Source organism: Pseudomonas sp. LP_7_YM, assembly GCF_004364435.1.
Classification (GTDB): domain Bacteria; phylum Pseudomonadota; class Gammaproteobacteria; order Pseudomonadales; family Pseudomonadaceae; genus Aquipseudomonas.
In genome coordinates this window covers 1-115,343 of sequence record NZ_SOCT01000007.1, presented here as the reverse complement: position 1 = coordinate 115,343, position 115,343 = coordinate 1, and the positions used below count along the sequence as shown (strand labels likewise).

Annotated in this window: 100 protein-coding genes and 2 pseudogenes (1 of these 102 running past the window's edge); 42 read left to right on the top strand and 60 right to left on the bottom strand. The window is 59.7% G+C overall.

The features are described from left to right. The 16 genes from dnaE to rpsB all read right to left on the bottom strand — a co-directional run. On the bottom strand, positions 1-1,095 hold the 5' portion of the coding sequence (gene dnaE, locus EC915_RS17310) for a DNA polymerase III subunit alpha (RefSeq protein WP_133751748.1). 2,427 nt of this gene lie to the left of the window's left edge; the window shows 1,095 of its 3,522 coding nt (coding positions 1-1,095); it begins with the start codon at positions 1,093-1,095; its stop codon lies beyond the left edge, outside the window. Between the two features lie 71 nt (positions 1,096-1,166). After that, positions 1,167-1,808: a ribonuclease HII gene (gene rnhB, locus EC915_RS17305; protein WP_133751862.1), complete on the bottom strand. Its 642-nt coding sequence runs from the start codon at positions 1,806-1,808 to the stop codon at positions 1,167-1,169. 17 nt (positions 1,809-1,825) lie between these two features. Continuing rightward, complete coding sequence (gene lpxB, locus EC915_RS17300) at positions 1,826-2,956, bottom strand: lipid-A-disaccharide synthase (RefSeq protein WP_372237912.1); 1,131 nt, start codon at positions 2,954-2,956, stop codon at positions 1,826-1,828. 2 nt (positions 2,957-2,958) lie between these two features. After that, complete coding sequence (gene lpxA, locus EC915_RS17295) at positions 2,959-3,735, bottom strand: acyl-ACP--UDP-N-acetylglucosamine O-acyltransferase (RefSeq protein ID WP_133751746.1); 777 nt, start codon at positions 3,733-3,735, stop codon at positions 2,959-2,961. After that, positions 3,732-4,172, bottom strand: coding sequence for a 3-hydroxyacyl-ACP dehydratase FabZ (fabZ, locus tag EC915_RS17290; RefSeq protein ID WP_074752726.1), 441 nt, complete (start codon positions 4,170-4,172; stop codon positions 3,732-3,734). Before fabZ ends, lpxA begins: the two co-directional genes overlap by 4 nt. A 112-nt stretch (positions 4,173-4,284) precedes the next feature. Continuing rightward, on the bottom strand, positions 4,285-5,340 hold the full coding sequence (lpxD, locus tag EC915_RS17285; protein ID WP_133751745.1) for a UDP-3-O-(3-hydroxymyristoyl)glucosamine N-acyltransferase: 1,056 nt from the start codon (positions 5,338-5,340) through the stop codon (positions 4,285-4,287). A 4-nt stretch (positions 5,341-5,344) separates the two neighbouring features. After that, positions 5,345-5,848, bottom strand: a complete 504-nt coding sequence (locus tag EC915_RS17280; protein WP_133751744.1) for an OmpH family outer membrane protein — start codon at positions 5,846-5,848, stop codon at positions 5,345-5,347. A 46-nt stretch (positions 5,849-5,894) separates the two neighbouring features. Next, positions 5,895-8,282: an outer membrane protein assembly factor BamA gene (bamA, locus tag EC915_RS17275; RefSeq protein ID WP_133751743.1), complete on the bottom strand. Its 2,388-nt coding sequence runs from the start codon at positions 8,280-8,282 to the stop codon at positions 5,895-5,897. Between the two features lie 74 nt (positions 8,283-8,356). Then, positions 8,357-9,709 carry a sigma E protease regulator RseP gene (gene rseP, locus EC915_RS17270; protein WP_133751742.1) on the bottom strand — a complete coding sequence of 451 codons (1,353 nt, stop codon included), beginning with the start codon at positions 9,707-9,709 and terminating at the stop codon, positions 8,357-8,359. A 93-nt stretch (positions 9,710-9,802) separates the two neighbouring features. Continuing rightward, positions 9,803-10,993: a 1-deoxy-D-xylulose-5-phosphate reductoisomerase gene (ispC, locus tag EC915_RS17265; RefSeq protein ID WP_133751741.1), complete on the bottom strand. Its 1,191-nt coding sequence runs from the start codon at positions 10,991-10,993 to the stop codon at positions 9,803-9,805. Then, a complete protein-coding gene (locus EC915_RS17260; RefSeq protein ID WP_133751740.1) occupies positions 10,990-11,808 on the bottom strand; it encodes a phosphatidate cytidylyltransferase in 819 nt (272 codons plus the stop codon). Before EC915_RS17260 ends, ispC begins: the two co-directional genes overlap by 4 nt. Next, positions 11,808-12,563, bottom strand: coding sequence for a polyprenyl diphosphate synthase (gene uppS, locus EC915_RS17255; protein ID WP_133751739.1), 756 nt, complete (start codon positions 12,561-12,563; stop codon positions 11,808-11,810). Before uppS ends, EC915_RS17260 begins: the two co-directional genes overlap by 1 nt. Positions 12,564-12,579: 16 nt before the next feature. Further along, positions 12,580-13,137 carry a ribosome recycling factor gene (frr, locus tag EC915_RS17250; RefSeq protein ID WP_133751738.1) on the bottom strand — a complete coding sequence of 186 codons (558 nt, stop codon included), beginning with the start codon at positions 13,135-13,137 and terminating at the stop codon, positions 12,580-12,582. Continuing rightward, entirely contained in the window at positions 13,134-13,877 is a 744-nt protein-coding gene (gene pyrH, locus EC915_RS17245) for a UMP kinase (RefSeq protein WP_133751737.1), read from the bottom strand. Before pyrH ends, frr begins: the two co-directional genes overlap by 4 nt. 192 nt (positions 13,878-14,069) lie before the next feature. Next, on the bottom strand, positions 14,070-14,933 hold the full coding sequence (gene tsf / locus EC915_RS17240; protein WP_133751736.1) for a translation elongation factor Ts: 864 nt from the start codon (positions 14,931-14,933) through the stop codon (positions 14,070-14,072). Positions 14,934-15,122: 189 nt separating this feature from the next. Next, entirely contained in the window at positions 15,123-15,863 is a 741-nt protein-coding gene (gene rpsB / locus EC915_RS17235; RefSeq protein ID WP_133751735.1) for a 30S ribosomal protein S2, read from the bottom strand. Positions 15,864-16,201: 338 nt separating this feature from the next. On the opposite strand from rpsB, the gene map reads away from it, so the two are divergent. The 11 genes from map to EC915_RS17180 all read left to right on the top strand — a co-directional run bounded on the left by map (position 16,202) and on the right by EC915_RS17180 (position 29,753). Then, positions 16,202-16,984 carry a type I methionyl aminopeptidase gene (map, locus tag EC915_RS17230; protein ID WP_133751734.1) on the top strand — a complete coding sequence of 261 codons (783 nt, stop codon included), beginning with the start codon at positions 16,202-16,204 and terminating at the stop codon, positions 16,982-16,984. Positions 16,985-17,034: 50 nt separating this feature from the next. Further along, positions 17,035-19,734 (top strand): [protein-PII] uridylyltransferase, encoded by a 2,700-nt coding sequence (locus EC915_RS17225; RefSeq protein ID WP_133751733.1) that lies wholly within the window; start codon positions 17,035-17,037, stop codon positions 19,732-19,734. A 79-nt stretch (positions 19,735-19,813) separates the two neighbouring features. After that, complete coding sequence (dapC, locus tag EC915_RS17220) at positions 19,814-21,010, top strand: succinyldiaminopimelate transaminase (protein ID WP_133751732.1); 1,197 nt, start codon at positions 19,814-19,816, stop codon at positions 21,008-21,010. Between the two features lie 671 nt (positions 21,011-21,681). Beyond that, positions 21,682-22,863 carry a methyl-accepting chemotaxis protein gene (locus tag EC915_RS17215; RefSeq protein WP_133751731.1) on the top strand — a complete coding sequence of 394 codons (1,182 nt, stop codon included), beginning with the start codon at positions 21,682-21,684 and terminating at the stop codon, positions 22,861-22,863. A gap of 10 nt (positions 22,864-22,873) precedes the next feature. Further along, positions 22,874-23,242, top strand: a complete 369-nt coding sequence (locus EC915_RS17210; protein WP_133751730.1) for a response regulator — start codon at positions 22,874-22,876, stop codon at positions 23,240-23,242. Then, complete coding sequence (locus tag EC915_RS17205; protein WP_305955400.1) at positions 23,176-23,538, top strand: STAS domain-containing protein; 363 nt, start codon at positions 23,176-23,178, stop codon at positions 23,536-23,538. Before EC915_RS17210 ends, EC915_RS17205 begins: the two co-directional genes overlap by 67 nt. A 43-nt stretch (positions 23,539-23,581) precedes the next feature. Further along, on the top strand, positions 23,582-25,681 hold the full coding sequence (locus tag EC915_RS17200) for a chemotaxis protein CheA (protein WP_133751728.1): 2,100 nt from the start codon (positions 23,582-23,584) through the stop codon (positions 25,679-25,681). Between the two features lie 26 nt (positions 25,682-25,707). Continuing rightward, complete coding sequence (locus EC915_RS17195) at positions 25,708-27,345, top strand: methyl-accepting chemotaxis protein (RefSeq protein ID WP_133751727.1); 1,638 nt, start codon at positions 25,708-25,710, stop codon at positions 27,343-27,345. Positions 27,346-27,355: 10 nt separating this feature from the next. Continuing rightward, positions 27,356-27,871: a chemotaxis protein CheW gene (locus EC915_RS17190; RefSeq protein WP_133751726.1), complete on the top strand. Its 516-nt coding sequence runs from the start codon at positions 27,356-27,358 to the stop codon at positions 27,869-27,871. Continuing rightward, positions 27,868-28,674 (top strand): protein-glutamate O-methyltransferase CheR, encoded by an 807-nt coding sequence (locus tag EC915_RS17185; protein WP_133751725.1) that lies wholly within the window; start codon positions 27,868-27,870, stop codon positions 28,672-28,674. The genes EC915_RS17190 and EC915_RS17185 overlap by 4 nt, the downstream gene beginning before the upstream one ends. Then, positions 28,671-29,753, top strand: coding sequence for a chemotaxis response regulator protein-glutamate methylesterase (locus EC915_RS17180; protein ID WP_133751724.1), 1,083 nt, complete (start codon positions 28,671-28,673; stop codon positions 29,751-29,753). Before EC915_RS17185 ends, EC915_RS17180 begins: the two co-directional genes overlap by 4 nt. A 67-nt stretch (positions 29,754-29,820) precedes the next feature. On the opposite strand, the gene EC915_RS17175 is transcribed toward EC915_RS17180, so the two are convergent. Next, positions 29,821-31,467 (bottom strand): Na+/H+ antiporter, encoded by a 1,647-nt coding sequence (locus EC915_RS17175; RefSeq protein WP_133751723.1) that lies wholly within the window; start codon positions 31,465-31,467, stop codon positions 29,821-29,823. A 230-nt stretch (positions 31,468-31,697) separates the two neighbouring features. Between EC915_RS17175 and EC915_RS17170 the strand changes: the two genes are divergently transcribed. From EC915_RS17170 to EC915_RS17155, 4 genes are all read left to right on the top strand, one after another. Continuing rightward, positions 31,698-32,057, top strand: coding sequence for an ArsC family reductase (locus EC915_RS17170; RefSeq protein ID WP_133751722.1), 360 nt, complete (start codon positions 31,698-31,700; stop codon positions 32,055-32,057). 171 nt (positions 32,058-32,228) lie between these two features. Next, positions 32,229-33,263, top strand: coding sequence for a 2,3,4,5-tetrahydropyridine-2,6-dicarboxylate N-succinyltransferase (gene dapD, locus EC915_RS17165; protein ID WP_133751721.1), 1,035 nt, complete (start codon positions 32,229-32,231; stop codon positions 33,261-33,263). Between the two features lie 61 nt (positions 33,264-33,324). Beyond that, positions 33,325-34,530, top strand: coding sequence for an aminotransferase class V-fold PLP-dependent enzyme (locus tag EC915_RS17160; protein ID WP_133751720.1), 1,206 nt, complete (start codon positions 33,325-33,327; stop codon positions 34,528-34,530). Continuing rightward, a complete protein-coding gene (locus EC915_RS17155; protein ID WP_133751719.1) occupies positions 34,527-34,931 on the top strand; it encodes a SufE family protein in 405 nt (134 codons plus the stop codon). The genes EC915_RS17160 and EC915_RS17155 overlap by 4 nt, the downstream gene beginning before the upstream one ends. Before the next feature lie 41 nt (positions 34,932-34,972). On the opposite strand, the gene tcdA is transcribed toward EC915_RS17155, so the two are convergent. After that, positions 34,973-35,797 carry a tRNA cyclic N6-threonylcarbamoyladenosine(37) synthase TcdA gene (gene tcdA / locus EC915_RS17150; RefSeq protein ID WP_166651014.1) on the bottom strand — a complete coding sequence of 275 codons (825 nt, stop codon included), beginning with the start codon at positions 35,795-35,797 and terminating at the stop codon, positions 34,973-34,975. A gap of 285 nt (positions 35,798-36,082) precedes the next feature. Between tcdA and EC915_RS17145 the strand changes: the two genes are divergently transcribed. The 7 genes from EC915_RS17145 (at position 36,083) to EC915_RS17115 (ending at position 45,096) form a co-directional block, all read left to right on the top strand. After that, positions 36,083-38,671 carry a glycosyltransferase family 2 protein gene (locus EC915_RS17145; RefSeq protein ID WP_133751717.1) on the top strand — a complete coding sequence of 863 codons (2,589 nt, stop codon included), beginning with the start codon at positions 36,083-36,085 and terminating at the stop codon, positions 38,669-38,671. 99 nt (positions 38,672-38,770) lie between these two features. Next, entirely contained in the window at positions 38,771-39,922 is a 1,152-nt protein-coding gene (gene dapE, locus EC915_RS17140; protein WP_133751716.1) for a succinyl-diaminopimelate desuccinylase, read from the top strand. Next, positions 39,922-40,731, top strand: a complete 810-nt coding sequence (locus EC915_RS17135) for a putative RNA methyltransferase (RefSeq protein ID WP_133751715.1) — start codon at positions 39,922-39,924, stop codon at positions 40,729-40,731. Before dapE ends, EC915_RS17135 begins: the two co-directional genes overlap by 1 nt. Positions 40,732-40,795: 64 nt before the next feature. After that, a complete protein-coding gene (locus tag EC915_RS17130) occupies positions 40,796-41,173 on the top strand; it encodes a hypothetical protein (protein ID WP_133751714.1) in 378 nt (125 codons plus the stop codon). Positions 41,174-41,432: 259 nt separating this feature from the next. Continuing rightward, on the top strand, positions 41,433-43,925 hold the full coding sequence (gene plsB, locus EC915_RS17125) for a glycerol-3-phosphate 1-O-acyltransferase PlsB (protein ID WP_133751713.1): 2,493 nt from the start codon (positions 41,433-41,435) through the stop codon (positions 43,923-43,925). A 35-nt stretch (positions 43,926-43,960) separates the two neighbouring features. After that, on the top strand, positions 43,961-44,359 hold the full coding sequence (locus EC915_RS17120; protein WP_133751861.1) for a YbaY family lipoprotein: 399 nt from the start codon (positions 43,961-43,963) through the stop codon (positions 44,357-44,359). 47 nt (positions 44,360-44,406) lie between these two features. Continuing rightward, complete coding sequence (locus tag EC915_RS17115) at positions 44,407-45,096, top strand: DUF4197 domain-containing protein (protein ID WP_133751712.1); 690 nt, start codon at positions 44,407-44,409, stop codon at positions 45,094-45,096. A gap of 69 nt (positions 45,097-45,165) precedes the next feature. Here EC915_RS17115 and EC915_RS17110 read toward each other — a convergent pair whose 3' ends face one another. Then, a complete protein-coding gene (locus EC915_RS17110) occupies positions 45,166-45,732 on the bottom strand; it encodes a DUF4337 domain-containing protein (RefSeq protein ID WP_133751711.1) in 567 nt (188 codons plus the stop codon). A gap of 263 nt (positions 45,733-45,995) precedes the next feature. Next, positions 45,996-46,778 (bottom strand): class I SAM-dependent methyltransferase, encoded by a 783-nt coding sequence (locus tag EC915_RS17105; protein ID WP_133751710.1) that lies wholly within the window; start codon positions 46,776-46,778, stop codon positions 45,996-45,998. A gap of 97 nt (positions 46,779-46,875) precedes the next feature. Between EC915_RS17105 and EC915_RS17100 the strand changes: the two genes are divergently transcribed. Beyond that, on the top strand, positions 46,876-47,505 hold the full coding sequence (locus tag EC915_RS17100) for an energy transducer TonB (protein ID WP_133751709.1): 630 nt from the start codon (positions 46,876-46,878) through the stop codon (positions 47,503-47,505). 25 nt (positions 47,506-47,530) lie between these two features. Here the strand turns inward: EC915_RS17100 and EC915_RS17095 are convergent. The 6 genes and pseudogenes from EC915_RS17095 to ppc form a co-directional block, all read right to left on the bottom strand. Next, a pseudogene (locus tag EC915_RS17095) lies at positions 47,531-47,602 on the bottom strand (extensin); the annotation flags it as partial. Positions 47,603-47,707: 105 nt separating this feature from the next. Then, positions 47,708-48,574, bottom strand: a complete 867-nt coding sequence (locus EC915_RS17090) for a DUF72 domain-containing protein (RefSeq protein ID WP_133751860.1) — start codon at positions 48,572-48,574, stop codon at positions 47,708-47,710. 2 nt (positions 48,575-48,576) lie between these two features. Then, on the bottom strand, positions 48,577-48,870 hold the full coding sequence (locus EC915_RS17085; protein ID WP_133751708.1) for a hypothetical protein: 294 nt from the start codon (positions 48,868-48,870) through the stop codon (positions 48,577-48,579). 293 nt (positions 48,871-49,163) lie between these two features. Beyond that, positions 49,164-49,838, bottom strand: coding sequence for a tRNA (adenosine(37)-N6)-threonylcarbamoyltransferase complex dimerization subunit type 1 TsaB (tsaB, locus tag EC915_RS17080; protein WP_133751707.1), 675 nt, complete (start codon positions 49,836-49,838; stop codon positions 49,164-49,166). A 104-nt stretch (positions 49,839-49,942) separates the two neighbouring features. After that, entirely contained in the window at positions 49,943-50,590 is a 648-nt protein-coding gene (gene adk, locus EC915_RS17075) for an adenylate kinase (RefSeq protein ID WP_133751706.1), read from the bottom strand. A gap of 285 nt (positions 50,591-50,875) precedes the next feature. Further along, positions 50,876-53,512, bottom strand: a complete 2,637-nt coding sequence (ppc, locus tag EC915_RS17070) for a phosphoenolpyruvate carboxylase (protein ID WP_133751705.1) — start codon at positions 53,510-53,512, stop codon at positions 50,876-50,878. 231 nt (positions 53,513-53,743) lie between these two features. Between ppc and EC915_RS17065 the strand changes: the two genes are divergently transcribed. The 3 genes from EC915_RS17065 (at position 53,744) to EC915_RS17055 (ending at position 55,627) form a co-directional block, all read left to right on the top strand. Then, on the top strand, positions 53,744-54,088 hold the full coding sequence (locus EC915_RS17065; protein ID WP_133751704.1) for a pilin assembly protein: 345 nt from the start codon (positions 53,744-53,746) through the stop codon (positions 54,086-54,088). A 284-nt stretch (positions 54,089-54,372) separates the two neighbouring features. Next, positions 54,373-54,798, top strand: coding sequence for a DUF4398 domain-containing protein (locus EC915_RS17060; protein WP_133751703.1), 426 nt, complete (start codon positions 54,373-54,375; stop codon positions 54,796-54,798). Positions 54,799-54,844: 46 nt separating this feature from the next. Next, complete coding sequence (locus tag EC915_RS17055) at positions 54,845-55,627, top strand: OmpA family protein (protein ID WP_133751702.1); 783 nt, start codon at positions 54,845-54,847, stop codon at positions 55,625-55,627. A gap of 231 nt (positions 55,628-55,858) precedes the next feature. Here EC915_RS17055 and EC915_RS17050 read toward each other — a convergent pair whose 3' ends face one another. The 9 genes and pseudogenes from EC915_RS17050 to cheB all read right to left on the bottom strand — a co-directional run. Then, positions 55,859-56,185, bottom strand: a complete 327-nt coding sequence (locus tag EC915_RS17050; protein WP_133751701.1) for a hypothetical protein — start codon at positions 56,183-56,185, stop codon at positions 55,859-55,861. Further along, positions 56,182-57,117, bottom strand: a complete 936-nt coding sequence (locus EC915_RS17045; protein ID WP_133751700.1) for an alpha/beta hydrolase — start codon at positions 57,115-57,117, stop codon at positions 56,182-56,184. The genes EC915_RS17050 and EC915_RS17045 overlap by 4 nt, the downstream gene beginning before the upstream one ends. Before the next feature lie 145 nt (positions 57,118-57,262). Next, positions 57,263-58,540 (bottom strand): flavohemoglobin expression-modulating QEGLA motif protein, encoded by a 1,278-nt coding sequence (locus tag EC915_RS17040; RefSeq protein ID WP_133751699.1) that lies wholly within the window; start codon positions 58,538-58,540, stop codon positions 57,263-57,265. 26 nt (positions 58,541-58,566) lie between these two features. After that, positions 58,567-59,124, bottom strand: coding sequence for a hypothetical protein (locus tag EC915_RS17035; protein ID WP_133751698.1), 558 nt, complete (start codon positions 59,122-59,124; stop codon positions 58,567-58,569). Between the two features lie 36 nt (positions 59,125-59,160). After that, complete coding sequence (locus EC915_RS17030; RefSeq protein WP_133751859.1) at positions 59,161-59,883, bottom strand: TetR/AcrR family transcriptional regulator; 723 nt, start codon at positions 59,881-59,883, stop codon at positions 59,161-59,163. A 239-nt stretch (positions 59,884-60,122) separates the two neighbouring features. Next, complete coding sequence (gene lysS, locus EC915_RS17025; protein ID WP_133751697.1) at positions 60,123-61,625, bottom strand: lysine--tRNA ligase; 1,503 nt, start codon at positions 61,623-61,625, stop codon at positions 60,123-60,125. Between the two features lie 115 nt (positions 61,626-61,740). Then, positions 61,741-62,836, bottom strand: a protein-coding gene (gene prfB / locus EC915_RS17020) for a peptide chain release factor 2 (protein ID WP_133751696.1) whose coding sequence is annotated in 2 segments (ribosomal slippage) — positions 61,741-62,763 and positions 62,765-62,836 — 1,095 coding nt in all. Because the reading frame shifts where the segments join, the coding sequence is not laid out codon by codon here. Positions 62,837-63,002: 166 nt separating this feature from the next. Beyond that, entirely contained in the window at positions 63,003-64,007 is a 1,005-nt protein-coding gene (locus EC915_RS17015; protein ID WP_133751695.1) for a PleD family two-component system response regulator, read from the bottom strand. A gap of 45 nt (positions 64,008-64,052) precedes the next feature. Beyond that, positions 64,053-64,857, bottom strand: a pseudogene (gene cheB, locus EC915_RS17010) (chemotaxis-specific protein-glutamate methyltransferase CheB); the annotation flags it as partial. A gap of 216 nt (positions 64,858-65,073) precedes the next feature. Here cheB and EC915_RS24870 point away from each other — a divergent pair. Both EC915_RS24870 and EC915_RS17005 read left to right on the top strand, forming a co-directional pair. Beyond that, on the top strand, positions 65,074-65,229 hold the full coding sequence (locus EC915_RS24870) for a hypothetical protein (protein ID WP_166651013.1): 156 nt from the start codon (positions 65,074-65,076) through the stop codon (positions 65,227-65,229). Positions 65,230-65,866: 637 nt separating this feature from the next. Beyond that, positions 65,867-67,942: a PAS domain-containing protein gene (locus EC915_RS17005; RefSeq protein WP_372237918.1), complete on the top strand. Its 2,076-nt coding sequence runs from the start codon at positions 65,867-65,869 to the stop codon at positions 67,940-67,942. 110 nt (positions 67,943-68,052) lie between these two features. Here the strand turns inward: EC915_RS17005 and EC915_RS17000 are convergent, their stop codons facing one another. The 3 genes from EC915_RS17000 to EC915_RS16990 form a co-directional block, all read right to left on the bottom strand. After that, on the bottom strand, positions 68,053-69,159 hold the full coding sequence (locus tag EC915_RS17000) for an NADH:flavin oxidoreductase/NADH oxidase (RefSeq protein WP_133751693.1): 1,107 nt from the start codon (positions 69,157-69,159) through the stop codon (positions 68,053-68,055). A gap of 104 nt (positions 69,160-69,263) precedes the next feature. Next, on the bottom strand, positions 69,264-70,979 hold the full coding sequence (recJ, locus tag EC915_RS16995; protein WP_133751692.1) for a single-stranded-DNA-specific exonuclease RecJ: 1,716 nt from the start codon (positions 70,977-70,979) through the stop codon (positions 69,264-69,266). A gap of 59 nt (positions 70,980-71,038) precedes the next feature. Beyond that, complete coding sequence (locus EC915_RS16990) at positions 71,039-71,581, bottom strand: YaeQ family protein (RefSeq protein WP_133751691.1); 543 nt, start codon at positions 71,579-71,581, stop codon at positions 71,039-71,041. A 291-nt stretch (positions 71,582-71,872) separates the two neighbouring features. Here EC915_RS16990 and EC915_RS16985 point away from each other — a divergent pair, with 291 nt between their 5' ends. Next, positions 71,873-72,766, top strand: coding sequence for a TIGR02285 family protein (locus EC915_RS16985; RefSeq protein WP_133751690.1), 894 nt, complete (start codon positions 71,873-71,875; stop codon positions 72,764-72,766). A 162-nt stretch (positions 72,767-72,928) separates the two neighbouring features. On the opposite strand, the gene EC915_RS16980 is transcribed toward EC915_RS16985, so the two are convergent. Beyond that, positions 72,929-73,225: a DUF3509 domain-containing protein gene (locus EC915_RS16980; protein ID WP_133751689.1), complete on the bottom strand. Its 297-nt coding sequence runs from the start codon at positions 73,223-73,225 to the stop codon at positions 72,929-72,931. 274 nt (positions 73,226-73,499) lie between these two features. Here EC915_RS16980 and EC915_RS16975 point away from each other — a divergent pair, with 274 nt between their 5' ends. Further along, positions 73,500-74,159, top strand: coding sequence for a response regulator transcription factor (locus tag EC915_RS16975; protein ID WP_133751688.1), 660 nt, complete (start codon positions 73,500-73,502; stop codon positions 74,157-74,159). Here the strand turns inward: EC915_RS16975 and EC915_RS16970 are convergent. From EC915_RS16970 to ffh, 11 genes are all read right to left on the bottom strand, one after another. Then, entirely contained in the window at positions 74,128-75,378 is a 1,251-nt protein-coding gene (locus tag EC915_RS16970; protein WP_166651012.1) for an EAL domain-containing protein, read from the bottom strand. The two genes, EC915_RS16975 and EC915_RS16970, sit on opposite strands and share 32 nt — an antisense overlap. 86 nt (positions 75,379-75,464) lie before the next feature. After that, on the bottom strand, positions 75,465-79,091 hold the full coding sequence (locus EC915_RS16965; RefSeq protein ID WP_372237917.1) for a transporter substrate-binding domain-containing protein: 3,627 nt from the start codon (positions 79,089-79,091) through the stop codon (positions 75,465-75,467). Positions 79,092-79,212: 121 nt separating this feature from the next. Next, entirely contained in the window at positions 79,213-80,622 is a 1,410-nt protein-coding gene (gene thrC / locus EC915_RS16960; protein WP_133751686.1) for a threonine synthase, read from the bottom strand. A 150-nt stretch (positions 80,623-80,772) separates the two neighbouring features. Beyond that, the gene (locus EC915_RS16955) at positions 80,773-82,077 is read right to left on the bottom strand and encodes a homoserine dehydrogenase (protein WP_133751685.1); all 1,305 of its coding nucleotides are present in this window, start codon (positions 82,075-82,077) and stop codon (positions 80,773-80,775) included. Between the two features lie 135 nt (positions 82,078-82,212). After that, complete coding sequence (gene dsbC / locus EC915_RS16950) at positions 82,213-82,953, bottom strand: bifunctional protein-disulfide isomerase/oxidoreductase DsbC (RefSeq protein ID WP_133751684.1); 741 nt, start codon at positions 82,951-82,953, stop codon at positions 82,213-82,215. 168 nt (positions 82,954-83,121) lie between these two features. Next, complete coding sequence (xerD, locus tag EC915_RS16945; protein WP_133751683.1) at positions 83,122-84,018, bottom strand: site-specific tyrosine recombinase XerD; 897 nt, start codon at positions 84,016-84,018, stop codon at positions 83,122-83,124. A gap of 216 nt (positions 84,019-84,234) precedes the next feature. Then, positions 84,235-84,585 carry a 50S ribosomal protein L19 gene (gene rplS, locus EC915_RS16940; protein ID WP_133751682.1) on the bottom strand — a complete coding sequence of 117 codons (351 nt, stop codon included), beginning with the start codon at positions 84,583-84,585 and terminating at the stop codon, positions 84,235-84,237. 43 nt (positions 84,586-84,628) lie between these two features. Continuing rightward, positions 84,629-85,381 carry a tRNA (guanosine(37)-N1)-methyltransferase TrmD gene (gene trmD, locus EC915_RS16935; RefSeq protein ID WP_133751681.1) on the bottom strand — a complete coding sequence of 251 codons (753 nt, stop codon included), beginning with the start codon at positions 85,379-85,381 and terminating at the stop codon, positions 84,629-84,631. A 3-nt stretch (positions 85,382-85,384) separates the two neighbouring features. Beyond that, on the bottom strand, positions 85,385-85,921 hold the full coding sequence (gene rimM / locus EC915_RS16930; protein WP_133751680.1) for a ribosome maturation factor RimM: 537 nt from the start codon (positions 85,919-85,921) through the stop codon (positions 85,385-85,387). Positions 85,922-85,926: 5 nt separating this feature from the next. Beyond that, positions 85,927-86,178: a 30S ribosomal protein S16 gene (gene rpsP, locus EC915_RS16925; RefSeq protein WP_081565778.1), complete on the bottom strand. Its 252-nt coding sequence runs from the start codon at positions 86,176-86,178 to the stop codon at positions 85,927-85,929. Positions 86,179-86,426: 248 nt separating this feature from the next. Beyond that, positions 86,427-87,803, bottom strand: coding sequence for a signal recognition particle protein (gene ffh, locus EC915_RS16920; protein WP_133751679.1), 1,377 nt, complete (start codon positions 87,801-87,803; stop codon positions 86,427-86,429). Positions 87,804-88,054: 251 nt separating this feature from the next. On the opposite strand from ffh, the gene EC915_RS16915 reads away from it, so the two are divergent. From EC915_RS16915 to EC915_RS16905, 3 genes are all read left to right on the top strand, one after another. Further along, positions 88,055-88,867 carry an inner membrane protein YpjD gene (locus EC915_RS16915; RefSeq protein WP_133751678.1) on the top strand — a complete coding sequence of 271 codons (813 nt, stop codon included), beginning with the start codon at positions 88,055-88,057 and terminating at the stop codon, positions 88,865-88,867. A gap of 12 nt (positions 88,868-88,879) precedes the next feature. Continuing rightward, the gene (locus tag EC915_RS16910; protein ID WP_133751677.1) at positions 88,880-90,118 is read left to right on the top strand and encodes a CNNM domain-containing protein; all 1,239 of its coding nucleotides are present in this window, start codon (positions 88,880-88,882) and stop codon (positions 90,116-90,118) included. Positions 90,119-90,412: 294 nt separating this feature from the next. After that, a complete protein-coding gene (locus tag EC915_RS16905) occupies positions 90,413-91,735 on the top strand; it encodes an MFS transporter (protein WP_133751676.1) in 1,323 nt (440 codons plus the stop codon). 113 nt (positions 91,736-91,848) lie between these two features. Here EC915_RS16905 and purT read toward each other — a convergent pair whose 3' ends face one another. From purT to EC915_RS16885, 4 genes are all read right to left on the bottom strand, one after another. After that, positions 91,849-93,030 (bottom strand): formate-dependent phosphoribosylglycinamide formyltransferase, encoded by a 1,182-nt coding sequence (gene purT / locus EC915_RS16900; RefSeq protein ID WP_133751675.1) that lies wholly within the window; start codon positions 93,028-93,030, stop codon positions 91,849-91,851. Positions 93,031-93,255: 225 nt separating this feature from the next. Beyond that, on the bottom strand, positions 93,256-93,477 hold the full coding sequence (locus EC915_RS16895) for a DUF1289 domain-containing protein (RefSeq protein WP_133751674.1): 222 nt from the start codon (positions 93,475-93,477) through the stop codon (positions 93,256-93,258). Further along, positions 93,477-94,001 (bottom strand): gamma carbonic anhydrase family protein, encoded by a 525-nt coding sequence (locus tag EC915_RS16890; protein ID WP_133751673.1) that lies wholly within the window; start codon positions 93,999-94,001, stop codon positions 93,477-93,479. The genes EC915_RS16895 and EC915_RS16890 overlap by 1 nt, the downstream gene beginning before the upstream one ends. Before the next feature lie 72 nt (positions 94,002-94,073). Continuing rightward, positions 94,074-94,685 carry a CoA pyrophosphatase gene (locus EC915_RS16885; RefSeq protein WP_133751672.1) on the bottom strand — a complete coding sequence of 204 codons (612 nt, stop codon included), beginning with the start codon at positions 94,683-94,685 and terminating at the stop codon, positions 94,074-94,076. Positions 94,686-94,998: 313 nt separating this feature from the next. Here EC915_RS16885 and EC915_RS16880 point away from each other — a divergent pair, with 313 nt between their 5' ends. The 7 genes from EC915_RS16880 (at position 94,999) to EC915_RS16850 (ending at position 103,620) form a co-directional block, all read left to right on the top strand. Continuing rightward, a complete protein-coding gene (locus EC915_RS16880; protein ID WP_133751671.1) occupies positions 94,999-95,550 on the top strand; it encodes an NUDIX hydrolase in 552 nt (183 codons plus the stop codon). Positions 95,551-95,600: 50 nt separating this feature from the next. Next, positions 95,601-96,164: a murein L,D-transpeptidase family protein gene (locus tag EC915_RS16875; RefSeq protein WP_133751670.1), complete on the top strand. Its 564-nt coding sequence runs from the start codon at positions 95,601-95,603 to the stop codon at positions 96,162-96,164. Between the two features lie 257 nt (positions 96,165-96,421). Further along, entirely contained in the window at positions 96,422-97,153 is a 732-nt protein-coding gene (locus tag EC915_RS16870) for a GntR family transcriptional regulator (protein WP_133751669.1), read from the top strand. Positions 97,154-97,197: 44 nt separating this feature from the next. Next, a complete protein-coding gene (gene nagA / locus EC915_RS16865) occupies positions 97,198-98,304 on the top strand; it encodes an N-acetylglucosamine-6-phosphate deacetylase (protein WP_133751668.1) in 1,107 nt (368 codons plus the stop codon). Next, the gene (locus EC915_RS16860; RefSeq protein WP_133751857.1) at positions 98,297-99,307 is read left to right on the top strand and encodes an SIS domain-containing protein; all 1,011 of its coding nucleotides are present in this window, start codon (positions 98,297-98,299) and stop codon (positions 99,305-99,307) included. The genes nagA and EC915_RS16860 overlap by 8 nt, the downstream gene beginning before the upstream one ends. 37 nt (positions 99,308-99,344) lie before the next feature. Then, positions 99,345-101,900, top strand: coding sequence for a phosphoenolpyruvate--protein phosphotransferase (ptsP, locus tag EC915_RS16855; protein ID WP_133751667.1), 2,556 nt, complete (start codon positions 99,345-99,347; stop codon positions 101,898-101,900). A gap of 88 nt (positions 101,901-101,988) precedes the next feature. Then, positions 101,989-103,620 carry a PTS transporter subunit EIIC gene (locus tag EC915_RS16850; RefSeq protein ID WP_372237916.1) on the top strand — a complete coding sequence of 544 codons (1,632 nt, stop codon included), beginning with the start codon at positions 101,989-101,991 and terminating at the stop codon, positions 103,618-103,620. Positions 103,621-103,705: 85 nt separating this feature from the next. Here EC915_RS16850 and EC915_RS16845 read toward each other — a convergent pair whose 3' ends face one another. Continuing rightward, positions 103,706-104,017, bottom strand: a complete 312-nt coding sequence (locus EC915_RS16845; RefSeq protein WP_133751665.1) for a YqfO family protein — start codon at positions 104,015-104,017, stop codon at positions 103,706-103,708. Between the two features lie 6 nt (positions 104,018-104,023). Next, positions 104,024-107,923 (bottom strand): phosphoribosylformylglycinamidine synthase, encoded by a 3,900-nt coding sequence (gene purL / locus EC915_RS16840; RefSeq protein ID WP_133751664.1) that lies wholly within the window; start codon positions 107,921-107,923, stop codon positions 104,024-104,026. Between the two features lie 214 nt (positions 107,924-108,137). Here purL and mltF point away from each other — a divergent pair, with 214 nt between their 5' ends. Next, a complete protein-coding gene (gene mltF / locus EC915_RS16835) occupies positions 108,138-109,598 on the top strand; it encodes a membrane-bound lytic murein transglycosylase MltF (RefSeq protein WP_133751663.1) in 1,461 nt (486 codons plus the stop codon). A 13-nt stretch (positions 109,599-109,611) separates the two neighbouring features. On the opposite strand, the gene tadA is transcribed toward mltF, so the two are convergent. Together tadA and EC915_RS16825 are read right to left on the bottom strand one after the other, a co-directional pair. After that, positions 109,612-110,094 carry a tRNA adenosine(34) deaminase TadA gene (tadA, locus tag EC915_RS16830; RefSeq protein ID WP_133751662.1) on the bottom strand — a complete coding sequence of 161 codons (483 nt, stop codon included), beginning with the start codon at positions 110,092-110,094 and terminating at the stop codon, positions 109,612-109,614. Beyond that, positions 110,094-111,467, bottom strand: a complete 1,374-nt coding sequence (locus EC915_RS16825) for a multicopper oxidase family protein (RefSeq protein ID WP_133751661.1) — start codon at positions 111,465-111,467, stop codon at positions 110,094-110,096. Before EC915_RS16825 ends, tadA begins: the two co-directional genes overlap by 1 nt. Before the next feature lie 185 nt (positions 111,468-111,652). On the opposite strand from EC915_RS16825, the gene EC915_RS16820 reads away from it, so the two are divergent. Further along, positions 111,653-114,595 (top strand): membrane-targeted effector domain-containing toxin, encoded by a 2,943-nt coding sequence (locus EC915_RS16820; RefSeq protein WP_166651011.1) that lies wholly within the window; start codon positions 111,653-111,655, stop codon positions 114,593-114,595. 184 nt (positions 114,596-114,779) lie between these two features. On the opposite strand, the gene EC915_RS25315 is transcribed toward EC915_RS16820, so the two are convergent. After that, the gene (locus tag EC915_RS25315) at positions 114,780-114,974 is read right to left on the bottom strand and encodes a transcriptional regulator (RefSeq protein ID WP_133751659.1); all 195 of its coding nucleotides are present in this window, start codon (positions 114,972-114,974) and stop codon (positions 114,780-114,782) included. A 167-nt stretch (positions 114,975-115,141) separates the two neighbouring features. Then, on the bottom strand, positions 115,142-115,343 hold a 202-nt coding region (locus EC915_RS16810; RefSeq protein ID WP_166651010.1), incomplete at its 5' end, for a transposase.

Sequence of the window (115,343 nt, the reverse complement as noted above, 5' to 3'; positions counted from 1 at the left end):
CCCCCGGCCAGGGCCCACCGGCACGCCATTGCTCTTGGCCCACTGGATGAAGTCCATCACGATCAGGAAGTAACCGGGGAAACCCATCTGAATGATGATGTCCAGCTCGAAATTCAGCCGGTCGACATAGATCTGACGCTTGGCCTCGTAGTCTGGCGTGGTTTCCTTCGGCCACAGTACCGCCAGACGCTCTTCGAGACCTTCGAAGGACACCTTGCGGAAATACTCGTCCATGGTCAGCCCATCGGGAATCGGGAAGTTGGGCAGAAAGTGCGTGCCCAGCTTGACTTCGATGTTGCAGCGCTTGGCGATCTCGACGGTGTTGGCCAGCGCGTCGGGCAGGTCGCTGAACAGCTCGGCCATTTCCTCGGCGCTTTTGAGGTACTGCTGATCGCTGTAGTTGTGCGAGCGACGCGGATCGTCCAGCGCCCGGCCTTCGCCGATGCACACACGGGTTTCGTGGGCTTCGAAGTCTTCCTGCTTGATGAAGCGCACATCGTTGGTCGCCACCAGCGGCGCGCCATGACGCTCGGCCAGGGCGACAGCGGCGTGCAGATGCTCTTCGTCATTGACGCGATGGGTGCGCTGGATCTCTACATAGAAACGGTCGGGGAACACCGACATCCATTCCTTGAGCAACTCATCGGCCTCGGCAGGGTTGCCGCCCAGCAGGGCCATGCCGATTTCGCCTTCTTTCGCCGCGGACAGGGCAATCAGACCCTCACTGGCCTGCGCTACCCATTCGCGATCCATGATCACCAGGCCATTGCGCTGCCCGTCCATGAAGCCGCGGGAGATCAACTCGGTGAGGTTCAGATAGCCTTTGGGATTGATCACCAACAGGCTCATGCGGCTCAGCGGCGCATCGCGATCGCGGCCCGCGAGCCAGATGTCGGCACCGCAGATCGGCTTGATCCCCGCACCCATCGCGGCTTTATAGAATTTGACCAATGAACAGAGGTTGTTCTGGTCGGTCACCGCTACCGCAGGCATGTTCATGCCGCTCAGCGCCTTGACCAACGGCTTGACCCGGACCAGACCATCAACCAGGGAATATTCGGTGTGCAGGCGCAGATGAACAAAAGAAGCCGGCATGGGTGATCCTATAGCGCACAGAAAACGAAGGCCGGATTGTACCGGCCTCTCATGAAAACATCAGCCTGCGATCAGTTGAACGGCAACGACGAAAAGCCGGTAGAGATCATCATGTCCCGAGCCTCATAGGCAGCACGCACCGGAGCGAAGGAGCGTCGATGAATTGGCGTCGGCCCCAAGCGCGCCAACGCTTCCAGATGGACCGGCGTCGGATAACCCTTGTGCCCCCCAATGCCATAACCGGGATAGACCAGTTCCAGTGCGCCCATCTCCCGATCACGAGCGACCTTGGCCAGAATTGATGCTGCAGCGATGGCCGGCACCTGGGCATCGCCCTGAATGACCGGAGCGCTGGGCACCGACAGTTGCGGGCAACGATTGCCGTCGATCAATGCCAGCCTGGGCGTGATCAGCAGGCCTTCCACCGCACGTTTCATGGCCAGCATCGTGGCGTGCAGGATGTTGAGTTCGTCGATCTCGTGCACTTCAGCCCGCGCGATATGCCAGCACAGGGCTTTTTCGCAGATCTCGTCGAACAGCCTTTCGCGTTTGGCTTCTGTAAGTTTTTTAGAATCGTTAAGGCCCAGGATAGGGCGCTTGGGATCGAGTATCACCGCTGCGGTGACCACAGCGCCGCACAGCGGACCACGGCCCACTTCGTCAACACCGGCGACCAGATCCTCGACCAGATTGAAATCCAGGCCCATTTGCATTGTCTTCCCGCTCATCGTTAAAGCGACCGGCCAATCAGGCTCAAGACCGCATCGGCGGCCTGATTGGACGCATCGCGACGCAAGGTTCGGTGAATGGCGTCGAAGCCGGCGGTCTGCTCCGCGCCATTGTCAAGCAACGGCAGCAAGGTTTGCGCCAAGGCGTCGGCGGTCGCCGCATCTTGCAGAAGCTCGGGAACCAGCAAGCGCTGGGCCAGCAGGTTCGGCAAGGACACGTACGGACTTTTCACCATCCGCTTGAGTATCCAGTAAGTCAGCGGCGCCAGACGATAGGCAACCACCATCGGTCGTTTGTACAGCAGCGCCTCCAGGGTCGCGGTTCCCGAAGCGATCAGGACCGCATTGCAGGCCGCCAACGCGACATGGGAGCGACCGTCGAGCAGGGTCAAAGGCAGATCGCGTCCTTGCAGCAGTTGTTCGATCTGCAGACGACGCTGTGGGCTGGCGCAAGGCAAGACGAAACGCAGGTCCGGACGCTGTGCAAGCAGCCGTTGCGCGGTATCGAAGAACAATGCGCCCAGGCGGTCGACTTCACCACCGCGGCTGCCCGGCATCAATGCGATAACCGGGCCGTCGCCCAATCCCAACTCGGCACGGGCACTCTGGCGATCAGCCTGAAGAGCAATGGTGTCAGCCAGCGGGTGCCCCACGAAGCGCACCGGTACGCCTTTTTCTTCGTAAAATCGTGCCTCAAAAGGCAGCAGGGTCAGCATCAGATCGCAGCCTTCGCGAATCTTCAACACCCTTTTCTGCCGCCATGCCCACACCGAAGGACTGACGTAGTGCACGGTCTTGATGCCGGACTGACGCAGTTTGAGTTCGATATGGAGGGTGAAATCCGGGGCATCAATACCGATGAAGACATCAGGCTTCTCTTCGATCAGGGTCTGGATCAGCAACTTGCGCCGAGCCAGTAATTCCTTGAGGCGACCCAGTACTTCCACCAGGCCCATGACCGAAAGACGCTCCATGGGGAAAAAGGAGGTCATGCCTTCGGCCTCCATGAGCGGGCCGCCGACACCAATGAATTGCACGTCAGGATGTCGGGCCTTGATGGCACGCATCAAACCCGACCCTAGGATGTCGCCAGAGGCCTCTCCGGCGACCAGTGCGATACGCAGAACACTCATGATTAACGGGTGATGCCGCGAGTCGAGTTCTGGATGGACTCAAGAAACGCCGCAACTTCCGGAAACTGCCCGGCGGGTTCGGCGAGTTCCAAAACCGCCTGCTCCACCGTCAGACCTTGACGATAGACCGTCTTGTAAGCTCGACGCAGGGCATGAATCGTATCGTCTGAAAAACCACGACGACGCATGCCTTCAAAGTTCATGCTGCGAGCTTCCGCCGGATTGCCAAACACGGTGACAAACGCAGGAACATCCTTGCCAATGGCAGTGCCCATGCCGGAAAAGCTGTGCACGCCGATGTGGCAATACTGATGGACCAGAGTGAAGCCGGACAGGATTGCCCAGTCGCCCACATGGACATGGCCCGCCAACGCAGTGTTGTTGACCAGGATGCAGTGATTGCCGATAACGCTGTCGTGACCGATGTGGGCATAGGCCATGATCAGATTGTGATCACCGATCGTGGTTTCGGCACGGTCCTGAACGGTCCCACGGTGAATCGTGACACCTTCGCGGATCACGTTGTGATCACCGATCACCAGACGTGTTGCCTCGCCTTTATATTTGAGATCAGGGGTGTCTTCACCTACCGAAGAAAACTGGTAGATGTGATTGTGCTTGCCGATTTTGGTCGGGCCGCGCAGGATCACATGGGGACCGATCACCGTACCCTCGCCAACTTCCACACCGGGTCCGACGATCGACCAGGGGCCGACCTCCACATTGTCGGCCAGCATGGCCGTCGGATCGATGATTGCGCGAGGGTCAATCAAACTCATAGTTTACGTTCCGCACAGATGATTTCTGCGGAGCATACAGGCTTGCCATCTACCGAAGCCTGGCACTCGAACTTCCAGATCTGACGTTTGCAGCTGAGAAACTTCGCTTCAAGTATCAGTTGGTCGCCTGGCAACACTGGCTGGCGGAAGCGCAATTTGTCGGAGCCTACGAAGTAATACAGGGTTCCGTCAGCAGGCTTCACGTCCAGCATTTTGAAACCGAGAATCCCCGCAGCCTGAGCCATCGCTTCAATGATCAGAACGCCCGGCATGATGGGATGCTGGGGAAAATGCCCATTGAAAAAGGGTTCATTGATGCTGACATTCTTGTAAGCACGAATGCTTTTATTCTCAACATCCAGCTCCACTACCCGATCCACCAGCAGAAACGGATAACGGTGGGGCAGATATTCACGAATTTCGTTGATGTCCATCATTTCGAGAGCAAGCCTGTAGTAAAGATTGGGAGTGCGCGACGAATGCGCGACACTCCTCTAGCAAATCAAGGAGGCAGTTTATCGGCTGTGCACACTTGATAAGAAAAAGGTATCAGCCATCAGATGATGCTTTACCGCCTGAGGTCACTGCCTCGACAATCTTTTCCAGCTGCTGCAGGCGCCGCGACATGTCGTCGAGCTGGCGAATCCGTGCGGCACTTTTGCGCCATTCTGCAGCGGGCTGCATAGCGGTTCCGGAAGAATAGGAACCAGGCTCGGTAATCGAACGAGTCACCATGGTCATGCCGGTGATGAACACGTTGTCGCAAATCTCGATATGCCCGACCAGCCCGACACCGCCGGCGAGCATACAGTGTTTGCCGATCTTCGCGCTGCCGGAAATGCCAACGCACGCTGCCATTGCCGTGTGATCGCCCACTTGAACGTTATGGGCAATCTGAATCTGGTTATCGAGCTTCACGCCGTTGCCGATCCGAGTGTCGTCCATCGCGCCGCGGTCGATGGCGGTGTTCACGCCGATCTCCACGTCGTCGCCAATGGTGACGCCGCCGATCTGCGCAATCTTGCGCCAGATGCCCTTCTCGTTGGCAAAACCGAAGCCCTCGCCACCGATGACTGCGCCAGATTGAATCGTCACCCGCTGGCCAATACGCACATCGTGATAGAGGGTCACCCGAGGTGCAAGCCAGCCACCCTCGCCAATGACACTGCGCGCACCGATGTAGCAGTGGGCACCGAGGGTCACGCCTGCGGCGATACGTGCACCACTTTCAATGACAACATAAGGACCTACGCTGGCACTCGGATCGACCGTCGCGTCCGCGGCCACGGTAGCGCTGGCATGAATACCGGCCTCGGCTATGGGCTTGGGATCGAACAGATGAGAAATGCGCGCATACGCCAGATAGGGATCGGTGATCAGCAGTGCATCTCCCGCGTAGCCTTCGGCATCAGCGGGCTTGAGAAGCACCGCAGCGGCTTGGGTCGTCGAGAGAAATTTACGATATTGGGGATTGGCCAGAAAGCTGACCTGACCGGGACCCGCCTCCTGCAAGGTGGCCAGTCCGGTTATTCGCTTGTTCTGAGCGCCACGCAACGTGGCACCCAGGAACTCGGCCAGATAGCCGAGGGTGATGGGCGCAGTCATGAAGTTACTTCAGCTGGTTCATGCGCTCGATGACCTGGCGAGTGACGTCGTACTGTGGCTTGACGTCAATCACCGCACCGCGCTCGAATACCAGGTCGAAGCCGCCTTTCTTGATCACTTCCTCAACGGCCTGATCCAGCTTTGGCTTGAGCTGTTTGAGCATTTCGCGGTCGGCAACGGCCTTGGCTTCGTTCAGCTCCTTGGACTGGAACTGGAAGTCACGGGCCTTCTGCTTGAAGTCCAGTTCCAGCTTCTCACGCTCCGGCTGGGCCATCTTGTCACCACCGGCTACCAGACGATCCTGGATACCTTTGGCGCTACTTTCCAGTGCCTTGAGCTTGGTCAACTGAGGGCCGAATTTCTTTTCGGCGTCGACTGCATACCTTTTGGCAGCGTCCGATTCCAGCAGTGCCATCTGATAGTTCAGAACGGCGATTTTCATGTCAGCGAATGCGGGGCCTGCGATCAGAACAGTTGCCAGCAGTGCCAATTGGGTCAACTTACGCACGGTGTAACTCCTACAGAATTCGTTGTCGTGATCGGTGATCAGACCCTTAGAAGGTCTGACCGAGAGAGAATTGGAAGACTTGGGTTTCGGTATCGTTGTCCGGTTTCTTGACGGGCATCGCAAGAGCGAAACTGAGTGGACCCAAGGCCGTGACCCAAGTAACACCTACGCCGACTGAGCTTGCAAGACCCGACAGTTCAGGTCCGTTGCATTGGATCTTCTCACCGCTGAGGGTGGTCTTGGCGTTGTCGCAGTTGGTGTTGAATACGTTACCCACGTCCCAGAACAAGGAGGTGCGCAACGAGCGTTGATCTTTGACGAATGGCAGCGGGAACAGGATTTCAGCACCGCCGGTGATCAACACGTTGCCGCCAAATGGTAGCGGATCCTGATCCGGGTCAGCGATCGTGCCAGGCTTGCCACCGTTGGCTGCACCACGACTCGGCGTACTGCGCGGGCCCAAGGTACTATCCTTGAAGCCACGTACCGAATTGAAGCCGCCTGCATAGTAGTTCTCGTAGAACGGCAGACCCGAGGTCGAACCATAGCCGTCACCGTAGCCCAACTCCGAGTGCAGACGCAGCGTCGTATTGGTGGTGATCGGGTGGAACAACTGGCCACGGTAATCGATCTTATAGAACGACAGGTCGCTGCCGGGAATCGTGGTTTCCAAGGTCAGGCTTTGAGACGAACCACGGGTCGGCAGGGTGCCTTTGTTCAGGGTCGATTCGGACCAGCCAACGGAGGCCTTGAAGTTGGTGAAGCTGTCGCCTTCCTTGTCGATGAAGTCGAAGATTTCATCGACGGTATAGGTACCGGTGCTCAGGGAGTCACGCTGTACGGACAGGCCGAAGTTCAGACGCGATGTCTCGCTAATTGGGTAGCCCATATTGATACCGGCACCCAGGCTATCCACCGAATAGCTTGCCACGTCGACATCGAGGTCATCGTAGTCGGTCTTGCGGTAGAACGCGCTGTAACCAAGGCTCACACCGTCCGGCGTGAAATACGGATTGACGTAGCTGAAGTTGTAACGAGTCTGGTATTCACTTTTGGTCAGGCCGATGCTCACCTTGTTACCAGTACCCAGGAAGTTGTTCTGGCTGATCGAACCCCCGAGGATCAGACCGGCGCTCTGGGCAAAGCCGACGCTGGCGGTGATCGAACCGGAAGCCTGCTCTTCCACGGCGTAGTTGACGTCAACCTGATCGTCGGTGCCCGGTACTGCAGGCGTTTCAACGTTCACTTCCTTGAAGAAGCCCAAACGGTCCAGACGTGTCTTGGACTGGTCGATCAGGTAGGTAGACGCCCAACCGCCTTCCATCTGACGCATCTCGCGACGCAGCACCTCATCCGCAGTCTTGGTGTTGCCGCGGAAATTGATGCGGTTCACGTAAGCACGCTTGCCAGGGTCGACAGCGAAAGTGATGTCCACCGTGTGGTCTTCATCGTTCGGCGTCGGGATGCCATTGACGTTGGCGAAGGTGTAACCCTCGTTACCCAGACGACGAGTGATCAGTTCGGACGTGGTGGTCATGACCTTGCGCGAAAATACCTGCCCCGGCTTGACCAACAGCAGCGACTTGACCTGATCTTCAGGCACTTTGAGGTCGCCACTCAACTTGACGGACTTGACGCTGTACTTCTCGCCTTCATGGATATTGACGGTGATGTACACGCTCTTCTTGTCAGGCGTGATGGATACCTGGGTCGAGGCGATATCCATGTTGATATAGCCGCGGTCGAGGTAGTAGGAACGCAGACGTTCCAGGTCGCCGGACAGTTTTTCCCGGGCGTACTTGTCGTCGTTCTTGAAGAAGGAAAGCCAGTTGGTGGTTTTCAGTTCGAACAGGTCGACCAGATCCTGCTCGGGGAAGACCGAATTGCCCACCACATTGATGTGCTGGATCGCGGCTACCGCGCCTTCATTGATGTTGATCTTCAGGCCCACACGATTACGCGGCTGAGGCACGACCTCGGTGGCGACTTCTGCCGAGTAGCGGCCTTGAGCTACGTACTGACGCTGCAGTTCGTTACGAACACCTTCCAGCGTTGCGCGCTGGAAGATTTCGCCTTCCGCCAGACCGGACTGTTTCAGGCCCTTCATCAGGTCTTCTGTGGTAATCGCCTTGTTGCCTTCGATCTCGATGCTCGAAACCGACGGTCGCTCGACCACGGTGATAACCAGAACGTCGCCTTCGCGGCCCAGCTGGATGTCCTGGAAGAATCCGGTTTTGAACAGCGCACGCGTTGCGTCGACAAGACGCGCGTCATCGGCCTGTTCACCCACGTTCAACGGCAACGCGCCAAAGACACTGCCGGCGGACACCCGCTGCAGGCCGTTGACACGGATATCGGAGATAGTGAAGGACTCGGCGTGAACTTCGGCGATCATCAGTACGGCAAGAACCGCAGTTAGCAGCAGACGTTTCATGAAGTCCTTTCTTATTCCAACTGGCAATAAACAAACTGCCGCAAAATGCGGCAGATTCACAATTCGGTGTAGCTTTACAGTCGTCCCAGATCGTTGACCAGCGCGAGCAACATGACTCCGACCACCAGACTTATCCCGATCTGAACCCCCCAGCCTTGTACCCGCTCCGGCAGCGGACGACCACGCACCCACTCAATCAGATAGAACAGCAAGTGCCCCCCGTCCAGCACTGGAATGGGCAGCAAATTGAGAACTCCAAGGCTTATGCTCAGATAAGCAAGGAAATTCAGGAAGTCACCTATACCTGACTGGGCCGAAGCGCCCGCCACTTTAGCAATGGTTATCGGTCCGCTCAAGTTTTTTACCGAGAGCTCGCCGAACAACATTTTCTTCAGCGAATCGAGCGTCAGTACGCTCATGGTCCATGTACGTCGCGCGCCCTCTGCCACGGCGGCCACAGGCCCGTAACTGACTTCGCGGAGCATTTCTGGTGGCCAATCGATACCTTTGACTCCGGCCCCCAGGTACCCGCTTGCCGCGTCGCCCTCACCCCGAGTGGCCAGCGTGACCGGCACGTCTATTGTCACACCGTCACGCTCGACGCTCAGGGAAACTTTGGTACCAGGACGGACACGGACCTGGTCCACCACCTGCTGCCATTCGCGGAGCGGCTGGCCATCCAGCGCAAGCAAGCGGTCACCGGTTTTCAGACCGGCGGCCTGCGCCGGCCCAGCGGAATCCAGTTCTGCCAGAACAGGTGGCAGCGCCGGACGCCATGGACGGATGCCAAGTGAGCGAATCGGATCCGGCTCGGCAGAGCCCTTGAGCCAGTTATCCAGGACCAGCGAGCGTGGGATTTCCACGTCCGATCCCTGATCGCGAACTTTCAGTGCGATGCTGCCTGTCTCGCCAAGGCGACGTACCAACTGCAGATTGACGGCGGACCAACCTGTCGTTGGCTGGCCATCCACGGAAACTATTTCCTGACCCGAATTGAGCCCGGCCTTTTGCGCAATGCTGCCTTCCTCGACGCCGCCAATGACTGGTCGCACCTGCTGGCTGCCCAGCATCGCCAGTAACCAGAAAAATACAATTGCCAGCAAAAAGTTGGCCACAGGCCCTGCAATGACGATGGCAATGCGTTGGTACACGGTCTTGCGATTGAAGGACTGATCGGCCAGTTCGGCAGGCACCTCGCCTTCACGCTCGTCGAGCATCTTCACGTAGCCGCCCAACGGAATGGCAGCTACGACGTACTCAGTACCCTTGCGGTCATGCCAGCGCAACAACGGCATACCGAAGCCCACCGAGAAGCGCAGCACTTTGACGCCACAGCGCCGGGCTACCCAAAAGTGGCCGAACTCGTGAAAGGTCACCAGCACACCCAAGGTAACCAGGGTGCCGACAATCATATATAGCGCACTCATCGCTGTTCTCCGGATACCGGTTTGCCGTTGCTGGCTGAGCCCCTTCGGCGCTTAGCCCAGTTCGATGAAATTGTGCGAACTGGCATTCGCGGGTTAACGGGCATTACGACTCAACCACTGCCTGGCCAACGCTCGCGCCTTCGCGTCGACTTCAAACACCGCCTCCAGCTCGCTTACCGCGACAACAGGCTCAAGGTTCAAGACCTCATCGATCATACCCGCGATTTCCGGAAAGCGAATGCGCCGATCCAGAAACGCCGTAACCGCAATCTCGTTGACCGCGTTCAACACTGCGGGGGCACTGCCACCCGCTTGCGCAGCTTGCCGCGCCAGACGCAGGCAAGGGAAGCGCGATTCGTCTGGCGCCTGAAAATCGAGTCGCGCAATGCTGAAGAGGTCCAGGGGCGCAACACCGGATTCAATACGTTCCGGCCATGCCAGCGCATGTGCGATCGGCGTACGCATGTCCGGATTACCCAACTGAGCGAGCACCGAACCGTCCAGGTAATCCACCATGGAGTGGATCACGCTTTGAGGATGGATCACTACTTCTATATGCGCCGGCGTGGTATCGAACAACCAGCAGGCTTCGATCAGTTCGAGCCCCTTGTTCATCATGCTCGCAGAGTCGACGGAAATCTTGCGCCCCATCGACCAGTTCGGGTGCGCGCACGCCTGTTCGGGCGACACGTGCTCCAGCTGTGGCAAAGGCGTTTCACGAAACGGCCCGCCAGATGCCGTCAGCAGTATGCGGCGCACGCCGATCGCACCAAGGCCATCGGCGTAGTTGCCGGGCAGACATTGAAAGATCGCGTTGTGCTCGCTGTCCAGCGGCAACAGGACCGTGCCGCTGCGCCGAACCGCTTGCATGAACAAGGCGCCCGACATGACCAGAGCTTCCTTGTTGGCCAACAGAACCTTCTTGCCAGCCTCTACAGCGGCCAGCGTCGGTCGCAATCCCGCCGCTCCGACAATGGCCGCAAGCACAGTATCGACCAGAGGGTGAGCGCTCACTTCGCACAGTCCGCCCTCCCCGACCAATACCCGGGTGTCGAGACCTGCAGCATGCAGGTCATCCTGCAATTGGCGAGCGCCGGCGGTCGTCGGCACTACCGCGAATTGCGGCGCATGACGGACGCACAGTGCCAGCAACTCGTCCAGCCGCGTGAAACCGGTCAGCGCGAACACTTTGTAACGCGATGGATGACGCGCGATGACGTCCAGAGTGCTCAGGCCGACCGAGCCGGTCGCACCCAGCACGGTAATCTGTTGAGGCTGAGTCACAGCATGCCCCAGTCTTTTGCCGTCCACAGCAGCAAGGCAAACACCGGAATCGCCGCCGTCAGGCTGTCGATCCGGTCGAGAACGCCGCCATGCCCGGGTAGCAGATTGCTGCTGTCCTTCACGCCGGATTTGCGCTTGAACATGCTCTCGGTAAGATCGCCCACGACGGAAATCAGCACCACGATCGCTGCGCCCACCAATGCGAAGAGGATCTCAGAAACTGCCCAGCCACGATTGATCCCGACCGCCAGGGTGATCAGCAGACACGCAACCAGGCCGCCGTACAGGCCTTCCCAGCTTTTCCCCGGACTGACTTTGGGCGCCAGTTTGCGCTTGCCGAATGCCTTGCCGGAAAAGTAGGCACCGATATCCGCGCCCCAGACCAACACCATGACCGAGAGAATCAGCCAGTTGCCCATCGGTGCAAGCTTGATGAGAACCAGACCCTGCCAGGCAGGCAGCAAAATCAACAGGCCAATGACCAGCTTGCAGAGGACGCTGGACCAGTGCCCGCTTGACTCGGGATAGGTCAGCACCAGCCAGGTTGCTACCAGCCACCAGATCAAAGCCGCGACGAGAATCCACGGCGCAAGACCCGGCAGCAGGTAAAGCATGAACAGCAGTGCCGCAACCACCACCGCATACGCCACGCGAATCGGCTGACGTTCAAAGCCGGCCAGACGCGCCCATTCCCAGGCACCCAAAGCAACCACTGCGCCGATGAACAGTGCAAAACTGCCCCCTTCGAGCAGGAAGAAGCCGCATAGGGCCAGCGGCGCAAGGATCAGCGCTGTAATGATTCGTTGTTTGAGCATTAAGCACGGGCTCCAGCTTCTACCTGCTCGCTGGTTTTCCCGAAGCGGCGTTGGCGAGAAGCGAAATCGGCCAGCGCATGGCGCATGGCGTCGTGTTTGAAGTCCGGCCAGAACAGGTCGGAGAAGTACAGCTCGGCGTAAGCCAGCTGCCAAAGCAGAAAATTACTGATGCGGTGTTCACCCCCTGTGCGTATGCACAGGTCCGGCAACGGCAAATCACCCGTTGCCAGACAGGCCTGCAAAAGCTCGGGAGTGATGTCGTCCGGGCGCAGATGGCCAGCCTGTACCTCACGCGCAAGACGCTGCGCCGCCTGAGCAATATCCCACTGACCGCCATAGTTGGCGGCGATCTGCAGCACAAAACGGGCGTTACCGGCAGTCCGTGCCTCAGCCTCACGAATGGCAGTCTGAAGCTCGGGATGGAAACGCGAGCGATCGCCAATGATACGCAGGCTGATGCCGTTTTCGTTCAGGCGCCTGGTCTCGCGTCGCAGGGCGGTGAAGAACAGCTCCATCAGCGCCCCGACCTCTTCAGCCGGACGCTGCCAGTTCTCGCTGGAGAAGGCGAACAGCGTCAGCACCTCGACCTTGGCCTCGGCACACACCTCGATAACTGCCCGGACGGCATCCACGCCAGCCTTGTGGCCCGCCACGCCTGGCAACAGACGCTTTTTAGCCCAGCGATTGTTCCCGTCCATGATGATCGCGATGTGACGCGGTACCGAGGACGGCACTCCCAGCTTTGTCTTGTCCATGAAAGCTTCCTGACCCTTATACAGCCATCAGGTCTTTTTCTTTCTCTTCGGTGGCCTTGGTGATCTGAGCCTCGAAGTCTTTGGTCAATTTGTCGATCTCAGCAGTACCACGACGATCTTCGTCTTCGCTGATTTCCTTGTCCTTGACCAGTTTCTTCAGGTCACCCAATGCATCGCGGCGAATGTTGCGTACGGCAACACGTGCATCTTCGGCTGCACTGCGGGCTTGCTTGGTGAAGCCTTTGCGGGTCTCTTCAGTCAAGGCAGGCATGGAGATCAACAGCAATTCGCCAAGGTTGGTCGGATTGAGGTTCAACCCGGCGCTTTGAATCGCCTTGTCGACAGCTGCGAGCATGTTACGCTCAAAGGCAACCACCTGCAGGGTCCGCGAATCTTTCACGGTAACGTTTGCGACACCGCTCAAAGGCGTATCAGCGCCGTAGTAAGGCACCATCACGCTGCCCAGGATGCTCGGGTGGGCCTTGCCGGTACGAATCTGGCCAAACGCATGGCTCAAGGATTCGAGGGATTTCTGCATACGCTCTTGAGCGTCTTTCTTGATTTCGTTGATCATTGTTCGCCTTCCTCGATCAAGGTTCCTTCCGCGCCACCATGCACGATGTTGAGCAGGGCACCGGGTTTATTCATATTAAAGACACGCAGCGGCATCTTGTGGTCACGGCACAGGCAGATGGCCGTCAGATCCATTACGCCCAGCTTGCGATCCAGCACTTCATCGTAGGTCAGATGATCGAACTTCTCGGCATGCGGGTCTTTGAATGGATCGGCAGTGTACACACCATCGACCTTGGTTGCTTTCAACACGACATCAGCATCGATTTCGATTGCACGCAGGCAGGCGGCAGAATCGGTGGTGAAGAACGGGTTGCCGGTGCCTGCCGCGAAAATCACCACTTCCTTGGCATTCAAGTGTCGCATGGCCTTGCGACGATCATAGTGATCGGTCACACCGACCATCGAAATGGCTGACATCACGATGGCGGAAATATTGGCCCGCTCCAGCGCATCGCGCATGGCCAGGGCATTCATCACAGTCGCCAGCATGCCCATGTGATCACCCGTAACCCGATCCATACCGGCCGCACTGAGTGCTGCGCCGCGGAACAGGTTGCCGCCACCAATGACCAGGCCGACCTGAACACCGATGCCCACCAGCTGACCGACTTCAAGCGCCATGCGATCCAGCACTTTCGGGTCGATACCGAACTCTTCGGCCCCCATCAGGGCCTCGCCGCTAAGCTTGAGTAGAATGCGTTTATAGCGAGCTTGATAACCACTGCCCTGCTGAGCCATTGCGAATCTCTCCTGCGGCGTTTAAAAAAAATCTGCGGCCATTTTCAGCCTGCGTTAACTCTAGGTTACTTCATCGGCAATCCGCAGCCTCATGAGCTGCGCACCCCTGAAAATAAATTCCGTCTGCCGCTTTGACAAAGAGGCTGCGCGCGTGAGCGGGCAGCCTCTTTGGTCGGCAGTTGGAGAACCGTCTTATTGCTTGCTGGCAGCCACTTGAGCAGCGACTTCTTCAGCGAAGTTGTCGACTGGCTTTTCAATGCCTTCACCTACTTTGAAGTAAGTGAAAGAAACAATTTCAGCACCAGCTTTCCTGGCCAGTTCACCGACCTTGATTTCAGGGTTCTTGACGAACGCCTGCTCAACCAGGCTGGCTTCAGCCAGGAACTTGTTGATGCGGCCCTGAACCATTTTCTCGGCGATCTCGGCAGGCTTGTCCTTGAGCTTGTCTTCGTTCAGTTGCATGAAGACATTCTTCTCACGCTCGATCGCTTCAGGAGAAACATCCGAAGTCAGCAGGAACTCAGGGTTGAGCGCTGCAACGTGCATCGCAATGTTCTTGGCCAGTTCAGCATCGCCGCCTTTCAGAACAACAACGACGCCGATCTTGTTGCCGTGCAGGTAAGAGCCGAGCACGTCGCCCTCAACGCGAACAAGACGACGAATGTTGACGTTCTCGCCTACTTTGGCAATCAAAGCGGTGCGCTCGGTTTCCTGAGCATCGATCAACGGCGCTACATCAGTCATTTTGTCCGCGAAAGCTTTTTCAACGCTATTGGCGACGAAGTTCTTGAAGTCGCTCTGCAGGGCCAGGAAGTCGGTCTGCGAGTTGATTTCGATCAGGACAGCGGCTTTACCGTCATCCTTGATTGCGATAGCGCCTTCAGCAGCAACGTTGCCTGCTTTCTTGGCGGCCTTGATTGCGCCCGAAGCACGCATGTCGTCGATAGCTTTTTCGATGTCGCCGTCAGCCTTGGCCAAGGCCTTTTTGCAGTCCATCATGCCTTCGCCTGTACGCTCGCGCAGTTCTTTGACCAACGCTGCAGTAATCTCTGCCATTTCAAAATCCTCTTGGATAGGTCTTCAACCATTCCACCCGCCGGGCGGGCGTGCAAATTCTTGGAAATCCATGATGACAGCTGCGCATGACAATCAAGGCCCATGGCAATGCCAGATGGTTTTCGAGGTGGCAAAAAGGGGGCAGAGCCCCCTTTTTTGCGAACTGAGTAAACGCTAGGCGTTTGCTACTCAGCCTTCAACAGCTGCTGCTGGAGCTTCTTCAACGTAAACGTCGGTGCCGCCAGCAAGATTGTTGCGACCACGGATAACGGCGTCAGCCATCGAACCCATGTACAGCTGGATGGCGCGGATGGCATCATCGTTACCTGGGATGATGTAGTCAACGCCTTCCGGGCTGCTGTTGGTGTCGACTACGCCGATGACCGGGATACCCAGCTTGTTGGCTTCGGTGATCGCGATGCGCTCGTGGTCAACGTCGATAACGAACAGGGCGTCTGGCAGACCGCCCATGTCCTTGATACCACCCAGGCTACGATCCAGCTTTTCCAGGTCGCGAGTACGCATCAGCGCCTCTTTCTTGGTCAGCTTGGCGAAAGTACCGTCTTCTGCCTGAATTTCCAGCTCGCGCAGACGCTTGATGGAAGCACGGATGGTTTTGAAGTTGGTAAGCATACCGCCCAACCAGCGGTGATCGACGTACGGCGAACCGCAACGCGCTGCTTCTTCAGCAACGATCTTGCCAGCGGAACGCTTGGTGCCGACGAACAGAATCTTGTTTTTGCCCTGAGCCAGGCGCTCAACGAAAGTCAGCGCTTCGTTGAACATAGGCAGGGTTTTTTCAAGGTTGATGATGTGGATCTTGTTACGCGCGCCGAAAATGTACTTGCCCATTTTCGGGTTCCAGTAACGGGTCTGGTGACCGAAGTGCACACCGGCCTTCAGCATATCGCGCATATTGACTTGGGACATGATAGTTCCTTGATAAGTCGGGTTAAGCCTCCACGTATCCCAATGACCAACCAGCGGCGTGAGCCGAGGGCACCCAGGTCATCGTGTCGACACGTGTGTGGGTTTGAGCTTTCAGGGCATACCCTGGAAAGCGGCGCATTTTATATCACAAAAGTCTGGATAACGGAACTGGAAATAAGACGCTGTTTTGCGGACGCTTTTGCCCGCCCTGGACGCCTTGTTGCACGCCCAGCGGGCCTCTATATAAGGATGCGATGATAACCCGCCTCGCAGTGGTCTGGTAGAATCGCTTTTTTCCGTGTTTTAGCTGCGGCCCGGCCGCGCCGAGAGAGCCTTGTATGACTGTTAGCATCAAAACCCCTGAAGACATCGAAAAGATGCGCATCGCCGGTCGTCTGGCCGCAGAGGTCCTGGAAATGATCGGGCCGTACGTCAAACCGGGCGTCACCACCGAAGAGCTGGACCGCCTGTGCCATGACTATATCGTTAACGAACAGAAGGCGATCCCTGCCCCGCTTAACTACAAGGGCTTCCCCAAATCCATCTGCACCTCCATCAATCACGTCGTCTGCCACGGCATCCCGAGCGACAAGCCACTCAAGGCAGGCGATGTGCTGAACATTGACGTGACCGTCATCAAAGACGGTTACCACGGCGATACCAGCAAGATGTTCCATGTGGGCAAGGTACCGGAGTGGGCCGAACGTCTGTCGCGCATTACCCAGGAGTGCTTGTATAAAGGCATCGAGTTGGTCAAGCCGGGTGCACACCTGGGCGATATCGGCGAGGTTATCCAGAAGCACGCCGAGAAAAGCGGCTTCTCGGTCGTTCGGGAATACTGTGGTCACGGTATTGGCAAAGTGTTCCACGAAGAGCCGCAGGTGCTGCACTACGGCAAGGCAGGCGATGGCCTGGAACTCAAGGAAGGCATGACCTTCACCATAGAACCAATGATCAATCAGGGCAAAGCCGACACCAAGCTCTTGGGCGACGGCTGGACGGCCATCACCAAGGACCGCAAGCTCTCGGCACAGTGGGAGCACACCATCCTGGTCACCGCCACCGGCTACGAGATCTTCACCCTGCGCAGCGATGACACCATCGCTCGCACGTCGGCCTGAAGAAGCCCCCGCCGCAACCTGGTCGATATAGATAGAAGGAAAGCAGCCCCATGCCGCAGGTGGACCCAGATTTGTTCGATCGCGGCCAGTTCCAGGCCGAACTGGCATTGAAGGCAAGCCCTATAGCCGCCTTCAAGAAAGCCATTCGTCAGGCGCGCGAGGTGCTGGATGAACGCTTCAAATCGGGCCGGGAGATTCGTCGGCTGATCGAAGATCGCGCCTGGTTCGTCGACAATATCCTGCAGCAAGCCTGGGAGCAGTTCGACTGGAGCGAGGACGCCGATATCGCGCTGCTCGCCGTCGGTGGCTACGGCCGGGGCGAACTGCACCCCTACTCGGACATCGACCTGCTGATTCTCCTGGACAGCGCCGACCACGAAGTTTTCCGCGACTCCATCGAGCGCTTTCTGACCCTTCTGTGGGATATCGGTCTTGAAGTCGGTCAGAGCGTGCGTTCCATCGACGAGTGCGTAACCGAAGCCCGCGCCGACCTGACAGTGATCACCAACCTGATGGAAAGCCGCACCATCGCCGGCCCGGAGCCTCTGCGTCAACGCATGCTGCAAGTCACAAGCCCACGGGAGATGTGGCCGAGCAAGGAGTTCTTCCTGGCCAAGCGCGCCGAGCAGAAGACCCGGCATCACAAGTATTTCGACACCGAATACAACCTTGAGCCCAACGTCAAAGGCTCGCCTGGCGGCTTGCGCGACATTCAGACCATTCTCTGGGTCGCTCGTCGACAATACGGCACGCTGAACCTGCACGCGCTGGCCGATCAGGGGTTTCTGCTGGAAAGTGAAAACGATCTGCTCGCCTCCTCCCAAGAGTTTCTGTGGAAGGTGCGCTACGCCTTGCACATGCTGGCCGGCCGCTCCGAAGACCGTCTGCTGTTCGACTATCAGACCAGCATCGCACGCCTGCTGGGTTACCAGGACAACGACGCGAAACTGGCCATCGAACGCTTCATGCAGAAGTATTACCGCGTGGTGATGAGCATCGCCCAGTTAAGCGACCTGATCATCCAGCACTTCGAGGAAGTGATTCTTTCGGACGACGAAAACACCGTCACCGAATCGATCAACTCCCGCTTCCAGTTGCATGACGGCTACATCGAGGCAACCAACCCGAACGTATTCAAGCGCACGCCATTCGCCATGCTCGAGATTTTCGTGCTGATGGCGCAACACCCTGAAATCAAAGGTGTGCGTGCCGACACCATACGTCTGCTGCGCGAGCATCGGCACCTGATCAACGACGATTTCCGCCACGACATTCGCAACACCAGCCTGTTTATCGAGCTGTTCAAATGCAAGATCGGTATTCATCGCAACCTGCGTCGAATGAACCGCTACGGCATTCTCGGCCTTTATCTGCCCGAGTTCGGGCACATCGTCGGGCAAATGCAACATGACCTGTTCCACATTTATACGGTTGATGCTCACACCCTGAACCTGATCAAGCACCTGCGTAAGCTTCAGTACACGCAGGTATCCGAGAAATTTCCGCTGGCCAGCAAGCTCATGGGCAAACTGCCCAAGCCCGAGTTGATCTATCTGGCTGGTCTGTACCACGACATCGGTAAAGGACGCGGGGGCGATCACTCCGAGCTGGGCGCGATCGACGCCGAGGCATTCGGCGTGCGTCATCACCTGCCCGATTGGGACACCCGGTTGATCGTCTGGCTGGTGCTGAACCACCTGGTGATGTCCACCACGGCCCAGCGCAAGGACCTGTCCGACCCACAGGTGATTCACGATTTCGCCCAGTTCGTCGGCGATGAAGTGCACCTGGATTACCTCTATGTGCTGACCATCGCAGACATCAATGCGACCAATCCGACCCTGTGGAATTCCTGGCGCGCCAGCCTCCTGCGTCAGCTCTACACAGAAACCAAGCGCGCACTCAAACGCGGTCTGGAGAATCCCGTCGACCGTGAAGAACAGATCCGCCGCACACAGAGCGCAGCGCTGGATATTCTGGTGCGCAGCGGCACCGACCCGGATGATGTCGAACAGCTCTGGTCGCAACTGGGCGATGACTATTTCCTGCGTCACACCGCTGGCGACGTGGCCTGGCACAGCGATGCCATTTTGCAGCAGCCAGCCGATGGCGGGCCTTTGGTGCTGATCAAGGAAACCACGCAGCGGGAATTCGAAGGCGGCACGCAGATTTTCATCTATGCGCCGGACCAGCATGATTTCTTTGCCGTGACCGTGGCGGCGATGGATCAGCTGAACCTGAACATTCATGACGCGCGGGTCATTACCTCGACCAGTCAGTTCACCCTCGACACCTATATCGTGCTCGACAGCGACGGCGGCTCGATTGGCGAAAACCCGGAGCGCATCAAGGCCATCCGTGAAGGCCTGACCGAAGCCCTGCGCAATCCGGACGAATACCCGACCATCATCAAACGTCGCGTGCCGCGCCAGCTCAAGCACTTCGCGTTCGCGCCCGTGGTGACGATTTCCAATGATGCCCAACGCCCGGTGACCGTGCTCGAACTCAGCGCGCCGGATCGCCCGGGGTTGCTGGCGCGCATTGGCAAGATTTTTCTGGAGTTTGACGTTTCGCTGCAGAACGCCAAGATCGCCACCCTTGGCGAGCGCGTTGAGGACGTGTTCTTTCTCACCGACGAGAACAATCAGCCGCTGTCCGATCCGCAGCTGTGCAGCCGCTTGCAGGATGCAATCGTGCAGCAGCTCAGCGTGAATGCGGAGCCCGCCAGCGAACTGCGCATCAGCATCTGAAAAGACACTCTGCAAGATATTCAACGGCGCCTGCTGCCTGTGCAGGAACAGGCGCCCCGCTCCTTGAGACCCATTGCTCATGAATAACGCTCTGCAACAGCTTCAGCCCTACCCGTTCGAAAAACTTCGCGCCTTACTCGGGGACGTCACGCCAAACCCGGACAAACGTCCTATCGCTCTGTCGATCGGAGAACCCAAGCACACGTCGCCGGCGTTCGTCGCCAAGGCACTGGCCGACAATCTGGACAAGATGGCTGTCTACCCAACGACCGCAGGCATACCCGCCCTGCGTGAAGGCATCGTCAAATGGTGCGAGCGTCGTTTCAGCATCCCGCAAGGCTGGCTGGATGCGGGCAAACATGTACTGCCCGTGAACGGCACCCGCGAAGCGCTCTTCGCCTTCACTCAGACAGTGGTCAATCGTAGCGATGACGCGCTGGTAGTCAGTCCGAACCCTTTTTATCAAATCTACGAAGGCGCAGCGTTTCTGGCTGGCGCCAAACCGCATTATCTGCCTTGCCAGGCGGAACACGGCTTCAATCCGGATTTCGATGCCGTGCCTGCCGATATCTGGAAACGCTGCCAGATTCTGTTCCTCTGCTCGCCAGGCAACCCGACTGGTGCGCTGATCCCACTGGAAACCTTGAAAAAGCTCATCGCCCTGGCTGACGAATACGATTTCGTGATCGCTGCGGATGAATGCTACAGCGAGCTGTATTTCGACGAACACACGCCACCGCCGGGCCTGCTGACCGCGTGCGCTGAACTGGGCCGTAGAGACTTCAAGCGCTGCGTGGTTTTCCACAGCCTGTCCAAGCGCTCCAACCTGCCAGGCCTGCGCTCGGGCTTCGTCGCCGGTGACGCCGATATCCTCAGGAATTTCCTGCTGTATCGCACCTACCACGGCTGCGCCATGCCCGTTCAGACTCAACTGGCAAGCATCGCGGCCTGGGGCGACGAAGAACATGTGCGCGCCAACCGTGACCTGTACCGCGAGAAGTACGACGCCGTGTTGAGCATCCTCTCCCCTGTGCTGGACGTGCAGCGCCCGGACGGCAGCTTTTACCTGTGGCCGAACGTCGGGGGCGACGATACGCGGTTCTGTCGTGACCTGTTCGAGGCCGAACACGTGACCGTAGTGCCGGGTTCGTATCTGTCACGAGACGTCGATGGTTTCAATCCGGGCGCCGGGCGTGTACGCATGGCACTGGTCGCCCCACTAGCGGAGTGTGTCGAAGCCGCAGAACGAATTCGTGACTTCGTCAGCAAACGTTGAAGGCACCTGGTGACAGGGTCAGCATCACGCTGGCATGACCCCGTAATGCGTTCCTGACGCTCAAGCTGCATATCCTTCGTGAGTGTTCAAGACGGGTCTGAATCGCAGACCCGGCCATCTCACGAAAGGAGTCCACGGTGGCTACCCCAAAGCGCCTGACTCACCCTATTCGCTCAGCGCTGATTCGGTCATCGCCTGGGCCATGGCCGATCAGCGCTGACGCAGCACTCGTACGGATATTTCATGTAAGAGCTTTTGTTGTACAACAATCAAGAGCCAGTGATAGAAGCCATAGAGCGACAATTAGTTAGAGCAAAAACCCACCCGACTGAATATCGCCAAACGGCACGAATGGATGGATTAAAGGGCATATCCTAATCTCAATCCACCAAACCTATTGAAGGGTCAAATTCAATTCATCTGATCAGTTGTAAAAACTTATACAACGCCTTGAACGCTGTTCAATAAAAGTTCGCGAACCTCACTCCGATTGAAGGGAAAGGGGATGCGCTGAATGGCTCTACATCGTCTGCTGCAGCCCCCTTTCAATCGCTTACCGTGAAGCCTTCCCGACAGCCGGTAACTATCTGACGTCAAGTTTTCAGGGCGGGTTCAGATACAGAGTTACACGCAAACTCATACAGCAAATCGCTCTATTTGATGGATCGCCTATGAACTTTCACGGAAAAACAACTGCTGTGGGTATTGTCGGCCTTGGCATGATCTTTGGCTTAGCTTCATTCGCAGTTCTCTCCCTGCAAGTTGTTACGACTGTTTCCTGGCCTTCACTACTGTTGGGCATTCTGGTTCCTGTATTAATCTCTACTCTGTATGCGGCGGGGCGGATAAGAAAGATTGAGTCTCAGGCGTACCTGATGGCCAAAGATCTGGAACAGGCCCAGGCCCGGTTGAATCACGAAGTCTCGCGACCGGTGGCAGAAGACTTGTTCCAGCACACTCTGCCCGTCTGGGTTCGCCAACTGGAGACCGCCGGGTCGCAGACTGAACAGGCAATCACCGACCTGACGGCGCGCTTCGTCGATATCTCACATCGCCTGGACCACACCGTCCAGGCGTCGCAGGCTGCGGCAGGCAATGGCACCGAGGGCGCCGGAGGACTCAGCACGAGCGAAAGCGAGCTGTACCAGGTCGTAGAATCGCTGCACGTCGCTCAGCAGAGCCGTGACGAGATGGTCAAGGAAGTCGGCGCGCTGACAGCCTACACCGGTGAACTACGCTCCATGGCCGCCGATGTCGCCGCCATTGCTGCACAGACCAACCTTCTGGCCCTCAACGCCGCCATCGAGGCAGCCCGTGCGGGTGAAGCGGGACGTGGCTTTGCGGTGGTCGCCGATGCTGTGCGGACGCTGTCGAGCCAATCCAGCGAGACCGGCCAGAAAATGTCGGCCAAGGTGGACATCATCAACGCCGCCGTGAATCGCCTTGTGGAAGTGGCAGGCGAAAGCAGCGAACGCAGTCAGGGCCAGGTCAGTGCCTCGCAGAGCACGATTGAAAGCGTCCTGGGACGTTTCAGCACGATCACGGGGCAACTGCGCGAGTCGGCCGACGGCCTGCTCAACGAAAGCGCAGGCATCAGTCAGGAAATCAATCAGGTGCTGGTGGCGCTGCAATTCCAGGACCGGGTCAGCCAGATGCTCGGTCAGGTGCGCGAACGCATGAGCGCCCTGCACAGCGAATTGCAGCAGGCCGAGCACAGTGGACAACCGCTGATGCTGGACGTCAAAGCGTGGATGGCCGACATGGAGCGCGGATACGCCATGCGCGAACAGCGCCAGAACCACCACGGCAAGGTTGTAAAAGCCGCCGACGACAACGCAATCACTTTTTTCTAAGGAGAAAACAATGGCCAAGACCATATTAGTGGTCGACGACTCGGCAAGTATTCGCCAGGTCGTGGGGATCACCCTCAAGGGTGCCGGTTATGACGTGATCGAGGGCAGCGACGGCAAGGATGCACTGAGCAAGCTCACCGGGCAGAAAGTGCACCTGATCATCAGCGATGTAAACATGCCGAACATGGACGGCATCACCTTCGTCAAGGAGGTGAAGAAACTGCCGGCCTACAAATTCACGCCGATCATCATGCTCACCACCGAATCCCAGGAAAGCCGCAAGCAGGAAGGACAGGCGGCCGGCGCAAGAGCGTGGGTCGTCAAGCCCTTCCAGCCAGCCCAAATGATGGCCGCGGTGGCCAAGCTGATTCTGCCGTGATCACCGTCGACAGCCGGGAGGGCATCACCCACATGACAGTGCACGGGGAGATGACCATCTACAGCGCCGCCGAGCTTGCGGCGCTGTGGATGCCCTGGCTCACCGAGGCGCAAAACTGGCAACTGGACCTGAGCGAAGTAGCAGAGATCGACGGTGCGGGTTTGCAACTCCTGTTGCTGGCCCGACGAGAACTCGGCGCCGCCGGCGCAACGCTGCAACTGACGGCACAGAGTCCGGCCGTGGAGCAGGTGCTGCAACTGTGCCAACTCAGCGAGCAGTTCAGCTCCCGACACTAAGGACACCAAAGGGTCCACGGCTCTTTGACAGAGGACAGTCGCCTTGAATATCAACCTCGACCAGGCCTTGCAAACCTTCATCGCTGAAGCGCGTGAGCTGCTGCAGGATATGGAGCAGTCCCTGTTGCAGCTTGAGCACGCCCCCAAAGACGCGGACCAACTGGCCAGCATCTTCAGAGCGGCGCATACCATCAAAGGCTCGGCCGGCCTGTTCGGGCTTGATCCGATCGTCAGCTTTGCGCACGTGGTCGAGGATGTGCTGGACCGCCTGCGCGACGGTCAGGTACTTGCCGACCGGAATCTGATTGCACTGATGCTGGAGTGCAACGACCACCTGGTGGAGTTGATAGAAGTGGTGGCAGTCCAGCGTTCGACACTGGCTGCACAAGCGCTCGATCACCAGGCTCAGCTACGCCAACGCCTGGACAGCTATCGCCAGACACAGGCATCGGTGCCGCTTGTGCCAGAGGCCGCGTCAGCCCACGCGACCTGGCACATCTCGGTGCGCTTTGGCACTGACATGCTGCGCAACGGCATGGACCCGTTGTCGTTCCTGCGTTATCTGGCGACCCTTGGCGAATTGCTAGGCGTCGTGACCTGCTACGAAAACCTGCCAGCGGCTGCGCAAATGGACGCCGAAAGCTGCTATCTGGGTTTCGAGATCAGGCTGTTGTCCGAAAAAGACGAAGCAAGCATCGCAGAAGCATTCGAGTTCGTACGGGACGACTGCCGGTTGTTCATCTTTGCCCCCGACACTCCCGCGCAACAATACCGCCAATGGTTGCAGGAGATGGGCGCGGAAGCCGCGGGGCTCGCCGACGCCCTCGTTCACTGCGGCAGCGTTACCGCCGAAGACCTGCTGGAGCCGGCGGACGCTGTCTCTGTTGTCGCCGCCACAGCAGCACCCGCAGCCGACAAAGTGGTCGTGGAGAACAAGAGTCAGCGCTTCATCCGGGTGCGCGCCGACCAGCTGGAAACCTTGATCGATCTGGCGGGCGAATTGATCACCGCCAGTGCCGGCGCGCAGTTGATGGCCCGGCAACGCGCTGACGAGAATCTGATGGAAGCGACCTCGGTGGTTGCCGGACTGGTTGAGCAATTGCTCGACGGCGCCCTGGCAATGCGCATGGTCCCCATCGGCGATACGTTCAATCGTTTCCAGCGGGTCGTGCGCGACGTCAGCGGGGAACTGGGCAAGGACATCGAGCTGCTGATCAGCGGCGCCGACACGGAACTGGATAAAGCGCTGGTGGAGCGTATCGGCGACCCGCTGATGCACCTTCTGCGCAACGCGATGGACCATGGCATCGAATCCCCGGATGTGCGGTTGGCTGCAGGCAAGCCAGCCCGTGGCACCTTGCGCCTGAATGCTTTTCACGACTCAGGCAGCATCGTCCTCGAATTGCTTGACGACGGTGCCGGTCTGAACCGCGAGCGCATTCTCGCCAAAGCGCGCGAACGAGGCTTGGTGGGCGCTACCGACCCCAGCGACCGTGACCTGCTCAACCTGATTTTCGAACCCGGATTTTCGACCGCCGAAGCGGTCACCAATCTGTCGGGACGTGGCGTCGGCATGGACGTGGTGAAGCGTAATATCACCAGCCTGCGCGGCACCATCGACCTGTACAGCGAGCCCGGCCAGGGCACCACAGTGCGCATACGCCTGCCGCTGACCCTGGCGATGATCAATGGCTTGCTGGTGGAAGTGGCCGGAGGCGGCTTCGTCGTTCCCCTGGACGTGGTGCATGAATGCATCGAACTGCCGCCGGGGCAGCGCGACATCCTGCACCAGCGTGGCCATATCGACCTGCGCGGCGAAGTCTTGCCACTGGTGTTCCTGCGCGAGCAACTGGCGCTGGAAGGCAGCGTTGCGCGTAGGGAAAACGTGGTGGTGGTCAAGGCTCAAGGCCAGACGGCGGGGCTGGTGGTCGATCACCTGATGGGCGAACACCAAACCGTCATCAAGCCGCTGGGGCCGCTGTTCGGCAGCCTGCGCGGCATCAGCGGATCGAGCATCCTGGGCAACGGCAGTGTGGCGCTGATTCTGGATATTCCCGCATTACTCAAGACCCTGATCGAACAGGATAACCAGCGTCGGCTGGGTTCGACCGGACATTCATCGATCACTCGTAACGCCATCTAGGCCGGGCCTGCCCCAAGGAAGTCACCATGCAATGGTTCTACAACCTGAAAATATCCACCAAGCTGCTGACCTCGTTCATTGCAGTGCTGTCGCTCAGCGTCGTCATGGGCGCGTTTGCCATCATTGAACTGGCCAAGGTCAACGATACATCCACCCAGATGAAAGAGAACTGGATTCCGTCGATGCGCGCGGCCTCCGGCATGCGTTTCTACATGGCCGAATACCGCACCCGTGAAGCGCGCCATGTACTGTCCGACGAGCAGGAAAAGGCCAGCATCGAAGGTCAACTCGCGCAGTCGCGCAGCGACGCCGAGAAGCGTCTGGCCGACTACAGCCCCTTGATCAGCAGCCCGGAAGAACAACAGCTGTTCGACATCGTCAGCGCCGACATGACCGGTTACTTCAACGCCAGCAAGACCCTGCTCGACTTCTCGCGGCAAAACCAGATGGATCAGTCGCGTATCCTGCTCAACGGCAGCTCAAAGGTGGTGTTTGATCGGATCTCCGCCAATCTGGCGCGTCTGGTACAGGTCAACAACGATGGTGCTGCGGCCTCCAGCGCTGAGGGTGACAGGGTCTATGCCAGCGCCCGCATCGCCATCATTGCAGTGCTGAGCGGTGCCCTGTTCCTCGGTCTGTTTCTGGCCTGGTTCGTGTCGCGCACCATTTCCCGTCCGTTGAAACAGGCTGCCGAACTGGCCCAACGCTTGGCCGAAGGCGACCTCACCGTACACACCACGGTAACCAGCCGTGACGAAACGGGCCAGTTGATGGGCTCGATGCAGAACATGATCGGTAAACTGGCACGCATCATCGGTGAAGTCCGGCATGCTGCCGATGGCCTGGCCAGCGCCTCCGAAGAGGTCAGCGCCACCGCCCAGTCGATGAGCCAGGCCACCAGTGAGCAAGCGGCCAGTGTCGAACAGACCAGCGCTTCGGTGGAGCAGATCAGCGCCAGCATCAACCAGAACACCGACAACGCCAAAGTCACCGATGGCATGGCCAGCAAAGCTGCGCGCGAGGCCAGAGAAGGCGGTGAATCGGTGGACCAGACCGTTGCTGCCATGAAGAAAATTGCCCAACGCATTGGCATCATCGACGACATCGCTTACCAGACCAACCTGTTGGCGCTCAACGCCGCGATTGAAGCTGCGCGCGCCGGGGAACATGGCAAGGGCTTTGCCGTAGTGGCCGCCGAGGTGCGCAAACTGGCTGAACGCAGCCAGGTCGCTGCCCAGGAAATCGGTGAGCTGTCTACCAGCAGCGTCGAACTGGCTGAACACGCCGGCTCCCTGCTCGGTGAAATGGTCCCCTCGATCACCAAGACTTCCGACCTGGTTCAGGAAATCAGCGCCGCTTCCGAAGAACAGGCCGCAGGCGTCTCGCAGATCAATATCGCCATGGTTCAACTCAGCCAGGTTACTCAGCAGAACGCGTCGAGCAGCGAAGAGCTGGCCGCCACCGCCGAGGAAATGAGCAGTCAGGCCGAGCAACTGCAAAGCGCCATGAGCTTCTTCACGCTGGAAGCCAGCCAGGAGGAAACGGCCGTCGCCATGCTTGCTCGTAGCCAGACCAGGAGCCAACGGTCTGCACCCGCTCGCGCCCAACAGCGTCGTGCACAGCCAGCGCTGGAAATCAACGAAGCCGAATTCACTCACTTTTAAGGACGCAATCATGTCCACTGTAGAGAAAACAGCCTCCAGCGACGGCCAGGACAATCAGTACCTCACCTTTACCCTGGGCGAGGAGCTGTATGCCCTGGCGATCCCGGGCATCAAGGAAATCATCGAGTTCGGCCAGTTCACCGTGGTGCCGCTGATGCCTGACTACGTGCGCGGCGTGATCAATCTGCGCGGCGCCGTGGTTCCGGTTGTCGATCTGGCCGCGCGTTTCGGCCAACCGCGCTCGAAGATCAGTCGACGCAGCTGCACAGTGATCATCGAAGTTCATAACGATGACGGTGAGCGCCAGGTGTTCGGGCTTTTGGTGGATGCAGTGTCAGCGGTGCTGGACATTCCTCCTGAAGCGATCGAGCCGCCACCGAGCTTCGGCTCACGCATCCGCACCGAGTTCATCAGCGGGATGGCCCGCATCGACGGGCGATTCGTGATCGCTCTGGATGTCGATCATGTACTCAGCGTCGAAGACATGGTTGCCCTGGCCAGCGTCAGTTCGGAACATGCCGCATGAATGGCATAGCCCTGAAGGACAAGGAGTTCCAGCAGTTTCAGGCGTGGTTGCACGGCGTTGCCGGTATCCACATGGCCGAGGGAAAAAAGGCTTTGGTCGCAGGTCGTCTGTCCAAGCGCCTGCGTCACCACGACATGACCAGCTACGGTGATTACTTTCGCCTGATCAGCAGCCATGAAGGCGCCGCCGAATCCGTGGTGGCGCTGGACATGCTGACGACCAACGAAACCTACTTCTTCCGCGAGCCCAAGCATTTCCAGTTTTTGCGCGAACAGATCCTGCCCCACGCCTCCAGCACCCGACCGTTTCGGGTGTGGAGCGCCGCCTGTTCCAGTGGCGAAGAGCCTTACAGCCTGGCCATGACGCTGGCAGACAGTCTGGGCACCAGCCCATGGGAGATCCTGGCTTCGGACATCAGCACCCAGGTGCTGGCCAAGGCTCGCGCAGGGCACTACCCGATGGAACGCGCACATAATCTGTCCCACGATCTGCTCAGCCGCCACTGCCTCAAGGGCGTAGGCCCGCAAGCCGGCACCTTGCTGGTGGAGCGGCGCTTGCGCGAGCGGGTGCAGTTCAGTCGTATCAACCTCAACGAGCCTTTGCCTCATCTGGGCGAGTTCGACCTGATCCTGCTGCGCAACGTAATGATCTATTTCGACATGCCCACCAAGCGCAAGGTCGTGCAGCGTTTACTGCCCCATCTGCGGCGTGGCGGCTACTTTCTGGTCAGTCACTCGGAGAGCCTCAACGGCGTGTGCGAGAGCCTAGATGTCATTTCCCCTTCGATTTACCGCAAGCCATGAACAAGATCAAAGTCATGGTGGTCGACGATTCGGCGGTGGTGCGTCAGGTGATGCAAAGCATCCTTGAGGCCGAGCCGGACTTTCAGGTCCTGGGCGCGGCCAGTGACCCGCTGTTTGCCATGGATAAAATGGCCAAGCAGTGGCCCGACGTCATCGTGCTCGACATCGAGATGCCGCGCATGGACGGGCTGACCTTTCTGCGCAAGCTCATGAACGAACGGCCCACTGCCGTGGTGATCTGCTCGTCCTTGACCGAAAAAGGTACGCAGACTGCCCTGCAAGCCATGGCGGCCGGAGCGGTTGAAGTCATCACCAAGCCACGCAGCAGCCTTAAGGATTTTCTTCATCAGTCGGCGTCGGAGCTGGTCGGTGCGGTACGCGCTGCCGCCAAAGCCAACCTGAATGCGTTGAAGGCGCGTGCTCGCCCGATGGTAGCGGTGCCGCAGCGCTGCGATGCCGATGTCATTCTGTCGGCCGGCAGCAAGGCCATGGCACAGACCACCGAGCGCGTAGTGGCTATCGGCACCTCCACCGGAGGCACCCAGGCGCTGGAGCACGTGCTGACGCGCTTGCCCCGGGTGTGTCCCGGCCTGGTGATCGTGCAGCACATGCCGGAGAAATTCACAGCGTCGTTCGCAGAGCGACTGAACAGCCTATGTGCCATCGAAGTGCGCGAAGCCCGCAATAACGATCGGGTGTTGCCGGGCCTGGCGCTGATTGCCCCCGGTGGCAAGCACATGGTGCTCAAGCGCGACGGCGCCATGTATCACGTGCAGGTGCTCGATGGCCCACACGTCAATCGGCATCGGCCTTCGGTAGATGTGCTGTTCCGCTCGGTCGCCCGATTCGCCGGACGCAACGCCACCGGCATCATCATGACGGGCATGGGTGATGATGGTGCGCGCGGGATGAAGGAGATGTTCGACGCTGGCGCTGAAACCTATGCCCAGGATGAGGCCAGTTGCGTGGTGTTTGGCATGCCGCGCGAGGCCATAAAGCTCGGCGGCGTCGATCACGTGGTGGCCCTTGACGACATTGCCGCAAGAGTCGTGGCCAGCGGCAGAAGGCAACCGGCCTGACGCTGAAGTCTGAGAACGCCGCAGAGGTCGAGCAGCCCCTCGGCGCCCTCGACTTACAGCACCCAGGCTACTTGCCCAACCCCAGATTGGCTTCGTTGAGGTCAAGCTCAGCCAATACCAGGCGCAGCACGTCATCGCCGATCTGGCGATGGCGATGCAGGTTGTACAGTTCCAGCCGCTGGGCACGCAGGGCGCTGATGCGCATGCGTTTTTCCAGTTGATCCATCTGGAACGCCAGTGCCTGGGCCTCGGCGGTGTCGTTGAAGATCTCCAGACGATGGCGGTACTCGGACATGATCCGCGCCTTCACCTCGGTGGCCAGCACTTCCTGGGCCGCGTCGGGTGTCGCCGTGGTGTCGTTGAGCCCTTCGTTCTCCAATGCATGGATCGCCGCCTCGGCAGTACGCTTCCAGGCGTCACGCACTTCACGCTTCATGCGCAAGTCCGGCTCGCTGGCGATGCCGCGCAACAGCAACGGCAGGCTGATACAGGCCACTCCCAACGACAGCAGAATCACCCCGGCGGCAATGAAGACCAGCAGGTCGCGCTCAGGGAACGCCACACCGGCACTGATCAGAATCGGCACCGACAAGGTACCGGCCAGCGTTACCGCACCGCGTACCCCGCCGACCGTCAGCAGCATCGAGGAGCGCCGGGACAGCTCCAGCGAATCATCGGCACGCCCGCGCCAGCGACGTATCTGAACCATCAGCCGCCAGACACTGCGCACCCAGACATAGCGCAACGCCGCCAACACCACGAAAATCGCCAGTACATCCAGGCAGCGCCACAGCAGGGTCGGCCACAGCGTGACCTCGTTATGGGTCACTGCGGTGACGATGTCCGGCAACTGCAGGCCAAGCAGCAGGAAGATCAGGCCGTTGAAGGCAAACTCCAGCAGGGCCCAGACGCTGCGATTGAGCAAACGGGTGGTGGTCTGACGCGGCAACAGATCAACCCAGCTTTGCATCATCCCCGCGGCCACCGCCGAGAGGATGCCGGACATCTCAAGTCGCTCCGCCAACACGTAAGCGGCAAACGGCAACAGCAACATAAACACCACGTGGGTCGCCGGATCGTCCCAGCCGCGGGCAATCATCCAGCCGCGCAGGCGCCCCACCAGCCAGCTCAGGGCAACGCCCACCGCCAGGCCGCCACACGCGACCATGAGGAACGTGAGGCTGGCATCGGTGATGGAAAAAATGCCGGTCATGGCGGCTGCCAGGGCGAACTTGAAGGTCACCAGACCGGTTGCGTCGTTCATCAACGCTTCGCCCTGAAGCATGCGCATGATCGGAACAGGCAGCCGGTCCTCGGCAATGGCCGATACAGCCACGGCGTCCGTCGGTGACAGGACAGCCGCCAGGGCGAATGCGACCGGCAGCGGGATCGTTGGCAGCAGCCAGTGAATGAAAAAGCCGGCGCCGACCACGGTGAAGATGACCAAGCCCACTGCCAGCGTCAGAATCGGTCCGCGATACCGCCACAGGTCCCGCTTGGGCATGCGCCAGCCGTCCGAGAACAAGAGCGGCGGCAGGAAAAGAAAGAGGAACAAATCGGGGTCAAGCGCAACATGCAAGCCCAGGCTGGGCCAGGCAAGCAAGGCCCCAGCAGCGATCTGGACCAGCGGCAGAGGGATGGGAATCACGCGGGCCATCAATCGCGAGACACCTACCAGCGTCAACAAGATAAGGACGGTATAGGCTGTCTGCATGGTGTATTTCTCCAACGGCGACTTGAACTGACTCCCGTAACGGACCCGGGTTGAGCGTCGAAGTGCCCTATTAAAGGCTTAAAACTGTCGCCTCGGGTGGATAACCGGGTCGTCATACACACAAAAAAACCCGGCAAACTGACACAAAGCATCCCCGGCCTGCGCCAAGCGGCGTGTCCGTGGCATAATCCTTCACCGTTTTTTTTGCGTCATCCCGGAGGGGCAAGTTCATGAGCAGTACCCACGCGTTGCACCTGTACGGGATAAAAGCCTGCGACACCATGAAAAAGGCTCGCACCTGGCTCGATGAAAAGTCGGTGAACTACGATTTCCATGACTACAAGACGCAGGGCATCGACCGCGACCACCTGACCCGGTGGTGCAACGAGCACGGCTGGCAGACGGTGTTGAACCGTGCTGGCACGACCTTTCGCAAACTGGATGAGGCGCAGAAAGCCGACCTCAACCAGAGCAAAGCCATCGAGCTGATGCTTGCCCAGCCGTCGATGATCAAGCGCCCCGTGCTGGATCTCGGCGACAAGACCCTGATTGGCTTCAAACCCGAATTGTACGCAGCAGCTATCGCCTGAACAGGCCGTTCGAAAACGTAGCGAGCGAAGGCAAGACAAGGCAAAAAGGGGCGAAGAAGCGGAGTTTAGGTTTTCTAAATGAGCATTTTTCGTCCGTTTTTAACGCAGTATTGACGAGCGCAGCAGTTTTCAAACGCCTGTGATTGAGATAGCCATTAAAGAGGTATTCGCATGTCCACTTCCCTGTTCAGCCTGGCCTTCGGCGTCGGCACTCAAAATCGTCAAGGCACCTGGCTGGAAGTCTTCTACGCCTTGCCATTGCTCAATCCATCGGCTGATATCGTTGCCGCCATCGCGCCGATCCTGGGGTATACCGGTGGTAACCAGGCCATCGCGTTCAACACTGACCTGGCTTCGAAACTGGCGGACGCACTGAAATCGATAGATGCCGACCAAGCTGCGCTGCTGACCCGTCTGGCGGAAAGCCACAAGCCCCTGGTAGCGACCGTTCTGGCCGAAGACGCCGCACTGACGTCCACGCCTGAGGCCTACCTCAAGCTGCACCTGTTGTCCCATCGCTTGGTCAAACCCCACGGGCTGAGCCTGGCGGGCGTTTTCCCGTTGCTGCCGAACGTGGCCTGGACCAGCCAGGGCGCAATTGACCTGGGCGAACTGGCTCAGCGTCAGCTCGAAGCGCGTCTCAAAGGCGAGCTGCTGGAAGTGTTTTCGGTGGACAAGTTCCCGAAAATGACCGACTACGTCGTGCCTGCAGGCGTACGCATCGCTGACACCGCGCGTGTTCGTCTGGGCGCTTACATCGGCGAAGGCACCACGGTCATGCACGAAGGTTTCGTCAACTTCAACGGCGGCACCGAAGGCCCGGGCATGATCGAAGGTCGTGTGTCGGCTGGCGTGTTCGTCGGCAAGGGCTCTGACCTTGGCGGCGGCTGTTCGACCATGGGCACCCTGTCCGGCGGTGGCAACCTCGTGATCAAGGTCGGCGAAGGCTGCCTGATCGGCGCGAACGCCGGTATCGGTATCCCGCTGGGCGACCGCAACACCGTCGAATCCGGTCTGTACGTCACTGCTGGCACCAAAGTGGCGCTGCTGGACGAGAACAACGAACTGGTCAAGGTGTTGAAGGCCCGCGAGCTGGCGGGTCAGCCGGACCTGCTGTTCCGTCGCAACTCGCAAACCGGCGCTGTAGAGTGCAAATCGCACAAATCTGCAATCGAGCTGAACGAAGCGCTGCACGCTCACAACTGATTGAGCGATGAAGGACGGGCGCCCTCCCCGGGCTCCCGTCTCATTACAGAGTCTGAATGTCATGTCCCTCATTTCCCCCTGGCGCGCTGACTTCCCTGCACTCGATGCACTCGGACGGCAAGGCCAGACCTATCTGGACAGCGCCGCCACCGCACAAAAACCCCAAGCCCTGATTGATGCGATGACGCATTACTACGCCAATGGCGCGGCTAACGTGCATCGCGCTCAGCACCTTCCGGGCGCGACGGCAACTCAGGCCTTCGAGGACACCCGTCGTAAGGCTGGCGAATGGCTGAATGCCGAAAAATCCGGGCAAATCGTCTTCACCCACGGCGCCACATCGGCGTTCAATCTGCTCGCTTATGGGCTGGAGCATCTGTTTCAGGCTGGCGACGAAATCGTCATCAGCGCGCTCGAACATCACGCCAATCTGCTGCCTTGGCAGCAATTGGCCAAACGTCGGGAGCTGAAGCTGGTTGTGCTACCGCTGACGACCGAGGGCGTGATTGACCTCGATGCAGCGGCGAGCCTGATCACCTTGCGCACCCGATTGCTGGCAGTGAGTCAGCTGTCGAATGTGCTGGGCACCTGGCAGCCCGTTGCTGAACTGGTGGCGCTGGCCAAGGCCCATGGCGCGCTGACCGTGATCGATGGGGCGCAAGGGATCGTCCACGGCCGACACGATGTGCAGGCGCTGGGCTGCGACTTTTATGTGTTTTCCAGCCACAAATTGTACGGCCCGGACGGAGTGGGCGTGTTGTTTGGCCGCCACCAGGCGCTGTCGCACCTGCGCCACTGGCAGTTCGGCGGCGAAATGGTGCTTCAAGCGGGGTATCTCGATGCGACGTTCCGCCCTGCCCCGCTAGGCTTCGAAGCCGGGACGCCGCCCATTTCCGGAGTCATCGGGCTGGGCGCAACGCTCGATTATCTGAACGCCGTCAATCACGCCGCCGCTGCCGACCATGAAGCCCGGCTCCATGACTTGCTGTGCACCGGGCTGAGGCTGCGTGAGGGCATACAGCTGGTAGGTACTCCGCAGGTGGCCCTGGCGAGCTTTGTGGTCGAGGGTGTGCACAACGCCGATCTGGCTCATCTGCTGACCGAGCAAGGCATCGCGGTACGCGCCGGTCATCATTGCGCGATCCCGCTGATCAGCAGCCTGGGGCTGTCGGGAGCGATCCGGGTTTCTCTGGCGCTGTACAACGATTCCACAGATATTGAGCGATTCTTCAACGCACTGGATCAGGCGCTGGAGCTGCTGCGATGAATCTGCCGGCAGAGGCACAAACCGCGCTCGACACGTTCAACGCTTCGCTGAGCTGGGAGCAACGCGCGCGGCTTTTGATGCAGTGGGGCGAACGATTGCCTGCGCTGACCGACGCTGAAATGACCGATGAACAGCTGGTAGATGGCTGCGAGAGCAAGGTCTGGTTGCTGGGAGATTTACTTGAGGATCACTGGCAGTTTCGTGCCGCCAGTGATGCCCGCCTGATACGCGGGTTGGTGGCGTTGCTGCTGGCGCGGGTCAATGGCCTGTCGGCGCAGGAACTGCAGCGGATGGATCTGCCGGACTGGTTCAATCAACTCGGCCTGAGCCGCCAGCTATCCGCGTCACGCAGCAACGGCCTGAATGCGGTACTGCAGAAGATGCGGCAGTTGGCGAGTTGAACATTGGTCGCGCTTACAGGGGATGTGCAGGTTCAGCCGGGTCAGGGCTGAGCTGCATCTTTGGCCTTGACCCGCTCTGCCGGGCGCCGTACGCCTGCCACGATCTTCTCCACCGCCTTGGTGGCGGCGACCATACCGAAGGTTGCCGTGACCATCATGACTGCGCCGAAACCACCGGCACAGTCGAGTTTGACGCCATCGCCGACAAAGCTTTTTTGCAGGCAGATGCTGCCATCCGGCTTGGGGTAGCGCAGTTGTTCGGTCGAGAACACGCAAGGCACGCTGTAGTGCCGGGTCACGGTGCGGGAGAAGCCGTAGTCGCGGCGCAGGGTTGAGCGCACTTTGGAGGCCAGCGGGTCGTTGTAGGTGCGGTTCAGATCGCACACCTGAATCAGCGTGGGATCGATCTGCCCGCCCGCGCCGCCGGTCGTGATGATCTGAATCTTGCGCCGCTTGCACCAGGCGATCAGCGCCGCCTTGGCGTTGACGCTGTCGATGCAGTCCAGCACGCAGTCGATGTTCGGCGTGATGTACTCGGCCATGGTCTCGCGGGTCACGAAATCGGCCACGGCATGCACCACACAATCAGGGTTGATCTCCCGCAGGCGCTCGGCCATGACCTCGACTTTCGCACGACCGACAGTGCTGCTCAGGGCATGCAACTGGCGGTTGCTGTTGCTGACGCAGACGTCGTCCAGATCGAACAGGGAAATCTCCCCCACGCCGCAGCGCGCCATGGCTTCCGCCGCCCACGACCCCACTCCGCCGATGCCAACGACCGCCACATGGGCCACGCGCAGGCGCTCCAGGCCCTCAATGCCATACAGACGGGCGACGCCAGCAAATCGCGGATCTTCTGTGCTCATGACCAATACCCCAAAAAACCGGCGCGCATTATAGGCCGTGTCAGAGATAGGGACAGCCGTCTGCCGGGTATTTGGTCTGAAATTGATAAGTGTCTGGCGTGAATCACAGGAGCCGGCTTGCTGGCGCCTGCAATGCCCCTGCACCATCATGAATCCCTACAGAGGCCGAAGCCTCGTCTTACATTTGTTCAGGAATAGAACTTCAACCTTTGTCAGCTGCCCAAGTTCGTGCCGGCTGACGTCCGTCAGCTCCTCCCTGTTCCCGTCTAGGAACCTGAAGTACCTATGCCATCGCGTAAATTTGGTTTGAATCTGGTGGTCGTCGTGGCGATCGCTGCGCTGTTTACCGGTTTCTGGGCGTTAATCAACCGCCCGGTGACTGCTCCCAACTGGCCCGAACACATTTCAGGGTTCTCCTACTCGCCTTTCCGTCTGGGCCAAAACCCGCAGAAAGGCCTGTACCCGTCCGACGATGAAATGCGTCAGGACCTGGAGCTGATGAGCAAGTCCACAGACAACATCCGTATCTATTCGGTAGACGGCAGCCTTCAGGACATCCCGAAACTGGCCGAAGAATTCGGCCTGCGCGTCACCCTCGGCATCTGGATCAGCCCTGACCAGGAACGCAACGAGCGGGAAATCAATACGGCCATCGAACTGGCCAATACCACGCGCAGCGTAGTGCGTGTGGTGGTGGGTAACGAAGCGTTATACCGGGAAGAGATCAAACCCAAAGAGCTGATGGCGATCCTCGACCGCGTGCGCGCTGCGGTGAAGGTGCCGGTGACCACCTCCGAGCAATGGCACATCTGGGAGAAATACCCGGAGCTGGCCAAGCACGTCGACCTGATCGCGGCGCACATTCTGCCGTACTGGGAATACATCCCTGTGGACAAGGCCGGGCAGTACGTTTTCGACCGCGCCCGTGAACTGAAACACCTGTTTCCGAAAAAGCCACTGTTGCTGTCCGAAGTGGGTTGGCCGAGCAATGGCCACATGCGTGGCGGCGCTGACGCGACCCAGGCCGATCAGGCGATTTATCTGCGTGGTCTGGTCAACAAACTCAATCGTCAGGGCTTCAACTACTTCGTGATCGAAGCATTCGACCAGCCCTGGAAAGCCAGCGATGAAGGCTCGGTCGGCGCCTATTGGGGCGTCTACAACGCTGCCCGCCAGCAGAAATTCAACTTCGACGGCCCTGTCGTCGCCATCCCGCAATGGCGCGTACTGGCGATCGGCTCAGCGGTCCTGGCCCTGCTCGCATTGGCATTGCTGCTGATCGACGGCTCGGCCCTGCGCCAGCGCGGCCGCACCTTCCTGACCTTCATCGCCTTCCTCTGCGGGTCAGTGCTGGTGTGGATCGGCTACGACTACAGCCAGCAGTACAGCACCTGGTTCAGCCTGCTTGTAGGATTCTTGCTGGCACTTGGCGCGTTCGGGGTGTTCATCGTACTGATGACCGAGGCACATGAGCTGGCCGAGGCGGTCTGGACGCACAAACGTCGTCGAGAATTCCTGCCTGTCGATACGGATTCGGCCTACAGACCGAAAGTCTCGGTGCACGTGCCCTGCTACAACGAGCCGCCCGAAATGGTGAAGCAAACCCTCAACGCGCTGGCGGCGCTGGACTACCCGGACTTCGAAGTGTTGCTGATCGACAACAACACCAAGGACCCGGCCGTGTGGGAACCGGTCAAAGCCCATTGCGAGATGCTCGGCGAGCGCTTTAAGTTCTTCCACGTGGCGCCGCTGGCAGGTTTCAAGGGCGGCGCGTTGAACTACCTGATTCCGCACACTGCAAAGGACGCCGAAGTGATCGCGGTGATCGACTCGGACTACTGCGTCGACCGCAACTGGCTCAAGCACATGGTTCCGCATTTCGCCGACCCGAAAATCGCCGTGGTGCAGTCGCCGCAGGATTATCGCGACCAGCATGAAAGCGCGTTCAAGAAGCTCTGCTACTCGGAATACAAAGGCTTCTTTTACATCGGCATGGTGACCCGCAACGACCGCGACGCAATCATTCAGCACGGCACCATGACCATGACCCGCCGCTCGGTGCTCGAAGAGCTGGGCTGGGCCGACTGGTGCATCTGCGAGGACGCCGAACTGGGCCTGCGGGTCTTCGAAAAAGGCTACTCGGCGGCCTACGCCCACAACAGCTACGGCAAGGGCCTGATGCCGGACACCTTCATCGACTTCAAGAAGCAGCGCTTCCGCTGGGCTTATGGCGCGATTCAGATCATCAAACGCCACACCGCAAGCCTGCTGCGTGGCAAGGACACCGAGCTGACGCGTGGCCAGCGCTATCACTTTCTGGCCGGCTGGTTGCCGTGGGTGGCCGATGGCATGAACATTTTCTTCACCGTAGGCGCCTTGTTGTGGTCGGCAGCGATGATCATCGTGCCTAACCGGGTCGATCCGCCGTTGCTGATTTTCGCGATTCCGCCCCTGGCGCTGTTCTTTTTCAAGGTCGGCAAGATCATCTTCCTGTATCGCCGCGCGGTGGGCGTGAACCTCAAGGATGCGTTCTATGCCGCGCTGGCCGGGTTGGCGCTGTCGCACACCATCGCCAAAGCGGTGCTCTACGGCTTCTTCACGACCAGCATTCCGTTCTTCCGCACCCCGAAAAATGCCGACAGTCATGGCTTGCTGGTGGCGATCTCCGAGGCCCGCGAAGAACTGTTCATCATGTTGCTGCTGTGGGGCGCAGCGCTGGGCATCTGTTTGGTCCAGGGTCTGCCAAGCAACGACATGCGGCTCTGGGTGATCATGCTGCTGGTGCAGTCGCTGCCGTATCTGGCGGCGCTGATCATGGCGTTTCTCTCGTCGCTGCCCAAACCCAAGGCAGAGAGCGAACCGGCCACGGCCTGAAACAATTGTGCGCTGTACTAAACGGCGGCCTTCGGGTCGCCGTTTTGCTTTAAGATGTCTGCCGTTTTACGGCCCTACACTCAACTGCGCGGACCTTTCATGACAGCCCCAGCCGATCTCTCGCCTACCCTGCAACTCGCCTGCGACCTGATCCGTCGTCCATCGGTCACGCCGCTCGACGCCGACTGTCAGGCAGTGATGATGAAACGCCTGGGCGATGCCGGTTTCGCGCTGGAGCCGATGCGAATCGAAGACGTCGATAATTTCTGGGCCACCCACGGCACTGAGGACGGCCCGGTGCTTTGCTTTGCCGGTCATACCGATGTAGTGCCAACCGGGCCGGTGAAAGCCTGGCAGAGCGACCCGTTCGACGCACGGGTCGACGAAGACGGCATGCTTTGCGGGCGCGGCGCGGCGGACATGAAAGGCAGCCTGGCGTCGATGATCATCGCCACCGAGCGTTTCGTCGCTGATTACCCGAATCACAAGGGCAAGGTCGCTTACCTGATCACCAGCGACGAGGAAGGCCCGGCGCATCACGGCACCAAAGCGGTGATCGAACGTTTGGCCGCACGCAAGGAACGTCTGGACTGGTGCATCGTCGGCGAGCCATCAAGCACCACGCTGGTGGGTGATGTGGTCAAGAATGGCCGTCGCGGCTCCCTCGGCGCTACCCTGACAGTCAAGGGAAAACAGGGCCACGTCGCGTATCCGCATCTGGCGAAGAACCCGATCCATCTGGCATCGCCGGCGCTGGCCGAGCTCGCCGCCGAACATTGGGACGCAGGCAATGCTTTTTTCCCACCGACCAGCTTCCAGATCTCCAATCTCAATTCCGGCACCGGCGCGACCAACGTGATTCCCGGCGACCTGACGGCGGTGTTCAATTTCCGGTTTTCCACCGAGTCCACCGTCGAAGGTTTGCAGAAACGCGTCGCCGATATTCTCGACAAGCATGGTCTGGAGTGGCACGTGGAGTGGGCCCTGTCGGGTCTGCCGTTCCTGACCGAACCGGGCGCGTTGCTCGATGCGGTATCGGCCAGCATCAATAGCGTCACCGGGCGCGAAACCAAGGCGTCCACCAGCGGCGGCACCTCGGACGGCCGTTTCATCGCCACCCTCGGCACACAGGTGGTCGAGCTGGGGCCGGTCAACGCGACAATCCATCAGGTCAACGAGCGCATTCTGGCCAGTGATCTCGACGTGCTGACCGAGATCTACTACCAGACTCTGGTCAAGTTGCTCGCCTGATGCTCACTTGCCCGATTTGCTCAGCCCCGCTCGACGCAGCGGATAACGGCGTGGTCTGCCCGGTGGGCCATCGCTTCGACCGCGCCCGCCAGGGTTACCTGAACCTGCTGCCCGTGCAGCACAAGAACAGCCGCGACCCTGGCGACAACCAGGCGATGGTCGAGGCGCGGCGGGATTTTCTCAACGCCGGACATTACGCACCGGTGGCCAAACGTCTGGCTGACTTGGCCGCCGAACGTGCGCCGGCCCACTGGCTGGACATCGGTTGTGGCGAAGGCTATTACACCGCGCAGATCGCCGACGCGCTGCCGGGTGCTGAAGGCTACGCGCTGGATATCTCCCGCGAAGCGGTCAAGCGCGCGTGTAAACGCAACCCTCAACTGACCTGGTTGATCGCCAGCATGGCCCGCGTGCCCCTGCCGGACGCCAGCATTCAGTTCATCGCCAGCGTGTTCAGCCCGCTGGACTGGGACGAGGCCAAGCGCCTTTTGTCGCCCGGTGGCGGCCTGATGCGTGTAGGACCCACCAGCGAGCATCTGATGGAACTGCGTCAGCGTCTGTACGACGAAGTCCGCGATTACGCCGACGACAAGCATCTGGCGCTGGTCCCCGAAGGCATGAGCCTGCAACACAGCGAAACCCTACGCTTCAAACTGACACTGGTGGAGGGCCAGGCCCGCGCCAACCTGCTGGCCATGACACCCCACGGCTGGCGCGCCAGTGCCGAGCGGCGGGCCAGCGTCATCGAACAGTCGGAGCCTTTCGAAGTTACCGTGTCCATGCGCTACGATTATTTCGTTTTGCAGTGATTGCTCGACCACCTGGACCGAATGAATCCGCGAATGGATTTTCCAGAACAACCCAGAGGTATCCATGCGCCAACCCGATATCGAGATTTACCTGAAAGACGCTGACGTTGACCACAAAGCCATCACCGCCTGGCTCAACGCAGACGTCGGCCCGTGCAGCGAATGGGTACAGAAAGGCCAGACCTGGAAGTGCAAGGCCGGCGACATCCCGGTGACCTGGATTCCCAAGGCCGTCGGCAAATGGAACAGCTTGTGCCTGGACAGCGACAAGACGCCGTGGCACGACGATATCGCCTGCGCCCGTGCCGCCTTCGCCACGCTCAACGTGGAACTGCGTTGCGCACCGGGGACATGGGTCGAGGAAGAAAACGACGAAGACGCCGATCGCTGGATTCGCATCAGTGCCGATGGTGAGGAAGAGATCACCTGGCGGACCTCTTAAAAGAACCACGCCGCAACCTCAGGCTCAGGCTCACCACAATCCACTGGGGGGAGCCGGCTTGGCGAATGCGATGTGTCTGCACCCTAAAGGGTGACTGGCACACAGCATTCGCCCGCAAGCCAGCGCCTGCGGCCTTCGCCCAGAAGCCAGATTGCGCTGCATCCGCAATAACGGCGCGCCCCCTGCGCTCTTTGCCCATCCCCGTCATATACGGCAAACTGGCGGCCTCGTGGGCTTTGCCCCTTTGCGCAGAATTCGTATGACCCGCTCCCCGTTTCGTCGTCTTGTATTTGGCACCTTGCGTCGCCTGCTGTACCTGTGGGTGCGTTCGGAAACGATCAATCAGTCGTCTTTGACCCTCAATCTGGACCGCAGCCGCCCGGTGTTCTACGCGCTGCAAAACCCGTCGCTGAGTGATCTGGCCGTTCTCGATACCGAATGCAGAAAAGCCGGTCTGCCGCGCCCTGTGCTGTCCGTTGCGGTCGGCGAGCTGAAAGAACCGGTAGCCTTCTTTTACCTGACGCCGGAACCCGACTGGCTGGGCCGTCAGGACAAACGCGGTGCGCCGCCGACACTGGAAAGGCTGGTGGGCGCTGTGACCCAGAATGCCGCCGAGGATGCGCAGATCATCCCGGTCAGCGTGTTCTGGGGGCAGTCGCCGGACAAGGAGGACAGCCCATGGAAACTGCTGTTCGCCGACAGTTGGGCCGTTACCGGGCGCTTGCGGCGCTTGATCACGATTCTGATTCTTGGGCGCAAGACCCGCGTGCAATTCTCTGCGCCCATTCACCTGCGTGAACTGGTGGACGAAAACAAGGGCTACGAGCGCACCGTGCGCATGGCTCAGCGTCTGCTGCGGGTGCATTTCCGCAACCTGAAAACCGCCACAATAGGCCCGGACCTGTCACACCGGCGTAACCTGGTCAAGGGCCTGCTCGCCGATCCGCTGGTCAAACAGGCGATTCTCGACGAAGCCACACGGGAGAAGATTCCAGAGTCCAAGGCGCGGGAAAAGGCGCTGCATTACGGCAATGAGATCGCTTCGGACTACACCTACACCGCCATCCGCTTTCTGGAAGTGGTGCTCAGCTGGTTCTGGAACAAGATCTACGACGGTATCAAGGTCAGTCACCTGGAGGGCGTGCAGAACGTCGCTCAGGGCAACGAAATCATTTACGTGCCGTGCCATCGCAGCCACATCGATTACCTGTTGCTGTCGTACCTGCTGTTCCGCAATGGGCTGACGCCGCCGCATATCGCCGCGGGCATCAACCTCAACATGCCGGTGATCGGCAGTCTGCTGCGCCGTGGCGGCGCGTTTTTCATGCGCCGCACGTTCAAGGGCAACCCGCTGTATACCGCTGTTTTCAACGAATACCTGCACACCCTGTTCACCAAGGGGTTTCCGGTCGAGTACTTCGTCGAAGGCGGACGCTCGCGCACCGGACGCATGTTGCAACCCAAGACCGGCATGCTCGCCATCACCCTGCGCAGCTACCTGCGCAACTCGCGCACGCCAATCGTGTTCGTGCCGGTGTACATCGGTTACGAGCGTGTGCTGGAAGGCCGAACCTATCTGGGCGAATTACGCGGCACAGCGAAGAAGAAAGAATCGATTTTCGACATCTTCAAGGTCATTGGCGCGCTCAAGCAGCGCTTCGGTCAGGTCTCGGTCAATTTCGGCGAGCCGATCAAGCTTGCCGAATTTCTCGACCACGAACAGCCGGACTGGCGTACCCAGCAGCTTGCCCCGGTATTCAAGCCTGATTGGCTTAACGCAACGACCCATCGGCTGGGCGAGCAAGTGGCCCGCCACCTGAATGAAGCCGCTGCGGTCAATCCGGTGAATCTGGTGGCGCTGGCACTGTTGTCGACCAATAAACATGCGCTGGACAATCGAGCGTTGGCGCGGGTACTCGACCTCTATCTGGCCTTGCTGCGCAGCGTGCCGTACGCGCCGCACACCACGCTGCCGGAAGGCGATGGCCTGGCGCTGATCGAGCATGTCAAAGGCATGGATCTGCTGTCCGAGCAGAACGACGCACTGGGCAAGATTGTTTATCTGGACCAGCAGAACGCCGTTCTGATGACCTATTACCGCAACAACGTGCTGCATATCTTTGCGCTGCCGTCGTTGTTGGCGAGTTTCTTTCAGAGTTCGTCACGCATGAGCCGCGAACAGGTGCTGCGTTACGTGCGTGCACTGTATCCATACCTGCAATCGGAGCTGTTCATCCGCTGGTCGCTGGACGAGCTGGATGCCGTCATCGATCAGTGGCTGGCGGCGTTTGTCGAACAGGGGCTGTTGCGCTTCGAGAACGAGGTTTACCTGCGCCCCGCTCCGAGCTCGCGGCATTTCGTGCTGCTGACGCTTTTGTCACGCGCCATCGCGCAGACCCTGCAACGTTTTTACATGGCAATCTCGCTGTTGCTCAACAGCGGGCAGCGCAGCCTGACCGCTGAAGAGCTGGAGGACCTGAGCACGATCATGGCTCAGCGCCTGTCGATACTGCACGGTCTGAATGCCCCGGAATTTTTCGACAAAAGCCTGTTCCGCCATTTCATCCAGACGCTGCTGGATCAGGATGTCTTGCGCAAGAACGACGACGGCAAGCTGAGCTATCACGAATTATTGGGCGAGTTGGCCGAAGGCGCGGCCAAGCGGGTGTTGCCGGCGGAGATTCGCCTGTCGATTCGCCAGGTCGCATTGCATCGCAATGAAGAAGTGCTGGATGCCGGCCCGAGTGTCTGATTAGCACGCCTCAATGCACTAAGGAGATTCGCATGATGAAACACCTGATACTGACCCTGATGACCACCGTTCTGGCGGCCTGCGCCCATACCCCGGACACGCCCTCCGGCACTGTCGACGGCGAGGTGTTTTATCTGCAGCGCATGGCCCTGCCACCCACAGCGACGTTGAAGGTGACGCTGCAGGATGTGTCGCTGGCCGACGCACCGGCACAGACCCTTGCCAGCGAGAGCGGGCCAATCAAAGGCCAGGTCCCGCTGCCGTTTCATCTGACCTACGATCACAAGCAGGTCAAAGAGGGCCACACCTATGCTGTTAACGCGCGTATCGAAGTCGACGGCAAATTGCTGCTGATCAGCACCGAACGCTACGCCGTGGACCTGACGCTGGAGGAAAAACCGCCGGTCAGGATTCGCGTGAACCCGGCCAGCTAAAGCGTCTGTACCTGATTTTTGTACTATTTCCGCAAAGGACCTTACCCATGTTGTCTCGCTCTCTCTCGTTCACTGGCGTGTGCGCCGGACTGCTGTTGTCAGCCAGTGTGTTCGCATTGTCTTTGGGCGACCTGTCACAATCGGACGCCACCGGTGGCCTCAAGGATGCGCTGACTCAGGGCGCGCAGATCGCCGTCAAGCAACTCGGCGTGCCCGGCGGGTTCAGCAACAACAAGGATGTGCGCATCGAGCTGCCTGGCAAACTCGGCAAGGTGGCGAGCAAGATGAAGCAGTTCGGCATGGGCGCCCAGGTCGAGCAGCTGGAAACCAGCATGAACCAGGCCGCAGAGGCGGCAGTGCCTCAGGCTCAGACCCTGCTGGTGGATGCCGTGAAGAGAATGAGCGTGTCTGATGCCAAGGGCATTCTCAGCGGCGGCAAGGATTCGGCGACCCAGTACCTGGACAAGACCAGCCGCCAGCAGATCCGCGCCAGGTTCCTGCCGATCGTCAAGCAGGCCACCGATAAGGTCGGCTTGGCGCAGAAGTACAACGCCTTTGCCGGGCAAGCCGCGAGCCTGGGTGTTGTCGATGCGAAAGCCTCGAACGTCGAAGGTTACGTGACCGAAAAAGCCCTCGACGGCCTGTTCGAAATGATCGCCCAACAGGAAGAAGACATCCGCGCCAATCCGGCGGCTGCGGCGACGAGTCTGGCGAAGAAGGTGTTCGGCGCGCTGTAAACCCATCGCCTCAACCGAAACGAAAAAAGCCCCGGCGCTCAAAACGCCGGGGCTTTTCGTTGCAGCCTGTCAAAGATTTAACCAGGCCATCACGCCCAACAGGACACTCACCCCGCCCGCGCCAATGGACACCTTTTGCAGCCACTCCTTGCGGGTGAGCAGGGTAATCGCAGCCAGGGAAATCGCCATCTGAATCGCCATCATCGCTTGCGCCCAGCGGTGATGGGAATGGAGCACCTGCTCGGATTTCTCGTCCCACACCTTCGCCTCGACCTCAAGGGCTTCAGCCTTGGCGCGGGCCGCTTCCTTGTCCACCTTGTAGCGCTGCACCTGCTCGGTGTAATGCACCGCATCCAGACCGGGGATATGGCTGGCCAGGTCCGCAAGGTTCTCGCGACTGGACTTGGCCTGATAGTAGTTCCATTGATTGGATGCCTCAGTCTTCTTGATCGCCGCGTTGTTCTTGTCCATCGCCGCCTCGCTCTCGGTCGAGCCGGCTTGATAACTAAGCAAGGCACCGACGGTGGCCATGATAGCCGTCATCACTGCGATCCTTCCGGCAAATCGGTCGCCCGTGGCATGCGCGTGTTCGACATGGTGTTCATGGGGGCTGGGAACTTCGAAAGACTCGGACATGGACTTCTATCGCCTGAAACGACCTTGACACGGATGGTGCTTGAGCAGCGGGAGCTGGCGGCCGGGACTATAGGAGAAATCCCCGGGACAGTGAAGCCAGACAATCAGTCTGTTCAGTGAGTAGAAAGGCGGCGGCACTCAACAGGCCTGCAACCGGCCGCGTGAGTGCCAATTTTCTACAGCCGCACGGCATGTCGGCAGGATTATCGCAATCGCCACTGCGGCCAAACCGTGCTGCTACAGGGTCGGCAGCGACTTCAAATCTAGGTTTTCAACGCCTTCTTCGGATAGATGTCATAGCGGCTTGACTTGCCGTCCAGCGCATAGCCGGGTTTCACGCCTTCGATGCACGGTGCCTTGCGCGGGCGTTTGACCACCACACGATGGGTAGCCAGCGCCAGCGCCGCTTCAAGCAGCGCTGGCGCGTCCATGTCGTCACCCACCAAGGGCCTGAACAGGCGCATTTCCTTCTTCACCAATGCGGTTTTCTCGCGATGGGGGAACATCGGATCGAGGTAAATCACTTGCGGCGGTTCACCTTCCCACTGGCGAATCAGGTCGATCGAGTTGCCGGTCAGCAGGCGCATCTGACCAATGATCCCGCCCACGTCCAGGTCCTGAGCACCACGCGCCAACCCGTCTTCGAGCAATGCGGCAATGATCGGCTGACGTTCGATCAGACTCATTTCGCAGCCCAGGCTCGCCAGAACGAATGCGTCCTTGCCCAGGCCCGCCGTCGCATCCAGCACCCGCGGACGAACACCGGGTTGAACGCCGACCGCCTTGGCGATCATCTGCCCGCTGCCCCCGCCGAACAGCCGCCGATGGGCCGCCTTGCCTTCAACGAAATTCACCCGGACCGGCCCCGGCGCATCTTCACCTAGCTGCTGCAATTGCAGACCGTCGCCACTGACCTGCAGGGCAAAATCGGCTTCGGCATCATCGAGCGGCAAGCCCAGACGCGCAGCCCATTGCAGCGCTTTCTCCTGTCCCTCTGACGTCAGGGTTTCTACCCGGATGCGGCTGCCCGCTTGCTGCTCACTCATGGTGTCCACACGTTCTAAATTTCTTAATGATTGGCAACATCTGCCGATAACGAAGTATCCGGCATTTTGCCAGACCCACGGCATGTACTGAGCGCTTATGTCAGACATTCAGCAAACATCCTCGATAGGCTATTTGACGTACGCAGGCGATTACAGCGTACGCAATACCCAAACCCTGAGCGGCGTCACGCAGCTCTGGCAGGATGCGTTTGCCCGGGCGATGGCCCAGCAGGTAGACGACAACGCTGGCACCGCCCCTGAGTACAGCCCGACGGTTACAGCCGACAGTTTGACCGACGAGCCCGTCGCTGGCGCCACCACCCTTGGCAAAATTGTCGAGCAGCGCGAATTCCCGGTGCAAGACAAAGAGGTCGCGCCGCCAGAGCCTCTGTTTCTGCCAATCGCCGAATTCGAATGGAATCTGGCGGACAAGCCTGCGCTGCCCTTCAGCGCCAGCGCACTGATCGCGCAGCAACGCAATCTGGAATTCGACAGCAGCTGGGTCCGCCCGACGGTGCTCAACCCTTACGACGACAGCGTCGAGCCAGGCCCCGGCCCTCAGCCGCGCCCTCTGTTCCTGCCAATCGCCGAGCTCGAATGGGACTTGGCCGACAAACCCGCCACGCCTTACAGCGCTGATGAAATGACCGAACAGCAGCGAAACCTGGAATTCGACAATGGCTGGGCGCGGCCAATCGTGTTGCAGAACCTGCGTATCGCCGCCTGATACCTGGGCATGACCCACCACGCTGATGGGTATCAAACAGGGCATAGGCCACCGCCAAGGGGCAACTGGAGAGAAAGCTGCTACTGAGCGCTACATCAGGCGGCCAGGCCTGCGCTGATTAAAGCAATGCCAGTAACAAGGTCAAACCGCGCATAAGGGCACGGTTTCCGTCATGAGGAACAGGGTGTGTCCCTAATCGACATCACAGCAGCCCGAGTTGCTCCACTTCCGGCCCACGCTCCAGCGCCGGCAAGTCAGGCAGGCCCGGCAACAAGGTCATCAACTGCCGATGGAATCGCCGGGCCAGCTCAGGGGCCTGGATATTGTCTGGCGTGTGCAGAAAGACATAGGGCGTGCGACCTTCTTCGATCCAGCCAGCCACCTTGATGGCCCACTGCTCGACAAAGCCGTCATTTGCTTCAAGCTCCGGGCGGCCAATGAAGCGCACCTGCGGAAACTGCGTCAGCGCAGCGGGACGGACGGGGACTTTCGGTTTCTTCGATTGCGCGTCCAAGACAGCCGGATCGCTGGAGACGCAACTGAACAGCGGTCTGGAATCCAGGCAAATGCGCTCGACGCCCCGATCCAGCAACAGACGATTGAGCAAACGCTCGCCCTCGCCCTTGTCGAAAAACCCCATATGGCGCACCTCCACTGCCAGCGCCCGGCCCTCCAGCGCATCGAGGAAGGTGCGCAACTCGCCAATCCGGTTGGGCGAGAAGCTCGCGGGCAATTGCAGCCACAAGGGCTGAACCCTCGCGCCAAGGGGTGCCAGCAATTGCAGAAAGTCCTCGGCTGCGCTCAGGTGCTCGCGCAGGTCGCCAGCGTGGCTGATGTCACCGGGAAACTTGGCGGTGAGGCGAAAATGCTCGGGCAAGACCTGCGCCCAGCGCTCTATGGTGGTGTCTTTGGGGCGTGCGTAGAACGTGGTGTTGCCTTCAACGGCGTTGAACACCTGGGCATACAGCTCAAGGAAGTCGGTCGCGCGCGCTTCTGGCGGATACAGCGACTGACGCCAGGCGTTTTCACTCCAGGACGGGCAACCGATGTAATAAGGGGGGTTGGCGATATTCAAACGTGTAAATCGAGCCCAGAGACTTCAAGATCCCAATCGACGAAGGTGGACGTCGTCAGATAGCTGCTAAGCGCGTGGGCAACCCGCGAACTCATGGCGCGCGGGAAGATGATGTCCTGCTGGCGGGCCGGCACATTGGCCGTGCTGCCGGTTTGACGGCGAGCAGTCTGTGGCACCACTTCGATTACGTCGTCGATCACTTCTTCGGAAGCGTTATCGATCGTCGCCGAGCCTTTGCGTGGCTTGCGCTTGATCGGATACGAACGTTGTGAAGGACCGGTGATACGCATCGATGCTTACTCGGCGTCTTATAGCGGCAATGTAACTACACGAATGCAGTGAAGCAAGTTTGTGAACGATTACTAGACCACAGTTATTACCGAATGTTAGAGCAGCGGTAAAAAAAATCGAAGGTTATCGCCCAACGGTAGTGAGTACTGTGACTTGTGTCGCAATCAGGGGCCGTATTGAAATCAACCTTAAAGGGCCAACTTGCTGGTCGATTCAGCAAGTCAGTCGACGTCTGCCTTGCCTGTCCGCATGTCGCCAATCTATTCCTGCACTGTCGCTGGCAGTTATAGCTTCAGCGCGCCTTGGGGGTTGCGACCTTATCGCGCAGATACACCGGCTGGGCATCGTCCGCCACCACCGCCTCGCCGCGATTCCAAGCGAAAGTACCAAGCGTCAGCAGATCCTGCGCATGGGGCAGCAGGGTCGCGTCGTGACCGGACAGGTTCACCGCAATACGGTCGGCGTAGCCCCAGCCCGTACCGGCTCCGAACCATTGCCCGCAAGCATTACCTGCAAGCGCGGCCTGCTCCGGCGGCATCACGGCTTCCGCGCCCACAAGCCCCATTTCCCCGGCTGCCTCGCGATAGCAGCCCCAGTACACCTCGTCCATACGGGCATCAATGGCAGCAGCCACCTGCCTGACGCCGTGCTCGCGAAACGCACGCTGGGCCAGAACCGCCAGGTTGGACACCGGCAACACCGGCCGATCCAGGCCGAACGCCAGCCCCTGAACCACGCCGATAGCAATGCGCACCCCGGTAAACGCACCCGGGCCGCGACCGAATGCAATCGCATCCAGCGCCGACAGGCCGATCCCTGCTTCGGCAAGCAAGTCCTTGATCATGGGCAAGAGTTTCTGCGCGTGCAGACGCGGGATCACCTCGTAGTGAGTCAGCACTTTGCCGTCATGCAGCAAAGCGACTGAGCAGGCTTCAGTGGCAGTGTCCAGGGCCAGCAAGGTCGTCATCGAGGTTTCCACGGTTATGCGAATGAGGGAGTGCAAAAAAGGGCCGCATTATAAACAACAACGACCCACAAGCGGGCCGTCGTTCGTTGCATATGGCACCTGGCTCAGCTCAGTGCTGCGAGCACCTTGCCGGTGATCGACTCTACCGAGCCCAGGCCCTCGATATGGCTGTACGTGGGTGTGCCGTCCTGTTCCTGCAGCTTCTGGTAGAACGCCACCAGCGGCTTGGTCTGCGAATGATAGACCGACAGACGATGGCGCACGGTGGCCTCCACATCGTCCTTGCGCTGCACCAGCGGCTCGCCGGTCACATCGTCCACACCCTCAACTTTCGGCGGGTTGTAGACAACGTGATAGACGCGGCCCGAACCTTCGTGAACACGACGACCGGAAATACGCTGAACGATCTCTTCGTCGTCGACGTTGATCTCGATCACGTGATCGATTGCCAGGCCAGCGTTCTTCAGGGCTTCAGCCTGAGGAATGGTGCGGGGAAAGCCGTCGAACAGACAACCATTGGCACAGTCAGGCTGCGACAGGCGGTCCTTGATCAGCCCAATGATCAGGTCGTCGGATACCAGACCACCGCTGTCCATCACGCTTTTGGCTTTCAAGCCCAGCTCTGTGCCGGCCTTGACCGCCGCACGCAGCATGTCGCCAGTGGAGATTTGCGGAATGCCGAACTTCTCGGTGATGAACTTCGCCTGAGTACCTTTACCGGCCCCGGGAGCTCCCAGCAGAATCACGCGCATTGTTATGCTCCTCAATTTTTTATAGAAATTTCGTCGGATTCGCCTGAATGGGGCCAATCGCGTAAAAAATGAACTGACCAAACGGCCAAAGGCTGATCAAGATACACAGCCGATTCATGCCGCACAAGACGCCAAAAGTCGCAGCAACCCGCGAAAAACCAGTCACTTGCTGTCGATCAATACTTCGCTGCGAGGCCCTGCAACTTTAGCGGGACATCGCGTTGCCGGTCGGCCATGCGCCGCGCGATGAGAGCCATTACCCCCACTTGCGGCGCAACAGTCGTATCAGCCGGTATTGCGTAAACCGGCGGCAATGCCTGCCACAGACACTAGCAGAGCCTGTACCAAAGGACTGTCCAGACTGGCCTCATGACTGCGGGACCGGGCCAGAAGCTCGGCCTGCAATAGATGAAGCGGATCCAGATAGGTGTTACGCAGGCTGATGAACTTGAGCGTTTCGGGACTGTGGGCCAGCAACTGCGACTGACCGGTGAGACCCAGCACCACGTCGCACGCCTGCGACAATAGGTCGCGTAAATGTGCACCTAACTGCAGCAATTGCGGCTCAACCAGACGTTCGTCATAAAGTTGCGCGATATCGCTGTCGGCTTTGGCGAGCACCATTTCCAGCATGTCGATACGTGTGCGGAAGAACGGCCAACGTTCACGCATCTGTCCCAAAAGCTCGCCCTGCCCGCGTTCAAGGGCCTTGTTCAGGGCGTTTTCCCAGCCAAGCCAGGCCGGCAGCATCAGGCGTGTCTGGGTCCAGGCGAAGATCCAGGGAATCGCGCGCAGGCTTTCGACGCCGCCTTCGCGACGCTTGGCCGGACGACTGCCCAGCGGCAAGCGTCCCAACTCCTGTTCGGGGGTGGCCTGCCGAAAGTATTCGACGAACTCAGGGTTTTCCCGCACGACCGCGCGGTAGGCACTCACGCCATCTGCGGCCAGGTCATCCATCATTTGCCGCCATGCTGGCTCAGGTGGGGGTGGCGGCTGAAGGGTCGCCTCCAGTACAGCGGCCAGGTACAGATTGAGGTTCTGCTCGGCGATGTCCGGCAAGCCGAATTTGAAGCGGATCATCTCGCCCTGTTCGGTGGTGCGCAAACGCCCGGCGACCGACCCCGGTGGTTGCGACAGAATCGCCGCATGGGCAGGTCCACCACCGCGTCCAACGGTTCCGCCCCGGCCGTGGAACAACAACAGTTCGACTTGCTGGGCGCGGCAGATGTCCACCAGGTTCTCCTGAGCGCGATACTGCGCCCAGGCCGCCGCAGTAGTGCCAGCGTCCTTGGCCGAGTCGGAATAGCCGATCATGACCTCTTGCGGGCCGTGGAGCCCCGCGCGATAGCCGGGAAGGCTCAGCAGCTTCTCGATCACAGGCCCGGCGTTATCCAGGTCAGCGAGGGTCTCGAACAGCGGCACGACGCGCATGGGCCGCTGCAGGCCAGCCTCTTTGAGCAGCAGTTGCACAGCCAGCACATCGGACGCCGCACCGGCCATGGAGATCACGTAAGAGCCAAGCGAAGCCGCAGGCGCAGCGGCTACCACACGGCAGGTCGCCAGCACTTCAGCAGTGTCTTCGGCCGGTTCGAAATAGGCAGGCAGGAGTGGGCGTCTGTTGTCCAGTTCACGCAACAGGAACTCGATACGCGCCCCTTCGTCCCACTCGTCGTAGCGGCTAAGTCCCAGGTATTCGGTGATCTCGCTCATCGCAGCACGGTGGCGAGTCGAATCCTGGCGAACATCGAGCTTGACCAGAAACAGGCCAAAGGTGACGGCCCGACGCAGGCAGTCGAGTAGCGGGCCGTCGGCGATCACGCCCATGCCGCACTCGTGTAATGACTGGAAACATAACTGTAGAGGTTCAAGCAACTCCTCGTTATTGTTCAAGACGTCTTGCGGTGCAGGCTGGGTGACGCTCAAGGAGGCATGGGCCCAGTTGCGCGTGGCCCGCAGACGCTCACGCAGTCGTTTCAGCACGCTGCGATAAGGCTCGACGCTGTCACCGGCCACCGCCAGCAACGCAGGGCTTGCCTGCTGCATTGACAGCTCGGCCGCCAGTTGATCGACATCGCGCAGGTAAAGATCCGCAGCCATCCAGCGCGCCAGCAACAGCACTTCGCAGGTGACGGCAGCTGTCACATTGGGGTTGCCGTCGCGGTCCCCGCCCATCCAGGAGGCAAAGCGAATCGGTGCAGCGTGCAAGGGCAGGTGCAGGCCGGTGGCGGCATGCAGCGCATGATCGGCTTTGCGCAGGTAGTTGGGGACTGCCTGCCACAGCGAGTTTTCAATGACCGCAAAGCCCCACTTCGCCTCGTCCACCGGAGTGGGACGAACACGTCGAATTTCCTCGGTATGCCAGGCTTCAGCGATCAGCCGCTGCAGCCGCTCGGTGATCTGTTCACGCTCCTGGCGATTCAGGTCTCGATGATCGAGAGCGGCGAGTTGCGCGGCGATGGCGTCGTACTTCTGAATCAGCGTGCGACGCGCCACTTCAGTAGGGTGCGCAGTCAGCACCAACTCGATTTCCAGCTCGCCCAATTGCTGCGCCAGGGCCTCAGTTGACTGTCCGGCCTGCTTCAAACGCTCCAGCAATTCGGGGAGTACCCGCGACTCGAAAGGCTGCGGTTTGCTGTCATCGCGTCGATGGATCAGTTGATATTGCTCGGCGATGTTGGCCAGGTTGAGGAACTGGTTGAAAGCACGAGCCACCGGCAGCAGCTCGTCTTCATTCAGGCTTTCAAGGTTGGAACTCAATTGCTCGGTGTTTTGGGTCGAGCCATGACGTCCGGCCTTGGCGCTTTTGCGGATGCGCTCGATCTTTTCCAGAAAATCAGCCCCATGCTGATCGCGAATGGTATTGCCCAACAGCTCACCCAACAGGTGAACATCCTCGCGCAATCGTGCGTCGATATCAGCCATCCAGCCTTCTCCTTCAGCGTTTTGTTGTTCTTTCCTGAGTCAGTCCGATGATCCGGAACTGAACGTCCTCACAGGTTTTGTCTCTATTTGTGTGTATAGAGCGACAAACGCATGCCCCGGCGCAAGCCTTTGCCTTGCATCTGCCGGAGCAAGCCATCTCCTCACCGGGCTGCATGAGGATTGGAAAATTCTTCTGCGCCCGTCTTCACGTACATCTCTCAAGAGGTCTCCATGAAAATCCGCGAGCTTGCGAAACACTGGGAAGATTGCGCCAAAGGTCGCCTGACCAACACCGGATATGCGGTTCATCTGGATGTCGAAGCCGCAGCCCGGCTGGCCGCGATCGCCGACATGTACCCCAAACGCTCGGCCCAAGAGCTGCTCGGCGAGCTGATCGGCGCAGCGCTCGAAGAACTGGAAGCCAGCTTTCCGTACATTCAGGGCCAGCATGTGGTCGCGACCGACGAGGAAGGTAACCCGTTGTATGAAGACGTAGGTCCGACACCGCGATTCCTCGCGCTGTCACGGCGTCATCTGGAAGCACTGTCGGATCAGCAGGACACGTCGTCGCACTGATTTGCGACGTCGCTTTCAGAGCACTCGGATCGACGCTGCAGCCCTTTGAAACCGGGCGTGTGGCGTTTTCTTCTGTGTCAATATTCAAGCGCCATATTTACAAATGGCGACAAAAGACCCGCCGTTAAATACAAAAAGGTCTGAACTATTCAAAAAACGCGCAGGTCCGAGCAGTTAGCCATTACAGAAAAGCCGACACAGGTGGCAGCGGAAATTGATCCTGTTCATGCCCCCGCCCAGGCCAGCACTGAAATGGAAAAAATCTAGCTTTCAGGAGTTTCACAATGGAGTTGACTACCATGAACACCAGTACTGCCACTAACACGTTCAAAAGCCTGCGCGGGCTGAAAATGGCCGCGCTGGCCGTGGGCACCAGCCTCCTGCTCGCCGGTTGCGCGGGTAAGCCTCCTAGTGAGCAATACGCCGTGACCCAATCTGCGGTAAATGCTGCCGTCAGCGCCGGTGGCACCGAGTACGCCGCCGTTGAAATGAAGTCGGCTCAAGACAAGTTCAAGCAAGCCGAACTGGCCATGCAGGAAAAGAAATACGACGAAGCTCGCAAATACGCCGAGCAAGCTGAATGGGACGCTCGTGTAGCCGAGCGTAAAGCTCAGGCGGCGAAGGCACAGAAAGCGGTGCAGGATGCTCGTCAGGGCGTCAACGAACTGCGTGAAGAAGGTCTGCGCCAGGTTCAACCGGTCAGCCAGTAACGCTTCGCACTTCTGCATTGCCATCGATTTAAAGGACGAAACTATTATGCGTAAACAAGTATTGATCCCTGCCCTGCTGGCCCTGAGTGTTGGTCTGGCTGCCTGTGCCTCGAAACCGAACGTGAACCTGGAACAGGCACGTACCAACTATTCGGCGCTGCAAAGCAACCCGAAATCCAATGAGCTCGCCGCTCTGGAAACCAAGGACGCCAGCGACTGGCTGAACAAGGCTGACGCTGCCTATCGCGATAACGAAAACGAGAAGAAGGTCGATCAGCTGGCTTACCTGACCAACCAGCGCGTTGAGCTGGCCAAGCAGACCATTAACCTGAAGACCTCTGAAAACGATCTGAAAAACGCAGCGGCTCAACGTGCCCAAGCCCGTCTGGACGCTCGCGACGCACAGATCAAGGCTCTGCAGAACAGCCTGAACGCCAAGCAAACCGAGCGCGGTACGCTGGTAACATTCGGTGACGTGCTGTTCGACCTGAACAAGGCTGATCTGAAGTCGTCCGGTCTGGTCAACGTCAACAAACTGGCCAAGTTCCTTCAGGAAAACCCAGATCGCAAGGTGATCGTCGAGGGTTACACCGACAGCACCGGTTCGGACAGCCACAACCAATCGTTGTCTGAGCGTCGTGCAGGTTCCGTGCGTATGGCGCTGGTGAAGATGGGCGTCAGCCCTGATCGCGTCGTCTCGCAGGGTTATGGCAAGGAATATCCGGTCGCTGACAACACCAGCGCCTCGGGCCGTGCCATGAACCGTCGTGTGGAAGTGACCATTTCCAACGACAACCAACCGGTCGCCCCACGCTCTTCGATGCACTAAAACCGGTTGTAGCAACATGTTGCAAACCCCGCCTGCTCATGAGCAGGCGGGGTTTTTTTTGGGTGCCGTTTGGGACCAGGGCGTAGGGAATTCATTAGAAAGGTAGGGCAGGCGCTGGGCATGGGCTGAATGTACTATCGCATCGCGAATGAATTCGCTGACACAGTTCAGGCTCGCTCCCATAGGTATATCGCCATCCGAATAGCTGATACTCCTGCTGCGCGAGGATGCCTATCGCAGCTGCTGTGGGGTCTGCTGCCCCAGACAACGTACCGCCTGCTTGCGCTCATTGACCAGAACCCCGGTCAGCCCCTTGCGCTCGGTATCGAACAACACCAACACCCCCTGAATGCACTGCGCCACCTGCGGCGCAGGCTCGAGCGCGACCTTGTAGTCCTCGCCGGGCAGGGTCTTGAGCAGGGTGAACTGGCTCAGCTCCAGAGCATCCTCAGGCTTGGCGAAATGCAGGTAGCCGTAATACCACAGCACCCCTACCGTTGCGAACACACAGGCAATGCCGGTGAGCATCTGGGGGATGAGATTGCGTTCTTCGCTCATTGCTCAGCCTCTGCTGATCCACTTTGCGACGGCGCAGCGCTGTTCTTGCCCCTATCCGCGTCAGGGTAATTGGGGATTTCGCCCAGACGCCGCAGGCCGTTGAAATGCAATGGGTCATCAAGGTAACGCAGCATGACTTCGCGCCAGGTCGGATCGGCAAATGTCTGCACATGAGGCCCACGAACCAGTTGCAGCACGCGCGGCGGCGGCGCGGCTTGATACAGCCTGATGCCGTTCTGCAGCGGGACCAGAGTGTCATCCAGGCTATGGAAGAACAGCATCGGCGTCCCCTTGAGTTGCGCGATGCTGTCAATCGCGCTGTCGCCATCGGGTATCACCCAGGACAGCGGGCGCTTGAATGGCCAGGTCAGCCAGGAAGTGCCGAGGGTATAACGCGCCATGTCGCGATAACTGGCAGGCACGCCATCGAGCACAAGCGCTTTGACTCGCGAACGTTGCTGGGGATGCTCGGCCAGATAATGCACGCCCAATGAACCGCCGATACTCTGCCCCAGGACCACCAACGGCTTGCCCCGGACTTCAGGCGCCTTGTTCAGCCAGTCGAATGCCGCGTCAAGGTCCTGATAAATCGCAGGCAGGCTGGGCTCGCCTTCGGATCGGCCATAACCGCGATAGTCGAGCAACAAGACCTGGTAACCGTGCTCAGGCAACCACCAGCTGCCGCCCAGGTGCCAGGCCATGTTGCCGCCGTTACCGTGCAGGTGCAGCACGGTACCCTTGACCGGCACGCCTTCCTTTGCCGGCAGCCACCAGGCATTGAGCCGGGTGCCATCGGCCGCTGTGAGGGTGATTTCACGCCAGGCCAGATGAGCCGCCGCCGGGGTCAGCGGTACGTCGCGCTCGGGGTAGAACAGCAATTGGCTGCAGCCGGTCAGGCAAAACAGAAGAGCCAGTAAGGAGAGCAGCTTCAAACGCGAAATCCTTCGTTGTTCAAATGAGAGACACCTTTGCCGGGTAAATCGGCGATGCCCTGCTGGGGCCTGCTTGCTGGCAGAGCTGGCGTGTCAGATGACTCCGAGGTGACTGACCCGCCGCCTGCGCCAAGCCATCTGGCGATCAGAGAATATTGGAGTAGTCCGCCTCAATCCGGTCCAGGCTCAGATGGTTGAGGAAGTTGGAGAAACACATCCAGGCCGAGAGCGCGTTCATGTCACGGAACTGGTCCGGCAGGTATTTGGGTGGCACCACCAGCCCTTCATCCACCAACTGACGCAAGGTGCGCATGTCTTCCAGCGTGGTCTTGCCGCAGAAAAGAAGCGGCACCTGCTCCAGCTTGCCTTTTCTCACGGCCAACTGGATGTAGTTGTAAACCATGATGAAGCCTTTCAGGTAGGACAGGTCCTTGGTGAACGGCAGGCCATTGGGCACCGAGCCACGGAAAACGCGACTGGCATTGCCATAGCTTTCCGGCATGCCAAAGCCCTGCTCGCGATAGAACTCGAAGACCTGCAGGAAATCAGCGCCGCCTTCGGCCATGTGAATGGCGCGGGTACGGTTGGTGAGCTTGCGCAGACGGCTTGGATAGGAAGCGAACCCGATCACCTCCATCAGAATCGCCAGCCCTTCCTGGGTGACGGTGGACGATGGCGGGCCTTTCGCTAGAAAGGTACAGATCGGCTGGTTCAGCCCGTTGAGCGTCGTGCCCACATGCACCAGCCCTTCATGGAACTCCAGCGCCCGCACGTCACGCTCGTTGAACATCGCGTCGCTGCGAATCTTGATGTAATCGGCGCCCGCTGCGGCGTCGGCGACGATACCGTCGGACTCAAACACCCGAATGGTCTCTTCCGCCTCGCCGAACGTTCTGTTCAAACGGCTTTGCAGCATGGCCACCGCGTCCTTGGCATCCAGGGTCTTGGGCTCATCCTTGAGGTCGCCACGCCCGGCGATGTTGTCAAGGTAATCGGAGAGCATCAGGCCAAGATCGGCCAGCGTCGGGTCTCCGGCGTGAAACGCGTCGGAAGCGGCGCCGTACAGTTCCTGAGAGATAAGGCCGAAATCCGGCGTACCGCGTGCTTCGAGCATACGAATGACCATGCGGTATTCCCTGCACATGCGGCGCATGATCTGACCGACCGGGTTGAACTGTCCCAGTTGCCGGGTGACGTCACGTTCGATGTTCTGAAATTCGAGCTTCAGCGCCCCTGAGTCAAAACCCAATGGGCGATTCTCGTAATAAGCGCGGTCGACTTCGGGCATTTGCTTGCCCTCGGCGGCGAGGAAAGTCTTGCGGATGCTGTCGTCCCACTTCACCGCGTCGAGCACGCGAATCGGCGTCTGCGCCAGCACGATACGGTCCGATAACGTGCGAATGGTCTGCTGGTATTCGTCCACCCGGTGCCCCTTATTAACCCGTTGCGCTATTTGCTCATGCGCTGATATTGAGCTGCCTTAAGGAAGACGTCGGAATTGGCGGTATCGTCCAGATAGACGAACACCTTGTCCATGGGGCTACTGATCAGCACGCCGTCGCCTTTCTCGGTTTCGATTGCCTGGCCTGCGAACGCCTTCTGCTCCACCAGTTGTTGCATGCGTTCAAGATCCAGGTCGTAGATCACCAACTCGTCGGCGGCATTTTCATTGTCGATCAGGTCGAAACCGGCGATCGCATAATTGGCACCGTACTTCTGCGGCAACGCAGCGGATACATACCAACGGCCGCCATGCCGGGAGACGGTGAATGTGTACTCGTCACGGTTCTTGCGGTCGCCCTTGCGGTAGCTGACTGCCTTGTACTGATTGGCGCCGGCACGGCTGATTTCCAGTTCCAGCGGTTCGCCCCAGGCGTTCTTGCTGGACCAGGTGCCAAGCAGTTTCGACGGAGCCGTGTCGCGGGTCGGAATCGGATCCTTGAAAGTCACCAGACAGCCGCTCAACAAGGCGAACGACAGGGCGAGCAATACGCTCCAGACTTTCATCGTTTCTCCTGAAGGTGATTCCAGAAATAAAGGTTCTCAACCAGCCATTGGCCGTGCAGTGCCCAATACCAGATGCATCTGACGTGTAAGAATAGCGAGCATTTCCCGGTCTGCGTCGGGACGTGGCCCTTCGAGCAAGCCTTGATATTCCATCCGCCCGATAATCCCCGTCAACACCTGAGCATCCAGTTGCGCCTGGCTGGAGCCCATCACCTCGAGAAACTGGGCACTTCCCTGCAAGAGAATTTCCTGATGCGCGGCGACCAAAGGCGCCAGACGCGGGTTGATCAATGCTTCCAGGCGAAAAGCATGCTCGGCAATCAACTGGTCGCGGCGGGTCAGCAACTGGTGGCGCACGTACTCCATCGTCATGCTTGCGATTTCGTCCGCCAGCCGCGCGCGTGCCTCGGCGCTGCCGTCGTTACGCGCAACCATCTCCCGTAACAGGTTTTCAGTGTTGGTCCACAGCTTGGCCATGTAGGCAGCGCTGCGCTCGACGTATTGCGCGAAGGCGTCGGTGAGCAGGTCGTCGATGTCCTTGAAGTAATAGGTGGTGGCCGATAACGGCACCTGCGCCTCGGCTGCCACCGCACGGTGACGCACCGCTCGCACACCGTCACGAATAAGAATGCGCATAGCGGCGTCGAGAATGAGCTGGCGACGCTGCTCACTGCCCTGTCGACTGGCCTTGCGGCCTTGGTACTGAACACTCTGCGCGACTGCCGTGGCGAGGCCGGCGGCCCCCTTTTGAGCGATCATGCGATTCACGACAGGTTTTCCTTTCTGTGGTCTGTGCTTGAAATAACCGGAAGAAAATGTCCGGCCCATCGAGGAGCGATCCGCGGGAGCGAATTCATTCGCAAAAAAAACAGGTCCGTCGATGCAGATGCAACGACCGAACGTCCATCTCGCCAATGAATTGGCGCCCACAGAAGCCTCAGCGTTCGCAAACGGGCAAAAAAAAGCCGCCCTTGCTCAGGCGGCTTTTTCAGTAACGCTTAGGCTTGCGGCCGCATGTGCGGGAACAGGATCACATCACGGATCGATGGCGAGTTGGTCAGCAGCATGACCAGACGGTCGATACCGATACCCTCTCCCGCTGTCGGCGGCATGCCGTATTCCAGGGCGCGAACGAAGTCGGCATCGTAATGCATCGCTTCATCGTCGCCGGCGTCCTTGTCGGCCACCTGAGCCATGAAGCGTTCGGCCTGATCTTCGGCATCGTTCAGCTCGGAGTAGGCGTTGGCGATTTCACGGCCACCGATGAACAGCTCGAAACGGTCGGTGACGTTTGGGTTTTCGTCGTTGCGACGTGCCAGCGGCGACACTTCGAACGGGTACTGGGTGATGAAGTGCGGCTGTTCCAGCTTGTGCTCGACCAGCTCTTCGAAAATCATCACTTGCAGCTTGCCCAGACCTTCGAAGCCCAGCACCTTGGCGCCAGCTTTCTTGGCAATGGCACGCGCCCTGTCGATGTCATTCAGGTCGTCGGCAGTCAGTTCGGGGTTGTACTTGAGGATCGAATCGAACACCGACAGACGCACGAACGGCTCACCGAAGTGAAACACCTTGTCGCCGTACGGCACGTCGGTGCTGCCCAGAACCAGTTGAGCCAGTTCGCGGAACAGCTCTTCGGTCAGGTCCATGTTGTCTTCGTAGTCGGCGTAAGCCTGGTAGAACTCCAACATGGTGAATTCGGGGTTGTGACGCGTCGAGACGCCTTCGTTACGGAAGTTGCGGTTGATCTCGAACACCTTCTCGAAACCACCGACTACCAGGCGCTTGAGGTACAACTCAGGCGCGATACGCAGGAACATCGGCAGGTCGAGTGCGTTGTGGTGAGTCTCGAACGGCTTGGCCGCGGCACCGCCGGGAATGGTCTGCAGCATCGGCGTCTCGACTTCAAGGAAGTCGCGCTTCATCAGGAAGCTGCGGATGTGGGCGATCACCTGCGAGCGCACGCGGAATGTGTCGCGTACGTCTTCGTTGACGATCAGGTCGACGTAGCGCTGACGATAGCGCTGTTCGGTGTCGGTCAAGCCGTGGTGTTTGTCAGGCAACGGACGCAGCGACTTGGTCAGCAGACGCACGCTGGTCATCTCAACGTACAGGTCGCCCTTGCCGGAACGGGCCAGAGTGCCTTCGGCGGCGATGATGTCGCCCATGTCCCAGGTCTTCACCGAGGCCAGGGTTTCTTCCGGGAGCGTCTTTCGATTGACGTAGACCTGGATGCGACCGGTCATGTCCTGAATCACCATGAACGAGCCACGGTTGAGCATGATGCGACCTGCAACCTTGACCGGAATCGCCGCTTCTGCCAACTCTTCCTTGGTCTTGTCCGCATACTGCTTCTGCAGGTCGTTGCAGTAGTTTTCGCGGCGGAAGTCGTTCGGGAAGGCGTTGCCCCTGGCGCGCTCGGCAGCAAGCTTTTCCTTGCGCAGGGCGATCAGGGTGTTTTCTTCCTGTTGCTGGGCTTGCGGGTCGAGTTGTTGGTCGCTCATGTCTTTGAATTTTCCATCACGGTTTCGTTGCCCCTCGCCAGCCCGGTGTGTGCGACAAGGGATCGCGGGTCGCGTGCGTCATATGACGCGGCAACCCGCAACGGTGGTGTCGCGGTTACAGCCCCTGCTTGAGGCTCGCGATCAGGTATTCGTCGAGATCGCCGTCGAGCACCTTGTCGCAGTCGCTGCGTTCGACGCTGGTACGCAGATCCTTGATGCGCGAGGCATCGAGTACGTAGGAGCGGATCTGGTGACCCCAGCCGATATCGGACTTGGTGTCTTCCAGCGCCTGAGAGGCTGCGTTGCGCTTCTGCACTTCCTGCTCGTACAACCTGGCCCGCAGCATTTTCATGGCGGTGTCCTTGTTGGCGTGCTGGGAGCGTTCGTTCTGGCAGCTGACCACGGTATTGGTCGGCACGTGGGTGATACGCACTGCCGAATCGGTGGTGTTGACGTGCTGACCGCCGGCACCGGAGGAACGGTAGGTGTCGATGCGCAGATCTGACGGGTTGATGTCGATTTCGATGTTGTCATCGATCTCAGGCGATACGAACACCGCCGAGAACGAGGTATGACGGCGGTTGCCGGAGTCGAACGGGCTCTTGCGCACCAAACGGTGTACGCCGATCTCGGTGCGCAGCCAGCCAAAGGCGTATTCGCCCTTGATGTGGACCGTCGCGCCCTTGATACCGGCGACTTCACCGGCGGACAGTTCCATGATGGTCGCGTCGAAGCCGCGCTTGTCGGCCCAGCGCAGGTACATGCGCAGCAGAATATTGGCCCAGTCCTGAGCCTCGGTGCCACCCGAACCGGCCTGAATGTCGAGGTAGGCGTTGTTCGCATCCATCTCGCCGCTGAACATACGGCGAAATTCGAGCTTTTCCAGCGACTCGCGCAGGCGGTCGACTTCAGTGACGACATCGGCGACAGCGCCTTCGTCTTCTTCTTCGACAGCCATGTCCAGCAGGTCTTTGGCATCGGTCAGACCGGAACTCATTTCGTCGAGCGTGTCGACGATCTGCGCAAGCAATGAACGCTCACGGCCCAGTTCCTGAGCATATGACGGGTTGTTCCAGACGGCCGGGTCTTCGAGCTCGCGGTTGACTTCGGTCAGACGATCACTTTTGTGATCGTAGTCAAAGATACCCCCGAATGGTTTCGGAGCGCTCGGACAGGTCCTTGATGCTGTTTAGGATCGGGTTGATTTCCATGGTGGGCAGCACTCGCAGGCGAAATTTACAAAGCCGGCGAGTATACCTGAGCCGCTGTCGGGATGGCAGCCCGTTGGGCAGCGGTTGTGGCTGAGCAGGAACGGGGCCGAACATTCCACCACCCTGCGGGAGTGGGCTTGCCCGCGCAGTGCAATGGATGGCGGGTTTACCCCACCACCACCTGATTGCGCCCGTTATTCTTGGCCGCGTACAAACCTTGATCCGCGCTCTGGATCAGCTGGCGACTGTGACTGCCAACCTGCGGCACCAGCGTCGCCAGACCGATGCTGACCGTCAGGTTCGAGCCTTCGTGGGGAACGATGTGTGGAATATTCATGCCGGCCACGGTCTGGCGCAGTTTTTCGGCCAGCAGCCGGGCGCCGCCGGGGGAGGTGTTGGGCAGCACCAGTGCGAACTCTTCACCGCCGTAGCGCGCAGGCAAGTCGGAGGGGCGACTGCAACTTGAGCGAATGGCCTTGGCCACCTGACGCAGCGCCTCATCACCGTCCAGATGACCGAAGTTGTCGTTGTACGCCTTGAAGTAATCGACATCGATCATCATTAGCGACATCTGAGTCTGCTCGCGAATCGCCCGTCGCCATTCCAGCTCCAGGTATTCGTCGAAATGGCGACGGTTCGACAGACCGGTCAGCCCATCGGAGTTCATCAGCCGCTGCAGCACCAGATTGGTGTCCAGCAACTGCTGCTGGCTGACACGCAGTGCACGATATGCCTCGTCACGCTGCAGCAACGTCATGTAGGAACGCGAGTGGTAACGGATGCGTGCGACCAGCTCGATATTATCCGGCAGTTTGACCAGATAATCGTTGGCACCGGCGGCGAACGCTGCGCTTCTGACCAGCGGGTCCTCCTCGGTCGAGAGCACGATGATCGGAATGTCGCGGGTCAGCGCATTGCTGCGGTACTCACGCACCAGCGTCAGGCCGTCCAGACCCGGCATGACCAGGTCCTGCAGAATCACCGTCGGCTTGATCCGGATCGCCTGGGCGATGGCCTGATGCGGATCGGCGCAAAAATGAAAATCAATGTTTTCCTGGCTCGCCAGCCCGCGGCGGACCGCCTCGACGATCATCGCCTGATCGTTGACCAGCAACACCATGGCCGCGTTTTCGTCCGTGGCGTTAATTTCGTCCACCTGCAAATCTTGCATTCAGGGTCTCCTGATCACAGGCGGGCTGTGAAATCACCTGGAAAATCATTGTGGAAATACCTCCTTCAAACGAGGCGCGATAGTGTTCAAGAGGCGAATCTCAATGGCAGCGTCAATGGCGGCTGCCGCCTTCGGCATTCCATATACGACGCAGCTTTGCTGATCCTAAGCGATGGTCAGGAACCCCCGCTGACGCATCAGCTTGAGCCCTTGAGCCCCGTCCCGGCCCATACCGGTCAACAGAACGCCCACTGCATCATTGCTCCAATAGCTGGCCACACTCTCGAAAAACACGTCGATAGAGGGCCTGTGTATCTCATTCACCGGCTCGGCGGTATATGCCAGCGTGCCGTTTTTCAACAGACGGATATGGTGATTGGTGCCTGCCAGCAACACTCCGCCACTCTGTGGTGGCTCGCCTTCGCACGCCAGTCGCACCAGCAGCCCCGAAGAGCTGCTCAACCACTGCGCTATGCCGGCAGCGAAAACCTGATTCACATGCTGCACCAGCACGATAGCGGCCGGAAAATCCTTGGACAGCTCGTTGAGCAATACCTCCCGAGCGACCGGGCCGCCTGCGGACGATTCCGATGGCGACCCGTCCGTTACGCTGCACGGCCACTCCAAACGGCGCCGGGGTCGGGCGCACATGGCTGTTACGCTGACCAACAAGCCAGCCTATATTAAGAATCTTGCGCAATAAAGGTGCAGCCGCCTCCTTAGGGTCGCCAGCGCCGATAGCCGGCGTGTCGATGACGTCCATGGCGCCGTGGCCCATCGCTTTGAACACGCGGTGCATGTTCTGTTCGCGGTCGACGGTAACAATCACAATGGCGCAGGGCGTGGCCGCACCCGTCGCTGGTCATCCAGCGACTGGGTTTGGCGACCCGCTATAGGAACTAAGCCGTATTACGAATGCGGGCAGTGACCTGCCCGCATATTCGTTATGGCAGCTGTGTATGGGAGACCTTCGGGTCTGCCGGGTACCTATAACCGGTATGCACAGCTGCCACCCTGCTCGTTTGGCGACGTTCTGCGGTGGCTCCACCTTATAGGATCCGCAGTCATGACCGAGCACTTCGTCCCCACGTTTTACACCGTCACCAGCGCCCGCTTCATGCCGTTCTACTGGAACTTCTGGCCTGGTTTTCCGCGCAGGGTCTCGGCCATTGGAAAGCCTGATATTCGAATGGATGATGCCTGCGGCTGCAACCGTCTCTGAAAAGCCTTGATTGCAAGCATGACGGCGTTGGCTGCAAGCGCATCCATCAACCGCTCGGTAAGCTGGCTTGCTGCGCCACACCCTGCGTAGAATTTGATGCCACCACGCAACCCCTGCGGTTAGCGATGGTCAATGCTCTTTGAGGCAGCCCGGCTCTGTGAGGGCATTTGGAATTCGCATACCGATGAGATGGCTATCTCATCGAGCGGCCGCTATTCAGACGGATGTAAAGGGTAAGGATAACCAGTCCGGCTGCGTACACTGATTTCCCATAATGGAGCGTGTGTCGTTGAACCGATATTCCCGTTTTCCCGCCGGTGACAGCGAGGCAGCTCGTACCATCGCCGAGATCGACTGGCGCGCCACTTCGCTTGGGCCTATCGAGCATTGGCCTGTCGCGCTGAAAATTCATTTAAACCTGATCCTCAATTCCCCCGAATCCATGTACCTGGTCTGGGGGCCTGATCGGCTGTTTTTCCACAACGATGCGTATGCCCCCGTGCTTGGACCCCGGCTGACGCATGCGATGGGTGCGCAGTTTCAACAGCTGTGGTCGGACGTCTGGGATCAGGTGCAGCCCTTCGCGGAAATGGCGCTGAAGGGGCACTCATACCAATGCGAGGACCTGCCGCTGACAATGGCACGCTACGGCGTGACGGAACGTACATGGTGGTCGTTTTCCTTCTCGCCGGTGATCGACGAGCACAATGAGGTCGTGGGCCTGCTCTGCGTGACCAACGAAACCACCCGCAGGGTGCTCGATCAACGTGCCCTGAGGGCAAGCGAAGAGCGCAGGCTGGAGTTGATTGCCTCGCTTGAGCGTCAGGTCATCGAGCGCTCGCATGAGCGCGGACTGACGTGGCAGGTCAGCCCTGACCTGCTCTCGATCATGACCGCCGAGCTGCGTTTCGTCACCACCAACCCTGCGTGGCGTTCGGCGCTTGGCTGGTCCGACGACGATCTGGCCGCCTTTTCATTCACCGATCTGATTCATCCCGACGACGTAGAGAAAAGCCAGCAAGCCTTTACTGCGCTGGCCCGCAACTATCCAGTACTGAACCTGGAAAACCGCTATCGCCACAGGGATGGCAGTTATCGCTGGCTGTCCTGGGTCGCAGTGCCCGAGGGCGGCAAGATGTATTGCAGCGCCAGGGACATCACCACGGAAAAGCGCCAAGCGCAGGCACTGGCTGCCAGGACCGCCGAGTTGAACTGCCTGTGGGATATTTCGCCGGACCTGCTGGCGATGATGGATTTCAATGGGCGGTTTCTACGCGTCAATCCGGCATGGTCGACCATTCTGGGTTACCAGCCAGCCGAACTGATCGGGACGCACATACTGTCCCTGACGCATCCCGAGGATATCGAAGCGACCCAACGCGCGCTGAAGAAGGCGGTCACGGGCGCACTTCCGCTGTTCGAGAATCGCTATCGGCACAAGGACGGCACCTACCGCTGGATCGGCTGGACCGCAGCGCCGGATACCGGGCGGGTGTTCGCCCTGGGTAAACACATGACCGTGGAAAAGGAGCGCTCCGAAGCCCTGCGCTCTGCCGAGGAAGCGCTGCGACAATCGCAGAAGATGGAAGCGGTCGGACAGCTCACGGGTGGTCTGGCCCACGACTTCAATAACTTGCTGATGGGGGTCAGTGGCAATATCGAACTGCTGAAAAGCCGCGTCGACAAAGGCCAGACCGAAAATCTCGGGCGCTATATAAATGCAGCGATGGAGGGCTCGCGTCGCGCGGCGGCGCTGACGCATCGACTGCTGGCATTTTCACGAAGACAGACGCTGGACCCCAAGCCCACCGATATCGATCACCTGGTCGAAGGCATGGCCGAACTGATTCGCGGTACCGTCGGCCCCTCCATTGCCATGGACGTGATTGGCACGCCGGGGTTGTGGGCAACGCTGGTGGACTCGCATCAGCTGGAAAACGCCCTGCTCAACCTATGTCTCAACGCCCGGGATGCGATGCCCGACGGCGGGCAGTTGCTGATCGAGACCTGTAACAAAACCGTCGACGCTGCCGACACCCTCGAACTTGAACTGCCCGAGGGCCGCTATGTGGCGCTATGCGTCAGCGACAACGGCAGTGGCATGAGCAGCGAAGTGGTCAAGCGGGCGTTCGACCCGTTTTTCACCACCAAGCCTATCGGCATGGGCACCGGACTGGGATTGTCGATGATCTACGGATTTGCGCGACAGTCTGGTGGCTGCGTGCGCATTCAGTCAAAGCCGGGAAAAGGTACGCAAGTGTGCATCTTCCTTCCGGCTCAAAGCGATGTCCTGGCAGTGGTCCCGCAGCAAGCTACCCCGCATGAACCCACGCCCCACATTGCTGGGGGCGAAACGGTGCTGGTGGTGGACGATGAGCCAGCGGTACGCGCACTGGTGGCTGAGGTCCTGGCCGATCATGGCTATCGCGTGCTGGAAGCAGATAATGGCGCAGCGGCTCTGGAGATTCTGCAAACCCGGCAGGCGATCGACCTGCTGGTGTCGGACGTCGGGCTGCCCGGTGGCATGAACGGCCGACAACTGGCCGACGCCGCCCGCTCATTGCGCCCAAGGCTCAAAGTGCTGTTTGTCACGGGCTATGCGCAAAACGCTGCGCTGGGCAAGGGGCGTCTGGACCCGGGCATGCATGTGCTGACCAAGCCCTTCTCGATACCGATACTCAGTGAGCGCGTAAAGGGGTTGCTGGAGGAATAATCCAGCACGCTCACTCCCACATGGTAATGCATGACTCCATTGTGACTAGCCAAGCCAGTACCGCAGCCAATCGGCTGCGGTACTGCAACAGGGTCAATTCACCTGGCAATTCAATCGCGCAGATCCGACTCGTGAATCGGCTGATCACGGTGAGTCGCACGTTGATACTGCGCCGGCCATACCGCCTGCCGTCCGCCCAGATCGTCATCGGCGTGCAGCGGCCAGTAAGGATCACGCAGCAGCTCCCGTGCCAGCAGGATCAGGTCGGCCTGCCCGGTGCGCAGAATGTGTTCGGCCTGCGCCGGGTCAGTGATCATGCCCACGGTGCCGGACGCAATCTCTGCTTCCTTCTTCACCCGTTCGGCGAAGTGTGTCTGATACCCCGGCCCTACTGGAATCTCGGCGCTGGCAGCGGTGCCGCCCGAGGACACGTCCACCAGATCGACACCCAGGGTTTTCAAACGCTTGGCCAGTTCAACGGTTTCGTCAGCATCCCAGCCATCTTCCACCCAATCGGTGGCTGATACGCGCACAAACAGCGGCAATTCCTGCGGCCAAACCTCGCGCACCGCCTTGGTCACTTCCAGCGTCAGGCGAATACGGTTTTCGAACGAGCCGCCGTATTGGTCCTGCCGCTGATTGCTCAATGGCGAGAGGAACTGGTGCAGGAGATAACCGTGGGCGGCGTGGATTTCCACCACCTTGAAGCCCGCCGTCAAGGCACGTTTGGCAGCCGCGACGAACGCTTGAATCACCTCCTGGATCTGTTGCTCATCCAGAGGGACCGGTGACGTGTGCTTGGCATCGAAAGCGATATCGGAAGGCCCGAACGGCGTCCAGCCGCCCTGATCGGCTGGAACGCTGCCCTGCCTGCCCAGCCACGGACGCCAGGTGCTGGCCTTGCGTCCGGCATGGGCCAGCTGAATGCCGGCGACGGCGCCCTGCGTGGTGATGAAACGGGTAATGCGTTGCAGCGGCTCGATCTGGTCATCGTTCCAGATGCCAAGGTCTTCCGGCGTGATGCGGCCGTCCCGGGTGACAGCGGCCGCCTCGGTGAAGATCAGCCCGGCGCCGCCCACGGCACGGCTGCCCAGATGGACCAGATGCCAGTCATTGGCCAGGCCATCGGCGCAGCAGTACTGACACATCGGTGACACCACGATGCGGTTGCGCAGGGTCAGTTGACGCAGGGTATAGGGTTCTAGCAGCAGGCTCATGGGCACCTCTTGAGTCGTAGGAGAAGGTTCCGTGTTGATTCGAACCTGGAAACCAATCGACAACCCGATGGCGGCAGCGGTTCCAGCTGTCAGTCGGCAGGCCGTCAGCGCGGCGAAATGTGCGCCACCATCAGCTGCACGGTTTCATTGCCGCGAAACTCATTGAGGTCAAGCTTGTACGCCAGTTCGACCCAGCGCACGCTCGGATTGGGCCAGACATCGCGATCAACGCTAAATGCGATGCCATCGAGCTTCACCGTGCCGCACTCGGTCTTGAGAACCATCTTCAGATGCCGCTCGCCGACCACACGCTGCTCCACCAGCTGGAACACACCGTGAAAAAGCGGCTCGGGAAAATGCTGCCCCCAAGGCCCGGCATTGCGCAGCGCGCGTGCAAGTTCAAGGTGGAATTCTTCAACCGCCAGGGTGCCGTCCGATACCAGGCGCCCGGTGAGGTCTTCTTCAGTCATCTGGCGCCGCACCTCGGCATCGAAGGCTTCAGCGAACGCTGGAAAGTGCTCGGCGGGCAGCGACAACCCGGCAGCCATCGCATGGCCACCAAACTTGCTGATCAACTCGGGGTGTTGCGCCGCCACCGCATCCAGCGCATCGCGAATGTGGAAACCCGGCACCGAACGCGCCGAACCTTTCAATACGCCCGCCCCGGCGCTGGCGAAGGCGATGGTTGGCCGGTGGTAACGCTCTTTCAGGCGCGAGGCAAGAATGCCGATCACACCCTGGTGCCATTCGGCCTCGTACAGGCACAAGCCAAACGGCATCGACTCCACGGGCAAGTCCTTGAGCTGGGCCAAGGCCTCGCGCTGCATGCCCTGCTCGATGGATTTACGGTCCTGATTGAGCTCGTCCAGTTGCACGGCCATTTCACGCGCCAGCGTCTCGTCATCGCACAGCAGGCATTCGATGCCCAGGCTCATATCGTCCAGCCGTCCCGCTGCGTTCAGGCGCGGACCAAGGATGAAGCCCAAATCAGTGGAGGTGATGCGCGAAGGCTCACGCCGCGCGACCTCCAGAATGGCGCGCAGACCGGGGCGGGCCCGACCGGCACGAATGCGCATCAGGCCCTGATGCACCAGAATGCGGTTGTTGGCGTCCAGAGGCACCACGTCAGCGACGCTCCCCAGCGCGACCAGATCCAGCAACTCGCCGAGATTGGGCTGCGCGCGACCGTTGGCCTCGAACCAGCCGATATCGCGCAAGCGCGCACGCAAGGCCATCAACACGTAGAAGATCACACCGACACCGGCCAATGCTTTGCTCGGGAAGGTGCAGCCCGGCTGGTTAGGGTTGACGATGGCGTCGGCGGCGGGCAGTTCGTGGCCCGGCAAGTGGTGATCGGTCACCAACACCTGAAGGCCGGCGGCCTTGGCAGCTGCCACGCCCTCGACACTGGAAATCCCGTTGTCCACGGTCATCAGCAGGTCGGGCTGGCGCTCCAGTGCGACCTTGACGATTTCCGGTGTCAGGCCGTACCCGTATTCGAAGCGGTTCGGCACCAGATAATCGACATGCGCGGCGCCGAGCAGACGCAGCCCCAACACACCGACCGTACTGGCGGTGGCGCCATCGGCATCGAAATCGCCGACGATCAAAATGCGCTGACGTTGCTGCAGTGCCGTCACCAGCAGATCAACCGCCGCGTCAATGCCCTTGAGCTGCTGATACGGAATCAGCCGCGCCAGGCCCTTGTCCAGTTCCTCCTGGGACAGCACACCGCGAGCGGCGTACAGACGGGTCAACAGGGGCGGCAGATCGCCGAGAAAAGGCAGGGTGTCGGGCAACTGGCGTGATTCGATGCGCATTCGGGTTCCGCTGATGTGTTCGGGTGGAGCTGAGTCAGTCATTCCGGGAACGTCGGCGATCAGCCGCGCTCACCGGCCAGCCATTGCAATTGCACTTCGTGCTGACCACGGTCGTCGGTCACGAAAATCGTGCCTTCGCTGATCATCACGTCCCATTTGATGACCCGGGGCATGTCCTTGGCCAAAATCTCCAACACTTCCTGAGGCACGGCGGCAATGTTGACGTTCTTCAGGTTTTTCACCGCTGGCACGACCTTGCCTTCCCAGACGCGCAGGCTGCCGTAGGCCAGCAGGCTGGTGCGCTCGGTGCGACGGGAGCACCAGGTCAGACGATCGGCATCCGGCTGGCCGACTTCGATCCAGTGCAGAACGCGGTCATCCAGGCTTTTTTCCCACAGCGCCGGTTCGTCAACATCCGACAGACCGCGACCAAACGACAGCTGCTCGTTGTACCAGAACGCATACGCCAGCAAGCGCACGGTCATGCGCTCTTCGGTTTCCGATGGGTGACGGGCGATGGTCTGTTTGACGTTTTCGTAAACCCCGCGATCAAGGTCGGTGAGGTTCAGTTCGAATTTGTAGGTCGTGGACGGCTGGGCCATGAACGGGCTTCTAAAGACAGGGAAGGCGCCAAGTCTACCCGATGCGCGCGCCCTTGAACGACCGAACTCAATGATTGATCGACCTCGTTGAGCAAATCCGCCCTGTGCGCGTTCTTCAGGGTGCTTTACTGATCTTAAAGTCACGAGTGTTAAACAAATGCTCTACAACGCCGATACCTTACTGCGAGACCCTCCAGCATGAAGGTCATAAGGTGGTCCGTCGCGAATTCAGCCCCCCTGGGGCGTGGTTGCAGCGCCGTCATTCAGTTTTTTCGGGGTTTGCATCAACGGATGGTCAATCGTTATTCACGCCATCGCAAACACGGCCTGCTGGTCCTGTTACTGGCCGCGGTCCTGGGCAGCCTGCCTGATGATGCCTGCGCCAGGGAAACCCTCATCTGGCTGCTGCGCGACTTCCCTCCCCTGACCATCTTCGCCGGCACTCAGAGCGGTCAGGGCGCCATCGACCAACTGATGCCGGAACTGATCGCGCGGATGCCGCAGTACGACCATCAGATCATGCACGTCAACCGTGCTCGCGGAACGCAAATGCTGCAGGACCCTGAGGTGTTCGCCTGCGATCCGACCTTGTTGTGGACGCCGAAACGCGAGAAGACCACTCTCTTTTCGATTCCCATCTACGCAATAAACGGCAACGGTGTGACCATCGAGCGCAGCAAGCATGCGCTGTTTGCGCCTTTCCTCAGAGCAGACGGGCATCTTGATCTGGCTGCGCTGCTGGAAAGCAATACCGTCAAGACCGGCATCGTCGCCGAGCGCAGCTATGGCCCGGTCATCGACGACATCCTGCGCAACACCACCCGGCCCGAGAACCTGATCCTGCATTACGGCAATTCGGCTGTGGGCAGCATGGTGCAGATGGAGCGTCTCGGGCGCTTTCAGGCGATCATCAGTTATTGGCCAGAGGCTCGCTACCAGGCCCAGCAACAGGGCATTGCGCCGGATGAGCTGGAGTTCTTCCCGGTCAAAGACACGCCCAAGTACCAGTTCGCGCACATCGGCTGCTCGAAAACCGACAAGGGCCGCGAGGCAGTCGCGATCATAAACCGCGAAATGCGCACATTGCGCACCACCCGACTGATCCCGTTCTTTACCCAGTGGGCCATCGACAAGCAGCAATACCGGCAAGACGCGCTGACCTTTTTCGATCAGTCACAGCACTGACAAACGGCAGGCAAAAAGAAACCCCGAGCAGCGGGGAGACTACTCGGGGTCAACCGTGGCCCATCTTGGACCCGTACGGCAGGCAGCATGAACACCGGAGCACAATGCCTGCGCCTGCCGTAATAAATAGGAGCCTACTCAACCCATAAGGTTCCCCGGCACTCAGACAAATCCACGAGCGGCAGTAAAAGCATGTGCCTGTGCGGCATTGCGCATGGCGGCGATGACACAAGGCTCGATTCGCCCTTCGGCGACCATCAGGTCACGATGCAGGCCGTCGACCACATCGGTCAGCTGACGCTTGTCACACAACTGGGCAGCGGAATAAACGCGTTCGATCACGATCGCACCGGCTGCATTTTTCAGCGTCACCAGACGCTCGCCATTCACACCGGCCACTCCCAGGCTTGCCTGATAAGGTGCCAGCGCTTCGCTCAACAGTAAGCTGATATTTTCCATCTGGATCACCACTCAACAGTTTGAATGCAAAGGTGCTTACCAATGACCATCGACCGCAGCGCAAAGTTCTTTTCCTCCCCAGTTTCTGCCGTGAACCGGGTGATTATCGCAACCTGATACTGTAGAACCCGACCGCTCAGCCCGCCATGCTCTGTGTCCCATGACGATTTTGCGCGGTAACTTCCATTTCAGGATGATTGACTGAATGTCTGTGCCAGCGCCGCCGCCAGATATACAGGATGCATCCGGATCTTTATGCAAAGGAGCTGCAGGCATGGCCGCCAAAGAAAAAGCGATGCGCGTGATCCTGGCCGACGACCACCCGATATTTCTGATCGGGTTGAAAGTGGTGATCGAGCAGAATCCGCATGCCAGGGTCATTGCCCAGGCCAGTGCGCCGGATGAGCTGATGCAGACCCTCGGAAATGAGCCGTGCGATCTGCTGGTGACGGACTTCATGATGCCGGTTCAGGATCAGAACGACGGTTTGCGCCTGCTTGAACGAATCCGCCGCGAACATCCGGCGTTACCTATCATCGTGGTGACCATGCTCAACAATGTCGGGCTGTTCCGCTCGATGCTCGCCCTAAACGTCAACGGAGTGCTGAGCAAGGCGAGCATGGCCAACGAGCTGCCCGCCGCCATCGCCTGCGTGAGCACCGGCAACACCTTCATCGCCGATTCGGTGCGACGCATGTTGCGGGAGGCCAGCGATCACAGTTCCGACACACTGGTCGCGCTGCGTGACCTTTCGCCCCGTGAACTGGAAGTCGTGCGTCTGCTCGCTGCAGGCAATGCGGTCGGCACCATCGCCGCACAACTGCATCGCAGCAAGCAGACAGTCAGCGCACAGAAGGTCAGTGCGATGCGCAAGCTGGGACTGGTAAACGACGCAGCGCTGTTCATTTACCTGCAGGAGCACGGTCTGGCCTGATCGACCGAAACGCCAACACGTGTTCCGGACGGTGCTCAAGATCATCCAGCCAGTTCATCAAATCGGCCTCGCCCATTGGCCGAGCGATGAAATAGCCCTGAATGGCCGGGCTACCCAGCATTGACACTGCCGCATAGTCCTCGGCCGTTTCAACGCCTTCCACCACAACGTCCAGGGCCATTCTTTTTGCCATGAACAGGGCGCCACCGACCACGGCCGACTTGCGTCGATCCTCGGCCATCCCCCGGACGAACTCCGCAGGGATTTTCAGTTCGTTGAATGGCAGTTCCAGGAGCCGCTGGATGTTTGATGCGCCGGTGCCAAAGTCGTCGATGGACAGTCGACAACCGGCCATGCGCAGCCTCAGCAAATTCTCGAATTGCACAACCGCCATTTGCCGCGCCGACTGCTCGATCACTTCCAGGGTCAGCATCTGCGGCTGAACCGCAAAGCGCTCCAGCAGCAATTGCAGCCCGGGAACGAAATCCGGCTGATCAAGCAACTGTGGTGGAATGTTCACGGCCACCGGCAGCGCGCGCCCGCGAGACATCAACAACCGATGGGACAGGCTCAGCGCCAGCTCCAGCATGTGCCAGGTCAAAACGGTGATCAAACCTGCCTGCTCCAGCTGCGGCAGGAAACGGCCTGGCGCCAACAGACCCAGCGTAGGATGCTGCCAGCGGGCCAATAATTCGACGCCAACCAGTTCACCGCCCGCTCCTACCTTTGGCTGGAAATAAGGGATCCACTGAGCACGATAGTCGTGGGCGCTGTCGAGCGGCGGTAATGCCGTCGGCTCGGTGTATTCAAACCGGGCGGTCTCTGGCGCCCCGGCAAGCGATAGCCGCTGCGCCAACAGCGCGCCGATGGCGGCCGCCGAGGCAGGCTTTTGTAGCGCCCCCAGAATCCTGACGCCACGCTGCCGGGCCAGTTGCGCCGCGCTATCGAGTACCGAAGCTTCGGCGCTGCTGAGGATGATCACCGCCCCCGCCTGCCCCGTGTCAGCGAGGTAGCCAATCAGCGAAAGACCGTCCTCGCCGTCCATGTGCAGGTCACATAGGGCGATATCCACAGGGCCGCGCTGTTCCAGTTCACACAGTGCCGCTTCGACGCTGCCTGCGGTCAGCACGTCGAATACCTGATTGGCGTTGAGCATCTGATGCAACGCCATCCGCTGGAATGGATTGTCTTCGAGTATCAGAACCTTGAGCGAATGCACGCTTGACCCCCTGCAATCAAAGCCTGATCCGGCTTTGGGACGATGCATTTTAAGGAGCTGGCGGCGTGCCCGACATAGGACACGTCTTAAAGTGCGGGCACCTCGTCCAGGTGAGTTTCAAGAGACTGACTCAGCGCCTGCAGGGTCGCGTCAAGCAACTGCCAGGCGCTGTCAATCGGGCCGGGGGCCCGTGCGCGAACGTCGCTGTCCAGTTGCGCGCAGGCCCTGGCCAACGGCACAGCATCTATCAGGCAGGCCACGCCCTTGAGCCGATGCAGGCAGGCGCTCAGGGTTTTCCAGTCGCGCACGGCGACCGCAGGCTCAAGGATTTCCCGTTCCTGGCGCAGGTTTTTCCACAGCTCGGCGAGCATTTTTTGAATCTGTGACTCATTGGCCTGAGTCATGTGATGCAAAACCTGAATATTGAACTGGCGTGCAGCCGCTTCCTTCGAGGGCACTACCTCCTCAAGCTTTTCAGCCAACTGCGCCAGCGACACCGGTTTGATCAACAAGGCGTCCATTCCCGCCTCCTCACAACGCCCCCTCTCCTCGTGCATGGCATTGGCCGTGCAACCGATGATCGGGCGGCTTACCCATTGCTCCAGACGCTCGATGTCGCGCAGCGTTCGCGTCAGTTCATAACCGTCCATGCCCGGCATGTTGCAATCGGTTATCAGCGCATCGAAATAGTCGTTGCGCCACCTCTGGAGCGCCGCTTCCCCGCTGTCGACCGCGATGACCTGATGGCCCAGCAATTCAAGTTGCCCGGTCAGCACCAGGCGAGTGGCCGACAGATCATCGGCCACGAGAATTCGCAGCGCCGTTGCGGCTGCGCGCGGCCGATCCGGCGGCGGCTGTGGCGTGAGCGAAGCGTGTGCCGCCATCACTGGCAGATCGAATCTGACCCGAGTTCCCTCACCCAGAGCGCTGGTGACGGAGATTTCACCGTCCATCAACTCCACCAGCTGCTTGCAGATGCTCAGGCCAAGACCGCTGCCACCAAACTGCCGGGCGGTCTGCGCATCGGCCTGCGCGAAGGGTCGAAATACGCGCCCCTGCTGTTCTGCACTCATGCCCATCCCGGAGTCCACCACCTCAAAGCGCAGCCCCGGCGGCGTCTGGCCATCGGGCCGAGTGCCCACATGAATCGTCACTGCGCCCTGGGAGGTGAATTTCAGCGCATTGCCGATCAGGTTATGCAAGATCTGCCGCAGACGCAGCGGGTCGACCCAATAAGCTTCTGCGACCTGTGGGTCGCGATGCAAGGTGAGCTGCAACCCGCGTTCGCGCGCCTGAACTTCGAACAACTGGTAAACCCCGTTCAGCAAGGGCTGCAATGAGGTGACCACGGTCGACAACTGCATCTGCCCGGATTCGATTTTTGCCAGATCCAGGCTCTCACCGATCAGCTCCACCAACTCCCGTGCAGAACGACGGGCGACCTCCAGCCCCTCGGACGGCGCTCCACCACGCAGCAATGTGTGTTCGCGCTCAAGCTCCAGCAAACCAACGATGGCTGACAGCGGCGTACGAATATCGTGGCTCATGTTGGCCAGAAACGTACTCTTGGCCCGGTTCGCCTGCTCGGCCTGCTTACGGGCCAGGGTCAACTCGCGTTCGAGTCGTTTACGCTCGGTGATGTCGATCCATCCCCCCAACAGCCCCTGTAGCTGTCCATCGGCACTGTGAAAGGGAACGGTCCATTGCCAGGCCTCGATAGGATGCCCGCCAAGTACCATGCTGCGGTCGACGAACACGGGCTCCTGCGTCTGCAGCAAGCTCATGTAATCGGCGTGCATGAGCTCGGCGGTTTCACGAGGGATCAGATCAACATCAATCAAGCGCCGACCGTTCATTTGCTCATAGCTGATGCCGAAGCTTTCCTCGTAGCTGCGATTGCACGACACCAGCCGCCCCTGAATGTCGCGAACATAGATAGGGTTGGGAATGCCGTCGAACAGCGCGCGCTTGAATGCAAGCTGGTCGCTGAGCTGCGCTTCGGCCCGCAGTCGGTGATGAATCTGCAGTTTCAGGCGGCTGCTCCAGATGAGCGATACCAGCCCCACCAGCAAGGCCAGGGCCAGCAGCCAATAGAGCCAGGAAGGAATACGCTGCAAGAGTGTAGGCTGGGCCAGCATTGCGCCAAGCCACCTCATGCGGATCGCCCGCATTTCCGCGACTGGAAACTCATCCAGCGCCTTGTTGAGAATGCTCAATAGTTCCGGTTCGGTCTTGATCACGGCAAAACGGTCAGGCGACCATTTGCCCTCAACGCTACGCCCGACTTTCAAGCCATCAGGTGGGGACATCCAGGCGCCTGCCTCGTTCTGGATGGTCGCCTCGGCCTGCCCGGTCTCCACCAACTGACGAGCATCGGCGTAGGTCGGCACAAGCCTTAACTGCACGTCTGGGTAATCGGTTCGAATGAACTCCAGCAGCGCGTGACTTGCCGGCATCGCCAGAACCTTCCCGGACATTTCGGCCAGACTGACCGAAGACTTGTTGTCCGCTCGAACCACATAGACCCAGCTGTTGCCGCCGTAGGCATAGCTGAAGTCCAGAATGGTCCTGCGTTCAGCGGTATCGGCAAGGGTGGTGTTCATGTCGGCTTCCCCCGAAGCCAGGGTATCCAGCGCCGCCTGTGTGGAAGGCATTGCCTGGTGCACGAACTTGAGCCCGGTCATGCGGGAAATACGGTTGAGGATGTCAATATTCAGGCCCTGCCAATGACCGCCGGCGTCCTGATAGATGTAGGGCGGATGCAAGGTAGAGGCGACCGTGACCTGAGAGTGTCGGCTGACCCATTGACGCTCGTCCGCACTGAGGCGGATACGCCGGCCCTGAACATCTGCGCCAAGGCCAACCGTCCAGCGGCCCTGAATTTCCCGGCTGACCGAGTCATCCAGATCGCCAAGTGCGCGGTTCAGCAACCCCAGCAACTTCCCGTCTTCCTTACGGGTGGCGAACGCAAATCCTCCAGGAGGCAGGAGGCTTTCGAACCTGATTTGCAAGCCCAGATAAGGTCGCAGAGCGTTATAGGAGCGCGCAATCACTTCGTTGCCGACAAAGGCATCGACATCGCCCTGCGCCAGGGCCTCCATCGCGCTGAACAGCGTCGGAGCCAACAGGACCGTGCTTTGCGGATAGACGCGGTGCACGACATCTGCATCGGCGTAGCCATCGAGCAGGGCAATGCGTTTACCCTCCAAGGAGGTCCCCAATGTGTGATCGTCACCGCGCCCTACCGCTACCGACCGGTCCTGCAGGTAGTCGCGGGTGAATGCCAGACCGGGCATACCGCGTTCATAGCCAGTGGCGCTGCTTATCAGGTCGATCTTGCCAGCCAGCAGCGCCGCGACGGCATGTTCGCGCTTGGCAAAGCCGGAGACGCGTACGGGAATGCCCAGCTTGGCGCTGATCAGACTTAAATAATCGGCGCTGAGGCCTTGATAGCGATTGCGATCGCTGGTGATGTCGATGGGCTCGTAATCGGCAATCGAAATGCCGACCCGAAGCTGTGCGTGCTCGTCCAGCCATTTACGGTCAGGGTCATCGAGCCGCAAGGGTTGCAAGTTCAGAAAGGGAGCGCCCAGAACAAAAGGCAGATACTCCGCCCCATGGCCTGCCCGGTTCCATACACACGCCAATAGCAACAGTGTGCATAGCATGTATCGAAGGGTTCTGGTCTGGACGGGCACTCCCTGCGTGTCCATGTTCATGTTTTCTACCGCCAATTGTTTATCCGCGAAAATCATAAATATCGCGCAAGTGTGGCATGCAGAAACGAGAAGACCCGCCAGTGGGCGGGCCTTAAGTTGTTACACGGCTATACCGTCAGAGCGGTTTGCCACGATTACCATGCTGGCTGACGAAGGCCTGCACGGCTTTCAGGTCATTTGGCAGCACGGTGCAGCGCTCGTCCCGCTCGAACAGATCAGACATGTGTGCAGGCAATTCAAGCTCCTTTCCTACACCGGCCTTTTGCACGGCTTCAGGGAATTTGACCGGATGCGCGGTCCCCAGAATGACCATCGGCGTGTCCAGGCTGCGGCGGCACTCGCGAGCGGCTTTGACGCCAATGGCGGTGTGTGGATCGAGCACCTCGCCGGTATTGGCGAAGACTTCGGCGATGGTTTCGCAAGTCTGTTCATCGGTGACGGCCAGGGAATCGAACAGCTTGCGGGTCTCGGTCCAGCGGTCTTCTTCGACGCTGAAACCGCCACCCTTTTTAAAGCTGTCCATCAGGCCGGCGATCGCCGCGCCATTGCGACCGTGCATGTCGAAGAGCAGACGTTCGAAGTTCGACGAAACCATGATATCCATGGATGGGGAAAGCGTGGCGTGCAGAGTTTCCTTGACGTACTGATTGCCACTCATGAAGCGGTGCAGAATGTCGTTGCGGTTGGTTGCCACGATCAACTGGCTGATGGGCAGGCCCATGTTGCGCGCCAGGTAACCGGCAAAGATGTCGCCGAAATTGCCGGTCGGAACCGAGAAAGCCACCGAACGTGCCGGACCGCCCAGCTGCAAGGCAGCGTGGAAGTAGTAGACGATCTGGGCCATGATCCGTGCCCAGTTGATCGAGTTCACCGCGACCAGGCGCGTGCCCTTCAGGAAGCTCTGGTCGGCGAAGCTGTTCTTGACCATTTCCTGGCAGTCATCGAAGTTGCCTTCGATGGCGATGTTGTGAATATTGTTGCCGAAGATGGTGGTCATCTGCCGGCGCTGAACGTCCGAGACGCGATTGTTCGGATGCAGAATGAAGATGTCGACGTTCTCGCAGCGACGGCAGCCCTCAATGGCCGCAGACCCGGTATCACCGGATGTCGCGCCAACGATCACCACACGCTCACCGCGTTTTTCCAGCACGTAGTCCAGCAGGCGACCGAGCAGCTGCAGGGCAAAGTCCTTGAACGCCAGAGTGGGGCCGTGGAACAGCTCCATCACCCATTCATTGCCGTTCAACTGGCGCAGCGGCGCGACGGCGCCGTGGGCGAACACACCGTAGGTGTCTTCAAGGATTTTCTTGAAATCAGCATCCGGGATGCTGCCTGTTACGAACGGGCGCATGACCCGGAAAGCCAGCTCGTGGTAAGGCAGACCCGCCCAGGAAGCGATTTCTTCCTGAGTGAAACGAGGCAGGTTTTCTGGAACGTACAGACCGCCGTCGGTGGCGAGGCCGGCCAGCAGCACGTCTTCGAAATTCAGGGCCGGAGCCTGGCCGCGGGTACTGATATAGCGCATTTTTCAAACCTTCGATTCGAGCTGCAAGCTCCGAGCTACAAGCGGCAGTTCAAAGCGATTCAGCTTTTGCCTGCCGCCCGCAGCGTGAAGCTCGCCGCGATGTGGTTTTGCGTTGACTTGCAGTTTGCCACTCAAGGCTAACCGCAGCGTTTAGTTCAGGTGCTCGACGCGAATGCGAACCACCGGTCCAGCCACATCCTGCAGTGCTTCCAGCGCCTCGATGGCGTCGTTCATGCGCTGTTCGATCACGCGATGGGTCAGCAGAATCATCGGCACCAGACCATCCTGTTCTTCAACTTCCTTCTGCATGATCGACTCGATGTTGATACCCCGGGCAGACAGGATACTCGCCACCTGAGCCAATACGCCGGGGTGATCCTTGGCCTGAATGCGCAGATAGTAGGCACTCTCGCACTCCTGGATCGGCAGGATCGGATGAGCCGACAGCGAGTCCGGCTGAAACGCCAGGTGCGGAACGCGATTTTCCGGATCGGTGGTCAGGGCGCGAACGACATCGACCAAATCAGCCACCACGGATGAAGCGGTGGGTTCCATACCGGCACCGGCGCCGTAGAACAGTGTCGAACCGGCAGCATCGCCATTGACCATTACAGCGTTCATCACGCCATTGACGTTGGCGATCAGACGATCAGCCGGGATCAGGGTCGGGTGCACGCGCAACTCGATACCGCTCGGGGTGCTGCGCGCAACGCCCAGGTGCTTGATGCGATAGCCCAATGCTTCAGCGTAGTTGACGTCGGCGGTGGTCAGCCGGGTGATGCCTTCGGTGTAAGCCTTGTCGAACTGCAGCGGGATACCGAATGCGATCGAGGCCAGAATGGTCAGCTTGTGCGCGGCGTCGATGCCTTCGACGTCGAAGGTCGGATCAGCTTCGGCATAGCCCAGCGCCTGAGCTTCGGCCAGCACATCGGGGAAGGTACGGCCCTTTTCGCGCATCTCGGTGAGGATGAAATTACCGGTGCCATTAATGATGCCGGCCACCCAGTTGATACGGTTGGCGGCGAGACCTTCACGAATCGCCTTGATGACCGGAATACCGCCAGCGACCGCAGCTTCGAAGGCGATGATCACGCCCTTCTCGCGAGCCCTGGCAAATATTTCGTTGCCGTGAACGGCAATCAGCGCCTTGTTGGCGGTGACCACGTGTTTGCCGTTTTCGATGGCTTTTAGGACCAGTTCACGGGCAACGGTGTAGCCGCCGATCAGCTCGATGACGATGTCGATCTCTGGATTGCTGGCGACCTCGAAAACATCGGTGGTGGTCGGGGTACCGGTAATCTGGCAATTGGGGTTGGGTCTACGCACGGCGATTTGCGCCACTTCGATTCCGCGCCCGGCACGGCGGGCAATTTCCTCGGCGTTACGCTTTAGCACATTGAAGGTACCGCCACCGACAGTACCCAGCCCACAGATGCCTACTTTGACCGGTTTCACTATGAACTCCCCATAAAACGGCCGACGCGAGGCCGGCCGTGAAAACAGCCGCAATGGATGCGGCTCGCTGTTGATGAAGCGCCGACAGCTGTGGCGCTTCAACGTCCGTCGCAGACATGGCCGCGACGGGCGGAATTACTTGGTGCCGAGCGCCAGTTTGGCAACTTGCAGTGCCGGCTGATAGCCGGGAATCACCTGACCGTCCGCCAGAACGATGGCTGGCGTGCCGTTCACACCGATCGCCTGGCCGATTTGAAACTGTTTGGTAACCGGGTTATCGCATTTGGCCGCCTTGATGTTCTTGCCGTCGACCATCCGGTCCATCGCATCGCGACGGTCCTTGGAGCACCACACCGCCTGCAGTTGCTCGTCGCCCGGTGATCCCAGCCCCTGGCGCGGGAATGCCACGTAACGCACTTCGATGCCGCGCTTGTTCAGCTCAGGCACTTCGCCGTGCAGCTTGTGGCAGTACGGACAGGTTGTGTCGGTGAAAACGGTGATGTGCGACTTGGTTTCACCCACCGCCGGGTAAACCACCATGTCTGCGGTCGGAATGCCGTTGATGGTCTTGGAAATCGCCTGACGTTCGACTTTTTCGGTCAGGTTGACCGGCTTGCCGCCCTGGATCTGATAGAGGTTGCCCTGCATGACGAACTGACCGTCAGCGCTGGCATAGAGCACGCGACCGCCCTTGAGATTGACTTCGTACAGACCGTTAAGCGGGCTGCTGGAGATGCTCTCGACGGGGATTTCCAGGTTCAGCGATTCCAGGGTTTTGCGAATAGCCTTGTCGGACGCCTCGTCGGCGTGGGCGAACAGGGTAAATGTGCTGGCCAGCGCTACGACAGCAGCACCGATAAAACGAGTCACGCGCATGAATACTCCTCGAGCGGTGGGCAGACGGGCGGGTATGAAAACCACGTACGCGAACGTACCGGGAGGTTTTCGACGCTCCAATCTGCGAAACCGGCAAAGCCTATCACATAAGGCTCGCGAGGCCGACGCCGACTGATGTAAGACTCATCGTAAATTACCGCTACCGGATTACCCGCGCGGGTGATGTTTGGCGTGCAGATCCTGCAGGCGGGCCCGGGCGATGTGGGTATAGATCTGTGTTGTGGAAAGATCACTGTGACCCAGCAGCATCTGCACCACCCGAAGGTCCGCACCGTGGTTGAGCAGGTGCGTCGCAAACGCGTGGCGCAAGGTGTGCGGCGACAGGGACTTGCCGATGCCGGCAACCTTGGCCTGGAGCTTGATGCGGTGCCAGAACGTCTGGCGCGTCATCTGCTCGCCCCGAAGACTGGGGAAGAGTACATCGCTGGGACGGCCGTTGAGCAGCTCCTGACGGGCGTCACGCATATAGCGTTCGACCCAGACAATCGCTTCTTCACCCATAGGTACTAGACGCTCCTTGCTGCCTTTGCCCATCACCCGCAGTACACCCTGTCGCAGGTTGACCTGCTCAAGCGTCAGACTGATCAGTTCCGTCACACGCAGGCCGCATGCATACAGCACTTCAAGCATGGCCCGGTCACGCTGACCGATAGCCTCGCTCAGGTCCGGTGCTGCCAGCAACGCATCGACATCGGCCTCGGACAAGGATTTGGGCAGCGGCTTGCCCAGTTGCGGCATGTCCACCTGCAATGTGGGGTCGACCGTGATGAGCTTTTCGCGCAGCAAGTAGCGATAAAAACCTCGCACCCCGGAGAGGAAACGCGCCGAGGAGCGAGCTTTGTAGCCGTTGTCCACGCGCCACGCCAGATGATCGAAAATCACCTCGCGCCCCACATTCATCAATTCGATGCCCCGCTCCTGGAGCCAGCCGTTGAACAATGCCAAGTCACTGCGATACGAATCGCGGGTGTTGTCCGAGAGTCCCTTTTCCAGCCAAAGGGCGTCCAGAAAACGGTCGATCACGGGGTGGTCTAGCGCGGGCATGGGGTCAGACTTGAGCGGCGGGAAACGAAGGGCAGTCTTTCATATCTGCAGGGACGATACAAAACCCTCACGTTCATGCGCGACCGGTGGGCAGTGAGCTTGCTCACGAACAGGTCCGCCCATTCGGATCAGATGCAGTGGCTGGCCATCGGTTTTCGTTTCTTCGGGCACAAAAAAGCAGCCCGTAGGCTGCTTCTTCCTGCATGGGAGACCGGATTAAACCAGTTTTTCCTTGATGCGAGCTGCTTTACCGGACAGGTCACGCAGGTAGTACAGTTTGGCCTTGCGAACGTCACCGCGACGTTTCACAGCCATGCTATCGATCTGCGGGCTGTAAGTCTGGAAAGTCCGTTCCACGCCAACACCGTTGGAGATTTTACGAACAGTGAAAGCACTGTTCACACCACGGTTGCGCTTGGCGATAACGACGCCTTCGAACGCTTGCAGACGCGAACGGTCGCCTTCCTTCACTTTCACCTGAACGACAACGGTGTCGCCCGGGGCAAAGGGAGGGATCTCTTTAGTCATCTGCTCTGCTTCGAGTGCAAGAATGATTTTGTTGGTCATGCTGTGCTCCTAAGGTAAATCGATCGGATTTACCATCGATACGTTAACTATCGTCCCGCTCGCGGAGGTATTCCGCCAGCAGCTTCTTCTCTTCTCCAGAAAGCGAGCGGCTTTCCAGAAGATCGACGCGTCGTTCATAGGTCCGCCCAAGGGACTGCTGTAAACGCCAACGCCGGATGTGTGCGTGATTGCCACTTAGCAACACGTCGGGAACACGCTGATCCGCATACACCTCCGGTCGGGTGTAATGCGGGCAATCCAGCAGACCATCCGTGAAGGAATCTTCCTCCGCGGAATCCACATGCCCTAAAGCTCCAGGCAGCAGTCGCGTAACCGCATCTATCAGGACCATGGCAGGCAATTCACCGCCAGACAACACATAGTCACCAATCGACCACTCTTCATCGACATGAGCCTCAATAAAACGCTCGTCAATGCCTTCATAACGACCGGCAATCAGGATGAGTGCTTCTTCCTGCGCCAGTTCGCGTACCGCAGGCTGATCCAGCTTGCGGCCTTGTGGCGACAGGTAAATCACCTTCGCCGCTTCCCCTGCTGCCTGCCTGGCCTGAACCAGTGCATCTTCCAGAGGCTTGATCTTCATCACCATCCCAGGGCCACCGCCAAACGGGCGATCGTCCACGGTGTGATGCCGATCCGTGGTGTAGTCCCGCGGATTCCAACAAGTCAGCTGCAACAGCCCTTGCTTCACCGCACGGCTGGTAATGCCGTATTCGCTGATGGCGGAAAACATCTCGGGAAACAGACTGATGACCTCTATGCGCAGGCTAGCCATTGCTTAGAAATCCGCGTCCCAATCCACCTTCATCTCGCCTGCAACCAGATCGACGGCCAACACGCATTGCTCTGTATAGGGCAACAGGCGTTCGCGATCATCCAGACTGCCTGCGCAGGGCTTGACCACCATTACATCGTTTGAGCCGGTTTCAAGAAGATGATCGATTGTCCCGAGCAATTGCCCCAGATGATCGATGACCTTCAGACCCACAAGCTGGTACCAGTAGTACTCGCCGTCGGTCAGATCAGGAAGCATATTGCGCGGCACACAGATCTCATAACCGGCCAGAAGACGAGCTTCTTCTCGGTCATCGAGACCCTTGAGCTTCGCGACCAGGAACTTGTCATTCCCGCGCCCGCTGATCAGCTCAACCTGCTTAACATTGCCTTCGCGCTTGAGCGTCCAGGTTTTGTACTGCAACAGGTTTTCAGTCGGATCAGTAAAGGAATACACCTTCACTTCGCCGCGAACGCCATGTACAGAGTAAATTTTGCCAATAACGATCAAGTCATCAGCAATGGCTGGCGTCGCGTTCATATTGCTCAGGCCGCAGCCTTGGCAGATTCCTTCAACAGCGAAGCAACACGCTCAGAAGGTTGTGCACCAACGCTCAGCCAGTGGGCCAGACGCTCTTGGTTCACGGACAGACGGATTTCTTGACCACGGGCAACCGGGTTGAAGAAACCGATTTGTTCCTTGTGCGAACCGTCGCGTGGATTACGGCTGTCGGTCACAGTCAGGTGGTAGAACGGGCGCTTTTTGGAGCCGCCAAGGGCAAGACGGATTGTTAGCATTGAACAAAGTTCCTGTAGTCGGTGCTGCAAATCTTAAGATGCACAGCGGGCATGGGTGCCCGAAAGGCCGCGTATTCTAAGGAATATCCGGACTTTTGCAAATGACTTTTTCCGGCCGAAGCCGCAATGCCGTCAAGATTTGCCAAGGAGCCGTCGACATCGACGACCATTAAGCGCCTGCCGAAGCAGGCCAGTGGGAAGGTTTTCCCAAAGAACGACGCGCGGGACCAAGTCCCGCGCGTTGCAAATCACATTTTGGGCATGCCGCCACCGGGTAGCATGCCGCCCATCCCGCGCATCATTTTGGCCATGCCGCCTTTGGTCGAGAACTTCTTCATCATCTTCTGCATCTGCTTGTGTTGCTTGATCAGACGCCCGATATCCTGGACCTGAGTGCCGGAACCCATGGAAATACGGCGCTTGCGCGAACCGCTGATCAGCTCAGGGTCACGGCGTTCGGCCGGGGTCATCGAGTTGATGATGGCTTCCATCTGCTTGAACTGCTTTTCTGCGGCGCTCTGCGCGTTACCCATCTGCGACAGGTTGACGCCACCGATGCTCGGCAGTTTATCCATGAGGCCGCCGAGGCCGCCCATGCTCTTCATCTGCTGCAGCTGATCACGGAAGTCTTCGAGGTCGAAGCCCTTGCCCTTCTTCAGCTTCTTGGCCAGTTTGTCGGCCTTGTCCTTGTCCAGGGTCTGCTCGGCCTGCTCGATCAGACTGAGCACATCACCCATACCGAGGATGCGCGAAGCGATACGGTCAGGATGGAACGGCTCCAGCGCCTCGCTCTTTTCACCCATACCGATGAACTTGATCGGCTTGCCGGTGATGGCACGGACCGACAACGCGGCGCCGCCACGGGCGTCGCCGTCGACCTTGGTCAGGATCACCCCGGTCAATGGAAGTGCATCACCAAAGGCCTTGGCCGTATTGGCGGCATCCTGACCGGTCATGGCGTCGACCACGAACAGGGTTTCCGCCGGCTTGACCGCTGCGTGCAGCGCCTGGATCTCGCCCATCATCTCGGCGTCGATATGCAGACGGCCAGCGGTATCGAGGATCACCACGTCAATGAACTTGAGCTTGGCCTCTTTAATGGCCGCTTCTGCAATGTCCACCGGCTTCTGGCTGATGTCGGACGGGAAGAATGTCACGCCGATGTCGTTGGCCAGGGTTTCCAGCTGCTTGATTGCCGCAGGACGGTAGACGTCGGCAGACACCACCATCACGCTTTTCTTTTTGCGTTCCTTGAGGAATTTCGCCAGCTTGCCCGCAGTGGTGGTTTTACCCGCACCCTGCAGACCGGCCATCAGGATGACTGCAGGCGGCGTGACGTTGAGGGTCAGCTCTTCGTTGGCGGCCCCCATCATCTCTTCAAGTTCGGCCTGGACGATCTTCACGAACGCCTGGCCCGGCGTCAGGCTGCGCGACACCTCGGTGCCGACGGCGCGCTCCTTGATGCGATTGACGAAGTCTTTAACAACCGGCAAGGCGACGTCGGCTTCGAGCAGCGCCATACGCACTTCACGCAGAGTGTCCTTGATGTTGTCCTCGGTCAGCTTGGCTTTGCCGGTGACCTGGCGCAGCGTCTGCGAGAGACGGTCTGTCAGATTTTCAAACATGCGTGATCCTTTGAGTTCGTGACGAACCCCAGTTGGTGCGGTGCTGTTGCATACATGCCCTCTTCCACGGCGCTTGAAGGCGCTACATATATAGAGGAGAACAGCACTCGGCGAGCCTGTGGCTTGAGCAGGCCGCAGATTATAGCGAAGACTCCGGCGCACGGACACCACGACGTCTGCTTCTGTGGTCTTTCGTGCAATGTCGGTTCTATGCCAAACTCAGCGGCTTTCGGGCACGCCCAACAGGATCTATGTTCCCCTTGTCACCGAGTTTGCTATTCAGCCTCGCCGCCGCCGTGCTCTACGCCGCTGCGACCCTCTATCAAGGCACGCGCCTGCGTCAGGGCAAAAGGGCCGATAAGTGGCTGCTGTGCCTGATCGGCACCCTGGCCGTCGCCTGTCAGGCCAGTGCCCTGTTCGGTCAGCTGGTACGCCCGATCGGCCTGGGTCTGGACTTCTTCAGTGCCGCCAGCCTGATCGCCGTGGCGGTGATCATCGTGACCATGCTGGCGTGCATCCGCCTTCCGGTGGAAATCCTGCTGATTCTGCTGTTTCCGCTTGGGCTGTTGACGACCTTGATGGCGGAGTTTGCGCCCAGCGGCACCCTTCAGCCCATCCTCGGCGAGCATGGCCTGATCGGCCACATCCTGCTGTCGATCCTGGCTTACGGTATGTTCACCATCGCCGTGTTCCAGGCATTGCTGCTGCTGTTGCAGAACCACCAGCTGAAGAACAAACATCCCTCAGGGCTGATTAAAAACTTCCCGCCACTGCAAACCATGGAAAGCCTGCTCTTCGGCTTCCTCTGGGCGGGCTGGACCCTGTTGTCGATGTCGTTGATTTCCGGCTGGCTGTTCGTCGAGAACCTGTTCGCCCAGCATCTGGTGCACAAGACGCTGCTGTCGATCCTCGCCTGGATTGTCTTCGGCGTGCTGTTGTGGGGCCGAACCCGATTGGGCTGGCGCGGCCACAAGGCGATCCGTTGGACGTTGGGCGGATTCCTGCTGCTGATGCTGGCCTATTTTGGCAGCAAGCTGGTACGCGAATACATCCTGCACATCTGACGAGCGCTGATCATGGATAACTTGCCTGCTGGCACGATGCTCGCGCTCCTGGCCCTGCTCACCCTGTGGTCCGGGCTGTTCACCGCCGTGGAAGCGGCTCATCACAACCTGCGCGCAGTGCATGTCAACCCGCGTTCGAGCGAACCGCCCAAACCTGCGCTGGCGTTCAATCTCAACAGCCTCATTCTCGGCAATACGTTGCTCAAGGTCCTGATCACGATCCTGGCAACGCTGCTGGCCATGGGGCAGTGGTATTTTCATGGCCCGCTGATCGCCTGGATAGCGGTCGCCAGCGCACTGGTGATCGTCACCGAATTCATCCCACGCAAACTCGCTGCGCGCCGCCCTGAAGCCATTGTGCTGCTGGGCAATAACGTACTGCGCATCCCCATGCGCCTGTTGCGGCCTGTGACCTGGGTCTACAAGAACATCGCCAAGCTGCTATTGCGTCCGTTTTTGTCCAGGCGCCGACCGGACACTGCCGAGGATGACGACGACAGGGTTCCCGCCATCTATCAGGACAATGAAAGCCAGTTTGGCCGCTTCCGGGTCGTTTCCGGGATTCATGCGCTCGACAGCATGACGGTCAACGACATCCTCGTGCCGCGCAGTGAAGTGGATGGCATCAATCTGGACGAGACCATCGAGGAGATCGCCGATAAGCTGATCATCTCGCGCCATACGCGCCTGCCGGTCTATCACAACGATATCAATCAGGTCGAAGGGGTACTCAACACCCGCATGATCAGCCACCTGCTGCCACGCGGGCAGTTGACCAAGGAAGCGCTAAAGGCGGCCTGCTACGATCCTTACTTCGTCCCGGAAAGCACCTCGCTGCAGTTACAGCTGCTCAACTTCCACAAGCAACAGCGGCGCATGGGCGTGGTGGTCGATGAATACGGTGAGGTGCAAGGCATCATCAGCCTGGAAGACATTCTGGAAGAGATCGTCGGTGAGTTCGAAAGTGAGCAATCCCTAGACAACCCGCACATTCATCCGCAGCCCGATGGGCGCCTGGTGGTCGACGGCGCGGCCTCCATCCGCGACCTCAACAAGACACTGGGCTGGCATCTGCCTGCCGACGGCCCCAAGACCCTGAACGGCTTGGTTACCGAAGCGCTGGAGACCATTCCCGACAGCTCGGTATGCCTGAAGATCGGGCCGTATCGTCTGGAAACGCTGGAAACCGAAGACAATCGCGTCACGCGCGTGCTGATGTGGCAGAACACAAGGACCAAAGACGTGATTTAAAAGGCATCGCCAGCTTTAAACACTTGTTTGCGCGCTGGCGCCCTTCCTATAATCGAGTCGCTTACCCAGCCCCGCCGCCCTGCGTGCTACCCGCACAATGCGAGAGTCGGCCAGTCACTCAGCCTGACATTTTCAAACGACTTTCCTGGCGCCCGCTCTCATCCCGAGCCCTGCCATCGCCCGCATCCGGGCTGACCTGTTCAGCGCTGCAACCACAATAATTAACGATTGCCCCAGTGCGCGCAGGCCGTTTCGTCTCCCGCTGACAGGCAAGAGACTGCCAGGGATAACCGCATGACCAGCACCTCCACGCTCCCCGCAAGCGACGAGCGCCAGGCACCTCGCGCAAACTCCACTGCCCGCGTCGCCACTGCGAGTTTTATCGGTACCGCCATCGAGTTCTACGACTTCTATGTCTACGCCACGGCCGCTGCGCTGGTAATCGGGCCGGTGTTCTTTCCCCAGACCTCCAGCACCGCACAGATGCTGTCGGCGTTTCTTACGTTCGGCATTGCCTTTCTGGCTCGCCCTCTCGGTTCGGCATTGTTCGGCCACTTTGGCGATCGTATTGGTCGTAAATCCACATTGGTCGCCTCGCTGTTGCTGATGGGCGTCTGCACCACCCTAATTGGCGTCCTACCGGGCTATGAAGCCATCGGCCCTTGGGCGCCGATCCTGCTGTGCATTTTGCGTTTCGGTCAGGGGCTCGGACTGGGCGGCGAATGGGGTGGCGCGGCGCTACTGGCCACCGAGAACGCACCGAAGGACAAGCGCGCCTGGTTTGGTATGTTCCCGCAACTCGGCCCATCGATCGGGTTTCTGGTGGCAAACGGACTGTTTCTGACACTGGCGATGACATTGAATGACGAGCAATTCCGCGCCTGGGGCTGGCGGATCCCGTTCCTGCTCAGTGCCGTGCTGGTGGTCATCGGCCTGTATGTGCGACTGAAGCTTGAAGAAACGCCAATTTTCGCCCAGGCCATCGCCCGCCATGAGCGTCTGAAAATGCCGATTGTCGAACTGTTCGCGCAGTATTGGGCGCCGATGCTGCTGGGTGCGGCCTCGATGGTGGTGTGTTACGCGCTGTTTTACATCTCGACCGTGTTCTCCCTGAGTTACGGGGTCAAGACACTGGGCTACAGCCGTGAATCCTTTCTCGCCATGTTGTGCTTCGCCGTGCTGTTCATGGCGCTGGCGACACCACTGTCGGCATGGGCAAGCGATCGATTCGGACGCAAACCGGTGCTGATCATTGGTGGGCTGCTGGCGGTCCTTTCAGGCTTTCTGATGGAGCCGCTGCTGACCCACGGCACGAGTTGGGCGGTGACGCTGTTTCTGTCTATCGAGCTGTTTTTGATGGGGGTGACCTTTGCCCCGATGGGCGCCATGCTGCCCGAGCTGTTTCCGACCCGTGTGCGCTACACGGGCGCCTCGGCGGCTTATAACATCGGTGGCATCGTAGGCGCTTCGGTGGCGCCATTCTTCGCTCAGCAGCTGGTGGAAATGGGCGGATTGAGCTGGGTCGGCGGGTATGTGTCGGCGGCGGCATTGTTGAGCCTGATTGCCGTGCTGTGCCTGAAGGAAACACGAAATGCCGATCTGGATACGATTGCCTGAGCAGATTTCCAGGCAACGCGGATCATCTGTGGAAGAGGGAGTGGCCTCCAAAGCCTCGTATCAGAAACAAAAACGGCGCCTCTGAGGGGCGCCGTTTTTCGTTGCGGATGAGCTTACAGCTGCACCTTTACCGCCATCGAAGCGCGGGTTGCCTTGCGGCGAGCGTTTTCGATGGATTCGTCACGCGCCAGGGCGACGCCCATGCGACGCTGCCCGTTGACTTCAGGTTTGCCGAACAGACGCAGTGCAGTGTCCGGCTCGCTCAGGGCCTGCTCCAGGTTGGCAAAGGCAGTCTGGCTCGACTTGCCTTCCACCAGAATGACCGCCGAAGCTGACGGGCCGAACTGACGGATCAACGGAATCGGCAGGCCCAGAATGGCGCGGGCGTGCAGCGCGAACTGCGACAGGTCCTGGGAAATCAGAGTCACAAGGCCCGTGTCATGTGGACGCGGCGACACCTCACTGAACCAGACCTGATCACCCTTGATAAACAGTTCTACGCCAAACAGACCACGACCACCCAGCGCTTCGGTCACAGCCCTGGCAACGCGTTCGGACTCAGCCAGTGCAACCGGGCTCATGGCCTGAGGCTGCCAGGATTCCTGATAGTCACCTTTCTCCTGGCGATGGCCGACAGGCGCGCAGAACGTGGTGCCACCGATATGGCGCACCGTCAGCAGGGTGATTTCATAGTCGAAGTCGATGAAGCCTTCGATGATCACCCGACCTTTGCCGGCACGACCGCCTTCCTGTGCGTAATTCCAGGCTTTCTGAACATCGGCCTCGGTCTTGAGCAGGCTCTGGCCTTTGCCCGAGGAACTCATCACCGGCTTGACCACGCATGGGAAGCCCAGGTCTTCGACAGCTTTTTTGTAGTCTTCAAAGGTGTCGGCGAAGTGATACGGCGAGGTCGGCAGGTCCAGCTCTTCGGCGGCCAGACGACGAATGCCTTCGCGGTTCATGGTCAACTGCGTGGCGCGCGCGGTCGGGATCACAGTGAAGCCTTCGGACTCCAGTTCCACCAGGGTGGCGGTGGCGATGGCTTCGATTTCCGGGACGATGTAATGCGGCTTCTCGGCCTCGATCACGGCACGCAGCGCGGCGCCGTCGAGCATGTTGACCACATGGCTGCGGTGTGCGACCTGCATCGCCGGAGCGTCGGCGTAACGGTCGACGGCAATCACTTCAACGCCCAGACGTTGCAGTTCGATCACCACTTCCTTGCCAAGCTCGCCGCAACCACAGAGCAAAACGCGGGTCGCGGTCGGCGACAGTGGAGTTCCGATTTGAGTCATCTCAGGTCCTCGTGGAGCAGATGTCGAGGGCAGCTCGCCATGTGCGAGCAACCGCAGGGGAGAAAGGCGCGCAATTTACCATGAAGGTGGGGCTGGGGTGACCCAGCGATCAATGCGAAATCGGTTCAACACCCTTCGGGGCATCCCTGAAGATCGATCTCAACGTTGCTCACCCTCGCGGACTTCCCATAGCTCACTTCTACAGGGTGAGCCGGGCGTCAGCGCTTACCGAGGCCCCGCTACCGAAAACATCACGCCGCTGGCCCGCGCGCGTTCGTCGCACACCGCCAGCACCGCGCGTCGCTGCTCGTTACTCATGCGGCTCCAGCCGGTGATTTCTGCGACGGTGCGCTGACAGCCGGTGCAGATGTCCGCCTCATTCAAGGCGCAGATGCTCACACAGGGTGAGCGCACGGGCTTTTCTTGAATTGGTTGTTCGGCGGACATCAATCTTCCTGAAGCGCGAGATCGCGCGCGTAACGTTGAGCGTTGTGAACGTAATGAGCAGCGCTGGCTTCGAGCAACTTCTTCTGCGCGTCGGTCAGTTCGCGCACGATCTTTCCCGGTGAACCCATGACCAATGAACCATCGGGAATCACCTTGCCCTCAGCGATCAATGAATTGGCGCCAATGATGCAATATTTGCCGATCTTCGCGCCGTTGAGAATGACCGAATTGATACCGATCAGGCTGTTGTCGTCGACGCTGCAGCCATGAAGCATGACGTTGTGCCCGATGGTGACGTTTTTGCCGATGGTCAGCGGCGAACCCATGTCGGTGTGCATCACCGTGCCATCCTGCACGTTGCTGTTCTCGCCGATGTCGATCAGCTCGTTATCGCCGCGCAGCACCGCACCAAACCAGACGCTGGCATTGGCCTGCAGGCGAACATTGCCGATCAAGGTGGCGGTGGGTGCTATCCAACTTTGCGGATGCGCTTGGACGCGGGCATTGCCCAGACGGTATTTCATATTGTTTTTCCTCAAAGGTCGGCTCTGCGGCCACAGGTCGAGTTCAGGCTCACGGTTGGGTGAAAGGCTGGCTCAGGGTTTGAGCCTCAATATGCTTGAATGCTCGGGCGGGTGGTGCAGGCTGATGTTGCTGTCGAACAGCACGTTCATCAACTCGACGATCATGATGGCGGTCAGGCCCCAGATCCGGAACTCGCCGAAGCGGTAACTGGGCACATACCAACTGCGGCCCTGGTAATCGATGCGGTGCGTATGTTCGCGTACGTCCTGCCGGAAAAACTCCAGCGGGACGCTGAATACCGCAGCAATTTCGCCATCGTTGGCGGTGTATTCGACGAAATCAGGGACCACGCCGACGTAAGGCGTCACGCGCAGACCATGCTTGGACATCTGCGGACTGAGCGGCCCGACAATTTCGACGAGGCCCGGCGGCAGGCCGATTTCCTCCTCGGCCTCGCGTAGGGCGGTGAACACCAGATCAGGGTCTTCAGGGTCGCGTCGCCCGCCGGGGAACGCCACCTCGCCGCCATGGGTCGACAGGCCGCTGGCGCGCAGGGTCAGTATCAGTTCCGGTTCGGCGCTGCGAGTGATGGGCACCAGCACAGCCGCCTCGGGGAAGCGTTTATCGGTCTCCAGAGTGCCCGGCGTATGGCTGCTTATACGGCGAAGTAGCTCGTCCAGCATGGTGATTCTCGATCTGTTGCCTGTCCGGCATCATGCACCAAAGTAACGAGAGCCCCAACCCCTGGCCTGGGCTGCGCACGAAAAGTCGGCGAGCGAAGGCCAGGCAAGGCAAAAACAGGCGCGGAACGGTCGGAGTCGCGTTCGACTCTACGTGTTGTAAATGGGCATTCGGAGCCTGTTATTAACGCAGCATCACGAGCGCAGCCACTTTTGTACAGAGCCCAGCCCTCAAGCACCCGAAGCAAGACATCGCTTGCCGACCCTACACGCGGCGCGCCAAGATAGCCGCTGACTTCAGGAACCCGATTCGATCATGAAATTCTGCAGCCATTGCGGCGAACAGGTCGTCCAGCGCATCCCCGAGGGCGACAGCCGCCTGCGTTATGTGTGCGAGCACTGCCACACCATTCACTATCAGAACCCCAACATCGTCGCGGGCGTGCTGCCGGTGTGGGAGGGCAAGGTGCTGTTGTGCCGCCGCGCCATCGAGCCGCGCCTGGGTTATTGGACGCTGCCGGCAGGTTTCATGGAGAACGGTGAGAGCGTCGAGCAGGCGGCCCGCCGTGAAACCGTCGAAGAGGCCTGCGCGACGCTCGAAGACCTGCATCTGTACGCGATGATCGACGTGCCACACATCAATCAGGTGCATATCTTCTACCGCGCCAACCTGGCCAGCGCCGACTTTGCTGCCGGGGTCGAGAGCCTTGAGGTGAGGTTGTTCGAGGAGGCCGATATTCCCTGGTCGGAGCTGGCCTTCAACACGGTCAGGCGCACTCTGGAATGCTTTTTCGCAGATCGGCTGCATCAAGAATTCCCTGTGCATACCGATTGCCTAGGTGTCGTACCCCCTCTCAAAACCACTTGATCAGATGACCACGCGCGATCGATGCGCAGGCTTCAGGGATACCGTTGAAAATGCGTTTGTTGCTCGCTGTGCTATGTCTGTCGTTCATTCCGCTGTCGCAGGCCGCGTTCACGCAGACCATCGTGCCCAAAGGCAGCGAGCAGAAGTTCGTCGACGGCAAAGTGGTGGACACTCAGGATATCTCCAGGCGCACCATCGACAAGATTCTCGTGCTCAAGTCGGCGCATCAGTTGCAACTGATGAGCAATGGCGAAGCGCTGAAAACCTACCGCATCTCGCTGGGCAAAGCGCCTAGAGGTGCCAAGCTGCAAGAAGGCGACCAGCGCACACCAGAAGGTTTCTACTGGCTTGACTACCGCAAGACCAGCGAGGCCTACAATCTGTCGCTGCACGTTTCCTACCCCAACATCTCCGACGCAGCCCGTGCTCGCCGAGAGGGTGTCAAACCCGGCAGCATGATCATGATCCACGGCACGCCCGTCGATGAGAATTACCCGGAGTGGTACTTCCAGACGCTGGACTGGACCAACGGCTGTATCGCCATGAAGAACAGCGATATTCGGGAAGTCTGGGACCTGGTCAAGGATGGTACGATGATCGAGATTCGGCCGTAGGCCCCAACCAGTTAGATACCATTCATCTCTCTCAAGAACCGCGCCCCTGGCCCCACCCGGAAGGCGCAAGCGCACGCTTGTCCACGAACTGAGGAAAGCGGTCTACACAACGTTTCCATGTCTGGCGCCCCTCTGAGCGTCAGTACGCTGCGACTAAAAAACCTCCGCTTAATCCCCCCCTTGACGTGGTATGCAAGTGGTATTATTTTCGGCCACATGCGCCGAAAAACAAACAACACTGACTTCGGACCCCATTCATGAATTCGATCCTTGCCCTGCGCCCCGATGACGGTCAACCAACGCCGCTGTACCTGCAACTGGCGCGCAATCTGGAAGCAGCAATTCACGCAGGCCAGTGGAAGGCCGACCAGGCGCTGCCGTCCGAGCGCAGTCTCAGTGAAACCCTGAATATTTCCCGAGTAACTGCCCGCAAAGCGCTGGAGATTCTGCTGGAACAGGGCCTGATCCGGCGCAGCCAAGGTTCTGGAACATTTATTACGCCGCGCCTTGAACAACCTCTGTCACGTCTGTCGAGCTTCAGCGAAATGCTGCGTTTGAAGGGCCTCACGCCCAGCTCCCAGTGGCTGGAGCGCACCATTACCCTGCCGACCCACGAAGAGTTGCTCCGACTGAGCCTCTCGCCCACTGATAAGGTCGCTAGGCTCAAGCGTCTGCGCAAGGCCGACGATGTCGTCATGGCCATTGAATTCAGTGCCCTGCCAGCGGCCCTGCTGCCCGAACCCGACGCCATCGGCGATTCGCTGTATGCGCACCTCGACTCCATCGGGCGGCCGGTCGTTCGCGCCCTGCAGCATATCCGCGCGATCAATGCGTCGGCGGAAATGGCGACGCTGGTGGGCGTCCCTGCTGGCACGGCGATGCTGCTGATGACGCGTATCGGCTATCTGGCCGACAACACGCCCATCGAACTGACCGACACCTATTGCCGCGACGATTACTACGATTTCGTCGCAGAGCTTCGCAGGTAAAGAGCTTCGCCGAAAAACGTATCCACCGAACACATGGAGCCTGCATGGCTGACTTCAACATCCTCACCCCCGACGGCTGGGTTCGCGGCCAGTTGCAGCACCGTGACGGTCGGGTAACGCGCGTTCAGGGCACTTCCTGCGACCCGCAGGACAACGACCTGCCCTACCTGCTGCCCGGCTTTATCGACCTGCATGTACACGGCGGCGGCGGCAGCGACATCATGGAGGGCGCCGAAGGCTTTGCCACCATCGCCCGCACCCATCTGCGCTTTGGCACAACATCAATGCTGGCCACGACCATGACAGCGCCCGCAGCCGAGATTCATCGGATACTCGAGCAACTGGGTGGCTACTGTCAGCACCGAGCGCCGGGCACCGCGCGCGTACTGGGCGTGCATCTGGAAGGGCCTTACATCAATCCCGGCAAACTCGGCGCGCAACCCAACCACGCGCACGCCGCCCTGCTCGGCGAGGTCGAAGACTACCTGCGGCTCGCGCCGATCAGGGTCATCACCATCGCACCGGAAATCGCCGGTCATGCCGAATTGATCAGGGCGCTGTCGTCGCATGGGGTGCGCCTGCAGATCGGCCACACGCTGGGCAGCTATGAAGAAGGCGTCAAAGCCCTCCAGGCCGGCGCCACCAGCTTCACCCACCTGTATAACGCCATGAGCCCGCTGCACCACCGCGAGCCCGGCATCGTCGGTGCCGCGCTGGCCCATGCGCAATATGCCGAACTGATTCCCGACCTGCTGCACGTGCACCCCGGCGCGATACGCGTGGCCCTGCGCTCGATTCCCTGCCTGTATTGCGTCACCGATTCCACCGCGGCCACTGGCATGCCCGATGGTCAATACAAGCTCGGCAGCCATACGGTCACCAAATGCCTGGGCGGGGTACGTCTGGCCGACGGCACCCTGGCTGGCAGCACACTGACGATGGATCAGGCGCTGCGTAATCTGGTGAAGATTGGCCTGTCGCTGGCCGATGCTTCACGGCGCTTGTCGCAATTTCCTGCGGAGTATCTTGGTATCCAAGAGCGCGGTCGGCTGCGGGAAGGCAGCTGGGCCGACGCCGTGTACCTGGACCGCGACCTGAAAATCACCGCCGTCATGGTCGAAGGAGAAACCCTTGAACTCAAAAATGCTTGATGAAGCCCTCGCCTCAGCGGATGCGGTTCGGCGTCAGCTCGATGCACTGGAGCCGCGCTTGATCGACATTGCGCGGCGCCTGCGCGAGTCTGCACCACAGGTGATCGTGTCCGTGGCCAGAGGCAGTTCCGATCATGCCGCCAGTTACTTCGCCTATCTGGCCATGCAGCTTACAGGCGTGCCGGTGGCGTCGCTGCCAATGTCGGTGGTGACCCTGCATCACTCGCCGATGCGGGTTAAGGGCCAGCCCGCCATTGCGTTCTCGCAGTCGGGTCAAAGCCCTGATCTGGTGGACAGCCTGCGCAAACTGCGCGAGCGCGGCGCACTGAGCATCGCCATGGTCAATGTCCCCGGGTCGCCCCTCGAACAGGCCTGTGAGTACACCCTCCCCCTGAGCGCCGGCCCGGAATTGAGCGTCGCGGCCACCAAAAGCTTCATTGCCACGCTGAGCGCCAGCGCCCGTCTGGTGGCGCATTGGCGGCAGGATGCGCCACTGCTGCAGGCGGGCCTGACGCTGCCCGAACGCCTGCACGAAGCGGCACGCCAGGATTGGTCGGTGGCCATCGAGGCGCTGCGCGATTGTCAGCGGTTGATGGTGATCGGTCGCGGCACCGGCTTTGCCATCGCCCAGGAAGCGGCGCTCAAGTTCAAGGAAACCTCGGCCATCCAGGCCGAAGCATTCAGCAGTGCGGAAGTTCGGCATGGCCCGATGGCGTTGGTGGACGAGCAGTATCCGTTGCTGATTTTCGCTACCCGCGGCGCTGAGCAGGCCAGCTTGCTTGCCCTTGCTGCCGACATGCGTCAACGCGGCGCCAGGGTATTGCTGGCCGCCCCCAAAGACATCGCCGAGCGCGACTTGACGCTGACCATCGCCGACCATCCGGCGCTCGACCCGATTCTTGCCATTCAGAGCTTCTACGTGATGGCAGCGGGCCTGGCGCAAGCGCGGGGGCTGGATCCGGATCTGCCACGGCACCTGAGCAAAGTCACCAAAACCGGCTGACTGCCGCTGCTTCGAATAAGCCTGCAAGGACAATGTCATGCATAACAATAAACAAATGACGTTCAACGCCCCGTTCAGCGGAGCCGTACTCGAACTGGCCAGCGTTCCCGACCCGGTCTTCGCCGGTGGCACCATGGGCGACGGACTGGCGATAGACCCGCTGGACGATGTGCTGCACGCCCCGTTCGCCGGGGTGGTCATCAACGTTGCGCGCACCCGCCATGCAGTCAACCTGCGGGCCGACAACGGCAGCGAATGGCTGCTGCATGTGGGCATCGACACCGTGGGCCTTGATGGCGAGGGTTTCGAGGCCCTGGTAAAGGACGGTCAAAGGGTGACAGAGGGCCAGCCCCTGTTGCGCTTCGAGCTGGACAAGGTCGCACGCAACAGCCGCAGTCTGGTCAGCCCATTGATTCTGCTCAACAGCGACCGGTTCAGCCTGGCATCCGTTCGCGGGTCAGCCTCGGGGCCGGGCCCGGTGAACGTGGGTGAGCCTTTGCTGACGGTCAACGCGATCAAGCAAGCCGCTGTAGATAACCTCGGCACAGACCTGCGCGCCAAGGAGTCTCGAGGCACCATTCGCGTGGCGCACAACGGGGGCCTGCATGCGCGCCCCGCCGCCCTGCTGCGTCAGACTGCACGGCGGTTTGCCAGCCACGCCGATGTGCATTTCGCCGGCGCCAGCGCCTCGACCGATAGCGTCACCGCCCTGATGGGGCTGGGCGTTGCCGAACAGGACGAAGTGGAAGTGGTATGCCTGGGCCATGACAGCGACGTCGCGTTGCAGGCGCTGCTCAAGGCATTGTCAACGCCTTCGCCGGACGAGAAACCTCAAGCGGCCCACATCACGCCACGCACCGGCACCGCTGCAGGGATTGAGAATGGCGTACTGTCGGGCGTCACCGCCTCGCCCGGTCTGGCCAGCGGTCCGCTGTTCCGTCTTGGCACCGTCGAAATGGATGATGACCTGGGCGGCCATTGCGCTGACGAACAGCGTCAGATTCTCAGCGAGGCGCTGAAGCAGGTACGTGCAGACATCAGCACGTCTGTGAATCACTACCATTGCGAGCAAGGCGCGATTTTTGCCACGCATCTGGCCATGCTCGAAGACCCTGCCCTGCTTGACGCTGCTTACCATGCCATCGATCAGGGCAGCAGCGCGGCGCACGCCTGGAGTGAGGCAGTGCTGGTTCAGTGCACGATGCTGGAAAAACTGGGCAACCCATTACTGGCCGAGCGCGCCAACGATCTGCGCGACCTGCGCCAGCGTTTGCTGTTGGCCCTGCTCGGAGATGCCCGTGACGTGGAAGTCCCGGCGGGCGCCATAGTCGTCGCCCGCGAACTGACGCCGTCCGATCTGTTGATGCTAGCCCAACGCGGCATCGGCGGGATTTGCATGGCCGAAGGCGGCGCCACGTCTCACCTCGCCATCCTGGCCCGCAGCAAGGGCCTGCCCTGTCTGGTGGCACTGGGCGCTGCTGTGCTTGATGCCGCCGTGAACCAGGAAGTGGTGCTGGACGCCGATCACGCACGCCTTGAACTCAAGCCTGACGCCGCCCGCTTGGCGGAAATTCAGACCCTTCGCACCCTACGTTTCGAGCAGCGTCAACGCCAGCAGCAACACGCTCATTTGGCCGCATTGACCAAAGACGGGGTGAGCATCGATATCGCCGCCAACGTCGCCTCCCGCGCTGATGCCGAAAATGCGCAACTCAATGGCGCGGACGGCGTGGGGCTGCTGCGCACCGAGTTTCTCTTCGTCGACCGCAGCACTGCACCCACCGAAGACGAGCAGCTTTTGGCCTATCAATCGGTGCTCGACGCGATGCCGGAGAAACCGGTGATCATCCGTACCATCGACGTTGGTGGCGACAAACAACTCGATTACCTGCCATTGCCTGCCGAGGCCAACCCGGTGCTGGGCCTGCGCGGTATTCGCCTGGGCCAGGCACGCCCTGAGTTGCTCGACCAGCAACTGCGGGCACTGCTCCGGGTCAAGCCGCTGGCACGCTGCCGCATCCTGTTGCCGATGATCACCGAAGTGGGCGAGCTGCTGGCAGTGCGGGCGCGAATCGACGAATTGGCGCAACAAGCAGGGATCACCGAACGCCCGCAACTGGGCGTCATGATCGAAGTGCCCTCGGCGGCTCTGCTGGCTGGGCAGTTGGCTGAGCACGCGGACTTTCTCTCCATCGGCACCAACGATCTCGCTCAATACACCCTGGCCATGGACCGCGACCATGCCGGGCTTGCCGACCGCGTTGACGCACTGCATCCCGCCCTCCTGTGCCTGATTGGCATGACCTGCAGCGCCGCTGAGAGCCGGGGTCGCTGGGTTGGCGTCTGCGGCGCGCTGGCGTCGGATCCATTGGCCACCGCCGCCTTGATCGGCCTGGGTGTGCGTGAATTGTCGGTCAGCCCTCCTCAAGTGGCGCAGATCAAGGCACAGGTGCGCGAACTGGACACTCGCCAATGTCAGGCCCTGGCTAAACAACTGCTGGAACTGAGCAGCGCCGAAGCGGCCCGCATGGCCTGCCGCACCTTTGGCGAGCAAATCCTGAAGACGGGCGTTGATGCTGCACAGAGCGCGTGATGCCTGAATAACAAGAACCAGAACCTCAAGGAGAGACGCCGTGTACCAACACTTCATCGAAGGGTTACAGCGACTGGGCCGGGCGTTGATGCTGCCCATTGCGATTCTGCCCATCGCAGGCCTGCTGCTGCGTCTGGGTGACACCGATCTGCTGAACATCGCCATCGTCCACTCGGCGGGCAATGCCATCTTCAGCAACCTGGCGCTGATCTTCGCCATCGGCATCGCAGTAGGTTTCGCCCGCGATAACAACGGCACTGCCGGGCTGGCAGGGGCGATTGGCTACTTGGTGATGACCTCAACGCTCAAAGTGCTCGACCCGCACATCGATATGGGCATGCTCGCCGGGATCATCGCGGGACTGCTGGGCGGCGCGATGTACAACCGCTTCAAGGAGATCGCACTGCCCGAGTATCTGGCGTTTTTCGGCGGCCGGCGATTCGTGCCGATCGTAACCGGGCTGTCGGCAGTGGTACTGGGCTTGTTATTCGGCCTTGTCTGGCCGCCAGTGCAGCAAGGCATCAATACGCTGGGCCAGCTGATGCTGGAAAGCGGCAGCATCGGCGCGTTCTTCTTCGGCGTGATGAACCGCTTGCTGATCATCACCGGCCTGCATCACATCCTCAACAACCTGGTGTGGTTCGTCTTCGGCAGCTTCACCGATCCGGAAACCGGACGTGTCGTGACGGGCGACTTGGCGCGTTATTTTGCCGGTGATCCCAACGCAGGCCAGTTCATGACCGGAATGTTCCCGATGATGATCTTCGGACTGCCCGCCGCATGCTTGGCGATGTACCGCAATGCGCTGCCGGAACAACGCAAACTTATTGGCGGGATCCTGTTGTCGATGGCCCTGACCTCGGCGCTGACGGGGGTCACCGAACCCATCGAGTTCGCCTTCATGTTCCTCGCCCCGTTGCTGTATGTGCTGCACGCCCTGCTGACGGGCCTGTCCATGGCACTGGCCAACCTGCTGAACATCCATCTGGGCTTCACCTTTTCCGGCGGGGCCATCGACATGGCGCTGGGCTGGGGCAAGTCTACCCATGGCTGGTGGGTATTTCCGTTGGGCCTGGCCTACGCGCTGGTTTACTACGTGGTCTTCGACCAGTGCATCAAGCGTTTCAATCTGAAAACGCCGGGACGTGAACAGGTTGTGGTGAGCGCTGCGCAGGTTGCCCAAAGCGATCGGGCGGGCGCATACATTCAGGCACTGGGCGGCGCTGACAATCTACTGAGCATCGATGCCTGCACCACACGCCTGCGTCTGCAACTGGCCGATCGCAGCAAGGCGCAGGATGCCGCATTGAAAACACTGGGCGCATTGGCAATCGTGCGTCCCGGCAACGCTGGCAGCCTGCAGGTGGTGGTAGGACCATTGGCCGATGGGCTGGCCGATGAGTTACGCAATGCCCTGCCCCATGCGAACAAAGCCCCAGTAAGCAATGTAGGAAAAGAGCCTTATCAGCCCGTCGGCGTCGCGCAAGCCGCGCAATGGTTCGAGGCGCTGGGTGGCCGCGGTGTGGTGGATGTGGAATGTGTGGCCTTGACGCGCTTGCGGGTGCAATTGAAGAACGGCCAGTCACTGGCAACGAGCCGCCTGGACGCGCTGGGCGCACAAGGGGTCAGAAGCCTGGGCAACGGTGTCTGGCATGTCCTGGTGGGAGAACGCGCACAAGGGTTGGGTGAGGCACTGCGCGGCATGCTCAAACCCAGCTGACCAAACGCCGCGCTTATCTGCAGGAGCCGGTTCGCGGGGTCCTGCATGGGCACAGGCTACGCGGATGAAGAGCGAAACCTGTGACTTAAAAATCCTCCAGCTTCCAGACCTCAAAAGCAGGTGTTTCGTAGGGGTGACTGTGCCTGAGCGCAGCCACCACTTGCTTTATCAACCCATCAGCAACGACCAGCTCGACCTTCCATTCCTCGACGTATTCGACCGCTCCAGCCTGCCCAATGAACGGCTGACTGCCGTCCAGCGGGCGGAACTGACCTTGGCCGCGTACCTGCCATGAGCAGCTGTCATAAGCACCGATTCGCCCCGCACCGGCGGCGAATAGTGCTGTCCTGACCTGCTCCACATGGCTGGGCGGAACGAAGAAGGCGAGCTTGTACATCCTCGATCAGTTCACCCAGACGCGGGCGTTCCTGAACATCCGCATCCAGGCGCCGTCTTCGGCCCACTCATCCGGGCGCCAGGAGTTGCTCACGGCACGGAACACGCGCTCAGGGTGCGGCATCATGATGGTGACGCGACCGTCTTGAGTGGTTAGCCCGGTAATACCGCGTGGCGAGCCGTTCGGGTTGGCCGGGTAGGTTTCGGTGACCTTGCCGTGGTTGTCGACGAAGCGCATCGCGACGGTGCCCGACAGATCGCTTTGCTGCAGCGTTTCAGGCGATTTGAATTCCGCATGACCTTCACCGTGAGCAATGGCGATCGGCATGCGGGAACCGGCCATGCCTTGCAGGAAGATCGACGCGGACTTCTGTATTTCCACCATCGCCACGCGCCCTTCGAACTGCTCGGAGCGGTTGCGCACAAAGCGCGGCCACAATTCGCTGCCGGGAATCAGTTCGCTGAGGTTGGACATCATCTGGCAACCGTTGCACACGCCAAGGGCGAAGCTGTCGGTGCGCTGAAAGAAACCCTGGAATGCATCGCGGGCCCGGCTGTTGAACAGCGCGGATTTGGCCCAGCCTTCACCCGCACCAAGCACGTCACCGTAGGAGAAGCCGCCGCAGGCGACCAGGCCTTTGAAGTCATTCAGGTCGACACGACCGGCGAGGATGTCGCTCATGTGCACGTCAACCGAAGCGAAGCCTGCGCGGTCGAAGGCTGCTGCCATTTCCACCTGACCGTTGACACCCTGCTCACGCAGGACGGCGACCTGTGGGCGCACGCCTTTCTTGATGTAAGGCGCAGCGATGTCTTCGTTGACGTCGTAGCCCAGCTTGACGCTCAGGCCCGGATTATCTTCTTCCATCAGGCTATCGAACTCCTGATCGGCGCAGTCGGCGTTGTCACGCAGGCGCTGGATCTGATAGCTGGTTTCGGTCCATTGACGTTGCAGCAGACGACGGTCGCCATTGAACAGCGCCTCGCCGTTCAGGCTGATAGTGACTTCGCTGTTATTGACTGGCTGGCCAATCACCGCGACGCAATTTTCCCCAAGGCCAGCAGCGCTGAACTGCGCAAGCACAATCGGGGTAGCATCCTGACGCACCTGAATCACCGCACCCAATTCTTCGTTGAAGAGGATGGCTGCGACCTTTTCACGCTTGCCGGTCAGGGTGTCCAGCTCAAGGCTCAGACCACAATGACCGGCAAAAGCCATCTCCAGCACGGTGGTCATCAGGCCGCCGTCGGACCGGTCGTGGTAGGCCAGCAGATGACCGTCGGCATTAAGGCCTTGAATCACGGCGAAGAACGCCTTCAGGTCTTCAGCGTCGTCAACGTCCGGCGCCACGCTGCCTAGCTTGCCGTGGGTTTGCGCGAGGATCGAGGCGCCCATGCGGTTCTGCCCACGACCCAGGTCGATCACGATCAGGTCGGTAATGCCTTTGTCCATGCGCAGTTGCGGGGTCAGCGTGCCACGAATGTCAGTGACCGGGGCAAAGCCGGTAACGATCAGCGACAACGGTGAAGTAACGGTTTTTTCCGTGCCTTCATCGCTCCAGCGAGTCTTCATGGACATCGAGTCCTTGCCCACCGGAATGGTGATACCCAGCTCAGGACACAGCTCCATGCCCACCGCTTTCACGGTGTCGTACAGACGCGCATCTTCGCCTGGGTGCCCGGCGGCGGACATCCAGTTGGCCGACAATTTAATGTCGGAGATCTTTGCAATACGCGAGGCTGCAATGTTGGTCAGGGTTTCGCCAATCGCCATGCGCCCGGACGCAGGTGCGTCCAGCAGTGCCAGCGGGGTGCGCTCGCCCATGGCCATCGCTTCACCGGTGTAGACGTCGAAACTGGTTGCGGTGACAGCAACGTCTGCCACCGGCACTTGCCACGGACCGACCATCTGGTCGCGGTTCACCATACCGGTGATGCTGCGGTCGCCAATGGTGATCAAGAAGCTCTTGCTCGCCACGGCCGGGTGGTGCAACACGCGCTGCACGCTTTCTTCGAGGTCCAGCGTGCCGGGGTCGAAATCATCGCCCAATTCCGCTTCGCGATTGGCCGAGCGGTGCATGCGCGGCGCCTTGCCCAGCAGCACTTCCAGCGGCATGTCCACAGGACTGTTGCCGAAGTGGCTGTCGGTCACGGTCAGTTGTGGCTCTTCAGTGGCTTCACCGACGACGGCAAACGGGCAGCGCTCACGTTCGCAGATCGCTTTGAAACGCTCGAAATCGGGGGCGCTGACGGCCAGAACGTAACGCTCCTGCGACTCGTTGCTCCAGATTTCCAGCGGCGCCATGCCTGGTTCATCGTTGGGCACATTGCGCAGTTCAAAGCGCCCGCCACGGCCACCATCGTTGACCAGCTCAGGGAAGGCGTTGGACAGCCCGCCCGCGCCGACGTCATGGATGAAAGCGATCGGGTTGTTGTCACCCAGCTGCCAGCAGCGGTCGATGACTTCCTGGCAGCGGCGCTCCATTTCAGGGTTTTCACGCTGAACCGAGGCGAAATCCAGATCTGCCGAGCTGGTGCCGGTGGCCATGGACGATGCCGCGCCACCGCCCAGACCGATCAGCATGGCTGGGCCGCCGAGCACGATCAGCTTGGCGCCAACCTTTATTTCAGCCTTCTGTACGTGTTCTGCACGGATGTTGCCCATGCCGCCAGCCAGCATGATCGGCTTGTGATAGCCGCGCACTTCTTCGCCGTGCGGGGTGTTGATGGACTGCTCGAAGGTACGGAAATAGCCAGTGAGCGCCGGACGGCCGAATTCGTTATTGAATGCGGCGCCCCCCAGCGGGCCTTCGATCATGATGTCCAGCGGGGTGACGATGCGCTCAGGCTTGCCGTAAGGCTTTTCCCAAGGCTGTTCGAAACCCGGAATGTTCAGGTTGGACACGGTGAAGCCGGTCAGGCCTGCTTTGGGCTTGGCGCCACGGCCGGTCGCGCCTTCATCGCGGATTTCGCCGCCGGAACCGGTGGCTGCGCCGGGGAAGGGAGCAATCGCGGTCGGGTGGTTGTGGGTCTCGACCTTCATCAGGATGTGCACCGGCTCCTGGACCGCGCCGTACTGGCGGGTCTCAGGATTCGGGAAGAAGCGACCGGCGACGCTGCCGACGATCACCGAGGCGTTGTCTTTGTAAGCGGAGAGCACGCCTTCGTTGTGCATCTGATAGGTGTTCTTGATCATGCCGAACAGGCTTTTTTCCTGGCTCTGACCGTCGATGTCCCAACTGGCGTTGAAGATCTTGTGACGGCAGTGCTCAGAGTTGGCCTGGGCGAACATCATCAGTTCGATATCGTGCGGGTTGCGTTCCAGGCCAGTGAATGCGCTGACCAGATAGTCGATCTCGTCTTCGGCAAGGGCCAGGCCGAGCTCGACGTTGGCTTTTTCCAGCGCTGCGCGACCACCACCCAGAACGTCGACGGCGGTCAGGGGCCTGGGCTCGGCGTGGCGGAATAAACCGCCTGCCTCTTCCAGTGCACTCAGCACGAGCTGAGTCATGCGGTCGTGCAGGCCGCCGGCAATGAGTTGCGCCTCGGCCTCGCTGAACTGGCCTTCTACATAAAAGGCAATACCGCGTTCGATACGCAGAACCTTGGTCAGGCTGCAGTTACGTGCAATGTCGGTGGCCTTGCTTGACCACGGCGAGATGGTGCCCAAACGCGGCAAAACCAGAAACAGACGACCGCGTGGCTCCTGAACCGGCACACTCGGGCCGTACTTCAACAGTCGGGCAAGAACGTGCTGTTCGTCCTCGGTCAGGACGCCTGTAACCTCAGCGAAGTGGGCGAATTCAGCGTAGAGGCCACTGACAGCCGGAACTTTATCGTTCAGCTGTGCAAGTAATTTCTTGTGGCGGAAAGCAGAAAGGGCGGGAGCACCACGCAAGATCAACATCGTCGGGACAGCCTCGGGGAAGGGGGTGTGCTTTGAGGCCGTGCATTCTAGCCTAAACACGATCTTTCGGCACCCGAAACGAGGGCCCCGACGCGCCCGAATGTCAGTGCGAGACAGTTTCTTACACTCCGGGGTAAAAAATCCTTGCGCTCTATCAGACGCGATCCTCGCTGTCGAGATATGGCGGTCAACGCGCTTTGCGTATACTGCACCAATGTTTTCCCCATCAGATTTCCGCCCACGCTGCGCCAAGTGGCTCATCGCAACCGGAATCTTCCTGCTGCTCGGTGCCTGTGTTGAAAAACCCAACACACTGGAACGAGTCAAGGAGGATGGCGTCCTGCGCGTCGTCACCCGTAACAGCCCGGCGACCTATTTCCAGGATCGCAACGGCGAAACCGGTTTCGAGTACGAGCTGGTCAAGCGTTTCGCCGACGATCTTGGCGTCGAACTGAAGATCGAAACGGCAGACAACCTGGACGATCTGTTCGACCAAATGACGAAACCCGGCGGCCCGGTACTGGCGGCAGCCGGTCTGGTCAGTACCGAGAACCGCGCCAAACAGGTGCGATTCTCGCACTCCTACCTTGAAGTCACCCCACAGGTCATCTACCGCAATGGCCAGTCGCGCCCTACCGATCCGGGTGATCTGGTCGGCAAACGCATTCTGGTGCTCAAGGGCAGCAGTCACGCCGAGCAACTGGCAGCGCTGAAGGTCAAATATCCCGGTATCAATTACGAAGAGTCGGACCAGGTCGAAGTCGTCGACCTGCTGCGCATGGTAGACGAGGGTCAGATCGACCTGACACTGGTGGACTCCAATGAACTGGCGATGAACCAGGTGTATTTCCCCAACGTGCGCGTGGCATTCGACCTGGGGGATGGGCGTGATCAGCGTTGGGCCGTGGCGCCGGGCGATGACAACAGTCTGCTCAACGAGATCAACGCCTATCTCGACAAGATGCAGAAGAACGGCATGCTGCAGCGGCTCAAGGATCGCTACTACGGGCACGTCGACGTTCTCGGCTACGTCGGCGCTTACACCTTCGCCCAGCATTTGCAGGAACGCCTGCCAAAGTATGAAAAACACTTCCAGGCCGCTGCCAAGCAAGAGCAGGTGGACTGGCGCCTGCTGGCCGCGATCGGCTATCAGGAGTCGCTCTGGCAACCGGGCGTGACCTCCAAAACCGGGGTGCGTGGCCTGATGATGCTTACGCAGAGCACGGCCCAGGCGATGGGGGTTTCCAACCGTCTGGACGCCAGACAGAGCATTCAGGGTGGGGCCAAGTATCTCGCCTACGTGAAGGATCAGCTGGATAATACGATTCAGGAGCCTGACCGGACATGGCTGGCGTTGGCGTCCTACAACATTGGCGCAGGCCATCTGGACGACGCCCGCAAGCTGGCAGAAAGCGAAGGCCTGAACCCGGACAAATGGCTGGATGTGAAGAAAATGCTGCCACGCCTGTCGCAAAAGAAGTGGTACAGCAAAACCCGATACGGCTACGCACGGGGCGGCGAACCGGTCAGCTTCGTCGCCAACATCCGCCGTTATTACGACATCCTCACCTGGGTAACCCAGCCGCAGCTCGAAGGCAGCCAGGTCGCCGAAGGCGCGCTGCATGTGCCGGGCGTGGACAAAACCAGGCCGCCGGAAGAAAAGGCGCCGCTTTAGAGCCCCCGGTCCTCTAGCCCTTCGCCCTTCTCATCCTGAAAAACTCACTCAACATCGTCCCGCACTCTTCACCCAGCACCCCGCCGTCAAACAGCACCCGATGATTAAGAAACGGCTGGGTGAAAAACTGCCCCTGACTCTGCACCACGCCCGCCTTGGGTTCGGTCGCGCCATACACCACCCGGCCGATACGCGAATGCACGATCAACCCCGCGCACATGCTGCAAGGCTCAAGCGTGACGTACAACGTACTGCCCGGTAGGCGGTAGTTGCTCAACGCCTGGGCCGCCGCACGAATGGCGACCATTTCGGCATGGGCGCTGGGGTCGCTGCCACTGATGGGGCAGTTGTAGCCACGGCCGATAATCACACCGTCCTGAACCAGCACCGCGCCCACGGGGACTTCGCCCAACAGCGCACCCTCGGCGGCCAACGCGAGGGCTTCATGCATGAAATGCTGATCGCGGCTGCGATCAATGATTTGCGGCTGCCGCATTACGAAACCTCTATAGCTGCCATAAGACCGGTCTCCATGTGATCGATCACATGGCAGTGGAACATCCACACGCCGGGATTATCCGCTACCAGCGCCACGCGTGCGCGCTCGTTCCTGCCCAACAGATAGGTATCGGTGAAATAGGGGATCACTTTCCTGCGATTGGAGGCAATCACCTTGAAGCTCATCCCGTGCAAATGGATGGGATGCTGGTACTGCGTCATGTTCTTCAACTCGAAAATGTAACTCTTGCCCCGTTCGAGCTTGGCGATAGGCCTTTCGGCGCAGGTCCGGTCGGTGATATCCCAAGCCTGACCGTTGATCTGCCAGAGGCTCGGGGGCTTGCCGTTGTCGACATTGATCGATACCGCTCCTGCCCATTCAAAATTGAAGTTGAGCTTTTCGGCGCTGGCAAGATCCGGCTCGGCCACCGGATTGGCCGGCAACTCGGGGGGCCACGCGCCGGGCTTGTCGCCGCTGGCGACGGAGCGAAATGTGCCCAGCCGCACAGGGCCGTTGCGCAGGGAAATTTCCTCGCCGACCAGGGGCGCCTTGATTGCCAGGCACATCCGCATCCCTGGTCCCAGCCAGTAATCCTTGTCTAATGGACGCGGTTTGACCGGATTGCCATCCAATGCGTAGATCATCGCTTCGGCGCCCGGCAGATTGAGGCGATAGGTCACAGTGTTGTCGAGGTTGAGAACACGCACGCGGGTGATCTGGCCGGCTGGCAATTCGACCGTTCCTTGCGGCGTGCCATTGATCGTCGACAACCGCCCCGCCGTGCCTTCCCGAGCCGCCTCACGGATCACGCTGAACTCAGTGAACGCACCCTGCTCATCCACATGCCAGCTCTTCAGGCAGACCATACGCTCATGGGCAAATCCGGTCGGCTCGCGTTCCTCGACAATCAATGGCCCGACCAAACCGCGCCCCAGTTCTTCGCTGCTGCTGACATGCGGGTGATACCAATAGCTACCAGCGTCGGGCACGCGGAATTTGTAATCGAAATACTCGCCCGGTTTGACCGGCAGTTGCGACACGTAAGGCACACCGTCCATTTCCAGCGGCAGACGGATGCCGTGCCAGTGAATGGTGGTTTCGACCGGCAACCGATTGATGAAACGCACACGCAGCCAGTCGCCTTGCCGTACCCGCAGTTCGGTGCCCGGCGCTGAGGCGCCAAAAGCCCAGGCCGGCGTCTTGAAACCGCAGACCAGTTCTACGTCCAGAGGCGCTGCGATGAGTTCGTAGTCATGCCCCTCTCCAGGCCCGGTGCGCCCCAGCCAATAACGCGAAGCGCCGCCAGCGCCCAGCCCGACCACGGCAAGACCGGCCAGACCTCCGAGAAATTGTCGACGGGTAAAGGACATCTGGCAAAAACCTTGGTGAGGGCCGGAGGGGGGAACAAAGCGCTGAACGCGAGACTTTGCGAGGGGCGGATACGATACACCTGCGTTAACTGAAAATAAGCGAACGATGGCTGCAGTACATATTTAGTACCAATTCAGTCGGGCAGATGGGGAAGCTCAAGGCTCATTCATCAAGGACGACGGACATGCCTTCTCTCATTGCCAACACTTTGGACCTCAATACTGATCAGACATCGCTTAGAGCCATTTGTAAGAAGCTGGTAGCGAACTGCCCCGACCTGCGTGAAATGGCTCGGGCTGCCGCATCCGAACTCCTGCGCCAGCACTGCATCGATCATCTGGAGCCTGACGCCGTCTATTGGCATCGCTTCGAGGTCGCTGACAGCAGCTCTCTGACCTTCAGCGGCTGGAGGCACCTCGCTAAACCGATTAATTCGCTGACCCTGCCCCAACTGGTGATGCACCGCTTCAACGCATTCGACCAGAACCAGGCCGACTCACTGCAAGTGATGAGCGGTTTCTACACCGCAGGACCCGACGCCGAGGTTTTCGACGAAACCAACCAGGTGTGCCTACTACCCAAAGATGCGATGGACGCCTTTTGGGCTCTGGACTTCAAACGCCAATTCACTTTCAAGATGAACACCTTTTGGCAAAACCGTGCGGACGATTTCAGAACCCTGGCCAAGGCCAGCTTCATCGCCAGGGCCGTGGAGGATCATCGCAGCGGCGCCCTGGACGCTGAGCAATTCGGGGCAATCATGGCCGCTATAGGTGTGGATCCGGGCAAACCGGTCACGTTGGCCATGCTGCAATCGGAGGTACCGCTCGGCGTTGGCGTACGTGTCGCCAAGCTGGACATCGCCGGGTATGAGTCCAGTGACCTTTTGCGAATCGTCGAAGACAGCGGTCGGCAATTCCTCTATGTGCCGGGGGAGGTTGATGCCTTCCACGTCTTCGACACCCCTGACAAACTGCAGTGGTGGCTGATGAATCACAGCAACGAGGTCCACAATCGGGCGCAATTGATGTCGCACTTTCCGCTATCCGTGCATGCGCAGGGCGATCAGCAGATCGGATTGAATCACGCACTGGACCTGATGTTCAGCAACTGGGGCACGCATGCTCCCTCCGTGATCAACCGGGACGAGCGCCCGGTCAGCGGCGATCCGTTCACACACCTGCGCGATGCCGCCCGAGCGCGCATGAAGGCCGATGCCGAATTTGCCCTGTACTCGAACAGCGAGCTGCGCAAGCAGATGTGGATCGGTTACTTGCAAGCCTTCGGTCAGACCTTCGGCGCCTTGGCGACACTGGACTGGCCAATTGCTTTGGCTGCGGTGGGCGCAGGCTTGGCCGACGTCGGCTTGAACATTGATCAGGCAATACACGGCCACACCACAGCGGATCGCAAAAGTGGTGTGATTGGCGCCATCCTCGGCGGCATCGATGTGCTGTTCAATGCTGCCTTACTGGCTCAGGTCGCAATGCCTGAAATTGCTGATATTGCGTCTGAAAGTGAGTCCACCGCAGCCGCGCCGGATCTCGAGATTGAAGCGCCGGGTGCACCCTCCCCCACGCAGCTGCAACCTGCGATACCTAATCCGACAGACACCGGTGAATTAGCCGGCCTGCTGACGCCTTTCGAGACCAACGAGGTGCTCGATGACTATCCCCAGCCACCGACCAGCGGCCGTATGCGCAACGTCTACCAGACAGGCCACGACACGACGCTGATCTCGATCGAAGGCATCGGCTATCAGGTGCGCTATGTCAATGAACTGAACAGCTGGGTCATCGTCGACCCGCAGAACCCATTCTCGTTTCATCGCAACGTACCTGTCCGGCTGAACAATGCTGGAGAATGGGAGCCTGTCAGTCAGGGCCTGCGCGGAGGGGGCGGTGCATTACGGACGTTATCGGCAAGAACAGATTCAGTGGGACCGACCCTTGCAGCCCTGCCGAGCCCTTATGACCTGCCTCAGGCACTGCGAGAACCCTTGCGCGCGCGGGTAGAAAACCCCAGCAACCGACCGTTTGAAGGGAATTACGTGTCGCTGAAACCGAATGATCCGATCCAGGATTTCTTCGCCATGCGTCGTCGCCTGGCCAGCGATACAGACGCTTTTTATGCACACGTGCAAATCCCTGAGCGGCCGCCGATACCCGTCATCGCGCCTGAATCGACGCCAAGAGCCGCCCTCAAGCAACTTTATGAAAGCGCGCCCGGACTGGTGATCGGTGAGAGTCACAATTGCGTAGCCAGCAAACAATTCTTGATCGACAACATGGGGCAACTGGTCAAACAAAAGGTCAAGACGCTGTATATGGAACATTTGCTAACCGATCTGCACCAGGCGGACCTGGACACCTTCGCCAGAACCGGCGCCATGCCCGCCAAGCTGGAGGCGTACCTGGAGCACCTGGACTGGGGCCACTTAACCGACTCAACCGGTCGCTACACGTTCCTCAACCTGGTCAAAACGGCCAACAAACACCGCATCCGCGTACGCGCCATCGACTGCATGACCAGTTATAGGCACGCAGGGCTGCCCGACCCCGACAGGACAGTGCGCCTTAGACTGATGAATTACTTCGCGCATACGGTCATCAATGCCGATCAGGCCGCATCGGGCGGTGGGCGGTGGGTGGCGCTGGTAGGTAACGCACACGCCAATACGTATCGTCAGGTCGCCGGTGTCGCAGAAATCGAGGGTGTCGTCGGGCTGCGCATTGTCGACGTCAACCCGGGCGAAGCGACCGGTTACGACGTAGATCCCGGTGCAAATGTGAACGACGCAATGGGCAGGCCCGTCGGGAGCGTCAAAAGTGATTTGAGGCTACGTATGGCGGTCAAAGGGCGTAGAGCTCACTTTGTCGAAGCCCCTAATCTGGTCCATGACCGCCTGCCCCATTCAGGCGAGTTCGCCATCATGCGAACAAGTGATGCCGCCGAGCTCGTCCACCGCAGCCGTGATGGACTCCTCCACTACACACCCATCAAGCAAGACGGCACGCAGCTCTATATCCAGCGCCCGGAATGGCCAGCAGTGAGCGGACGCCGCTATGCCACATTCACCGAACTGACCGCCGCCCTAAAGCTGACAGGCTTGAGACAGAGCATCTGAAACAACAAAGCCGGATGCGTCCATTGAGGCGTATGCGGCTTTGGGGGTAGTGCTGAAGATCTGGAAGAGGCTTCATCGGGGTATGGAGAGCATTCCCACTCTATTATCAATAATTCAAAAAATACTTATATTTCAGATCTTTAAAATATACAGCAGCGCTTATGCCATGAAATATACCATCCCATCAGGCATATGGAGAGTTGCGTGTCAGCTCGGCCGTCCCCTCCTCCGGGACAAACGCCTTGGCCACTTGCCTTAGTAGGATGGCCAGCTCTGCAGGGTCCCCATTACGGCGTACCTCAGTCAGTAACTCGACTGCATATTCGGGACAGAGCAAGAACTGCTCGGCCATCGCTTCGTCGTGGGATCGATCTTTCATCTGGCACCATCCTATCAGTTAAGGATGGTCTGAAGTAGGCCGCTATTTTTAGACCGCTGAGCCATAGCCGCTTTCAAAAAACGGTAGCCGTTCAAAATCGATCAAGTCTGCCGCCTATTTCATCCGTTTTTACCGCTGCACGCGGCCCGCAGTAGCTATTTCCCTCATTACGGACGCACCTCTCCTGCGCTGGAGAGCAAATATCGACGCGCCATCCAAAGGTTCGACAGGGCGAACAGCGTCACCATCTGAGCAGTGTTTTTCACCAAGCCTTGGAAGCGCACTTTCGTATAACCAAACTGACGCTTGATCACCCGAAATGGATGCTCAACCTTGGCGCGAACTTGGGCCTTGGCTTTCTCGATCTTG

Bases quoted from the DNA above. Each gene is read 5' to 3' on its own strand.
- EC915_RS17145 (WP_133751717.1), top strand. From the start codon at position 36,083: ATGCCATCGCGTAAATTTGGTTTGAATCTGGTGGTCGTCGTGGCGATC.
- EC915_RS16905 (WP_133751676.1), top strand. From the start codon at position 90,413: ATGACCAGCACCTCCACGCTCCCCGCAAGCGACGAGCGCCAGGCACCT.
- EC915_RS17170 (WP_133751722.1), top strand. From the start codon at position 31,698: ATGAGCAGTACCCACGCGTTGCACCTGTACGGGATAAAAGCCTGCGAC.
- rpsP (WP_081565778.1), bottom strand. From the start codon at position 86,178: ATGCTAACAATCCGTCTTGCCCTTGGCGGCTCCAAAAAGCGCCCGTTC.
- plsB (WP_133751713.1), top strand. From the start codon at position 41,433: ATGACCCGCTCCCCGTTTCGTCGTCTTGTATTTGGCACCTTGCGTCGC.
- EC915_RS17015 (WP_133751695.1), bottom strand. From the start codon at position 64,007: ATGCAAGATTTGCAGGTGGACGAAATTAACGCCACGGACGAAAACGCG.
- rimM (WP_133751680.1), bottom strand. From the start codon at position 85,921: ATGAACGCGACGCCAGCCATTGCTGATGACTTGATCGTTATTGGCAAA.
- EC915_RS17130 (WP_133751714.1), top strand. From the start codon at position 40,796: ATGCGCCAACCCGATATCGAGATTTACCTGAAAGACGCTGACGTTGAC.
- EC915_RS17115 (WP_133751712.1), top strand. From the start codon at position 44,407: ATGTTGTCTCGCTCTCTCTCGTTCACTGGCGTGTGCGCCGGACTGCTG.
- pyrH (WP_133751737.1), bottom strand. From the start codon at position 13,877: ATGGCTCAGCAGGGCAGTGGTTATCAAGCTCGCTATAAACGCATTCTA.
- ppc (WP_133751705.1), bottom strand. From the start codon at position 53,512: ATGGCTGATATCGACGCACGATTGCGCGAGGATGTTCACCTGTTGGGT.
- EC915_RS17180 (WP_133751724.1), top strand. From the start codon at position 28,671: ATGAACAAGATCAAAGTCATGGTGGTCGACGATTCGGCGGTGGTGCGT.
- nagA (WP_133751668.1), top strand. From the start codon at position 97,198: ATGGCTGACTTCAACATCCTCACCCCCGACGGCTGGGTTCGCGGCCAG.
- thrC (WP_133751686.1), bottom strand. From the start codon at position 80,622: ATGCGCTATATCAGTACCCGCGGCCAGGCTCCGGCCCTGAATTTCGAA.
- rnhB (WP_133751862.1), bottom strand. From the start codon at position 1,808: ATGCAAATGGGCCTGGATTTCAATCTGGTCGAGGATCTGGTCGCCGGT.
- adk (WP_133751706.1), bottom strand. From the start codon at position 50,590: ATGCGCGTGATTCTGCTGGGAGCTCCCGGGGCCGGTAAAGGTACTCAG.
- EC915_RS17060 (WP_133751703.1), top strand. From the start codon at position 54,373: ATGGAGTTGACTACCATGAACACCAGTACTGCCACTAACACGTTCAAA.
- tadA (WP_133751662.1), bottom strand. From the start codon at position 110,094: ATGCGGCAGCCGCAAATCATTGATCGCAGCCGCGATCAGCATTTCATG.
- EC915_RS16985 (WP_133751690.1), top strand. From the start codon at position 71,873: ATGGTCAATCGTTATTCACGCCATCGCAAACACGGCCTGCTGGTCCTG.
- EC915_RS17030 (WP_133751859.1), bottom strand. From the start codon at position 59,883: ATGATCGCTCAAAAGGGGGCCGCCGGCCTCGCCACGGCAGTCGCGCAG.
- dapE (WP_133751716.1), top strand. From the start codon at position 38,771: ATGACAGCCCCAGCCGATCTCTCGCCTACCCTGCAACTCGCCTGCGAC.
- EC915_RS17175 (WP_133751723.1), bottom strand. From the start codon at position 31,467: ATGCAGACAGCCTATACCGTCCTTATCTTGTTGACGCTGGTAGGTGTC.
- EC915_RS17120 (WP_133751861.1), top strand. From the start codon at position 43,961: ATGAAACACCTGATACTGACCCTGATGACCACCGTTCTGGCGGCCTGC.
- rpsB (WP_133751735.1), bottom strand. From the start codon at position 15,863: ATGTCCCAAGTCAATATGCGCGATATGCTGAAGGCCGGTGTGCACTTC.
- EC915_RS16870 (WP_133751669.1), top strand. From the start codon at position 96,422: ATGAATTCGATCCTTGCCCTGCGCCCCGATGACGGTCAACCAACGCCG.
- EC915_RS17160 (WP_133751720.1), top strand. From the start codon at position 33,325: ATGTCCCTCATTTCCCCCTGGCGCGCTGACTTCCCTGCACTCGATGCA.
- frr (WP_133751738.1), bottom strand. From the start codon at position 13,137: ATGATCAACGAAATCAAGAAAGACGCTCAAGAGCGTATGCAGAAATCC.
- EC915_RS16875 (WP_133751670.1), top strand. From the start codon at position 95,601: ATGCGTTTGTTGCTCGCTGTGCTATGTCTGTCGTTCATTCCGCTGTCG.
- EC915_RS16910 (WP_133751677.1), top strand. From the start codon at position 88,880: ATGGATAACTTGCCTGCTGGCACGATGCTCGCGCTCCTGGCCCTGCTC.
- EC915_RS17065 (WP_133751704.1), top strand. From the start codon at position 53,744: ATGAAAATCCGCGAGCTTGCGAAACACTGGGAAGATTGCGCCAAAGGT.
- fabZ (WP_074752726.1), bottom strand. From the start codon at position 4,172: ATGATGGACATCAACGAAATTCGTGAATATCTGCCCCACCGTTATCCG.
- EC915_RS17210 (WP_133751730.1), top strand. From the start codon at position 22,874: ATGGCCAAGACCATATTAGTGGTCGACGACTCGGCAAGTATTCGCCAG.
- purT (WP_133751675.1), bottom strand. From the start codon at position 93,030: ATGACTCAAATCGGAACTCCACTGTCGCCGACCGCGACCCGCGTTTTG.
- mltF (WP_133751663.1), top strand. From the start codon at position 108,138: ATGTTTTCCCCATCAGATTTCCGCCCACGCTGCGCCAAGTGGCTCATC.
- EC915_RS24870 (WP_166651013.1), top strand. From the start codon at position 65,074: ATGACCGAGCACTTCGTCCCCACGTTTTACACCGTCACCAGCGCCCGC.
- EC915_RS17225 (WP_133751733.1), top strand. From the start codon at position 17,035: ATGCCGCAGGTGGACCCAGATTTGTTCGATCGCGGCCAGTTCCAGGCC.
- EC915_RS17035 (WP_133751698.1), bottom strand. From the start codon at position 59,124: ATGAAAGTCTGGAGCGTATTGCTCGCCCTGTCGTTCGCCTTGTTGAGC.
- EC915_RS16965 (WP_372237917.1), bottom strand. From the start codon at position 79,091: ATGGACACGCAGGGAGTGCCCGTCCAGACCAGAACCCTTCGATACATG.
- lpxD (WP_133751745.1), bottom strand. From the start codon at position 5,340: ATGACTGCGCCCATCACCCTCGGCTATCTGGCCGAGTTCCTGGGTGCC.
- EC915_RS16860 (WP_133751857.1), top strand. From the start codon at position 98,297: ATGCTTGATGAAGCCCTCGCCTCAGCGGATGCGGTTCGGCGTCAGCTC.
- uppS (WP_133751739.1), bottom strand. From the start codon at position 12,563: ATGGACAAGACAAAGCTGGGAGTGCCGTCCTCGGTACCGCGTCACATC.
- EC915_RS17050 (WP_133751701.1), bottom strand. From the start codon at position 56,185: ATGAGCGAAGAACGCAATCTCATCCCCCAGATGCTCACCGGCATTGCC.
- EC915_RS16880 (WP_133751671.1), top strand. From the start codon at position 94,999: ATGAAATTCTGCAGCCATTGCGGCGAACAGGTCGTCCAGCGCATCCCC.
- lpxB (WP_372237912.1), bottom strand. From the start codon at position 2,956: ATGAGTGTTCTGCGTATCGCACTGGTCGCCGGAGAGGCCTCTGGCGAC.
- EC915_RS16850 (WP_372237916.1), top strand. From the start codon at position 101,989: ATGCTGCCCATTGCGATTCTGCCCATCGCAGGCCTGCTGCTGCGTCTG.
- recJ (WP_133751692.1), bottom strand. From the start codon at position 70,979: ATGCGCATCGAATCACGCCAGTTGCCCGACACCCTGCCTTTTCTCGGC.
- lysS (WP_133751697.1), bottom strand. From the start codon at position 61,625: ATGAGCGACCAACAACTCGACCCGCAAGCCCAGCAACAGGAAGAAAAC.
- EC915_RS16990 (WP_133751691.1), bottom strand. From the start codon at position 71,581: ATGGCCCAGCCGTCCACGACCTACAAATTCGAACTGAACCTCACCGAC.
- EC915_RS16825 (WP_133751661.1), bottom strand. From the start codon at position 111,467: ATGTCCTTTACCCGTCGACAATTTCTCGGAGGTCTGGCCGGTCTTGCC.
- EC915_RS16845 (WP_133751665.1), bottom strand. From the start codon at position 104,017: ATGTACAAGCTCGCCTTCTTCGTTCCGCCCAGCCATGTGGAGCAGGTC.
- EC915_RS17215 (WP_133751731.1), top strand. From the start codon at position 21,682: ATGAACTTTCACGGAAAAACAACTGCTGTGGGTATTGTCGGCCTTGGC.
- map (WP_133751734.1), top strand. From the start codon at position 16,202: ATGACTGTTAGCATCAAAACCCCTGAAGACATCGAAAAGATGCGCATC.
- EC915_RS16890 (WP_133751673.1), bottom strand. From the start codon at position 94,001: ATGAAATACCGTCTGGGCAATGCCCGCGTCCAAGCGCATCCGCAAAGT.
- EC915_RS17085 (WP_133751708.1), bottom strand. From the start codon at position 48,870: ATGCGTATCACCGGTCCTTCACAACGTTCGTATCCGATCAAGCGCAAG.
- EC915_RS17000 (WP_133751693.1), bottom strand. From the start codon at position 69,159: ATGAGCCTGCTGCTAGAACCCTATACCCTGCGTCAACTGACCCTGCGC.
- xerD (WP_133751683.1), bottom strand. From the start codon at position 84,018: ATGCCCGCGCTAGACCACCCCGTGATCGACCGTTTTCTGGACGCCCTT.
- tsf (WP_133751736.1), bottom strand. From the start codon at position 14,933: ATGGCAGAGATTACTGCAGCGTTGGTCAAAGAACTGCGCGAGCGTACA.
- EC915_RS17110 (WP_133751711.1), bottom strand. From the start codon at position 45,732: ATGTCCGAGTCTTTCGAAGTTCCCAGCCCCCATGAACACCATGTCGAA.
- EC915_RS17155 (WP_133751719.1), top strand. From the start codon at position 34,527: ATGAATCTGCCGGCAGAGGCACAAACCGCGCTCGACACGTTCAACGCT.
- EC915_RS16975 (WP_133751688.1), top strand. From the start codon at position 73,500: ATGGCCGCCAAAGAAAAAGCGATGCGCGTGATCCTGGCCGACGACCAC.
- EC915_RS16895 (WP_133751674.1), bottom strand. From the start codon at position 93,477: ATGTCCGCCGAACAACCAATTCAAGAAAAGCCCGTGCGCTCACCCTGT.
- EC915_RS16885 (WP_133751672.1), bottom strand. From the start codon at position 94,685: ATGCTGGACGAGCTACTTCGCCGTATAAGCAGCCATACGCCGGGCACT.
- EC915_RS17005 (WP_372237918.1), top strand. From the start codon at position 65,867: ATGGCACGCTACGGCGTGACGGAACGTACATGGTGGTCGTTTTCCTTC.
- EC915_RS17195 (WP_133751727.1), top strand. From the start codon at position 25,708: ATGCAATGGTTCTACAACCTGAAAATATCCACCAAGCTGCTGACCTCG.
- lpxA (WP_133751746.1), bottom strand. From the start codon at position 3,735: ATGAGTTTGATTGACCCTCGCGCAATCATCGATCCGACGGCCATGCTG.
- EC915_RS16915 (WP_133751678.1), top strand. From the start codon at position 88,055: ATGTTCCCCTTGTCACCGAGTTTGCTATTCAGCCTCGCCGCCGCCGTG.
- ptsP (WP_133751667.1), top strand. From the start codon at position 99,345: ATGCATAACAATAAACAAATGACGTTCAACGCCCCGTTCAGCGGAGCC.
- tsaB (WP_133751707.1), bottom strand. From the start codon at position 49,838: ATGACGACCTTGCTGGCCCTGGACACTGCCACTGAAGCCTGCTCAGTC.
- EC915_RS17105 (WP_133751710.1), bottom strand. From the start codon at position 46,778: ATGAGTGAGCAGCAAGCGGGCAGCCGCATCCGGGTAGAAACCCTGACG.
- EC915_RS17055 (WP_133751702.1), top strand. From the start codon at position 54,845: ATGCGTAAACAAGTATTGATCCCTGCCCTGCTGGCCCTGAGTGTTGGT.
- trmD (WP_133751681.1), bottom strand. From the start codon at position 85,381: ATGGCTAGCCTGCGCATAGAGGTCATCAGTCTGTTTCCCGAGATGTTT.
- EC915_RS17185 (WP_133751725.1), top strand. From the start codon at position 27,868: ATGAATGGCATAGCCCTGAAGGACAAGGAGTTCCAGCAGTTTCAGGCG.
- tcdA (WP_166651014.1), bottom strand. From the start codon at position 35,797: ATGAGCACAGAAGATCCGCGATTTGCTGGCGTCGCCCGTCTGTATGGC.
- rplS (WP_133751682.1), bottom strand. From the start codon at position 84,585: ATGACCAACAAAATCATTCTTGCACTCGAAGCAGAGCAGATGACTAAA.
- EC915_RS17260 (WP_133751740.1), bottom strand. From the start codon at position 11,808: ATGCTCAAACAACGAATCATTACAGCGCTGATCCTTGCGCCGCTGGCC.
- ffh (WP_133751679.1), bottom strand. From the start codon at position 87,803: ATGTTTGAAAATCTGACAGACCGTCTCTCGCAGACGCTGCGCCAGGTC.
- purL (WP_133751664.1), bottom strand. From the start codon at position 107,923: ATGTTGATCTTGCGTGGTGCTCCCGCCCTTTCTGCTTTCCGCCACAAG.
- rseP (WP_133751742.1), bottom strand. From the start codon at position 9,709: ATGAGTGCGCTATATATGATTGTCGGCACCCTGGTTACCTTGGGTGTG.
- EC915_RS25315 (WP_133751659.1), bottom strand. From the start codon at position 114,974: ATGAAAGATCGATCCCACGACGAAGCGATGGCCGAGCAGTTCTTGCTC.
- EC915_RS16980 (WP_133751689.1), bottom strand. From the start codon at position 73,225: ATGGAAAATATCAGCTTACTGTTGAGCGAAGCGCTGGCACCTTATCAG.
- dapC (WP_133751732.1), top strand. From the start codon at position 19,814: ATGAATAACGCTCTGCAACAGCTTCAGCCCTACCCGTTCGAAAAACTT.
- dsbC (WP_133751684.1), bottom strand. From the start codon at position 82,953: ATGCGCGTGACTCGTTTTATCGGTGCTGCTGTCGTAGCGCTGGCCAGC.
- EC915_RS17190 (WP_133751726.1), top strand. From the start codon at position 27,356: ATGTCCACTGTAGAGAAAACAGCCTCCAGCGACGGCCAGGACAATCAG.
- EC915_RS17100 (WP_133751709.1), top strand. From the start codon at position 46,876: ATGTCAGACATTCAGCAAACATCCTCGATAGGCTATTTGACGTACGCA.
- EC915_RS16820 (WP_166651011.1), top strand. From the start codon at position 111,653: ATGCCTTCTCTCATTGCCAACACTTTGGACCTCAATACTGATCAGACA.
- bamA (WP_133751743.1), bottom strand. From the start codon at position 8,282: ATGAAACGTCTGCTGCTAACTGCGGTTCTTGCCGTACTGATGATCGCC.
- dapD (WP_133751721.1), top strand. From the start codon at position 32,229: ATGTCCACTTCCCTGTTCAGCCTGGCCTTCGGCGTCGGCACTCAAAAT.
- EC915_RS17135 (WP_133751715.1), top strand. From the start codon at position 39,922: ATGCTCACTTGCCCGATTTGCTCAGCCCCGCTCGACGCAGCGGATAAC.